Genomic DNA, 115343 nt, shown 5'->3' with positions numbered 1-115343 from the left:
GTCGAGCCGAGGAAGACGGCCGAGAACGCCGGCAGCAGGTACGACGGGCCGATGTCGGGCGCGGCGGTGCCGAGCTTGGCTGCCAGGACAACTCCTGTGAAGGCCGCGATGGTGGCCGACGTCATCAACGCGCCGAACATGATTCGCTCGACTCGCAGTCCGGCGAGCCGTGCGGCCTGACGGTTGCCACCGGTGGCGTAGAAGTAGCGACCCAACGGGGTCTTCTCGAGTACGACGTACATCACGGCGGCGACGCCGATCATGTAGAAGAACGGAAGGGGCAGACCGAGGAACGGCTTGCTCCCCAGATCGAGGAAGCCGTCGGTGAACCCCTCGGTGATCTGTTTGCCGTCCGTGACCCAGTAGGTTCCCGCCAGCAGAATGCTCGACATTCCCAGAGTGGCAATGAACGAGTCGACCTTGAGCTTGACGACGACGAAACCGTTGACTGCCCCGATCAGCGCACCGCAGAGCAGAGTGGTGACGACGGCGATAGGGGTGCTGACGCCCTGCGAGAGCTGGTAGGACACCATCGCGACCGAAAAGCCCATGATGCCTGCGATGGACAGATCGAACACCCCGGCAGCCAGTGGCACGATCAAGCCAATGGCCAGCATCGCGGTGATCGCCTGGTCGCCGGCGATGATGCGGAAATTCCCCTGTGTCATGAAGGTGTCCGGAATCCAGAGCGCGAAGAGCGCGATGACGGCGATCCACACATAGAGACCGCTGAAGCGATCGAGTCCGAGATTGGGTCGTCGTCTGGCCGTGCGCCGTTCCGTACCACCCCCACCGCCGGGCGGCGGAGTGTGCGGCGACGCTGCTGTGCCTTCGTGGGATTGTGTTGTCATGGTGATCCTTTCACCGAGGGTCTGCGCCGGACCGCACAGCAGCGGAAGCGGGCTTTTTGAGAGTCGAGGCCGTCAATCGATCCGGGTCGATGCGAGGGCGGGAAAATTCGTCGACCACCCGGCCTGCCGAGAGAACCAGCACCCGATCGCACAATCGCGTGAGTTCCCCGTGATCCGTGGACACCACGAGCACCGCGGCACCGTCCTGCGCGGCCTTGTCCACGAGCGCATGGATGTCGGCCTGAGCACCGATGTCGACACCCTGCGTCGGCTCGTCCAACAGCAACACGCGAGGACCGCGTCGAAGCCACCTGGCCAGGACGACCTTCTGCTGGTTTCCTCCGCTGAGAGTGCCGAGATGGCGCTCGGTGTCACCGGCCGGACGCACGCCGAGTCGCTCGAGCCACGTGGCCACGTCGGACTTCTCCCGTTTCACTCGCACTATCCCACCCCGGGAGAACCCCCACGGGTCCGCGACGGAGACGTTCTCGCGAAGGGAGGCGGTAGCGAATGCAGCATTCGAAAGCCGCTCGGCAGGAACGCATCCGACGCCCGCCGACATGGCGAGGTCGGGGCGCCCCTGTTCGACGACCACACCGTCGACGACGACTGTGCCGCGTCGAGACTCGGCACCGAAGAGCGCAGGCACGATCTGCTCACGACCGGAACCGGTGATCCCGGCGATGCCGAGGACCTCACCGGACCTGATCTCGAACCCGAAGTTCTCCACCGCACCGCAACTCATGCCGGACACCTCGAGCACGGGATCCCCATCGGGGTTCGACGTCTCTTCCGGCTCGGCCAGGAAGTCGTCGATGCGACGTCCGATCATCAATTCGACGAGCCCCGATTCGTCGAGACCGTCGAGTGGACGCGTGCTCACGATTGCGCCGTCCCGCATCACAGTGACGCTGTCGCACAGCGAGAAGATCTCGTTCAGATGATGGGAGACGAACAGGACTGCGACACCACGATCCCTGATCCTGCGCACCAGCTCGAACAACCGAACGGATTCTGCTGCGGGAAGATTGGCCGTCGGTTCGTCGAGAACCAGCACCGCGGCTCGACCCGACCTGTCCTGAACCGCACGGGCGATCGCGAGCATCGTGCGTTCGCTCATACTGAGCGCTCCGGCGAGCTTTCCCAGGTCCAGCTCGACTCCCAATTCGGCGAGGGCGGCTTTGGCCCGGGATCGCTCGGCACGGAAGTCGATCGTTCCGACCGCGGTGGTCAGATAGCCGTGGCCGAGTGCCAGATTGTCGACGACATCGAGGGTTTCGACCAACCCGAGTTCCTGGTGGACGAATCGCAGGCCGGCGGCTTCACCGCTGCCGGGGACACCGAGGGCCAAGTCGTGACCATCGACCGATATTCGGGCGCCATCGTCCGGGTCGTGATATCCGGCAAGCACTTTGATGAGTGTCGACTTGCCGCACCCGTTCTGGCCGACCAGCCCTCGAATCTCCCCCGGGGCCAACTGCAAGTCCACATCGGCGAGCGCGCGGTGCCCGCCGAAGGTCTTGGAAAGACTGGTGATGCTCAGTGCATCGGTCATGAAAGCCCGCCTGTGACTTGAGTTACTTGAGTCTCGCTTTTGTTATCCACGTCATACTCAACTATGTACAGGGATAAGTCCAGCAATCTGCGAAACTCGACATTGTTTGCGTCAGTGCAGGAATCATGGAACCTGCCGGAACAGCAGTACCTACGGCGACCGAACCCCGACTCTGCATATCTGCAGTCGGTCATCAGTTAGCAAGCATCAATATCGACAGTGGAAATCGAGGCATCAGGGATGAGCGAGTTCGAGTTGGGCAGTGTGGTTCAGATCGCGTACATGGTCGACGACATTCACGAGGCGGCCGCCGACTTTTCCGTCCGCACCGGGGCAGGCCCGTTCTTCGTGCGTAGAAACGTCATCACGGTCGCCGACGGCCCCGACGGCAGAACGGGGGCTTTCGACCACTCATCGGCCTACGGGCAATGGGGCCGCATGCAGATCGAATTGGTACAGACGCACTCGGCCGAACCGCCGGAATTCGCGGAGACCACGCGAGCACGCGGGTGTGTGCACCACGTTGCGATCATGGTTGCGTCGTTTGTCGAGCACCGACGGCAACTCACCCAGCGTGGTTGGCCGGCACTGCTGTCTGCGTCCACCCCGCACGGCAACAACTTCGCGTTCCACGACGCCCGGCCGCAGCTCGGACATCTCCTGGAGATCTACGAGCCGCGACCGAGCATTGTCCAGCTGTATCGACGCGTTGCCGACGCAGCGACGCACTGGGACGGAACCGATCCCGTTCGCAGCCTGTGACGCGTCTAGGCCTCGGCCAGGAGGGCTGCCGCTCGTTCGCGGGCCAGCGTCAGAACCTGCGGGTTACCGGAGTTCCAGAGAACCGTCAGTTGCTTCCGGCAAATCTTCCAGTCACCGTCTACTCGCACCACCGAATCGGTGTAGTACCCGCCGATGGTGAACACGGCGTCGCCGGAGGTGTTCGGGAGTACGTGCTCGGCACGCACGTAGGTGACAACCGTGCCCCGATCTCCAGCGACCGTGATGTCGAAATTCGACAAGTAGTGTTGCGATGCAACGAGACCCGGAAACAGCATCCGCCCACGCTGCACCCAGTCCTCGGCGCGGAAGTGCCCACCGTTACCCGCGCGGTAGCTGGTGTAGTCGACGTCGATCTCGTCGGTGAACACGGACCGATACATTTCCCAGTCACGCAGGTCGATCCCCCGCGCGAATCTCGCCATGAGCCGGGTGATGTCCCGGCTCGCCTCTGCGCTCATGTCGCGGGCAACTGTAGGGAGATCTTCTCGAAGTACTCGTCCAGTCCATCCGGTCCGAGCTCTCGACCGATACCCGACTTCTTCATGCCCCCGAACGGTGCAAGGGCATTGAAGCGACCCCCGTTGATGGCCACCTGGCCGGTGCGCAATCTACGGGCAATGGCAATCGCTGCGTCGTCGTCGGCTGCGAAGACTGCACCGGACAACCCGTACTCGGAGTCGTTGGCGATGCGGACCGCGTCGTCGATCCCGTCGTAGGTGAGCACCGTCAGGACCGGACCGAACACCTCTTCGCGGGCGATCGCAGAAGTGTTGTCGACCCGGCTCACCACGGTCGGGCGGACGAAGAATCCCGACCGCAGTCGATCGTCCAGGTCTGGCACATCGCCCGGCCCACCGACCACGAAGTGCGCGTCGGAAGGAACTGCGGAGAGGTAGTCGAGGACCGACTGCTGCTGCTCACGCGATGCCATCGGACCGATGTCGACGGATTCGTCGAGAGGGTCGCCGATGTGCTGCGCTCCTACGTGCTCGGCCAGCTTCTGCTCGACGTACTCCAGACGATCGGCCGGAACCAGCAATCGAGTGGTCGCGGTGCAGGTTTGTCCGTTGTTGATGTAGCACCCGCGGACGGCGGCAGTCAGGGCTGTGTCGAAGTCGGCGTCGGGAGCGATGATGAAGGCGGACTTGCCGCCCAACTCGAGGGTTACTTTCTTTATTCCAGCTGCAGCCACTTGACCGACGCGCGCACCGGCCGATGTAGAGCCGGTCAGACTCACCATGTCGACGTCCGGATGTCCGGCCAGCCGCTCCCCCACTCGACCGCCGGCTCCACTGACGATGTTGAGCACGCCGGGCGGCAGAGCGGTGGAATCGGCGATCTCGGCGACGGCGAACGCGACCAGCGGGGCCACACTGCTGGGCTTGACCACGGTGGCGCATCCGGCTGCGATGGCCGGGGCGACCTTGGCGGCCAACTGATACAGCGGATAGTTCCACGGCGTGATTGCACCGACGACACCGATGCCGACCTTCAGGATCAGCGAAGTCCCGCGACGCTCCTCCAGCGATGTGTTCTCCAGGATGTCCGCCATCGAGCGGAATACCGTGACGCCCAGCCCCACCTGCACGGTCCGAGACCGCGCAATCGGCGTACCGACCTCGCGCGCCATCATCTCCGCCAACTCGGTCTCGCGCTCGACCAGCCCGTCGGCGATCCGGCGCAACACCGAGACGCGCTCCTCGACCGAGGATTGCGACCACACCTCGAAACCGGAGCGGGCTGCGGCGACCGCGTCGTCGACGTCGGTTTCCGTTCCGGCAGGCACTCGGGCAAGCAACTCACCCGTCGTGGCGTCGAGCACATCGATGGTGCCCCCGCCCGCGGAGGCCACCCACTTACCGCCGATGTACAGCTCGGTTCGGTCGTCCATGTCGCGGTCCCTCTTCCCGTACGGCGTCGGCCGAGTGGCGGCCATCACATGCAGCCTATCCCTCAAAGGCGACATGCTGTCAAGTAACTACCTCCCCAAACCTGTACAGAGTTGGACAAAGTTTCTTGACATTCACTACTATTTGGGTAGGTTATGAGCATCGTCACAGTCCCGCCTACGGTAGACGCACGCCACTTACCTAGGGCTGTTCCCCACGGGGGACCGGAGAGCGCCAGGAGCACCATGAACGACCTTGCGACCACCACATCCGAATCGACCGCACTGGTCGACCTCGTTGTGAAGGGCATGCTTCGAGGGCCGGTCACGCCCGAGCTACAGGCTGTCGTCGACGCCGGTGACGCCGTGGCCAAAGGTCCGATGGTCATGCCGACACAGGCCGGAATAGCCGCGGCCGGTGCCCGGGTTCGTCTCACCGACGGAAGCGACGAGCACTGTGCGGTCGCCGACTTCCTTCGCGCATTCCTCCCGGTGAACCGTCGGCTGCGAGAACTGTGCACCGCATGGCAGTGCCGTCCGGACGGCACGACCAACGATCACAGCGATGCGCAGTACGACGCCAGGATCCGCGACCAGCTCGAGGACATTCACACATCCGTGTCCAAGCTGCTCCGCCGTGGAGGGAAGCAGTGCGCAGTCCTGCTGGAGTACCGCGACCGCTTGAACGTTGCACTCGAACGGTTCGACAACGGCGACACCGCGTCGATCACGTCCCCCTTGACGGACGGGTATCACACCGTGTGGATGTGGCTCCATCAGCACGTGCTGATGATGCTCGGACTCACCCGCGCCGAGGACGAGGCCCTCGAGGAGGAACTCGTTCGCGGTAGCGCCGAATGACCCTGTCCGACAGTTCCGTGATCGGCTTCGCTCGCGCCGCCGTACCCTACGGACAAGGCCGTGCTCGCGGTCTCGGTGCCGACGCACTCGGGGTGCACGGCGTCGAGATGGACAACCTCGTCGCGCTCGGGCTTCCGGTCGTACCCGGGCTGACGGTACCGATCGGGTCCGGCACCGGATTGCGTAACCCGGACACTGCGAGTGCCACGATCGATCTGTTGGAGAAGTTGGCAGTCCGGGGGATCTGGCCGTCGGTTCGCACCGAGCGTCGACCCATGTTGCTGCATCTGCGATGCAGTGCGCCGGTTCCGGTGTCGGCGCTGCCTCCTGCCATCTCGGTGATCGGGCTCTCGCCCCGGAACGTCGACGCACTCGTCGAGGTGATCGGACGTGACCGCGACATCTACGACTCGTGGGCCGCGACCCTTCGATTCGTCGCCGAAGGTGCCCTCGACGTCGACACCGACGACCTCGACGATCTGGACGAGGACCACCCCGACAGTCACTCCCGCGTGCCCGCTCTTCTCGAACTGATCGAACGTGCGACGGGCAGTGCGTTTCCCACCGAACCTGCCGAGCAGCTCGGCCTCGCAGCGACCGCCATGTTGGCCCGCTGGGCCTCTCCCCGCGGGCAGCGGGCCCGCCGCTCTCTGTCCCTACCGGACGATCTGGGCCTTGCACTGCACGTCCGCGCTCTGCGACTCGGACCGTGGGACGAGTCCGGTCACGGCTCCGCGGTCAGCCGTGATCTCGAGAGCGGCAGGTACGCGCCCCACGGCGTCTTCCACCTCGGTGTCCGCAAGGCCGATCCCGATCCCGGTCCCGGTGAACCACTGTCCAGCACTCCTGGCGGTGAACAGATTCTCGATCAGATCTTCGCGACTCTCGAGCCACATCTGCGCGGTGTCGCCGAGATCGAGTTCGAGGTCCGCGACCGGCAGCTCGCGCTGCTCAGCGCTGGTGCGCTCGACCATCCCGGCCCACGTGCGGTCACCAATCTCGCCGTCGATCTGGCCAACGCACGATCGATCGATCGTAGCGAGGCAGTGCGCATGCTCGAGCCCGATCTGATGCAGGACCTTCTGCATGCTCAGCTCACCCTCACCGGTAGCGAGCAGTTACTCGTCCGCGGACTCCCCGCGTCACCCGGTGCGGCCGTCGGCGAGATCGCCCTGTCGAGCGATCGAGCTCTTGCGCTGGCGGCGCAGGGCAAGGCCGTCGTTCTCGTTGCGTCCGAGACCAGCCCCGCGGATGTGCCCGCTCTGTTGGCCGCCACCGCAGTCATCACGTCCAACGGCGGACTCGCATCCCACGCGGCCGTCGTTGCCCGAGGTGCCGGCCGTCCGGCTGTCTGCGGTGCGGCGACCATCCGCATCGACCGCGAACAGGCCACCGTGACGGCAGACGGAGTGACCCTCTCCGAGGGCGACACCGTCTCGGTCAACGGCCGGACCGGTGACGTCTACGTCGGCACCGTGGCGATACGGCCTGCGGAGCCGTCACCGGAATTGGAAGTGCTGCTCGGCTGGGCCGACGACATCCGCGAGCTACGCATCCGCACCAACGCCGACAACGCCGACGACGCTGCAACCGCCTTTCGCCTCGGAGCCGAGGGAATAGGCCTGTGCCGTACAGAGCACCAATTCCTCGGCGACCAACTCCCGCTGGTGCAACGGCTCGTGTTGGCCGAGAACGAGGCCGAGGAGATCGAGGCCATCGCGGCGCTGACCGCAGCGCAGCAATCGGATTTCATCGATCTGCTCCGTGTCGTCGGTGACCGGCCTGTCACGGTGCGCCTGCTCGATGCGCCGCTGCACGAGTTCCTGCCGGCGGACGGCAACTATCGCGATCGCGAACAAGCCGAACGCGCGGCTGCCACACACGAATCGAACCCGATGCTCGGGTTACGTGGAGTTCGATTCGCCATGGTGCAGACCCGGTTGTATCCCGCTCAGGCCGAAGCGCTCTTCCGTGCATGGGTCGTGGTGAACGCCGAAGGGATGACACCGCAACTCGAGGTCATGATTCCGTTGGTGTCGCTGCCGGGAGAACTCACCGAGGCCATCGCCCAGGTGCACCGGGCCGCTGCGACCGTCGCCGGCGACACCGGCGTCACGGTTCCCTATCTCGTCGGCAGCATGATCGAAACTCCCCGCGCCGCCCTGCTGGCCGAACCGTTGGCCACCGAGGCCCAGTTCCTCTCGTTCGGGACGAACGACCTGACCCAGCTCACCTACGGATTCTCCCGCGACGACGTCGAGAAGACGGTACTGGCCCACTATCTCGAACACGGTCTGTTGACGGACAGCCCGTTCGCCGTGCTGGATCGGGACGGTGTCGGCGCTCTGGTCTCCATGGCCGTCGACCGTGCCCGCAGCGCCCGTCCCGACGTGAAACTCGGTGTCTGCGGTGAGCACGGCGGCGATCCGCAGTCCATCTCGTTCCTCAATTCGCTGGGCCTGCACTATGTCTCGTGCTCACCTCGACGGGTCCCGGTGGCCCGACTCGCGGCGGCGCACGCCACCCTCGAAAGCCGGTGAACCCCAACCGATGAGCACCGAACTCGACGCCCTTCGATCCGCCGTCCGTGCCGCTGCCGCCGAACTCGGCGGACACGATCTCTGCCGTCGCCTCGATCCGGCCGGCCCCGGTTGGGACTCGCGCGCCTGGTCGGTGCTCGGGGAACAGATCGGAACAGCGGCACTCGGCTTACCCGAATCCAGCGGCGGCATCGGCGGATTGGCCGAGATGGTCGTCGTCGCCGAGGAGCTCGGAGCGGCGCTGCTTCCGGTTCCCTTCCTCTCGACCCTGTTCGCTGGACAGGTGCTCGCCGGCACCGGCAGTGCCGACGAGGTGGTGTCCGACATCGCCGAGGGCACGCCCGCCGCGTTCGCCGGGCTCGACCGCCGCGGGTGGTGGTCACCGGACCATGTGCCGTTCTCGGCCGCGGAGAACAGCACCGGATGGACGGTGAGTGGACGCGCGCCTGCCGTCTTCGGTGCCGCCGGCTCACGATGGATCGTGACCGTCGCCGCAACACCCGAAGGCCCCGATGTCTTCGTCGTCGAGGCGTCGACCGACGGCGCGCTGATCGACCGCGTCGAGACACTGGATCTGTCCCGTGCTCAGGCCTCCGTGACCCTCACCGATACCCCGGCTCGGCGTCTCACTACCGGCGGAAGCGCCTCCACCGCAGTCTTTCCGGCGCTCGACATCGCCTGCATCGTTCTCGCCGCCGAACAACTCGGCGGTGCCCAGGCCAGCCTCGATCCCACCGTCCGGTACGCCAAGGAACGACGGCAATTCGGCCGCGAGATCGGCAGCTTCCAGGCGGTCAAGCACTCTCTCGCGGATCTTCTGGTGCTGGTGGAGTCCATCCGCTCGGCGGTGACCCGCGCGGTCGAAGCCGACGATCTCACCGAGGCCGGCTCGGTCGCTCAGGCGTGGTGCTCGGACGCGTACCGAACCGTGACGGCCGAAGCGGTGCAGCTGCACGGCGGAATCGGCTTCACCTGGGAGCACCACTGCCACCTGTACTTTCGACGCGCACGCGCCGACGCACAACTCTTCGGCGGTGCCGCGTTCCATAGGGCACGCCTGGCTCTCGCCCTCGCCTGGTAAGCCCGACTGGTGGGTCAGCGCTTGTCACGCCCCGACCATGGCTGATCGCGGTTCTCTCGTGGCTCGGACGGTAGGCCGAGCACTCTCTCGCCGATGATGGTGCGCTGAATCTGATCGGTGCCGCCCGCCAACCGGTAGCCCGGGCTACCCAGCAGATGCTCGGACCACGCGAACAGGTCGTCGTCGACACGGGCAGAGATGTTCTCTCCCAACATGTCAGCGGCAATCTCGCCGATTCTGCTCAGCACGTCCGATGCCATCAGCTTTCCGACCGACGCCGCCGGTCCCGGCGAGATCCCTGCCGCTGCGGCCCGCGCTACTCTGTCTGCGGTGGCGGCGCGCAGTTCGGATCGGATGTACACGTCGGCGATGTCCTGACGCACCAGCGGATCACCGGCAACGCCGAGGGACTGCGCGAGCGCCACCAACTCTGCGACGGAGCCGCCCTTCTTCCGGGTCACCGAACCGGAGGCGGTGCGCTCGAAAGCCAGAGTGGCACCGGCAACCTTCCACCCCGCGCCGACGTCGCCCAGACGCATGCCGTCGGGAACTCGAACGTCGTGCAGGAAAACCTCGTTGAAGGATGCGCCCCCGCTCATCTGCCGAATCGGGCGGATCTCGACGCCCTCGAGGTCGAGTGGAATCAGGAACGCGGTGATTCCCTTGTGCTTGGGTGCGTCGGGATCGGTGCGGGCCAGCAGCATCCCGAGATCTGCGAACCGTGCGCCCGACGACCACACCTTCTGCCCGTTGAAGATCCAGTCATCCCCGTCGCGCACCCCGCGACATCCCAGCGCCGCCAGATCGGAGCCGGCACCGGGCTCGCTGAAGAGCTGACAGGCCAGCAGATCCGTGCGCAGCAGTGGATTCGCGTAGGTCGCACGTTGTTCGTCGGACCCGAACATCGCGACCGCAGGACCGACGAGACCCGTCGTGACACTGATGAGTTCGGTCGAGGGCGGCACATCGAACTCACGCTCGGCCTGAGCGATGGCCGATGTGAACGACGCCGGAAACCCGCGTCCACCGTGCTCGACCGACAATGTCACCGCGCCGTAGCCGGCGTCGAAACGCCTGCGGCGGTAGTCTCGGACGGCGTCGAGCAAAGCCGACTCGTCCTCGTCGGACAGATTGCGAAAGACGGCCAGATCCGGCCGGTCCTCCGGTGACGGTGCCGGCCGTGGCGGGAGGACCGAACTCAACCACGAGCTCACCTCCGCCCGAAAATCGGCCAACTCGGGAACGGTGTCGACAACCTGTGTCATGGTTCGCCTTTCGCTATCGACTCGTCAGCACGGTGCAGGCCGACAACCCCGGTGCCCCGTAGACATGTGTGAATCCGACGGCCGGCCCGCCGAGCACCTGACGTCCGTCCGCCCGACCTTGCAATTGACGCACCACCTCGTGCACCTGCCGCAATCCGGATGCGCCGATCGGCTCACCTCCGGCCAGACATCCACCGTCGGTGTTGATCGGGAGCTCGCCGTTCCAATCGGTCGCGCCGGACGCGAGCAACTGTGCTTGCTCACCGTGCTCGCAGAGACCGGTTTCGGCCATATGGATCACCTCGGACCCGGAGTCGGTGTCCTGCAACTGCGCCACATCGACCTCGGCCGGATCCACACCGGCACCGGCGAAAGCAGCCGCAGCCGCGTCGATACTCGGACTGCGGCTCGGGTCGGTGGCCAACCACGGTGAGAAGACCTCGAAGGATCCCGGCCGTCTCGTTCGGACTTCGACGGATGCCAGACGAATCGGCCGTTCGCACATGTCGTATGCCCGCTCACCCCGAGCAAGAATCAGCGCCACGCCGCCCTCGCCCGGCGAACAGAACATGTACTGCGTCAGCGGGTCGTTGATCATCGGGGACGCAAGAACCTGCGCAGAGGTCAGCGGAGTGCGACGCCATGCCATCGGATGCGCCGCCCCGTTGGCGAAGGCTCGCTCGGATACCGCTGCGAGCGAGTGTTCGTCGAGTCCGTACCGGTGGAGGTACCGGCGAGTCTTCATGGCGAAGTACTGCGTCGTGACCATCAGACCGGCCTTCGCGTACCAGGGGTCGAGACCGTACGCCGCTGGGTCGGATGCGAATGCTCCTCGCGGATGCTTGTCGAAACCGACGACTGCGACGATCCCCGCTCTACCGGCGGTGAGCATGTCGGCTGCGGTCGACAACGCGACTCCCCCTGTGGCGCAGCCATTCTTGACTGTCGTGAACGGGATTCCGGTCAGTCCGAGCCGAGACACCAGCGAGTCGGGCTTGCCGGAGACGTTGCTGCCACCGACGGCCGCGTCGACGTCGGACCACCCGATTCCGGCGTCGGTCAGCGCGGCACGAAGTGCGTGTTCACCCATGTCCATACCGGACACACCGTCGTGTCGCCCGAAGGCGTGCATACCGGCTCCGACGACGAAGATGTCGGCGGGGTTCAAGACGCCACCGTGGTGAAGGCGAAAGTGACGTCGCCGCCGCCGAGGTCGAGCACACGCAGTTCGACCTCGTCTCCGATCGCTACCTCACCGATGATTCGGGACTCGACGAGCACCGTACCGAGATCGACATAGGCGACGACGAACGGTTCGAATCCCGACGGCGGCGGCTGGTACGGCGGTTTCGGCGCGAACGACTGGGTGGTCCACGTCCAGATCGTTCCTCGGTTCGGCAGCGCGATGCGCGTGACGTTCTCGCCGGTACAACCCGGGCACCGCTCGGCTGCCGGAAAGACGACCACATCGCAGTCGCCACACGAACTCCCGGCCAACAGTGGTGGGTCGAGTTCGACGAACAGCCTGTCGTCGATCGCAATCGGTTCCATGTCGTGCTGCTCGCCTAGTGAGCCAACAAGCTCAGTGGACGCGCCAGGATCTCGCTCACCGTGCGGAGGTATTCCGCTGCGGGAGCGCCGTCCACGGCCCGGTGGTCGAACGTCAAGCTCAGGGTCATCACCTGAGTCTTGACGGGAGTCTCACCTTCCCAACGGAATCCGTCCTTCACGCGGCCGACTCCGAGGATCGCGACATTGCCGGGATTGATGACCGGCGTGAAGAAGTCGACCCCGTGTGCCCCGAGCGTGCTGACCGAGAACGTCGCACCCTCCATGTCGGACAATCCCAGCGTTCCCGTTCGGGCAACTGTCGCCAATTCCGTTGTGCGAGCGCCGATTGCGCCGATCGACAGCGAATCCGCTCCCCGAACGACCGGAACGACGAGACCACCGTCGACCGAGACGGCTACGCCGATGTCGATGGCCTCGAACAACGTCACCTTCTCGTCGGCAATTCCCGCGTTCAACAGGGGATGTTCCCTCAGCGCCAACGCTGCGGCCTTGACAACGAAGGCGTTGAGGCTGGGCGGCTTCGACCCGCTGGACGCCGATTCGGCTCCTAGCTCCGCCCTGATCTTCACCAGTGCGGTCACATCTGCTTCGTAGCCGTGCGTCAGCTGTGCCATGGAGTGCAGACTGTCGAGCATGTTGCGAGCGATCGCGCCTCGCATGCCCTTCAGCGGAATGACGTCGCCGGCTTTCGGGCCGGTCTCGCGTGCGGGCGCGTCCGCTTCCACCGGTTCCGCGGCAACTGGAGTCGACACACTGTGACCGGCAGCAGCCTCGATGTCGCCCTTGGTGATTCGCCCTCCCGTACCGCATCCGACGAGCCGGCTCAGATCCACTCCGAGCTCGGCTGCCCGACGGCGAAGTACCGGTCCGACGAACTGTCCGGCCGCGCTGTCCGCGCCGCCCGCCATCTGGGCCTGCGCTGCTTCGGGTGTCGCTACCTTCTCGTGAACAGGCACTGCCGCGACGAACTCCTCGACGTCCTCGGACACGATTCGTCCACCGGGGCCGGAACCCCGCACCTGAGCAAGATCGATGTGCGACATCTCCGCGACCCGGCGGGCATTCGGAGACGACTTGATTCGCGAGTCGCTGCTCTGTGTGCGCACCTCGGTCTCGCCTGCGACGGTGGCACCGTCGTCGGCGGCCGGTTCGTTTGCGGTCACGACCGCTGCGTCGACACCCGGTGCCGTTTCGCCGTCACCGAGAAGCCACCCGATCACCGCACCGACCGGCAACACGTCACCGGCCTGCGCGGTCGTCGCGAGGATTCCCTCGGCCTCCGCCTCGACATCGACATCGACCTTGTCCGTTTCCAGGCGCAGAAGAACGTCGCCCAGACCGATGCGCTGGCCGGATTCGGCCACCCACTCGCCGATCACGCCTTCCTGCATCGTCAGACCCAGCTTCGGCAGCACGATCTGCTGAGCCACGATCAGTTCCTTTCGAGGAGACGGCGTGCACCCGCGACAATGCGGTCGGCGTCGGGAACGTAGGCCTTCTCGAGTGGAGTGCTGAATGGCACAGGCGTGAAGGGCGCGCCGACGCGCAGGACGGGCGCGTCCAAGTAGTCGAACGCCTCCTCCTGGATCTGCGCGGCCACCTCGGCTCCGATTCCGCCGAAAGTCACTGCCTCGTGCACCACCAGAATGCGGTTGGTCTTCGACGCGGACTTCACGATGGTGGCAGTGTCCAGCGGCTGGACCGTGCGCGGATCGACGACCTCCACCGACACCCCGGACTCGGCCAGGATGTCCGCGGCCTTCAACGCTTCGGAGACCATGCGGCCGAACGCCACGATGGTCACATCCTCGCCTTCTCGCGGGACGGACGCCTCGCCGAGCGGGATTGCGTAGACGTCCTCGGGAACCTCGGCGCGGGCACCGAGAAGGACCTTGTTGAGCATGAACACGACGGGGTTGTCGTCACGTACCGCCGAGACCATCAGTCCCTTGGCGTCGTACGCGTTCGACGGCATGACCACCTTGAGGCCGGGCGTGTGAGCCAACCAGGCCTCGAGGCTCTGCGAATGCTGTGCGCCCGCACTGACTCCTGCTCCGTATGCGACTGCGATGACCATGGGGACCTTGACCTCGCCGCCGTACATGAATTTCATCTTGGCGGCCTGGTTGACCACCTGATCGAGCGCGACGGCCAGGAAGTCCATGAACATGATGTCGACGATGGGGCGTAGACCACGTGCGGCCGCCCCGACGCCGAGTCCGATCAGACCCATCTCGGCGATCGGAGTGTCGACCATGCGGCGCGATCCGAACTCGGCTAACAGCCCGTCGTACATGTGGAAGACGCCGCCGTAGGCCGCGACGTCCTCGCCGGCGACGAAGACGTTCTCGTCCTCGCGCATGACCTGGGCGACGGCCTCGTTGTAGGCCTTGACGTAGGTGGTGATTCTGCCCGCAGCGGCCGGTGCCGTCGCGGTTGCGTTGGGTGTTTCCGTTGCAGTAGACATGCTCAGCCTTTTCAGATCTTCAGTCGCTGTAGACGTTGAGGGCGAAGTCGGCCAGATCCGGATACGGACTGGCCTCGGCGAAACTCACGGATTCTGCGATGTCGGCGTCGACCTCGGCCCAGACGGTCGCGAATTCGGCTTCGGTGACGAGCCCCTCGGTCACCGCCCGCGCTTCGAGCAACTTGATGGCGTCGCGGTCCTTCCAGGCCTCGACCTCCTCCTCGGTGCGGTACGTCTTGCGCAGACCCTTCACACCCTGGTGGTCGTAGTAGCGATACGTCTTGGCTTCAACCAGGGTCGGACCGCCACCGTTTCGCGCCCGCTCGACCGCGCGACCGACTGCGGCACGCACGGCGATCGCGTCCATTCCGTCGCAGATCTCGCTCGGAAATCCGTAGGCCGCAGCGCGATCGGCCACATTCTCCAGCTTCATGTGGTCGCGGAGTGCCGTGAATTCGGCGTATCCGTTGTTCTCGCAGACGAAGACCACCGGTAACTCGAGTATTCCCGCAATATTGGCCGCTTCGTGGAACGCCCCGATGTTGCTCGCTCCGTCGCCGAAGAAGGGGACGGCCACCGAATCCTCCTTGCGGTACTTGGCCGCGAACGCAGCACCCACCGCGATCGGAATACCGCCTCCGACAATGCCATTGGCACCGAGCATGCCGATCGACAGGTCGTTGATGTGCATGGAGCCGCCGCGGCCCTTGCAGTAACCGTCGACGCGGCCGAACAACTCGGCGAACATCGGCTTGAATTCGGCACCCTTGGCGACGGCATGACCGTGTCCGCGGTGGGTCGAGGTGATCTGGTCGGTGTCCCTGAGATTGGACATCGTGCCGGCCGCGACCGCCTCCTGGCCGACGTAGAGATGCAGGAAGCCAGGCATCCGTCCGCCCTCCATCAACCGGCCGGCCTCGGTCTCGAACTGCCTGATGCGCACCATCCTGCGGTGCAGATCGAGCAGAACCTCCCGACTCGGCGTCGGATCGTTCGACCCCACGGGCTCTACGGCCTCGCGGGTCGGGTCGGTCGCGGTCGAAGTCACCACGTACACCTCTTCTCTGCAGACTTTGTTTACGTCTTCACCAGTATGAGCCCAACATTAGCGCAATGTAAGTAGAATCACTATAAAGTTACTTCAGCCCGCCGCATCACACCTTTGGAGGATCGATCGCATGCTCGACCGAATCAGAGATCGAGCACGAAACGAGCCATCAGGCCGGGCATTGACGGACGACACCACCTCGATGACGTGGTCCGACCTGCTCAGCGTCCTCGAGGCGCTCGGCGAGCGCCTTCTCGAGATCGCCCCCGATTCAGACGATCGCATCGCCGTCATCGGCGAGAACTGCGCTCCGACCCTGCTCACGCACGTGGCGGCCATCGCGCGGGGGGTCGGTACCGTCGCGATCTCCCGTCAGCTGACACCGAGCGAGATGTCGGAGCAGTTCCTCGACTCCGGAACCGTCGCGGTGGTGACCGGTCCGGCCGGCCTTCTCTCGTCCCGCGCCGCAGCGGCCACCGCGGGCCTACGCGAAGTGATTGCGCACGGCTGCGACGGTGGCGTCGACACGGTGGCCTGGTCGGTGGCCGTCGCGCCGCAACGAGCTGCGTCTGCATCCACACCTCCGACCCAGCGACCCGCACGTCCGCCTCTGGTCTACACATCCGGCACCACCGGCCGTGCCCGAGGCACCCAGGTGCGTTGGTTACCGGCCACGGGCCAGAGCGCTGCGGAATTCGGCGACGCGGTCGCCGCGCGGTCGGGTTACCCGGACGGAGTTCACCTGGTCGTGGGACCGCTTCAGCACAACGGGCCGTTGACCGCCGTTCGGCATCTGCTCTCCGGCAACCCCGTGGTGGTGCTGGGACGCTTCGACGCCGAGAGAACGCTGGATTCGATCGACCGCCACCGCGTCACGTCCACGTTGATGGTTCCGACGCACTTCCAGCGGCTGCTCGGACTCGATTCCCACATTCGCTCGACGTACGACGTCTCCAGTCTCGAGTACGTCGCGCATACCGGCTCGGCGTGCCCACCGGACGTCAAGCGATCGATGATCGACTGGTTCGGTCCGGTTCTGGTGGAGTCCTACGGCGGCAGCGAAATCGGGACGGTGTGCAAGATCGCCTCGCCGGACTGGCTCACGCACCCGGGATCGGTCGGGCGGGCAGTACCGCCCTTCGAAGCAGTCGTGGTCGACGCCGACGGAACCGAGCTCGACCGCGGGCAGGTCGGGGTGCTGGGCTTTCGAACCCCGCCGGAACGCAGCGTGGTGTACCACGCAGATCCCGAGAAGACAGCAGCCGCTTACATTTTGCCGGGCGTGGCAACGCTGGGCGATGTCGGCTACGTGGACGAGAACGGGTTCGTCTTCATCACCGACAGAGTCGCCGACATGGTGGTGTCGGGAGGCGTGAACCTCTACCCCGCCGAAAGCGAACGAGTTCTGGCCGCACACCCCGCCGTGACCGAGGTCGCGGTCATCGGAATACCGGATGCCGACTTCGGCGAAGCCCTTCTGGCTCTGATTGTCCCGGAACCGAATGCAACACTAGATATCACCGAACTCGAAAGGTTCGCCAAGGCGTCGATGGCATCGTACAAATGCCCCAAGCGCTACGTGATCGTCGACGAGCTGACCCGCAACGTCATGGGCAAGCTCGACAAGAAGGCACTGCGAGCACCGTACTGGGACACCGACCGGACCATCGCCGGGTAGACGTCGGGTCCGTCGGGACGACACGGGTCAGGACACCCGGACCAGCATCTTGCCGACGTTTCCGCCGCCGAGCATGGACACGAATGCGCTCGCCGCGTTGTCGAGGCCCTCGTGGATCGTGGACTCGGCCACGATCTCGCCGGCAGCGAGCCAGCCGGCGACGCGGTCCTCGAACTCGCCCCTGAGATCCTCGTGATCACGGACGATGAAGCCTCTGACGGTGATTCGCTTAAGGATCACCTCGATCAGACGGTCCAGAGGTGGACTGTCCGGACCGCCGTTCGAGATCATGCCGCACAGGGCGACGCGGCCTTGCTGCCGAAGCGCAGACAGTGCCGCCACGAGGTGGTCGCCGCCGACGTTGTCGAAGTAGAGGTCGATGCCGTCCGGTGCCGCATCACGAAGCGCGGCACCGATCGGGCGGGCGCGGTAGTCGATTCCCACATCGAACCCGAACCGATCACGCAGCAGTGCCGCCTTGTCCGGTCCCCCGGCACTACCGACGACTCGCGTCGCACCGAGCAATCTCGCGAACTGACCCGCAGCGCTGCCCACTGCGCCTGCCGCAGCGGATACGAACACCGTGTCTCCCGTTCGGATCTCACCCGCGCGCTGCAGTCCGCAGTACGCCGTGAATCCGGTTTGGCCGAGTATTCCGAGCCAGTGGTGCAGGTCGATACCGCGTGGGTCGATCACCGTGGCCGCAGAGGTGTCGATCACCGCGTGTTCACGCCAGCCGAGTCGATGCCGAACGTGGGAACCCGCGGGCACCTCGTCGGTGCCCTCGAGCACCACCCCCAGCGCCGAGCCGTCGAGCGGAGAACCCACCTCGATGTTCGTGGTGTACTGCATGTTCGACGTCCCCAGGCGTCCCCGCGTCGACGGATCGACGCTCATGAAGATGTTTCGGACGAGAAGCTGACCCGCAGTGCGTTCGGGTAACAGCAACTCGCGAACCTCGAAGTGCCGAGCTTCGGGTTCCCCCGACGGTCGCTCGGCGAGAAAGACTGCCCGCGTCGCGGTAACGACACCCGCACTCACGGCAGCTCCAGAATGGTGACCGTGCCCTTGGACCCGTCGATCTCCACGAGCGCTCCGTTGGGAATGCGGCGAGTTGCCGCGGGAACTCCTGCAGCGCAGGCGATGCCGAGTTCGCGGCTGACGATCATCGCGTGGGAACCCATGGCCCCGACGTCGGTGATTGCGCCACCCGAGACCATGAACAACGGTGTCCACGACGGATCCGTCTGTGGCGCAACGAGGATTTCACCGACCTCGAACTCGTCGAGTGCCGCCATCGAGGTGATCACCCTGGTGCGGCCCTGGGTGACTCCCGGTGACGCGCCCGAACCCTGCAACACATCGCCCACCCGTACGGGCTCGACGGCCGACTGCCCTTTGCGGCCGAGGGAGGACAACGGCGGAAACGCCTCGCGTCCGTCGAGGAACGTGGGCAGCTCGAGCCCGAACAGTTCCTTCCAGTCGCTATGGCGTTGTGCAAGTATCGGTGCGATCGACTCGGGCGCACTCGCCAGTACGTCGAGTTCGGCGTCGACAGCCATGAACACGTGGTCGGCCGATTCGAGACGACCCTCCGAGAACAGTCGGCGTCCGAGCTCGACGAGCGGAACCCGGGCTTCGTGCAACACCTTGATGCAATTGGTCTTCGCCCGCTCCCGCCACGCGGCGAAACGACGAGCCGACGCAAGTGCGGCGGTGAGAGTTGCTTGCCCCTCGGCATTGTCGCCCACGATGTCCGCGGCTTCCTTCAGCGCTTTGTCGGTGGCCGACGCATGGTCGGCCAGCCGCGCATGCGGTGAGGCCGCGTCGTCCTGCAGCCGAAGTCGGTCGACCAGACCGAGTACCAGTTCGGGGCGGGTCTCCCACGACACCGATCCGAGATCCCATTCGTTGGGTCCGCGGTAACCGAAGTCGAGCAGGAACTGCTCGAGCTGTGTGTCGAATTCGGAGTCGATCCCGTGCACGCGCGCACCGACACCGTGGACCCCCTCGGCGAAGGCGGCCATCAGTGTGTCGTTTGCCCGCACCAGTCGGCCCAGATCCCACAGTGCATACGACGGCAGCGCCGAATCGACATCGCCGGCGGCACCGACGAGGGTCACGATGAGGTCCTGATGCTCGGCACCGAGCAACTGACCGAGTACGGCGGGGCCCACCGCGGAGCAGTTGGTGGCGACGACCTCGCCGCGCCAGGCCACTCGCTCGAGGGGCATCACCGAGCGTGCGCGCGCGACGAGAGCAGCCGGGGTCAGCACCGACAGATCCGGCCGTTCGGTCCGAAGGCGATCGGCAAGAGTTCGATCCTCCTCCAGTTCGGGAAAGTCCTCGGTCGAGAGCGCCCAGGCGTTCCTGGCTTCCAGGCGGCGGCTCGCGTCCGAGTTCTCGTCGTCTGGATGTGCCACGTAGGGAGGGATGTTGGGGTCTCCGCCGTACCAGAGCTGGTCGACCAGCTCGACGGGCAGTCCGCCCCGAATCCCGGTCAGACGCGACATCGACATGTTCACGTAGAGATGTCCGTAGAAGATGGCTGCCGACGCCGTCAGATCGGGCGACTCGGCCAACGAGTAGCTACCGAAGCTGGCATAGCCGAAGTTCCATCCCGGCAGGATGTTCTGAATCCACCCCAGATCCGCGCCGAGCGGCGTGATCGGGTCCGACAGCACGTCACTCGCGTTCAAGCGTGTGTACACGGGGAGACGGGTGCTGGGCTCGGTATCGACCAACCAACGCTGTTCGGACATGTCGCTTCTCGTCTCTGACGTCATCGCCGACGTCTCGATGGATAGTTTTTTGATTCGTTCTGCACATTGCTGTGACTTCCGCCACTCTACATGCAAGACTGTAGACGATGACAAGTTACTTGTCCGACATTTCCGAGGAGCACTTCGATGAAACTGCAAGACAAAGTCGTTGCCGTCACAGGCGGCACGCAAGGCATCGGTCGCGGCATCGCAGAGGCCGCTTTGGCCGAAGGCGCGAAGGTCTCACTCAACGGCCGCTCGGCCGAGAAAGGTGACAAGGCCCTCGCCGAGTTCGGTGTCGGAGATCGCGCTGCGTTCTTCGCAGGAGACGTCACCGTTCAGGCGGACGTAGAGAACTTCATCGAGCAAACGGTCGCCACCTTCGGTCGAATCGACGTACTGGTGAACAACGCCGGTGGCGCAAAAGACCTGCAGCCCACCGTCGATCTCAGCGACGAGGAGTGGACACTGGTGATGAACTGGAACCTGAATTCCAATTTCTGGGCCACCCGTCGAGCACTCAAGCACATGCTGCCCAACCAGTACGGCCGCATCATCAACATCTCGTCCGTCGAAGGCAAGCACGGCAAGCCCGTGTTCACGGCATACGTCGCGGCCAAGCACGCCATCAACGGCATGACCAAGTCGATCGCCCGCGAGGTCGGCACCCAGGGCATCACCGTCAACTCGATCTGTCCCGGACTCGTCATCACCGACATCATCAAGAACAACGGACCCGGCACCGCCGCGGCGATGGGAATGTCGTTCGACGAGATGGTCGCTCTGTTCGCCGAGGAGTCGGCCATCAAGCGGCCCAACACGATCGAAGAAGTATCGGCGATGGCCATGCTGCTCGCCTCGGACGCCGGTGCCGGAATCACCGGAGCCATCCTCAGCGTCGACGGCGGAACTGCGTCCTACTGATGATCACCCCAGCGGTGCAACAACGACGGAGTCATGCATGAGCACAGCCGGATTGTCTGCCAGTCGCGAACTCGCCGAACGCTATTCGGTGGTGATCAGAGGGCTTACCGCCGAGGAGTGGTGTGCTCCCAGTCGCTGCGCCGGGTGGTCCGTCAAAGACCTGGTCGCGCACACGGGATCGAATTTCAAGGTCATGGTGGACCCGCCGCCTCACGACCCGTCGGCCCCCGTTCCGACTACCGCGGAACAGGCTCAGAACCTACTGGTCGATGCCCGACGAGACTGGTCGAGCGCGCAGGTTGCCGACGAATTCCTGTCCAACGCGGCCGGAGCACTCGGGATACTCGAAGCGATGCAGAGCAGCGAGTTCGCATCGACGCCGATGACACTGACCGATCTGGGAACCTATCGCACCCATCAGCTTTCGGATGCCTTCGCGTTCGACATGTGGTGCCACCTCTACGTCGACCTGCTCGGACCCGACGGTCCGGTGACACGCGATACTCCCGATCCGGAAGACGACCTGGTCCGCACCGCCGTCGAGTGGATGTGGACCGGCCTACCGCAGATGTGTACCCCGGTCAGCAGCGTCCTCGACCGACCGCTCGGCGTGCACCTCACCGGTGCAGGCGGCGGCGAATGGACCCTCCGGCCCGGTTCCGAACTTCTGACGGTCGAGTCAGGTATCACGGGCGCCGACACCGTGGTTCGCTCGTCGGCAACGGATTTCGTGCTCTGGGGCACCACTCGTAGTCCGTGGCGACAACACGTCTCTGTCGAGGGCGACGCGTCCTACGCCGAGAAGGTCCTCGACACCGTCGACATCATCTGAGCACCGGTCGGTCGTGGGCCGTCGCACCGTTTCCGGTGACAGCCCACGACAGGCAGCGCTCGAACACGGTGCGGAACTGAGGTACCGTCCAGCTCCCCCTGTCCACCCGGCCCAGATCGTCGATGCCGAGATCCTGCACATCGAATCGTCCTCGGCAATGGCCGAGCGTGAAGTAACACACGGTCCCCCGGCCATGATCCTTGAGGTAGAGCACCGGACGCGGTTCGTCGTCGGCGGTGTGCCCTTCCTCGAAACCCGTTGACTCACCGACGAATCGAGTGTGCGCCAGGATCTGGATCGGCGGATGCAGCTCGCTGACGTAGAGCTCGTCGGTCACCTCGAACGAGTCGATTCCGGCCACCAACGGGTGCGCCGGATCGGTTATTTCGACCGTGTACGGCGCAATCGGAGGATGTCCGAGAAACTGGCTTCCCAGCACGGGCGCAATCGTGCCCAGAGTTCGTGGCGTCACGTACTTGCTCGGCGAACCGGGCGCAGTCCTGTCGATCGCCGAGTTCGTGCCGTGCAAGGCGAGCCAGCGGCCACCACGAGAGACGAACTGGGCCAGAGCATCTTGCTGCGCGTCGTCGGGAACTCGATTGCAGGTGTAGGTGACAAGGAGGTCGGCCGTAGCCAGCGCCTCGATGCAGTCGTAGTCCTCGAACACTCTGGTACGGACGTGCTCGTACTCGGCCAGGGACGACAACAGTTGCAGGCGTGCGTAATCGAAGTCGTGCCACTGCCCTCCGCACACGAGAACGGCATCGAGTCGGCCTGCCGGTCCAGGCATCGCTTCTCCTTGTTCGTCAGCTGTGTGCGTGCAGCGCTTTCCCCGCCAACGCGAGGTGCGCCTCCCCCAGAGCTTCTGCCTGGGTCGGATGGGCGTGTACGTGCTGGGCGACGTCCCCTGCGGTCGCCTGCCAGTTGTAGATGAGCTGCGCCTCCCCGATCAGTTCACCGACACGCTCGCCCACCAGGTGAATTCCCACCACGCGACCCTCCGGTCCCGCCTGGACGAGCTTGACCCCACCGGACGTGCGCAGAATCCGACTCTTGCCGTTACCGGCGAGGTCGTAGACCACCGTTGTGACCTCGCCGAACTGCTTCGCGGCTTCGCTCTCGGTCAATCCCACCGACGCAACCTCCGGGTTCGAGTAGGTGACCCGCGGAATTCCGTTGTCCTCGACGGGTGTGCAGTCCACACCTGCCAACTGCTCGGCCACCAGCATGCCCTGAGCGAAACCGCGGTGTGCCAGTTGCGGACCGGCCACGATATCGCCGACCGCGAAGACCCCGGGAACCGTCGTCTGCAGCCATTCGTCGGTAACGACGAATCCCCGGTCGAGCTCGACTCCCGACTCCTCGAACCCCATGTCGGCAGTACGCGGCCCGCGCCCGACAGCCACGAGCATCAGGTCCGCTTCGAGTTGCGATCCGTCGTCGAGATCGACGTGCACGCCGCCGCCCGGTCGTTCGGTGACTCCGCTGAACGCAGTCTTCGTGCGCAGAGTGATACCTCGTTTACGGAAGGCTCTTTCGATCTGCTTGGTTGTCCACGGATCCTCCGTGGGAAGCAGCGTTGCCGCGGCCTCGACGATGGTGACGTGCGCACCGAGCGAAGTCCAGACGCTGGCGAACTCGCATCCGATCACGCCACCGCCCAGCACCACGACACTGTCCGGAACATGATCCAGTTCCAGAACACGATCGCTGGTCATCACCGAACCGCCGATGTTCAGGCCCGGCAACGACTTCGGTTGCGAGCCGGTGGCCAGCACCAGGGCTTCACCTCGGTACGTGCCGATTCCGCCGTCGGCGAGTTCCACCTCCACGGTGCGATCGTCCACGACGCGGCCGCGACCGGCGACGAGCTCGATCTCACGGGACGCCACCAACCCCTGCAGTCCTCGGTACAGGCTGGCAACCACCTCGTCCTTGTACTTGTTCACAGCAGTCATATCGACGCTGCCGAGGGTTGCCTCGATCCCGAAAGTCGATGCCTCCCGGACCGAATCGGCGATCTCGGCCGCGTGCAGCAGCGCCTTGGTGGGGATGCACCCGGTGTGCAGGCACGTGCCGCCGAGGCTGCCTGCCTCGATCATGACGACCGACATGCCGAGCTGCGCGGCCCGCAACGCGCAGGCGTACCCGCCCGAACCGCCGCCGAGAATCACGACGTCGGCGCTGCCCGTCAGCTTCTGTGCCATGCCGCGCTCAGAAATCGAAGCGGTTGGTGAATCCGCCGTCGACCACCATGTTGATACCGGTGATGTGCCCAGCGGCCGGCGAGGAGAGGAAGGTCACGGCGTTCGCAACGTCCTGCGCCGCAGCCAGTTTACCGAGCGAAGCCGCGCCGAGAGCGGCCTCGTACAGTGCCGGACGACTCGTCTTGATCGTGTCCCAGGCACCGCCCTCGAAGAAGACGGGGCCAGGTGACACCGCGTTCACTCGAATGCCGGCAGGTCCCAGTGCGCGGGCCTGAGCCGACGAATGTTGCAGGACAGCGGCCTTGAGCGCGCCGTAGCTGTTGGCCGTGCTGATCGGTCCCGCCTCGAGCGCGGACGTCGTGCTGATCGTGACCACCGACGCGGCGTCGGACTTCTCGAGGTGTGGCTTGGCCGCTTCGATGAAGTTCACCAGGCTCATCAGGTCGACGTCGAAGCTGTTCTGCCATGCCTGAGCGCCCTTGCATGTTGCGGCAGAAGCGTTGACCACGACGATGTCGATTCCGCCGAGGGCACCGGCTGCATCCTCGACGAACGATGCAACCGCGGCGGCGTCGCCCACGTCGACCGCTTTGTGGAAGACCGTGCCCAAAGCGGACAGTTCTCCGGCAACCTCGTTCAGGTGCTCCTCGCCGCGGGCGCACACACCGACGGAGGCTCCCTCCGCCAGGAGTGTGCGGGCGATCGACAGGCCGATGCCGCGGCTCGCGCCACTGATGATTGCACGTTTTCCGCGTAGGTCGAGATCCATGTGAGACTCCTTGACTGTGACTTGATTCGACTGCAGGACTTAAAGATTCATGGCTCCGACGTGCGTCTGGAAGTCGAGCACATGAGTGAAATCGTTCACCGATTGCACCGCGCGACGCGTATCGGCACCGCGCACCACACTCAGCGAGGTGTGGTGGACTCGAACCGGCATGTCGAATGCACTGCCCAATGCGTCGGCGAGCACGGCGTTGATGACACCGCCGTGGCAGCTGATCACCACTCGCTGACCCAGATGCGCGTCGACGATCGACGAGATCTGCCGGAGCACACGAGCATGAAACTCTGCGCCGTCCTCGGCGTAAGTGAAGGCACCGTAGCGGCGCGTGCGAATGTGATCGCGGAACATCGCAGCGACCTCCTCGTGCGGTAGCACCTCGAACGGAGACTGGTCTGCCGGAAACTTCTGCCACGGTTCGTATTCGGAGAGTTCGTCACGCACGACGGGTTCCAACCCCTGCTTACCCGCGATATGAGTGCCGGTACGCAGTGCGCGACGCAACGGGGAACTGTAGACCGCATCCACCCGTGTGCGCGCGAGTCGGTTCGCGACCGCCTCCGCTTGTCGCTCACCGAGTTCGGACAGGGGTGGGTCGACGGTCTCTTTGGCGCTCAGTTCTTTGCTGAGTATCTGCTCACCATGCCGAACCAGGATCAGTTCACAGAGCCCGGCCAACGGGGCAAAGGGATTGTCGAGATCGATGGACCTGGCGCGCGGCATGGAAGCAAGTCAACCACAAACTGTCGTCGCTCTAAAGATACTTCGCGAAATCGGTGCCGCGAGATCCCTCGTCAGACGCTGGAGATGTCGGCCGCGAGCTCGCGAACTTCCTCGGAGAACCGTCGTCGGCCGAGGTCTGCCAGGACCGCATCCTCGGTGAGCCACGACGACGCCGCCACTTCGAGCAGGGTCGTCAATGCAACCGCTGCGGCACCCTGCTTCGCTTTGGACGCTATGCCGCTCCGAGTGCGCAGTTCGACCGAGAACAGCGCCAGCATCACCGAACGCACTTCTCTTCGCAGGGTTTCGATGGACAGACTCCAACCGGGCGATCGGGTGAAGTACACCAATGCGGCAGCACGGTGCTGATCCGTCCACTCGAGCAACGACGAAATGATGTCACCCAGCGCAGCGTCCGGATCGGCCGCGATCTCTGCCCGGAGTTCGTCGAGGAGACCATCCGCGAACAAACGCAACCCGGCGAGCAGAACCTCGTCCTTGGACGGGTAGTGGTAGTAGACGGCCGCCGACGTCATCTGGGCCTCAGCGGCGATATCGGCCACGGTGACATCCTCGATGGACCTGACCGAATACAGATGCATGGCGGCGTCGACCACTACTTCGCGCCGCGACGGCCGGTGCGCCGCACGCTTGGCACCCTTGTCCGCCGGGGCCGTCACCGTCGATTTCGGCTTCACTGCCTTTGCTGCCATGACGTAGATCATGGCACCATGCAGTGACCCGGGTGCCGAGGAGGACGCTGTGCCGAGACGAACCAGCAGCTCGACGTCGAAAGTCGACGAGAGTTCCGAGCTCGAGACTGCCGTCGATTCTCCAATCGCGTCAGATCCGGACACCGCATCCCTCAAAGGATCTGCCCACCGACCCTCTCGCCGCCACCTCATCGTCCAGGCAGCGGTGCGTGTCTTCTCTCGCAAAGGATTCGCGGAGACGTCGATTCAGGAGATCGCCGAAGCAGCGGGCATGGTCCCGACTGCGGTCTACTACCACTTCGCCAGCAAGGAAGAGCTGTTCGATACCGCGCTCGGATACGCAATGGACGCCAGTACCGCCGCAGCCCAGGCGGTTCGACCGGACGACACCGAGGCCGATGCTGCTGCGTTCAAGGATGTCGTCGATGCCGTATGGGACTGGACCGCAGAACATCCCAATGCGGCCCGGATGTTGTTTCTACAAGTGGCCGGCGGTGCCACGCCGGGGACGCGTCTACTGACGAAGGAATACGAGGACAGGCACGTCCGCCGCGCCTTCGACTACTTCCCCGACGCCGAGATACCGGCGAACAAGCGATCGGCCGCGGCGCAGCACGCCGCGCGATCGCTGCGAGCACGCACGATGATCGCAACGACCATCGCCATCCAGCCCCTGCGGATCGAGGGCGGGCCGTTGTCCAACATTGCGGTGTCTCGCCTCCGGTCGGCCACCACCGATGTGTGCGCGAAAATGATCGAGGGTCGCTGAAGCTCCGACGGACGGCCACCACCGTCGAGTAACTTGACTGAAACAACAGTCAAAACTCTGAACGGACGTCCCTCATGCGTATCGCGGCTTTTTCCGGTGGACACTCCTTCGATCGTGACGCGTTCGCCGAATTTCTGGAGTCGATGCCGGGCGAGGTCACCTGGTTCGAGCATCCCGACGCGGATCCCGGACCCACAGCGTTCGACGTCTCGCTGCACTACGACATGCCGGGCACATTGCCCCAGCCGTCCGTGCCACCCGATTCCCTACGCGAGGAGGTGAGGGCGGCCCCGGAGTCCGGACATGGGTACGTCGTTCTCCACCATGCCATCGCATCGTGGGCCGCCTGGGACGAGTGGTCGGAATTCGTCGGTGGCCGCTACCTGTATCGACCAGGCGTGGTGCGGGGTGTCGAGCGCCCCGATTCGGGCTATCGGCACGCGGTTCCGCAGCGCATCTCGGTCGTCGACACCGACCACCCGATCGCCGCAGGGATTCCCCAGTCTTTCGACCTGATCGACGAGACCTACCTGTGCGAAGTCTTCGAGGACGACGTGACCCCGCTGCTGCGAACCGATGCCGAGATGACCGACGCCGTTCACTTCTCGACTGCCTCGGCCATGGCGGGCAGGCGAGACGATCGCACGGGGTGGCACCACGCGCCCGGTTCGTCGCTGGTCGGGTGGACAAAGACGAACGGTCGTAGCCGACTCGTATACCTGCAACCGGGCGACGCAGCACCCACTCTGTCGAACCCCGTCTACCGCCGGCTCGTGGGGGCAGCACTCCTCTGGGCCGCTCGGCGATAGTTATTGGAGTCGCAGTAAAGAAAAGTGTGCTCATCGTCACTGTTCACTGTTACAGTTAATGGATAGAGCATTAAGTAACACCGCTACTGATCATCAAGGAGATTGCGATGCGACAGATCAAGCATCCGATGAGCCACGCGATCTACGAGTTCGACGACGACTTCAACGTCCTGGTCACCACTCGCGACGGCAAGACCGGCACGTTCGATCCGGAAGGTCGCTACCTCCACGGCGAGGTGAAGGCGGTGGATCCCGAACTGGCCCGATGGGTGGGGCTCGGTCCCCGCGCTCCCGTCCCCATCACCCAGAACCGGCGCTTCATGGGCGCTGCGAAGCTGCTCGAGAAAATGCAGGCCGACAAACAGGCGCAGGACGCCCTCGCCATCACGCTGGAACAGGGAGGCAAGCTGTGACCGATATCGATGAGCGCGCCGAAACACCCGTCGAGAACGGGACGGGGTATCAACGACTGCTCGAGACCGATACACACCCGGTCCCGGACATCCTGCGCGAGGAATCGCACGAGCAATACGCCGACCAGAATTTCGTGCCGGTATCGCGCTACATCAGCCGCAAATACCACGAACTCGAACGAGACCGGGTCTGGTACAAGGTATGGCAGATGGCGTGCCGCGAGGAAGAGATCCCCGAGCCGGGGGACACGCTCGTGTACGAGATCTGCGGGAAGTCGATCCTGCTCGTCCGAGGTAAGGACATGGGCATTCGTGCGTTCTACAACTCGTGCCTGCACCGTGGCCGTACCCTCCGCGAAGAGGACGGCCCGGCCGGCAACGAAATACGTTGTCCCTTCCACGGTTTCGCCTGGAACTTCGACGGCTCGCTCAAGTCGATGACCTGTGCCTGGGACTTTCCTCAGGTCGACAAGTCGAAGATGGACCTGCCACAGGTCAAGGTGGACACCTGGGGTGGCTTCGTGTTCGTCAACATGGATCCCGAATCCGAATCACTGGACAGCTTCCTCGGCGATCTCGGAAAGCACTTCGAGGCGTGGCCTTTGGAAGACCGATTCATCCAAGCGCACGTCGCTCAGGTCATCCAGGCGAACTGGAAGATTGCGCAGGAGGCATTCTCCGAGGCCTTCCACGTGATCACCACTCACCCGCAGCGGGTCGTGGGAACCGGCGACTCCAACAGTCAGTACGACAGCTGGGGCAACTTCAACCGCGGCATCACGGCGAACGGAGTACCGAGCCCGCACATCAACTTCGTCCCGACCGAGCAGGAGATGTTCGACTCGATGATCGATGCGCGCATCGACGAGGACCCGATGGTGACGCTCCCCGAGGGTGTGACCGCGCGGGAGATGTCCGGCATGCTGGCCCGCGAGGGTCTGCGCGAGATCATCGGTGATGTCAAGGCGGACAACATGTCCGACGCGGAATCACTGGACAGCATCTACTACACCGTGTTCCCCAACTTTCATCCATGGGGCGCGTACCAACGCATCGTCTACCGATTCCGACCCAACGGTGACGACCACGAGACCTCGATCATGGACGTGTACCTACTGGCACCGTTCAAGGGCGAACGGCCCAAGCCTGCCAAGACCCAGTGGCTGCGACCGGAGCAGTCGTGGTTGGAAGCAACGGTGCTCGGCAGTTCGGCGCGGGTGTTCGACCAGGACGCGTACAACATGCCCAAGGTGCAGAAGGGCTTGCAGTCGGCGCAGTCGAAGACGCTCCCGCTGGCTCGATACCAGGAAGTCAAGATCCGGCACATCCACCATCTGCTGGCACAGTGGATCGGCGAGGAAGTGGACTGAGACCGGCGCGACGTCGGGAACCTGCCGGCCATCTGCACAAACTGACCTTTCGGGTAGGCAGTGGCCCGTCCGGCGCGTGGGTTCCACGTCCTCCGAACGGCCCGATCTTCCCTGGATCGGTCCCCTCGCACACCGTCGTGTGGAACGCTCGGCGGTGTGCGAAGGTACGGCTTCGCCGAGAGTCCGACGAACAGAATGGCTTTCGATGACCGAGTTGGATGCACTCGCACCGAGCCCGGATGGAGTCTGGGCTCACGAGAACGTGGTGGTTCGGCACCTCCCCGGACTGGAATTCGACGCGGCCCGAACAGGGTCGACCGTGCAGGTCTGCCACGGCCTGACGTCTGCGGGTATCGGTGAGCGCCTGGTTCCGATGGTCACCGCACACGCCCGCCATGTAGGTCTTTCGCAGCGCGAGTTCGAGTTGGTGTTGGTCGGGATCGTCCGCACCACGGTCGCCGATCCGGTCGACGCATGGGCCACCTATTACCGCAATTCGTTGGACGAGCTGCTCTCGGGCACCGCCGATTTCGCGCCTGTCCACGAACGGGCGGAGAACCTGATCGTCGGGTCGGTGCTCGACCTGGGTTCGTGTTTCGGCTTCTTTCCACTGCGGCTGGCGATGGAAGGCCACTCGGTGACTGCGACGGACCTGTCGGCCGGAACCATGCGGTTGCTCGCCACCGTGGCTCCACACCTCGGGGTCACGCTCGACACCGTGGTGTGCGACGCCGCGAATGTTCCCGTTGCCGACGGCAGTGCCGACACGGTGACTGCACTGCATCTCCTCGAGCACGTCGACGCCGAGACCGGCTCCCGCATAGTGGAAGAAGCGCTACGCATCGCGCGCACCCGTGTCGTTGTCGCCGTGCCCTTCGAGACCGAGACCACCGCCTGCCACGGACACGTCCGCACATTCGACGAGGCATCGCTGGTCGAGCTCGGTCGGTCGTCGGGCCGCGCATTTCGGACCTTCGAGCACCACGGTGGGTGGCTCGTGATCGACAAGACCTCGACCCCCCAACTGGTCTGACAGGCCGCTGGGAGTACCACATCGCAATACCGACGTGGTGTCAGGATCGCAATGGATCCTGACACCACTGCGTCCGTCGACCTAGGCGTACTCGGGTACCGACAGTCGATTCTCCGCTGCACCGAGTGAGTCGAATCCGTCTGCCTTGAGCAGATTGTGAACGTTCCTCCGCCGGACGCCCATGTTGCCTCCGTCGTACACCGGGAAACACAGGACGTCTTCCATGATCGCAGCGATCGGTGTCAGGTTCGTGTATGCATCGACGCCGACGAGACGCATGGCGTCGTACACCACTTGCACGGCCGTCTCGGATGCAAAGATCTTTGCCTCGTTGGCCAATTCGCGGTCACGTCCGCCGGTACGGTCGAAATGATCGGCGGCCTTCCACGCAAAGTAGCGTACCGCCTCGATGCGAGTCTTGATGTCCACCAACATGTATCCGGCGTTCTGATACTCGATGACCGGTACCGGACCTGACCGATGGTCGGTCTTGGCGAACTGCAGAGAATAGTCGAACGCAGCTCGCATCCTGCCCACGCACGCGGCAGCAATGGACGAGCAGGTCCAAGAGAAGGCGGTGGCGACGATGTCCAACCCGTCACCCGGCTTGCCGATGAGGTTGCCGACCGGCACCCGCACGTCGCGGAATTCCACCCGCGGCGAGTTGGTGGCGCGGTGTCCGATGGTGTCGATCATGTCGGTGATCTCGACCCCCGGCGTTCCCTTCTCCACGACGATGACGGCCAGCGACTCCGACGGTGGCAGCGCAGGATCGGTGCGGCACACCACGCTGATCAGGTCGGCACCCTGACCGTCCCAGCCGGAAGCATTGGTGGTGTAGTGCTTGGCACCGTTGATGACCCACTCGTCGCCCTCGAGTCGCGCGAAGGTCCGAATTCCGACGGTCGGGTCCTCCGAGTCGTAGTTGGCCCCACCGGTCACCTCGGTGTATGCGATCGCGGCCAGCCGGGGCTCGCCGTCGCAGAACAGCGGGAGCCAGCGATTCTTCTGTTCCTCGGTGCCGAAATTGATGATCGGGTTGAGTCCCAATCCCGTGCCCAGCAACGCAGTCGGAGCGTTGATGTCGACCCGAGCGAGTTCCTCGGCTGCGAGCGCGAAGGTGAGATTGTCGAAGTACGCGCCGCCGTATTGGTCGGGAACCAGTCCCTTCACGAAGCCGAGACCGGCCAGCTGCTTGTAGACCGGCTGCAGCGCGTAGAAGCGATCCTCGGGGCTCGGTATGGAGGAAATGGTGGGCGCTACTTCGCTCAGGATGTCGTCTGCCACTTGCCGCGCTTGCATGCGCACTGCCATCTGCTCGGGGCTGAGCTCGAAACTCAGGGTCATGTGAGACTCCTCGATGTCTGTCCTGGTGGGGTGAAGAACGGAATCGGGCGACGCTGCCCTGCACACCATGTTTCATGGGCCGACGTGTCCCGGTCTTGTACCGGACTGCGCCGTCATCGGTACCGTTCTGCATTGTCGAACAAACAGATTCACCCCTGCGCCGACTGCGGCACTTCCCCTGTCTGCACCAACGCGCGGTATTCGACCGGACTGCATCCGAAGCGCGATCGAAAGGTCTTGGCCAGATGGGCGGAATCCGAGAATCCCCACGCTGCCGCTATCGTTCCGATCGATCGAGTGTCCCGAGAATCGGCGAGCTCACGCCGACACGCTTCGACGCGATGTTCACGGACGACGGCACCGAACGTGGTTCCCGTCCTCTCGAAGAGGGCATGGAGCGTGCGTACCGATACCCCGACATGGCGGGCCGCATCGGTGGCGGGAACACGGCCGAATGCAAGCCTGGAGTCGATGTACCGAACGACGGAGACCCGAAGTGCTTCGTCGGTCTCCAACGAGCATCCGGTGCGCCGTTGTGTCCCTCCCAGTACGGCACGCAGCAGATCGACATGGGCCGCTCCGATCATCTGCCGCTCGGCGGTCTGCAGCGAGGAATCGGTCCGCCAGGTCTCCACCATCAACGAGCTGAGCAGCCGAGCAGAACCCGACGAGCTTGCGAAACGCCGCGCAGTCGTCGCTGCCGACGGACCGACCACATCAGCCAGCAGAGGGCGCGGCAGTCGGAAGGACAGCACTCGCCACAGTTCGTCGTTGCCGGGCTCTACGAACTCCAGCCGGTACGGGCGAGTCGAGTCGACGACGGCGAACTCACCTCGGGAGACCGTGCACTGCCGCCCGTCCTGAGTGGTCGTACAGTGCCCGTCCAGTTGCAGATTGACGAAGACGACATCCTCGTCCGCGCGGGCTACCTCGCGTTTTCCGTGATCGATTCGCTGTGTGCAGGAAGCGATCTCCGCTGCGTTGCCACCCCCGATCGCCGCGGAGCGCACCCATCCGGGGAGTCCTGAACGTGACGAACTGTGTTCGACGTGGTCCCGGGATCGCCACGGTGCCAGCGGCGTGAATGCCTGGCAGAGAACATCGGCCCAATAGCTCATCTGATCGGCCGGGCCGAGTCCCCGGGTTGTCCAATACGACGTCATGATGCACTCCGCGCTAGGTTCGAGTGCACACACGGTAAGCCCTGGGCGTAAGCCATCCGAGGCATTTGCGTTACGAAATGTGTGCACTCTCCTCACACCGGGGGGTGGGGCGCGGAGAGCTTCCCCGCACCTTCGGATGTTTGGGCGTCGCTCAGATCAACCCCTGCTTGCTCGCCGCGTACACGGCCTCGGCTCGCCGAGACACTGCGAGCTTGCGCATGATGTTGCTGACGTGAAATTTCACTGTCGTCGCCGAGATGAACAGCCGGGTCCCGATCATGTTGTTGGACAGGCCCGTCGCAAGCAACCTGAGTACTTCGAGTTCGCGCTCGGTCAGCCGTTCTATGCTGCTCGGCGTGCCGTTGAGTGATCGCACGACAGCCGAGGCACTCCGCGAATCGAAGGCACTCTCGCCTCGCGAGACAGCACGTATCGCCCGCACCAGTTCGGTGGTATCGACGTCCTTGACGACGTATCCGCGCGCACCGGCGTGCACCGCCTCCACCACGAGTCGGTCGTCGAGGAAAGTTGTGAGCACCAGTAATCCGATTCCGTTGTGCGCCTTGGCCAATTGTGCGCACAAGGCAAGGCCCTCGTAATCCGAACTGGCCGAGAGCTTGAGATCCATCAGCACGATATCGGGCTCGACCCGCGCGACGACGGCCAATCCCTCCTCCCGCGTCGACGCCTCCCCCACGATCGTCAGATCCGACTCGCGCTCGAGCACCGAACGCAGCCCGTCGCGCAGAATTGCATGATCGTCGACCAGGACGATGCGGACAGTAGGTGCCGCCACCTGCCCCATGCCCGTGCGAACCGTCGGAACGCTCACTGTGTTTCGCCCTTCTCGGATCTTTCCTGGAAGGGAATGCGCACTGCCACACGCACACCCCCGGTTCGGGCGCGGCGAATCTCGAAGACCCCGCCGTGTTCACGGGTGCGGGCCGCCATGTTCGCCAATCCGCGGTGGCGGCCGTCGACATCGGTGGACTCGGCCAGGTGCAGCATCATTCGCAGGTGGGCCGGATCGCCGTCGCCGTCGTCGGCGATCGACAACTGCACCTGATCGAGCGAATAGGTCAACCGAAGAATCGCCCGCGACGCGTGCGCGTGCACCGCTGTGTTGAACAATGCTTCGCCGGCGATACGGAGCAAGGCATGCTCGCACTCGCTGCTCAGCTCGACGGGGGTTCCCTCCACCCGCAACGAGACCTGCAACTCGTCGGGCATGTGGACCACGGAGAGCTGTTCGAGCATTTCGGGAAGCGACGTTCGATCGGCGTCCTGCGGATGATTGAGCGCGTAGATCGCCGACCGCAGTTGTTCCACAGCTCGACGCGTCAGATCCTTCGCAAGATCCAATCTGTCGCTGCGTTCTTCGGCCGAGATCTCGCTGCGACACACTTCGATCTGCATACCAGCGGACAACACGGCCTGAGTGACGCTGTCGTGCAATTCGCGAGCGATGCGGTGGCGTTCGTCGTCGAGGACCTGATGGCGGTGCGCGGCACCCAATTGCCGCTGTGTCAGCAACAGTTCGGCATTGCGGGCTGCGAGATCGGCCGCTGTGCGGTTCGCCTGGGCGTAGGCACTCTCGGTCCGCTCGAGCAATTGCCGTCGACTCTGGAAGAGCGCCGAATTCTGCAGCGCCACCGCCGTTTGACTGGCCAGAATGCTCAACACCGCTGCGTCGGTGGCGTCGAGCACCCGCTGCTCTCCGGTCCACGCCGCGAAAGCACCCACGACGCCTCCGTCGAACGCGATCGGCACGAAGGCGTGATGAGCGGAAATCACCGGTGTCTGCCCATCGCCGCACGTCGACTGTCGAATCGACTCGAGGCAGTCGACGACGTCGTCCGGCAACGGTGGCCCCTCGACGTTGTCGACCAGAAACGGCGTGGCGTCCGGTCCGAGCACGAGTCGACGAGGACCGGCATCCGGCAGAGCGCCATCGGCAAGAGCGAAGACCACCCAGCGTGCGCTCAGATGGGCACGAGCTGCTTCCGCGACCGCGCACACCAGCGTCTCGGGCCCGTCGACCGTCCGAACCAGTGCCCGTGAAATCAACTCCAGCGCATAGACGACGCGCTCCAAACGTTCGGCCGCGCCACGATATTGGGGGTAGAACGTGTTCTTGCCCGAACGCAGCCCCGTCAGCAGCGACAGGTCGGGTCCGGACGTCACAGCGCACTCCTGAACAGATCGACCATCTCGCGGTGCGTGGCGGAGCGAGGATTGGTGGACATACAGGCATCATGTAAAGCGTTGGTGGCCAACACATCCAGATCGGACTCGCGGACACCGATCTGTGCCAGACCGGTGGGAACGCCGACCTGACGTGCAAGGCGATCGACACGGTCCGCCACAGCCATGGCGGCTTCCTCCGGCCTGGCTCTGCCTTCCGGCAATCCGAGGCTCGTCGCGATGGCCACGTAGGGCAACGGATCCTCCGCGGCGTTGAAACGAATGACATGCGGCAGCAGCACTCCGTTGATCACCCCGTGCGGGAGGTCGAGGAGTCCTCCCACCTGATGGCTCATGGCATGGGTGGCACCGAGAATCGCATTCGTGAACGCCAGACCGGCTTCCAGACTTGCCTGCGCCATCGAACCACGCGCGGCCATATCGGTGGGCTCGTCGATGGTGCGCGCCAACTGCGACATCACCATGGTGATGGCCCGAAGTGCATGATGGTCGGTGAGCTGGTTGTGCCCCAGCGAGACGAATGCCTCGATTCCGTGCGTCAGAGCGTCCAAACCGGTTGCCGCGTTGAGCCATTCGGGCATCGTGGTAAGCAACATCGGATCGATCACGGTGATATCGGGAACGAGTGCCCGGCCGAGGATGGTGATCTTGGTCGAGCGCGCCGTGTCGGTGACGATGCAGAACTGCGAGACGTCGGCCCCGGTGCCCGATGTCGTGGGCACCATCACCAGCGGGGGAATCGGCCGAGTGGCCTGATCGACGCCCTCGTAGTCGAGGATTCTGCCGCCGTTGCCCGCGAGGATGGCGATCCCCTTGGCCGCATCCATGACCGACCCACCGCCGATCGCCACCAGCACGTCGCAACCGTTCTCTGCGTAGTAGCCGTGCCCGGCCTCGATTTCGACATCCTTGGGATTGGGCGTGAGCGCGCTCCAGACCTGGGGGTCGAGGCCCTGGTCAACGAGTAGGTCGACCAGCTGCCCGGCCCAGCCGCTCTCGATCAACCCCGAGTCCGTGACGAGCATCGGCCGGACCCCACCGAGACGACATGTCGCGTGCGCGACCTCGCCCAGCGAATCCGGACCGAACACGATCTCGGGTGCGTGGAATTTGAGAACTCGTGGCGTCTCGGCTCGGCTGCGCTGCGCATCGAGGTCGTGCAGCGCCTTGCCGACGTCCGCCGTAGCTGCCTGGTCCACCGTTCACACCCTCGCTGTCCATCGATCCCAGAACTCTCGGAACTGTGATTCAGGTTACAACCTTACGAGCACGGCTGGTCCGATCCCACCAGCACCGGGCCAGGTTCCTACCTGCCCGATCGGGTAGGTAGGCGGCACGATCGGTCAGGTCAGGACAGCGCATGGCCCAGTTCGGCCGCCTGCGAGGTCAACTGTTCGCCATCCCGCGCGACGACGACCCGGTCGCAAATTCGCTCGTAGTCCTCCATCGAGCACGCTGCCTGCGCCCAGTAACGACGAGCTTCGGGGGTGATCCACGCGATGCGGTGCACCTTCGACCGGATCTCGTCCAGGGCCTCCAGGCCAGCCGGGCGTCCGTTGCACCGGCCGTCACCGACGATGATGACCGCGGTGCGCTTGTCCAGGACTTCTGGGTGTGACTGCAACAGATCGGTGAAGGTTCTGCCGTAATCGCTGCTCGCTTCGAGGTCCAGCCGCGCGTCCGCGAGCACCGCGGCCAGTGCGCCGTCGCCGGTACTGCCGAGCAAGGTGGTCGTCACATCGACCGGTGCGTCGACGAACCCCATCACCGTGCATCGGTGTGCGCGCGCATGCATGGCTTGCGCAAGCCTCAGGGTGAACGCGGTGATGGGCCTGACCGACAACGACACGTCCGCCAGTACCAGCAACCGAACCTTACCCGGCACAGGGGTTTTCGTCACCAGACGGAACGGGATGCCGTCGGTACGCAGACTGGACCGGACGGTGCGCCGCATGTCGAGCGGTCCGCGTGAATGCTCGCGTGGTCGTGGGCGAGGAGTGCCCCGCATGTGTTTGAGCACTTCGTGACTCGCGCGCTCGATCTCGGCGTGCCGGCCGATCGCCTGCGCCGCGCCGTCGACCGGCACCGGTGACGACATCGTCCCCGTCACATCCCCCAGTGCCGCGACGAAAGCCACGACGGCATCGGTGATGCGGTCGAGCATCGCAGCGCTCAGTGGACGGGAATCACCCCCGTCACCGTAGACGCTACTCGGATCGTAAGCATCGAACCACGCCAGGATGCTCGCCGGATCCTCCCAGTTCAGCTGTCCCGCAACAGCTCCGCTGGTGCTCGACGCCAACTCCCCGGCCGCCGTCGACCCGGACCGCTCCAGGTCGACGGTGTAGGTGACACCCCGTCGACCCATGTCGCCGTCGGTGTCGATCGACAGATCGTGGTCCTCGGACGAGAGACTGATGTCGTCGTCGTCCTTGTGCGGGTTGAAGCCCTTGTCCGCTTCCGGGGCGTCGAGCAGATCACCGATTTCGACCGCACGCTCGTTGTATTCGGCGTATTTGGCCGCTTCCTGGTCTGCGCCGACGTCCAGGTCCGTCGGCAATCCGCCTGCTACCTGCGCTCCCAGTGGCGAACGATGCTCGTCCGTGGCGCTCTCGACGAGTGCCCTGAACATCGACTCGAAGGCCAGATCGAAACCGTGCTGTTCGTGGTCGTACTTGGCGCACGTCGCACGCAAGGCCGCGCGCAACACCGCCAGGTCACGTGCCCCGAGAAGTTCGAGGACGCGTCGTACCTCGATGACCTCTGCCGGCGACGCAGCTACTCCGAAGCGCCTGAGCGTGCGCCCGAACACCGCAGCCAGCACGTCGAGCACCACCGATGCCGAGAACGTTTGTGCCACGGTCATCGTCGTATTCCGATGCCACCCTTGTCGCGTCCACCGTGCCCTCTGAAAGCCGACGCGGTCGTGTTGACGACCGTTCCGAGTGATGTTGCTGCGGAGGGTGTTTCTGCGACCGGTCCGGCCAGCGCGATCTTCATGTCCGACGAGTACTTCACCAGGGCCGCGAGCAGGTACTTGCGGGTGTCTTCGGTATGACCGAGGACCGAGGCGATACGAGCCGCATCGATCACTTCCGAGATCGACGGGCTCTTGCGGAGCGGTAGCTCACGCAATTCCGTTGCCAGCTCCACGATCTCGGACACGATGTGCGCGGGCACCTCGGGGGCACGAGCAGTGACGATCTCGCGCTCACGCGCCGCGGTCGGATAATCGAGATGGAAATGCAGACAGCGACGTTTGAGGGCCGACGACAGCTCACGAGTGTCGTTGGAGGTCAGTATCACCCACGGATCACTGCGCGCGGTGAACGTACCGACCTCGGGGATCGTCACCTGCTTCTCGGCAAGCACCTCGAGCAGCAAGGCCTCCATCGATTCCTCGGTGCGATCGACCTCGTCGACCAGGAGCACCACCGGGTCCTCGGAGAGCACCGATTCCAACAGGGGCCGCACGGCGAGGAAGGGCTCGGAGTAGAGGCCGAAGTCTTTGGCGGCGAGCATCTTCGAGGCGTCGTCGATGTCGGTGACGTGCTGGGTGAGTGCGCCGATGTGCTCGCGCAGCATCTGCACGTGCAGAAGTTGCTTGGCGTAGTCCCACTCGTAGAGGGCCCGATTGTCGTCGAGACCCTCGTAGCACTGCAGGCGCACCAGCTTGCGTCCGCTCGCCGCGGCCAGGGACTTCGCCAGCTCGGTCTTGCCCACGCCCGCGGGGCCTTCGAGCAGCAGTGGGCGATCGAGTGCTGTCGCCAGATGCACCACGGTGGCGAGATCGTCGTCCGCGATGTAGTCCTGCTCTCCGAGCGCGCGCTGCAGATCGGCGGCGTCGGTGAATCGAACGGTGCCGGTGTCGTCGCTACGCACTGTCGACAGCGAGGTCATGTGCTTCCTTTCAGGCGGCGCAGTGGTGCGGTTGTGCGCCGCCCGGGGCACACAACCGCACCACTGCGAAGCATTAGTAAGACTCGTTGATCGCGTGCGAGACGACGGGGAGCATCGACTGGACGGTCACCTCACGGGGGTTGCCCGGGGTGCACCAGTCTTCCTGGATGTGCTCGGAGATCTTCAGAACCGACTTCTCGTCGCCCTTGATCACGTCGCCCTTGCCGGCGTACTTGCCGGTGTTCATCCGGTTCTTGTCGTACGTCGCCGAACGGATCGATCCGAAGTTGTCCGGAATTCCGACGTCCTTGGCGAGCCTGATGGCCGCCTCTACTGCCGCGTCGGCAGCCTGAACGGTGGTCATGTTCTTCGTGTCCACGCCCATGGCCACGGCGATCTCGGCGTAGCGCTCGTAACGCGAGGGCAGGTTGTACTCCCACACGCGCGGTAGAGCGATGGCGTTGTTGAGGCCGTGCGCGCTGTCGTAGAAAGCGCTGATCGCGTGCGAGATCGAGTGGATGACGCCGAGTCCACCGGAGTTGAAGGCCTGTGTGGCGATGTACTGGGCGTTCATCATGCCCTCGCGAGCCTTCAGGTTGCCCGGGTCGTACACAGCTTCACGAAGATGCTTGGAGACCAGCCCGATCGAGTAGATCGCATTGCCCAGCGACGGCGCGAAGTCCAGCCGCGAGACGTACGGCTCTGCGCCGTGGGCGAGGACGTCGAAGCCGCAGAACGCGGTCCACTGCTGGGGGCAGGTGTAGTAGAGCAGCGGGTCGTCCAGTGCCAGCGTCGGTGTCGACGCCTCGTCGAAGGCGAGCCACTTGTGCGGCTTCTCCATGTCCGAGGTGTCGGTGATGACGTAGGCCCAGGATGTCTCCGAACCCGTTCCGGCAGTGGTCGATACGGCGATATGCGGCGGGTTCTGCTTGTTGGTCGACTTGGAGAATCCCTCGAACTCGTTGATGTTGCGGCCGTCGTGGGCGACGACGACGCGGATGCCCTTGGCCGCATCGTGGCTCGAGCCACCACCGACGGAGATGACGCTGTCGCACTTCTCCTTCTGGTACAGCGCGGCACCGTCCATGACGTTGTAGTCCTTGGGGTTGGACTCGACCTTGTCGTAGAGGACCACCTCGACGCCCTGGTACTCGATCTTGCCGATCAGTTCCTCGATGATGCCCGATCCGCGCAGACCGGTCGTGACCAGCAGCGAGCGCTTGAATCCGAGTTCCTTGGCCTCGACACCGATCATGTCGTGGGCGCCGACTCCCAGCTTGGCGCGCGGCAGCGGGTGAAACTCCTTGATGGGGAATTCCCAGATCTGGTTGAGCTCGATGACCATCGGTGTCTCCTCGGTGAGTGTGAGTACAAGACGCCTTCCTCTGTGATCGGCGTCTCACTGATGACCACACTCCCCTGCCCGGTACCGCGTGGGAACACCTCGAGGCGGGAACCCTGCCAACGACTCGACCGAACTACCCGATCGGGTAGGAGTACTCGCTCACCCTCGGCAGAGGAGAACTCACAAGCTTTGGTGCACTATCGATCTCGCCGCTGCGCCAGAGAGAATCCGAGAACCGAGATCAGCGCGAGCGTGATGACGAACCCTCCGTACACTTGCACCGTCGTGCTCAGACCGAGGCGATGCACGGCCAGCCCGGCGACCACGGCGGGCAGGCTGAACGCGAGGTAGCTGATGACGAACGTCGTGGCGAACACCCCACCTCGCTCCGCTGCGGGGACCAGCGCGCCGAGCGTGCGCATCGAACCGAGGAACGTTGCTCCCCAGCCCGATCCGGCGATGACAGCCCCGACGAAGTACAGCACGATCGACTCGATCTGCACCGACACCAGGGAGAGCGCGACACCTGCCGCCAACACCGTCGCCCCGATCATCATCACCGTGCGGGGAAACCCGTTGCGTACCACTGCAGCTGCCACCGCGCCCGAGGCGAACATCGCGAAAATCTCCAACCCGCCCACTATGTGGTTGTCCACGCCGAACACCGTGCCGATGATGGACGGCCCGAGCGAGAGGTGAAACCCGCCGAGCGACCAGGTCGCGAACAGAGCGGGAGCGATGAGCAGGAACGGTGCCCGCACCGACGTGGGGATCGACATCCTCGGCAGCAGGGTCGAGGCGAGGTGGCGTCGGGAATCGAAGCCACGCAGTGCCGAGGTCTCGGGGACGAACAGCAATGCCACTGCGAGAATCAGTGCCGCGCCGATCAGCAACGCGAACACCAAGATGTCGGGTGCAGGTGCCAGTTGCACCAGCAATCCGGCCCCGAGCGCGCCGCTTGCCAGGCCGAGAGAAGGCGCGACACTGTTGAGCAACGGTCCGGTGGACGCGTCGGGCTGCAGGTCGATGACGGCTGCGCTCAACGCACCGGTGGCCGCACCCGCGGCAATTCCCTGCACGACGCGAGCCGCGAGGAGTACTGGGACGCTGTCGGCGACGATGAACAGCATCAAGCTGACAGCGAGGAGAATCAGTGAGGCGATCAGAATGGGTTTGCGCCCGATGTGGTCCGACAGACTACCGACGGTGAGCAACGTGGACAGCAACGCGACCGCATAGACGGCAAAGATCACCGTGAGGGTGAGAGCACTGAATCCCCAGGCCTGTTGGTACACCGGGTACAGCGGAGACGGTGCGGCCGAGGACGCCATCAGGACCAGGAAAGCGATGCCGACGACCCAGAACGCGTACCGATGCGGCATGCGCACCGCCGTCCGTTCCACTGGAGTCCGAGTGCCCACGCCGACCATGTGTTTCCCTTCACCGCAGTAACCGTTAGCTCAGTGAAAGACAACGCTCGGGAGCGCCCCGCATTCCCCGACGGTCAGTGTTGCTCGGCTCGTGCGTCGCCCCGCAGCAGTTTTCCCTCGCGGTACCGCTGCGCGCTCGCGGGCAAGTCGCCCTCGACTCCGCTCAACCACACCGAGACACGGCCGGTGCCCGAACCGCTCGAACCGACTTCGTCGACGCGTCGCACCGTCTGGTTGGCCACCGCCTCGGCGCTGTCGAACATCGTGACGTCGCCCGGCAGCTGCGAGACGATCCGGTCCAACACCAGCGGGTAGTGCGTGCAACCCAGCACGATCGATTCGACGTCCGCGGGTGTCGCGGCCACGGCCGCGGTGATGGCGGCACCGATCCCCCGCTCGTCACCACGGTCGATCGAATCCGCCAGACCGTGGCACGCCACACTCGTCACCGTTCGGTGCGAGGCGAACTGCTCGATCAAACGCCCCTGATAGGCGCTCGCGGTCGTGGCCGCCGTCGCCCAGATCGCAATCCGATCACTCACCGCTGCAGCGGGTTTGATCGCCGGAACGGTACCCACCACCGGAATCGTGTCACCGAGCGCGGCCCGAACGTGACTCAGCGCCGTCACACTTGCGGTGTTGCACGGAAGCACGACCACCTCGGCACCGAGTTCGACGGCATGCTGGGCGGTGCCGACCACTCGATCGACGACCCACCCATCGGGTTTGGGTCCCCACGGAGCGTTGTCGGGGTCCATCATCAGCACCAGATCGAGCTCGGGGCGCGCTTGTCGCAGCCGCGCAGCCGTCGGGAGCATCCCGAGGCCCGAGTCGATCAGTGCGACGATCATGCCAGCGCTTGCTCGACGTCACCGACCAGATCGGCACCGTCCTCGATACCGACCGACAGACGCACCAGATCGTCGGGCACCTCGAGCAACGAACCGGCCGTCGAGGCGTGGGTCATCGCACCGGGATGCTCGATCAACGATTCGACGCCGCCCAGAGACTCGGCGAGCGTGAAGATCTCGGTCTTCGCGCAGAAGTCCAGCGCAGCCTGCTTGCCACCGGCCAGACGAACGGAGACCATCCCGCCGAACCGTCGCATCTGCTTCGCGGCGACAGCATGAGACGGGTGAGATTCGAGTCCGGGGTAGATGACCTGCGAGATGGCCGGATGCCCGTCGAGGAATTCGACGATCTTCTCGGCATTGTCGCTGTGTCGCTCCATCCGCAGCGCAAGAGTCTTGATGCCGCGCAAGGTCAGGAACGCGTCGAACGGTCCGGGAACGCCACCCGCGCCGTTCTGCAGGAACGCGAAGGCCGTGTCCAGTTCCTCGCTGTCGGTAACCAGAGCGCCGCCGACGACATCGGAGTGTCCGCCGATGTACTTGGTCGTCGAGTGCAGCACCACGTCGGCACCGAGGCTCAGAGGCTGCTGCAGATACGGCGACGCGAAGGTGTTGTCGACGACGAGCTTGGCCCCACCCTCGTGCGCAATGCCCGACAATGCCTCGATGTCTCCGACGTTGAGCAGTGGGTTGGTGGGCGTCTCGACCCAGACGAGCTTGGTGTTCGGACGCATCGCCGCGCGCACCTCGTCCACGTCCGACACCGCAGCCACCGAGTACTCGATGCCCCACTGGGTGAAGACCTTGTCGATCAACCGGTACGTGCCGCCGTAGGCGTCGTTGGGGATGACGAGGTGATCACCGGGACGCAGCGCCGAGCGCAACAGGCAGTCCGTGGCCGCCATGCCGGAGGAGAACGCGCGACCGTAGGTGCCGGACTCGATGGCCGCGAGATTGGCCTCGAGCGGCCGACGCGTCGGATTGCCGGTGCGCGCGTACTCGAATCCACTGCGCATGCCGCCGACGCCGTCCTGAGCGAAGGTGGAGCTGGCGTAGATCGGCACGTTCACCGCACCGGTCAGCGGATCCGGCTCGTATCCGGCATGCACTGCCTTCGTGGAAAAGCCCTGCCAGGAGGTGTTGTCTGCCTTGCTGCGCTGCTCACTCATGGCCTCCACCCTAATCGGCCTGCGTCGCCGTGCGGGGGCGTGGGTAACCTGCGAAGACAACCCCCAGCGGAAAGAGGCACCGTGGCCAACTCCCAGAGCGTCGACGAACTGTTCGCGATCGATTCACTCCTCGACGACGAGGAACGTCAGATCCGGGACACAGTCCGCAAGTTCGGTAACGAGCGCATTCGTCCGCACATCGCCGATTGGTTCGACGAGGGCACGGTGCCGGCGCGCGAGCTGGCCAAGGAGCTGGGCTCGCTGGGCCTGTTGGGCATGCACCTCGAGGGCTACGGCTGCGCCGGAACGTCCGCGACGGCGTACGGCCTGGCCTGCCTCGAGCTCGAAGCGATCGACTCCGGCATCCGATCGCTCGTCTCGGTGCAGGGCTCGCTCGCGATGTTCGCTATCTGGAAGTACGGCTCCGAGGAGCAGAAGCAGCAGTGGCTCCCGGGCATGGCCGAGGGATCGCTGATCGGCTGCTTCGGGCTCACCGAGGCCGATTACGGATCGAACCCCGGCGGCATGCTCACCCGCGCCAAGCGCGACGGTGACGACTGGATCCTCAACGGCAGCAAGATGTGGATCACCAACGGACCCGTGGCCGACGTCGCCGTCGTGTGGGCTCAGACCGACGACAAGATCCGCGGATTCGTCGTTCCCACCGATACACCGGGATTCACCGCCAACACCGTGAAGAAGAAGCTGTCACTGCGTGCCTCGATCACCGGCGAATTGGTGTTCGACGACGTCCGACTGCCTGCCGACGCGATGCTGCCCGAGGCCAGCGGTCTGCGCGGACCTCTGAGTTGCCTCAACGAGGCACGCTTCGGCATCGTCTTCGGCGCGATGGGCGCGGCGCGGGACTGCATCGAATCGGCGATCGAGTACTCGCAGACCCGCGCGGTGTTCGACAAGCCACTCGCCGGATATCAGCTCACTCAGGCCAAGCTCGCGAACATGGCCCTCGAGCTCGGCAAGGGTCAGCTGCTCGCACTGCATCTTGGCCGGCTCAAGGACAAGGGCGAACTGCCGGGCGAGCGAGTGTCACTGGGCAAGCTCAACAACGTGCGCGAGGCCATCAAGATCGCTCGTGAATGTCGAACGATATTGGGGGCCAACGGAATCACGCTGGAATACCCGGTACTCCGTCATGCCAACAACCTCGAATCCGTCCTCACCTACGAGGGCACATCCGAGGTCCACCAACTCGTGATCGGCCAGGCACTGACCGGCACCAGCGCAGTGCGGTAGAGCGGCTGCGCCGCATGTGAATGGAAACTCGTAGCAGGCTACGAGTTTCCGTTCACATGCTTAGGCACCCTTGCTGAGGAATCCGAGCAGATCGTGGCGAGTGATGACGCCGACGGGCTTGCCTTCTTCGACGACCATCAGCGCATCGGACTCCCCGAGTGCCTTGGTGGCGTCGGAGACGGTTTCGCCGGCACCGATCAGCGGGAACGGCGAACTCATGTGCTTGGCAACGGGGTCTGCCAACGCTGCGCGACCTTCGAAGACCGCGCTGAGCAGATCGCGTTCGGTGACGCTGCCGGCAACCTCGCCTGCCATGACGGGAGGCTCGGCACCGACGACCGGCATCTGCGAGACGCCGTACTCGCGCAGGATCTCGATGGCGTCGCGCACGGTCTCCGATGGGTGGGTGTGCACCAGATCCGGGAGCGCACCCGACTTTCCGCGCAGCACCTCGCCGACGGAGGTCTCGTGAGTCTTGCCGTCCAGACGCGAACGCAGGAAGCCGTACGAGGACATCCACGAGTCGTTGAAGATCTTGGCCAGGTAGCCGCGGCCGCCGTCGGGCAGCAGTACGACGACGAGGGCGTCGGGACCTTCGCGCTCGGCGACCTGGATCGCGGCGACGGCAGCCATGCCGCACGAACCGCCGACCAACAAGCCTTCCTCGCGAGCGAGACGCCGGGTCATGTCGAACGAGTCGTTGTCGGAGACGGCGATGATCTCGTCCGGGATGGACGGGTCGTAGGCGGTCGGCCAGAAATCCTCGCCGACACCTTCGACGAGGTACGGACGCCCGGTTCCGCCGGAGTAGACCGAGCCCTCGGGGTCGACGCCGATGACCTTGACCTTGCCGCCGGAGACCTCCTTGAGGTATTTGCCGGTGCCGGAGATGGTTCCGCCGGTACCGACGCCTGCGACGAAGTGCGTGATCTTGCCGTCGGTGTCGGCCCAGATCTCCGGACCGGTGGTCTCGTAGTGGCTGGCCGGGCCGGCCGGGTTGGAGTACTGGTTGGGCTTCCAGGCTCCGTCGATCTCGCGGACGAGTCGATCGGAGACGCTGTAGTAGCTGTTGGGGTCGTCGGGTGCGACAGCCGTGGGGCAGACGACGACCTCGGCTCCGTAGGCGCGCAGCACGTTGCGCTTGTCCTCGCCGACCTTGTCGGGGCACACGAACACGCACTTGTAGCCACGCTGCTGAGCGACCAGGGCGAGACCGACGCCGGTGTTGCCGGACGTGGGCTCGACGATGGTGCCGCCGGGCTTCAGTTCCCCTGCTGCCTCGGCCGCGTCGATCATCTTCACCGCGATGCGATCCTTGGACGAACCACCCGGGTTGAGGTACTCGATCTTGGCGGCGACAGTGCCTGCACCGTCGCCGACGACGGTGGACAACTTCACCAACGGGGTGTTGCCGATGAGTTCGGTGATGTGCTGTGCGATGCGCATTGCTCCATCTTCCCAGATGCACCTATTTCACTCTCGGTCACGGCCGTCGATACCCCGCATACGATGGTGACAACGGCACGAGGAGAGGGATCGATCTGTGACGGCGAGCGGATGGCGTACCGCTGCTAAAGCGAGCGCCGCGACAGTACTTGCAGGCTCCGGAGCAGGGACTGCATCCTGGGCCGCGTACCGACATCTGATGGCGCAGGCCGCGGCGGCACGCGGCGTCATCGGGCGCACCACCGCCAAGCCACCGGAGGCGGACGGCGTCTACACCGCGGGATGCGCGGCCCCGGAACGGTGGCGGATGGGAAATTCAGCAGATATTCACCTGATGATCTTCGGCGACTCCACCGCTGCCGGCGTGGGCTGCACCGTAGCCGACGAAGTTCCCGGTGTACTGATCGCCCGCGGACTGGCCGAGGAAACCGGGCAACGAATTCGATTGAGCACCAAAGCGATTGCCGGTGCCACCTCGAAGGGGCTCGAAGGCCAGGTCGACGCGATGTTCGTCGCGGGCCCGCCCCCGGACGCAGCGGTCATCTTCGTGGGCGCGAACGACGTCACCAAGAAGTTCTCCATCCCGGCGTCGGCGGCCCGGCTGGGCGACGCCGTCGAACGATTGACGGCCAAGGGCTGCGTCGTGGCAGTGGGCACATGCCCCGATCTCGGTGTCGTGACGGCTATCCCGCAGCCGCTGCGCACCGTCGTCCGCAATTGGGGTCGCCGTCTCGCCAACGCCCAGACGGCCAGGACTCTCAGCGCCGGTGGCCATCCGGTGGCTCTGGCAGATCTGCTCTCCCCCGAGTTCCTGGCAGCGCCCGACACGATGTTCTCGGCCGACCGCTTCCACCCGTCGGCCGCGGGGTACGAGCTCGCCGCTCAGCAGATTCTGCCGGTACTCGCATCGGCGCTGGGCGTGTGGCACGGCGGACCGTTGCCCGAGCTGCCGACCGTGTCCGCTGCCGCCGAGTCACGCAAGGCCATCCCCCGCGCGACGGCCGCGTTCGATCGCTTCCTGCGCCGGAGAAGCGCCGAGCTCGATGCCGAGATCGTCACTGCGTCGGAGGATCTCGTACGTCGTGCCGGTGACCGATCGGCGGGGTTGTAAGTTCGGACAGGAGACATCGCCTACCCGGCGGTAGCACTGTAGTCACGCAGTATCGATTCGAAGGAGATCTCATGCCAGAGGCAGTCATCGTCGCCACCGCGCGCTCACCGATCGGCAGGGCGATGAAGGGGTCGCTCAAGGACATTCGTCCCGACGACCTCACCGCACAGATGGTCGCCGCGGCGCTGGCCAAGGTGCCCTCGCTCGACCCGAAGGACATCGACGATCTCCTCCTGGGCTGCGGTCTGCCCGGCGGCATGCAGGGCAACAACCTCGCTCGTATCGTCGCAGTGCAGCTCGGCTACGACTCCCTGCCCGGAACGACGATCACGCGCTACTGCTCGTCCTCGCTGCAGACCACCCGCATGGCGCTGCACGCGATCAAGGCAGGCGAGGGTGACGTGTTCATCTCCGCTGGTGTCGAGAGCGTGTCCAGCTTCGTCCACGGCAGCTCCGACTCGCTGCCCGAGAGCCACAACCCGATCTTCGCCGACGCCGAGGCCCGCACCAAGAAGGCGCAGGAAGAGGGCGCGGACAGCTGGACCGACCCCCGCGAGAACGGCGAGCTGCCCGACGCGTACATCGCGATGGGCCAGACGGCCGAGAACGTCGCGCTCCTCACCGGCATCACCCGCGAGGATCAGGACCACTGGGGCGTCCGCAGCCAGAACCGCGCCGAAGAGGCCATCAACGCAGGCTTCTTCGAGCGGGAGATCACCCCGGTGACCTTGCCCGACGGCACCGTAGTCAACACCGACGACGGCCCTCGCGCCGGTACCACCTACGAGAAGATCAGCCAGCTCAAGCCGGTCTTCCGCCCGAACGGCACCATCACCGCCGGTAACGCGTGCCCGCTCAACGACGGCGCAGCAGCGCTCGTCATCATGAGCGACACCAAGGCCAAGGAACTGGGCCTGACCCCGCTGGCCCGCATCGTCTCGACCGGTGTGACCGGCACGTCCCCCGAGATCATGGGCCTCGGACCCATCGAGGCGACCCGTAAGGCGCTGAAGATCGCGGGCATGTCCATCTCCGACATCGACCTGTTCGAGATCAACGAGGCCTTCGCAGTCCAGGTCCTCGGATCGGCGCGCGACCTCGGCATCGAAGAGGACAAGCTCAATGTCTCCGGTGGTGCCATCGCGATCGGCCACCCGTTCGGCATGACCGGTGCGCGCATCACCACCACGCTGCTGAACAACCTGACCACGCACGACAAGACGTTCGGCGTCGAGACCATGTGCGTCGGCGGCGGCATGGGTATGGCGATGGTGCTCGAGCGCCTCAGCTGATCCGAGACACACAACGAAAAAGCCCCGCCCTCCTTCGATGGAGTGGCGGGGCTTTTCGCGTGAGTACTAGTCGTTCTGGAAGTAGCTCAGCAGACGCAGGATCTCGACGTACAGCCAGACCAGCGTGATGGTCAGACCGAGGGCGACGCCCCAGGCTGCCTTCTCGGGAGCCTGTGCGCGGATCAGCTGATCGGCCTGATCGAAGTCGAGCAGGAAGCTGAACGCGGCAATGCCGATGCAGACGAGGCTGAAGATGATGGCCAGCGGTCCGCCGGAGCGGAGTCCGAAGCCATCCTCCATGAAGAAGCTGGCGACGAGATTGCCGAGCATCAGCACGACGACACCGATGAGGGCACCGACGACCATGCGGGTCAAGCGCGGGGTGACGCGGATGGCACCGGTCTTGTAGACGATCAGCATGCCGAAGAACACGCCGAACGTACCGAGGACTGCTTGGCCGATGAGGGCGGATCCACCGACCCCACCGAACTCGACGCCGGTGAACATGAGCGACAGCGCACCGAGGAACACACCTTCGGCTGCGGCGTACGCGAGCACGATCGCCTTGTTGTCCATCTTGCGGCCGAAGGTCGCGAACATGACCAGACCGAAGCCGATCAAGCCACCGCCGATGACGAACGGGATGGCCAAGTCGGTGTTGTTGGAGACGAGCAGGTACGAGATGATCGCCGTCACGCTCAGCACACCGAGGGTGATGCCGGTCTTGGTGACCACGTCGTCGATCGTCATGGCCCGCTGAGCAGGCTGCGTGGTGTACGGGTCGGCCTGCGTTCCGGGATGCTGGCCGAAGGTTGCGGCCTGCGAGGCTCCAGCCGTCGCAGATCCGAATGTGGCGTATCCGCCGCCCTGCTGCTTGGGCAGGTTGCGGAACACCGGGTTGCTGGAGGTGCGCACCGTGTCTCTTCCCTTCGTAAGTTCTGATCCCCACCGGGGATCTCCCCGTCGGTCATCAGTAGAACGTCTGACATCCGGACAAAAGTTCCCAGGAGGAGAACTTCTACGACGGACAAAACGGACTCTACCGGGTACCGGGCACACACGCGGAGACGACCGCGTGTGTGACACCGAATCGAAACGGGCAGTATGAGGAAATGGCAATCGAAGACGGACCCGACCAGACCTTGGACCCCAGTGAAAGCGTCGACTCCGACGAGGTGCGCAACGACGACGGCGACACCGTGGTCGATCCCCCCGACCATTGGAGCGAGGCCAACAGCTTCGGCACCACCGCTCGCGAGGCTGCCGAGGGCGAGAGCCTGGATCTCAAGCTCAGCGAGGAAGAACCCGACATCGCCGTCGAGGAGGAACTCGACCGCCCGATCACCGAGACTCCAGACGACGAACTGACCGAGGAACTCGTCGACCACGTCGTCGAGGAATCCGATGAGGATCCCGACATCGACTACGCGGAAGGCCAGCGTCAGGCCGAGATCGTCGAGGGCACCCTCGTCGAGGACCTCGGGCGCAACCGGGGACAGATCGACGGAACTCCCGAAGACGGCGGCCCGGTCACCTGACAGTCATCGTTGCTCGCTCGGGCGTACCGAGCGAGCGACGGTGAACTTGCCGTTGCGGCCCATGAGATCGGTGGGACCGACCGCGTCGGCCAGTTCACGCCGGTAGTTCAAGTGTGTGTTGTAGACCGTCCACATCTGTCCGCCCGGTCGCAGCACCCGACCGGCGGCGGCGAACAATTTGCTCGCCGCGCCCGTGTGCACCGCGGCACCCTCGTGGAACGGTGGATTGCAGACCACCAGATCGACCGATTCGGAATCGAAGGTCGACATCGCGTCGTCGGCGATCACCGAAATTCGAGTCCCGTTCGCCGCCGCAGTGGCCGCTGCCGAGGCGATCGCTGCCGCCGAGCGATCTGTCGCGATCACCTCGAGATCGGGCCTGGTCCGAGCCAGCTCGGTGGCGAGAATCCCTGTGCCACAACCCAAATCGACGGCGGTGCGAGCCCGCGGCAGCATCTTCGGTATGTACTCGAGCAGAAAACGAGTTCCGATATCGAGGCCGGCCCCCGCGAACACCGCACCGTGCGCCACCACCGTCATGTCCACATCGGCAATTCGCTTGCTCACCGGATACGTCATGCCCGACGCCACCGCCCCGGTTGCGGTGAGCACTCGGGCTTTCTGCCGGCCGCGGCCGGCCGTGACGGTCTCGAACGACTTTCTCAGGACGTCGTTCATCGCGGGGGTCATGTGCTTGTCTCGCCCGCCCGCGAGGACGACGACGTCCGCCGCCGCGTGTGCCGCGATGTGCTCGGCGATCTCGGTGAGTTCGGCAAGACTTCGCGGCAATTGCATCAGTACTGTGCCCACGTCGGTCAGCAGCTCGGCACCGAGGGCGTGCTGGGTGTAGGAGTCCGACAACGAGAGTCGCGCGGCGTTCAGCTCGAGTGCCCGCGCGCCGGTGACGGCGTCCTGATGGACGCGAACCGCGGTGAAACCGAGGGAAACGGCCCCGAGGGTCATGGCTCCGTACCTGTCGCCGATCACCGCGATCGGCATCGTCCTGTCGATTCCGGCAAGTTCGTCGACGGTATCGAGGACGAGGCGGTCCGCGGCGTCGACTGCATGGAGGTTGGGTGCCTCGGCGTCGGGCTCACGGCGGAGGGCGTCGAACAGGGATTCATCGGGCACCCGAGCAGTATCCCACCCTGCACACCCACGACAGCCCGCGCGGCGAGTGGCTATTGCGGCGAATCAGGGGCATGCTCGGGGAATGGAACACAAAGACAAGAACGAGGCACTCTTCAGCCATCCTGACGATGCATCGACCGATGCACACGCCGAAGCTTCGAAGCCTGCCGTCTACACCGCCCTGTTCAGCGGCGCGAACGAATGACGTTCGGAACGTAACGAGCAACTCTCACGACAGGTAGCGCAGGTACTCGAGCGCCTTGGTCGCATGCACGTGACCGCGCTCGCTCCGCACCGTCATCCGCACCACTCGGTGCCGATCGATCACGAAAGTCGTCCGCTTCACGGACAGTAACTGCCTCACATATCCGCGACGGCCCGCGTTCGAGTGGCCGCGTTCGAGCTCTCGGAGCCGACGCCGCCGCGTGAACCACCCGCCTCTACGCACTCCGAACTGTTCGGCCACCGCACCGTCGGGATCGGAGAGCAACGGAAAGTCGAACGACCTCTGCAGCGCGAAATGATGGTTGCGATCTCGGGTGTCGGTACTGATGCCCACACGTTGTGCGCCGAATCTGTCGAATTCCGTGCCCAGATCCCTGAAGTGACACGCTTCGGCTCTGCAGATGGGGCTGTTGGCCGCCGGGTAAAAGAACAGGACGACCGGACCCGACGCCGTCAGGTCGGAAAGCGCACGCAATTCACCGGAATGGTCCGGCAACTCGAAGTCCGGGGCGGTCTTTCCGATGCGCATGGGGCGAGGTTACCGCTCAGCCCTGCACGAGGGCGGCAGTCAGGCGTTGCCGGAGATCCCGATCGATACCCAGGTGCGTCAGATATCCGCCGAACGAACCGTGGTTCGACTCCATGGTGGCCCATCCGTGCTCCAGATAGGACGCACGAACGCCCAGGATCGCCTCGGTCGGCAGAACGTCGTGGAGTCCGGCCCAGGTCCGGCGGACGTGCGCGAGCAACGGCTCCATCGCATCGTTGCTTCTCAGATAGTCCGCGACGATGTCGTCCTCGTCGACGCCTGCCGCACGTAACACCGTCGCGACCGTCCACCCCGCGCGGTCCTTACCCGCTGCGCAGTGCACCAGGACACCGCCGCGACGCCCCACGATCTCGTCCACCACCCGCTTGATCGCATGCGACGCACCGTCGAGAGTCGAGAACGACGCGTACGCGCGCATCATGTAGTCCACCTGACTCTGCTCGTCGAGAATCGGCGCCGCCTCGTGTGGGGCTCGCTCGCCCTTCAGATTCTCGTACGGCACGGAGATCGACTCGACGCCGGCGGGAACCCTGTCGACACCGCTTCGCTCGGCCTCCGCATCACCGCGAAAATCGAACACGGTACGGATGCCGAGATCCGCGACAACGCGCTGCCCGACCTCGGTCAACCCGCTCAATTCGGATGCGCGATAGAACAATCCGGGCCGAACCGTCGCCCCGTCCGTGGTACGCACACCGCCGAGATCACGGAAGTTCCAGGCCCCGTCGAGGGCGAATTGATCGTGTACCGGGGCGTCGGGCATGCTTCGACCCTATCGAAGGTGAAGCTACGAGTGCGGTACCAGCCACCGCCGTAGCCGGGCGGTGACGAACGGCATCACCACGTAGACCATCAGCGGCGTGCACATCATCACCACCAGTGCGGTCCGCAGAGCCACGTTCAGCTCCGTCAGGTGCGGAGTGAGAACGATGTTGACGAGCAGACTGACAGCGTAGAAGGCCACGCCGATCGAGATCGCCTGCTTCCACCGCGGCGGCGGCCCACCGATCACCCGAACGGCGTCGGTGAGGTTGGACTGCGGCTCGAACCATCCCTCCACACCGGAGAGTCGATGGGTCGCAACGTCGTCGGCGATGGGACGGCCGGTGGCGAGCCAGGTGCGCCTGGCATCCGAGCGCAGCCAGGCGTCGAGGTCATCGTGGGTCTCGAATCGGTACACCACGTGATAGTCGCTGGAATCACCGGAACTGCGCAGCCAGCCGCCACCGAGAAATCCGGGAAAGGTTCGGACCAGATCCATCCCGTGATCGGTCCACTCAACGAAGTCTGTTTCGTATCCCTGTCGAACGCGTCGTGCGACCGAGGTCGTGACGTGATCGAGCGTGTCGGTCGTGGTCATGACTACCCCTTCTGCGCGTGTTCGTCGCGGATCGATGTGTTCTACACAGAGTGCGGTCAGATGGACCGACATTCAAATCGAGGGCCGGATCCGAGATAGATAGCTGATAACCGGCAAAGATGTGACAATTCGTCTACACAGACCCTTTCCGAGCGACCTGGAGTGGACGGATGGCACAGCACCGACCCGAGTACCGTCTCGACGACGTGGACCGACGCATCGTCACCGAGCTCAGCCGCGACGGCCGAATGTCCATGCGCGCCCTGGCCGAGGCCACCCACATCTCGCGGGCGCACGCCTACGTGCGCGTCGACCGCCTCGTCGACGAAGGTGTCATCGAGGGATTCACCGCACGCATCGCCTACGAGAAGGCGGGGTTCGGCGCGTCGGCCTATGTGGCACTGTCCATTCGGCAGGATTCCTGGCGAGCCGTCGCCGACGACCTGAGCACCTTTCCGTTCGTCGAACACGTCAGCCTCATGGGCGGCGACTTCGACGCACTCGTTCTGGTGCGAGCTCCGGACACCTCGGCGCTACGCCATCTGGTACTCGACAAGCTGCAGGGACTCGACGGGATACTGTCGACGCGCACCTGGCTGATCTTCGACGAGGCGATCGGACCGGGCGCGCAGTGGACCGCAGAGACAACGAACGGAAGCAATCCATGACCACGTCCGAGCGAGATCCGAACTCCACCGACGTCATCGTGATCGGCGGCGGAATCGGGGGTGTCTCGCTCGGATACGAACTCGCGAGCGACCGACGTGTCACGCTGCTCGAGCGCGAGAAGACCCTGGCCTTCCACACCACCGGCCGCTCGGCCGCACTGTTTCTGGAGACCTACGGCAACAGCACCATTCGCGCTCTGACGACGGCGAGTCGAGAATTCCTGACGAACCCGCCGGAACACTTCCGATCCGAATTGCTCGCCCCGCGTCCGCTGCTGCAGTTCGCGGCCAGCGGCCGAGGTGACGCGCTGGAGGCAATGTACGCGGACGTCAGCCGACTGACCCCGGACGCCCAACTGGTATCCCCGGCCGACGCGCGGACGCTCTTTCCGCCGCTGCGTCCCGAACTGATCGATTGTGCACTGTACGAACCACATTCGATGGAGGTCGACGTACACGCGCTGCATCAGGGGTTCGTGCGGGGGCTGCGCGATCGAGGTGGGCGAGTCCACACCGGGGCAGGTGTGACGCAACTGCGACGTGTCGACGGACTGTGGCACGTGCACACCACGGACGGGTCGGTCCACACCGCGCCGCTCGTCGTCGACGCAGCAGGCGCGTGGGCGGATGTTCTCGGAGCGATGGCGGGAGCCGATCCCATCGGGCTCGTGCCGATGCGTCGGTCGGTGTTCATGGTCGCCGCACCCGACAATCTGGACACCGCGAATCTTGCGACGTTGAGCGACATGGACGAGAAGTTCTACATCAAACCCGAAGGCGCACAACTGTTGTGTTCGCCTGCGGACGAGACGCCCACCGAACCGAGCGATGCCCGTCCGGACGAACTGGAGATCGCGCGGGCGTTCGACGACATCGCCGAGGCGACCACGCTGACGGGCCGGCATCTGCGCTCGTCCTGGGCGGGTCTGCGCAGTTTCGTTGCCGATCGCACCCCGGTCGTGGGCTTCGATCGAGAAGTCGAAGGCTTCTTCTGGTGCGCCGGCCAGGGCGGATACGGAATCCAGACGTGTGCGGCGCTGGCCAGGGTGGGCGCGTCTCTGATTCGGCGGCAACCACTTCCGGTCGATGTGACCGAGCGCGGACTACGGCCGGGCGACGTGGCTCCGCAGCGCTTCGGGTGAGAGGCGCTTCGCGCCACGTGCACGAAAACTCGACCCCTGCTACGAAGTTTCACTCACGTGCGGCGCAGCCGCTCTACCGACGACGCGTCGTAGATCAAGCACCGTGGTTCGGTAGATGTCCAGTAGATCGGCGTCCTGTCCACCGTCGACCCGCTCGGCCCAGTCGTCGAAGGCGATGCGCATGACCATGCCGGCACCCTCCACCAGAAGTCGTGCATAGGAACGCGATTCGTGGCCACCGAATCGTTCGGCCACCGCATCGGTGACGCGGCACAATGTCATCGCGTCGTGGGCGAAGGCCGCGGATCGCAGGTGCGCGTCGGCCCCGATCAGCCGTCGGGTGCGAAGGAGACGATCACGCACCTCGTCCGGTGCGGAGGAAAATCGTTCGACGGATCGCTCGTAGAGTGCTTCGATTCCGGTGATGGTGATGTTCTCCGGTGCCGTGGACGCCAGCCAGGCGTGCAGATCGACGTCCAGCTCGGGGTCGTTTCCGAGGACGGATTCTTCCTTCGACGCGAAACTACGGAAGAACGTGCTGGGCGATACCCCTGCCCGACGCGCGATCTCGTCGACCGTCGTCGCGGCGCACCCCTGCTTCTCGAACAGGTCGAGCGCTGCGCAGGAGATCTCGAGCTGGGTGTCTCGGCGACGTCGTTCTCGCAGATCCAACACTCGTTCGGTCATCCTCGTCACTCCTTCGGGTTCTCACCGTCAACTTACCAGCAATATTCAAGTTGACAGTCACTGTCATGGTGACTCAAGCTATCTAGGCGGTCCGTTGTCCGCACCTTGTACCGATACTCGAAAGCGTCCGATGAACTCACCTCAGACCGACCACACATCCGAGTCCGCGCCGGACGACGAACTCGCGCCGGGCAGCAAACTTCTGATCGGCATTCTCGTCATCGCCGCGTTCGTCATGATCCTCAACGAGACGATCATGAGCGTGGCACTCCCGACCCTGATGGTCGACCTCGACATCACGGCGACGACGGCGCAGTGGCTCACCACCGGATTCCTGTTGACGATGGCCGTGGTCATCCCCATCACCGGATTCCTGTTCCAGCGCTTCACGTTGCGCCAGGTATTCGTGGCTGCGATGAGTCTGTTCACCGTCGGCACACTGCTCGCAGCCTCTGCCCCGGGCTTCGAGCTGCTCCTGCTCGGACGCGTCACGCAGGCCAGCGGCACGGCGATCATGTTGCCGCTGTTGATGACGACGGTGCTGACCGTCGTTCCCGCGCACAAGCGCGGCGCAATGATGGGCGTGATCTCCATCGTCATCGCCGTGGCCCCCGCCATCGGTCCGACGATCTCGGGCATCATCCTCGATTCGCTGAACTGGCGTTGGATGTTCTGGCTCGTTTTGCCGATCGCGCTCGTCGCGTTCGCCATCGGGACCACCCTGGTGAAAAACGTGACCCAGACCGGTCGACCGTCGTTCGATCCCCTGTCGGTCGTGTTGTCCGCGTTGGCTTTCGGCGGGATCGTCTACGGCCTGAGCAGCCTGGGACATTCGGCCGAGGAGTCCGTGGTGCCGGTTTGGCTGCCACTGGCGGTCGGAGCGATTGCCCTCGTGGTGTTCGTGCTGCGTCAGATCTCGCGTCAGGACCGCGGCGGCGCACTGTTGGACATGCGTCCGTTCCGTACCCCGACCTTCAGCATCGGCCTCGGCATGATCGCAATCTCGATGATGGCCCTGTTCGGTGCCCTGATCCTGCTACCGATGTACCTGCAGAACGTCCGCGGTCTCGACACCCTGGACACCGGACTGATGCTGCTCCCCGGCGGACTGCTGATGGGCCTGCTCGCGCCGTTCGTCGGGCGCATCTTCGACCGAATCGGACCGCGCCCGTTGGTCATTCCAGGTGCGATGGTGGTGAGCGCCGCCCTGTGGTCGATGACCGTGCTCGACGCGCAGACCGCACTGCCTTTGGTGATCGGCATCCACATGCTGCTCTCGGCGGGGCTCGCGCTCATCATGACGCCGCTCATGACCTCGTCGCTGGGATCGCTTCCAACCCAGCTGTACTCGCACGGTAGTGCCATCTTCAACACCGTGCAGCAGTTGGCAGGCGCAGCCGGGACCGCACTGTTCGTCACCGTCATGTCGAATACCGCGGCAGCCCGAATCTCCGACGGCGCAACTCAGTTGGCAGGTTCGGAGGCAGGCATCCACACCGCCTTCCTCTACGGCGGTGCAGTATCGCTGGTTGCGGTGGTGGCGTCGTTCTTCATCCGCACCCCGGCACGTAGTGATCTCGACGAGGTCGCTCCCGCACAGCCGGTGCACTGACTCAACCGGATCGAACCATCTTCACAGCTGCAGAAACGATCTCGTCTTCCGACAGGAGGACGAGATCGGCTGCTTCGCCGAGGGGCACGAACGAATTCTTGCTCGCCACTCGGCGGACCGTGCCCGCGTAGCCACCCTCGATCAATGCCGTCACGACGCCTTCTCCCACTCCCCCGTCGTGCCGGGTCTCGTCGGCGACCAACACTCGATCGAAGCCGTCGAGCCGGCGCAGAAGGTCGTCGATCGGCAGCGGAACGATCCACCGCAGGTCGACGATCGTCACGCCGATTCCGTGCTCACGCAACCTCGGCACCGCACTCCTGCTCATCACCACCCCGTTTCCGAACGTGACGATGGCAAGATCGCCTCCGTCCGAATGCTTTGCGACGGTGCCGAATTGGGCCGGGCCTTCGTCGGTGCAGCGGAGCGCCCCGTCACCGTCGAGCAGGTCGGTGCGGTGATACAACGCGATCGGCTCGAGAAAGACGCATACCCGTCCCTCCTCCACGGCCAGTGCCACACACGTCCGCAGCAGGGCGGCGGCCTCGGCCGCGGAACTCGGAACGGCAACGACGATGCCGGGAATATCACGCAGCACCGCAACCGCGTTGTCGTTGTGAAAGTGCCCACCGAAACCACGCTGATACGCCAGGCCTGCTATGCGCACGACCATCCCGTTGGTGAACTGCGAATCGGAGAAGAACTTGAGCGACGCGGCCTCGCCGCGCAACTGATCCTCCGCATTGTGCAGGTACGCCAGATACTGAATTTCGGGTATCGGAACGAACCCGGCGAGCGCAGTACCGAGGGCGGTGCCGAGCACCGTCTGCTCGTCGAGCAGCGTCTCGAAAACCCGTGCTGCGCCGAACTTCTTGCATAGACCCTTCGTGACACCGTAGACGCCGCCCTTGACGGCCACGTCCTCCCCGAACACGAGGACGTCCGGTCGCGCTGCCATGATCTCGGTGAGGGTCCTGTTGATCATGGCGGCGAGCGTCAGATGCGGCCCACCCTGTGCGGGCCGCAGGCTCTGCTCGGTGGCGGCCACGGCAGCGGGTCGCCGTTCGGTCAGCGGAGCCATCACCTCGTCCGCGGTGGCCAGGCGCAACGACGCCCCGGTCCGCACTGACTCGACCATTACCTCGGCCTCGGCCATGACGGTCTCGCGCATCGCCTCGTAGCGCACTTCGACGTCGGCTGCCGAGAGCACCCCGGCCCCGATCAGCGTACGTGCATTGGCGAGCAACGGATCTCGAATGTAGTCGCCGACGATGTCTGCATTGGTTCGGTACGCGAGCTCGGCGTCGGATCCGGCGTGGCCCATCAGCCGCACCGTCTCGAGGTGCAGGACCACCGGTCGACGCCGTGTCCGCACGGTAGCAACGGCAGCGTCGACGGTATGCATCAATGCATCAGGATCGTGTCCGTCGGCCCGCACGTACTCGATCGAGGGAAATCTGCCGAGCGACTGCGCTATCCACCCTCGCGGCGATCGGGTACTGATGCCGATCCCGTTGTCCTCGCAGACGAACAATATCGGCATCGGAACGGATTGGTGCGCGCAGTAGGCCGCCGAGTTGAGCGCCCCCACCGTCGTCGAATGGTTGGCCGAGGCGTCGCCGAAGCTGCACACGACAATGGCGTCCTCGGGCCACGGGGTGCGATGCCGCAGAGCCTTCGCCCGGCCGAGTGCAAACGCCAGACCGACTGCGCGCGGTACCTGCGAGCCGATGGTCGATGTCTGTGGAACGATCCCCAGATCCGGATGTCCGAACACCTTGTGGCGGCCGCCGGACATCGGATCGCCAGTCGAGGCGACCAGACTCGCCAGCACATCCCGGATCGGGGTCGCGTCCGAATACTGTTGTGCACGTGCCGCGTAGAAACCACCGGAGCGGTAGTGCAGCAGTGCCGGGTCGGTGACCGTCGTCGCGGCACCGACGGCTGCGTTGGCCTCGTGCCCGGACGAGCCGATGGTGTAGTAGCCGAAGCCAGCTGATTGCAACCAGCGCGCGGCGAAGTCGAGATGCCTGCTGGCGAGCTGCGCGTCGAAGTACCGGAGCAGTCGGTCCGGATCGGCAACGGCCGAATCTCCGTTCCGAGCCGACCGAACCTGCTTCAGGAAGTACTCGTCGATCGCCTCGGCCACACTCGCACCTTTGTCTCCATCGAGCTGTCTGCGTCGAGCCGAGCTGAGGAATCAGCTCAGGGCGATCATATCCATCGGAGTGCTCAGCAACCGGCCGACGAGGGCCAGGAACTGCGAACCTTGCTGGCCGTCGACGAGGCGGTGATCGAACGAGAGCGACAGGGTCGTCACGGACCGCAATGCGATCTCGCCCTCGTGCTCCCACGGCATGCGGCGGATCGAACCGAAGCACAGGATGGCAGCCTCGCCGGGATTGAGAATGGGAGTGCCCGCGTCCACTCCGAACACTCCGACGTTGGTGATCGTGATCGTGCCGTCCGCCAGGTCGGCCGGACTGCTCTTGCCCTCCTTGGCCGTTCGCGTCAGCTCTGCCAGTGCGCGGGCGATGTCCACCAGGGACAGTTCGTGTGCATCCTTGATGTTGGGCACCATCAATCCGCGCGGGGTTGCTGCGGCGATGCCGAGGTTGACGTAGTGCTTGGTGACGATCTCCTGAGCAGTCTCGTCCCAGGAGGAGTTGAGCGAGGGATTCGATTTCAGCGCAACGAGAACCGCTTTGGCGACCAGCGCCAGCGGGGTCAGCCGCACGTCGGCGAAGTGGGTGGAGGACCGTAGCGAGTCCAGCAAAGTCAGGGTGTCGGTGACGTCCACCGTGACGAACTCGGTGACGTGCGGAGCGGTGAATGCACTGCGCACCATTGCATCCGCAGTATGTTTGCGCACCCCCTTGATCGGGGTCCGCTCTTCGCGGCCGACCCGCAGTGGGGTCTGCTCCCCTGCAGTGTCGGCTCCGTGCAGATACGACTCGACATCGTCTCGGGTGACGTCGCCGCGAGCTCCGGTCGGGGGTACCTCGGAGAGGTCGACGGCGTTGTCCTTGGCGATCTTTCGCACCGGCGGTGAAGCCAGCGGTTTGCCGTTCTGCCCGGTCGATGCCGCAGAGACCGGAGTGGTCCCCCGGCCGCCGCGTCGACTCGATCCTTCCTTCGCCACGCCGTAACCGACGAGAACCGGAACGCGTTCCTCGCTGTCCTCGACAGGACTCGCGTCGTCCACATCGGTGCCGGTGACGACGACGTCGGGGTCCTCGGTGTCTCCATCGACTCGGATGTCGATGATCGGAACCCCGACCTCGACGGTGTCACCCTCCGACACATGCAGGGCAGCAACGACGCCCGCGAACGGTGACGGAAGTTCGACGGCGGCCTTGGCCGTTTCGACCTCGGCGATGTTCTGGTTCAACTCGATCGTGTCGCCGACCGCGACCAGCCAGGTCAGCAGATCGGCTTCGGTGAGTCCTTCCCCGAGGTCGGGCAACGGAAAGCTCTTGATGGTGGGCATCGTCGAATCCTGTTCGGTACGTATCGGCGGCGGTCGGTGAGCGCGAGGTCAGTGCGAGCGGCAGCGGTCGACTGCGTCGAGAATCCGGTCGACGTCGGGGAGATAGAACTTCTCCAGCTTCGATGCCGGGTAGGGCGTACCGAAGCCGCCGACGCGCAGTACCGGCGCCTCCAGGTTGTAGAAGCAGCGTTCGGAGATCCGAGCGGCGATCTCGGAGCCGAGGCCCATGAACACGGGGGCCTCATGCGTGACGACCAGGTGCCCGGTCTTGCGTACCGAGGCCTCGATGGTCTCGAAGTCGATGGGTGAGAGTGAACGAAGATCGATGACCTCGATCGAGACCCCCTCGTGGGCAGCGACTTCGGCGGCTTTGCGGGCAGTGGCGACGAGCGGTCCGTACGCGATCAAGGTGAGGTCGGTGCCCTCGGTGACCACCCGCGCCCGATGCAGCGGGTACGACGCGTCGGCATCGAGGTCGATCGGGCTCTTCTCCCAGTACCGACGCTTCGGCTCGAAGAACAGGACCGGATCGTCGCTGGCAATGGCCTGCTGAATCATGGAGTAGCCGTCGGCGGCGTTGCTGCACGTGACGACGCGAAGTCCTGCGGTCTGCGCGAAATAGCCTTCGGGAGACTCCGAGTGATGCTCGACGGCACCGATTCCGCCGCCGTAGGGCACCCGAATCGTCATGGGAATCTTGACGTTTCCACTGGTGCGGTAGTGCAGTTTGGCGACCTGCGAGACGATCTGGTCGAACGCCGGATAGATGAAGCCGTCGAACTGGATTTCGCACACCGGGCGGAATCCCCGCATCGCGAGTCCGACTGCGGTGCCGATGATGCCCGACTCCGCCAGCGGCATGTCGAGTACCCGTCCGGGGCCGAAGTCCTTCTGCAGGCCGTCGGTGATGCGGAAGACGCCGCCGAGCTTGCCGATGTCCTCGCCCATCAGCAGAACCTTCGGATCGTTCTCCATCGCTCGTCGCAGACCTGCGTTGATGGCCTTGCCCAACGGAAGACTGGTGGGCCGTTCCAGGGTGGTCATGACGAAGCTCCTTCGAATCCGGCTTGGTACGAGGCGAACTGGGCTCGCTCGTCGTCCAGGAGGGGGTGGGGGTCGGCGTAGACGTTGTCGAACACCGACATCGCAGCCGGTTCGACGGTCTCGAGGCATCCGCGACGAAGCTCGGCCGCGACGTCATCGGCGGTGCGCTTGACCGAGGCGGCGAATGCGTCGTCGAACACGCCGATTCGCCTCAGTAGCTTCTCGATTCGGTCGATCGGATCCTTGGCGCGCCATTCGTCGTCGGTGGCACCCGAGCGGTATCGCGTCGGGTCGTCGGAGGTGGTGTGCGGGCCCATGCGGTAGGTGACGGCCTCGATGAGAGTCGGGCCGCTGCCCTCGCGGGCGCGAGCGAGCGCTGCCCTGGTGACGGCCAGGACGGCGAGAACGTCGTTGCCGTCGACGCGGACCGACGGAATGCCGTAGCCCTCACCGCGGGCGGCGATCGTCGCCTTCGTCTGCACCGTCACCGGCTCGGAGATCGCCCACTGATTGTTCTGACAGAAGAACACCACCGGTGCATGGAAACTGGCGGCGAAGCCCAGCGCCTCGGAGATGTCGCCCTGACTGGTCGCGCCGTCACCGAAGTAGGTGATGGCCGCGCCCTCGGCTCCCTCGAGCTGCATGCCGATCGCGTACCCGGTGGCGTGCAATCCCTGCGAGCCGACGATGATCGCCGGTGTAGTCATGCGGTACTCGTACGGGTCCCAGCCCGAGAGCGTCGATCCGCGCCAGAACCGCAGCATCTGGGTGGGGTCGACGCCCCGGCAGTAGGCGACGCCGTGCTCGCGGTAACTGGCGAACACGAAGTCCTCGGTGTCGAGCGCTCGAGCCGAACCCACCTGTGCCGCTTCCTGCCCGAGCAGCGGTGCCCACAAGCCCAGTTCGCCCTGTCGCTGTAGCGCGGTCGCCTCGGTGTCGATGCGCCGGACGACCACGAGATCGCGGTACATCTCCATCATCGCGGCCGTGTCGATGTCCGCGACGAGAGGTGAGTAGGTCTCGTTGCGGACCACCGTTCCAGATTCTTTGATCAGCTGTACCAGCGAGGTGGTGTTCATGTTCGTCGCACTCTCCGTCGTGGTGTGATGTCCTTCACAAGGACACCACCGACAGCCAGGGTGCACAAGTGCTGACTTCAGAACTGCGCACGATGCACAATATTGGGTAACGACCGAGCGACAGGAAGTGCGCAATGACCGATCTGGACAAGACCGACGCCCGACTCCTCCTCGCCCTCTGCGCCAAGCCGCGAGCCACCGGCGTCGAACTCGCCACCACCTTGGGCCTGTCCCGCAACACCGTGCAGGCGCGCCTCGGTAGATGGGACGACAAGGGGTCGCTCACGCCGATCGATCACCGTATTCCACCGAAATCTCTCGGCCGCCCGCTGCAAGCATTCGTCACAGCTCAGGTCAACCAGCACACCTTGGCTGCAGTCACCGAGCACCTGCGCACCATTCCGGAAGTGCTCGAGGTGTTCGGACTGTCCGGTGCTGCGGACATGCACATTCGCATCGCCGCAGTCGACGCCGACGACCTGTATCGCATCGCAGGTCTCATCCTCGATATCCCCGGCGTCGAGCGCACCAACATGTCCATCGCGATGAGCGAGTTGATCCAGTACCGCACCAAGCCGTTGCTCGAGCAGCTCGCCGAGGAGGGCCGACGCTGAGCAGCCAGACCAGCTCTGCCGAGTCGATTCACGCGCCACAGTGCAACATGCACGTTCTCGGCGACGGTGGTTGACCAGCGTGCACGTTCACGGCACTCTTCGACGGACATGTTCCCGGACACCATCCATTTCCGGGTACCGCCGCCTCATCACCGAAAGAGACTGCCTGTGTCCATCGTTGCCGACCGCCCCGCCGTCGTACCCACCCCGAACGATCCCCTGCCGACGGGCGTCTTCGATCGCCCCGACATGCCGCGCGACTCCGCACACGAACGCGTCGTGTTCTGTCAGGATCCCGACACCGGTCTGCGCGCGATCATCGCGGTCCACTCCACTGCGTTGGGACCCGCTCTCGGCGGAACTCGCTTCTACCCCTACGCATCCGAGCAGGATGCGTTGACCGATGTACTACGGCTCTCCCGGGGAATGACCTACAAGGCGGCCGTCGCGGGAGTCGATCTCGGCGGCGGTAAAGCGGTGATCATCGGCAACCCCAACGCCATCAAGACCCCGACCCTGCTTGGCGCGTACGGCCGGTTCGTCGAGTCGCTCGGCGGAACGTACGTCACCGCAGGCGATGTGGGCACCAACAGCGACGATCTCGACATCATCGCCGAAGAAACGGCGCACGTCGTCGGCAAGAACACCACCGCAGGCGGCACCGGCGACAGCGGCCCCCAAACCGCGCTCGGAGTCTTTCTCTCTCTTCTGGCCGCAGCCGAATCGACCTGGGGCTCGGACGATCTGACCGGAAAGCGCATCGGCGTCGAGGGTGCAGGCAAAGTGGGCTACAACCTCGTCGCCCTGCTTCGCGATGCCGGTGCCGAGGTGATCGTCAGCGACTCCTACGCGCCCGCCCTCGATCGCATCGTTGCCGACTTCCCCGGTGTCACCGTCGGATCCGACATAATCGGTGCCGACATCGACGTCTACGCCCCGTGCGCCATGGGTGCCACTCTCGACGCGTCCTCGGTGGCCCGGTTGTCGGCGTCCATCGTGTGCGGCGCGGCGAACAATCAACTCCTCACACCCGATGTCGAAGCCATGCTGGCTGCGCGCGGAATAGTCTGGGTACCCGACTACGTCGCCAACGCCGGTGGCCTGATCCAGGTGGAAGGCGAACTGCGCGGCAAGGATTCCGGCGAGGTGATGGCCACGATCGGCAAGATCCGCGATACCGTCGCCGGCATCTTCGCCATCGCCCGCACCGAGGGCATCCTGCTGGGAGCGGCGGCAGATCGCCTGGCCGAGGATCGAATCGCCGCCGCGCAGAGCTGAGCGGCGGCCTGCACACGACGCTCCACTCCCGGCCGTAAATCGGCAATACCCGCGCTGACGGTCGCGGAGTGGAGCGCTACGTGCAGCGGCTATTGCAGCGCGATGTACTTGGTCTCGAGGTACTCCTCGATGCCCTCCGAACCACCCTCGCGTCCGAAGCCCGATTCCTTGACGCCACCGAACGGTGCGGCCGCGTCGGAGATCGCACCGCGATTGACCCCGACCATGCCGGTGTCCAGTGCCGCCGACACCCGCAGGGCACGGTCGAGGCTCTCGGTGAAGAAGTACGCCACCAACCCGTATCGGGTGTCGTTGGCCGCAGCAATGGCCTCGGCCTCGGTGTCGAATCCGATGATCGCCGCCACGGGGCCGAAGATCTCGTCCTGCAACAGATTCGCGTCGGCAGGAATCGAGTCGAGGACCGTGGGCGAGTAGAAGAAGCCGGCTCCCTCGGGCGTCGTGCCCCCGGTGCGCACCCGGGCACCCTTGGCCACGGCATCGTCGACCAACGCGGTGACCGTTCGGCGCTGCTTGTCGTTGATCAGTGGGCCGATGTCGGTGCCCTCTCGATCACCAGGGCCGACCGTCAATGCCTCGATGCGCGCCGTCAACTTCGCAGTGAATTCCTCACGCACGGAGTTCGCGACGTACAGGCGGTTCGCTGCCGTGCACGCCTCGCCGCCGTTGCGCATCTTGGCCAGCATCGCTCCGTCGACAGCGGCGTCGATGTCTGCGTCGTCGAACACGATGAACGGAGCGTTGCCACCGAGTTCCATCGACGTCCGCAGCAGCCTGTCGGCAGCGTTGCGCACCAACAGTTTTCCTACTCCGGTCGAACCGGTGAACGTGATCTTCCGCAGCCTCGGATCGTCCATCAACGGTCCGGTGACGGAGGCGGCGTCGGAGGTGGGAAGTATCGACAGCACACCGCTCGGCAACCCGGCGTCGGCGAACACCTGTCCGAGCAGAAGCATCGTCAGCGGGGTGTCCTCGGCCGGTTTGACGATGACGGTGCAGCCCGCGGCCAGTGCCGGCCCGATCTTGCGTGTGCCCATGGCCAACGGAAAGTTCCACGGGGTGATCGCCAGTACCGGGCCGACCGGCGACTTGGTGACCAGGATCGAGCCGTTACCCGCAGGCGCGGGGGTGAACCGGCCACCGATCCGAACGGCTTCCTCACTGAACCAGCGCAGGAATTCGCTACCGTACTTCACCTCACCGTGGCTCTCCGCCAACGACTTTCCCATTTCGAGCGTCATCAGCAGAGCGAAGTCGGCAGCACGCTCCTGCAGCAGGTCGAAGGCGCGCCGCAGGATCTCGGCTCGCTCACGAGCGGGCGTCGCCGCCCACCCCGGCTGCGCCTCGGCGGCACGGTCGAGCGCGGTGATGCCATCGGCGGCGGTCGCGTCGGCGACAGTCGTCAACTCCTCGCCGGTCGCCGGGTTCAGCACGGCGAATCGTGCGCCCGACGCAGAGGTCGACTGCACGCCGCCGAGCCACAGATCGGTGGGCAGCGAGGAGATCAGGTCGGTAGCCGACATGTCAGTTCCCCTGTGCAGCAGCACGAAGCGCATCTTCGAGGACGGTGAGCGCCTCGCTCAGCAAGTCGTCGGAGATCACCAGGGGCGGCAGCAACCGGATGACGTTGCCGTAGGTGCCGCACGTCAGCACGATCACTCCGGCCTCGAGTGCCGCCGCCGCAACGGCTTTGGTGGCCTCCGGGTTGGGCTCACGCCCACCCGGTAGCACGAGCTCGAGCGCAAGCATGGCTCCGCGGCCACGCACCTCACCGATGATGCCGACCTCGGCACTCAACGCGTTCAGTCGCTCGAACACGATGCGTTCGATGTCGCGCGCTCGGGCATTGAGACCGAGTGTCTCCATCTGCTCGATGGACGCCAGGGCTGCGGCGCAGGCGACGGGGTTGCCGCCGTACGTGCCACCGAGCCCACCGGGGTGCACGGCATCGATCAGGTCGGCACGGCCGGTGACCGCGGCCAGCGGCATCCCGCCCGCGATGCCCTTCGCCATCGTGATCAGATCCGGTACGACGCCCTCGTGCTCGCTGGCGAACCAGGCCCCGGTCCGAGTGAAGCCGGACTGCACCTCGTCGGCGATGAACACGACGCCGTTCTCACGTGCCCAATCCGCCAGTGCAGGCAGGAATCCTTCTGCGGGCACGATGAAGCCGCCCTCACCCTGAATCGGCTCGATCAGGATGGCCGCGAGATTGCCTGCACCGATTTGCTTGTCGACGACGGAGATCGCTCGCGCCGCAGCCTGGGCACCGGTCACCGCGGAACCGTCGACGTTCAGACCTTCGCGGAACGGGTACGACATCGGCGCTCGATAGACCTCGGGAGCGAACGGCCCGAATCCGCTCTTGTACGGCATCGACTTCGACGTCAGTGCCATCGTCAGGTTGGTGCGGCCGTGGTACGCGTGGTCGAACACGACGACAGCGGACCGCCCGGTGGCGTGACGTGCGATCTTCACGGCGTTCTCGACGGCCTCGGCACCACTGTTGAACAGGACGCTGCGCTTGTCGTGATCGCCCGGGGTCAACGCGGCCAGCTTCTCGGCGACCTCGATGTAGCCCTCGTACGGCGCGACCATGAAGCACGTGTGGGTGAAGTGTGCGACCTGATCCTGCACGGCGGCAACGACTGCCGGGTTCGAGGCACCGACGGTGGTCACGGCGATTCCGGCCCCGAGGTCGATCAGCGAGTTCCCGTCGACATCGACCACGACGCCACCGTCCGCGTCAGCCACGTACACCGGCAGCGTCGAGGCAACGCCTGCACCGACGACGGCCTTGCGCCGCTGCGCCAACGCCGCCGACTTCGGCCCGGGGAAGGCGGTGACGATCTTGCGCTCCTGCGGAAGTCGGTACTCGATCGAGGCCATGGGTCGCACCTTTCGTGTGGGCTTGTCGTGCAAGTATGCGACTCGACGAGCACGACGGCCGGACGCCATTTCGTACACCTCGACGGCACATTGCACTCCATTTCGGCAGTTCTGCCGCTACAGTTCGATCGGTGAGCGTGCAGATGTCCTGGCTGTTGAGGCAGCAACACCTTCGCCTGAGTCACCGCGGCGGACCGGAGCGCAGCGCTGCGCCCATCACCTTCGCGCAGGCGACCGAACTCATCGATCCCAGTCCGTGGCTGTCGGGCGGTGAACTGATTCTCACGACCGGACTCGGCTTCGACGCCGACGGCCCAGCTCTCGGTACCTACGTCCGGACCTTGGCGGCCGCGGGTGTCGCCTGTCTCGGATTCGGAGTCGGGTTGTCCCACAGCACTATTCCCCGTCATATTCTCGACACCGCCGAGGATGTCGGGCTTCCCGTCGTGGAGGTTCCCTACGACATCCCGTTCGCCGCCGTCATCAGAGCGGTCATGAAACGCATAGCCGAGCAGGAATACGAGCAGGTTCTGCGTGCGGCGTCGGTCCAGACCCGCATCACCAGGGCAGCACTGCACGGCGGCGTCGACGCGATCGTTCGCGAACTGGCCGTCGCCACGTCCACATCGGTGGCGCTGATCGGCAATCGCACCGAATCGTTCCATCCCGCCGCCGCAGCGGATCTCGTCGAGCGCGCCCGCGACGTAGCCCGCAGCATTCGCCCGTCGTCGGCACCGGCCACGGTGTCGGTCAGCGAACCGGGGTGCACCGTGACTCTGCATTCGGTCGCCATCTCCGGCGGGGCGTCGAGCTTTCTCGCCATTCGCACCGCAGGCCCGGTGACGGGCGTCGAGCAGATCCTGCTCGGGCACGCGGTGTCGCTGGTGACCCTCGAGCTCGAGAAGCCCACGCGACTGCGCGCCGAGCAGTCGCGACTCAACACGCTCGCGCTCGGATTGTTGCTGGACGGCCATCTGCCCTCCCCCGACGGCACCGCGCTACCGAGCTATCTCGTCGACGCCGCCGACGACGACTCTCGCATCAGGGTCGCCGTTGTCCGCGGACCGTCCGAGCGCATCGTCGAGGCGATCGATGCCGAGTGCCGAGCCAGGGCGCGGCCCACGTTCACTCGGCAGACCGACACCGGTGTGGTGGTGTTGTTCCGCGGTACCGACGACTCCGATGTCGTTGCCCGACTGTTCGATTCACTGCCGAGGTCGGTGCGCGTCGGCCTCAGTTCCAGCCTCCCCATCACCGAGACTCCCGTCGCTCTGAAGCAGGCTTCGCTCGCGTGCGCAGCGGCCGGCTCTGGCGATCGGATCGTCGAGTTCACCGGATCGATGCTGTTGGCCTCCGAACCTGTACAGGAATCGTTGCGTGCGATGGCCGCCGTGACCGTTGCAGTGCTGTCCGAGTACGACCGCACCCACACCGCCGATCTGGTGGGATCGCTTCGGGCTTTCCTCGAAGCGAACGGGCATTGGGAGACCGCTGCGGCGAACCTGTCCGTTCATCGCCACACGCTGCGAAACCGGATCACCCGATGCGAAGAACTACTGTCGGTCGATCTGACGTCGGCGCGGGTGCGGGCGGAATTGTTGCTTTCACTGCTTGCCGCGACATCGTGAACATCGGCAATCGTGTCAGTATTTCTCGATGAGCACGCCGCAGCCCCACATCGCCGTCGCCACTGCGAAATCGGTTCGACTCGGAGTACTGCTGGCGGCAGTCGGTGGATTCCTCGACGCGTACACCTACATCACCCGCGGCGGCGTGTTCGCCGGCGCGCAGACCGGCAACGTCGTGCTGCTCGGCGTCGATGTCGCCGCCGGCCGGTGGGTCGAAGCGCTCGCGTTCCTACCCCCGTTGGCGGCCTTCGTCCTGGGCGTCGCGACCGCAGAATTCATCGCGCTGCCCGCGGTTGCGAGGATCGTCCGACGACCGGTGCGGGCGGTGCTGGTGTTCGAGATCCTCGTGGTCCTCGTCGTCGGATTTCTGCCGGCCACCGTCCCCGATGCAGTGGTCTCGGTGATCCTCGCTCACGTTGCCGGCGTGCAGGTGACCACCTTTCGTGTGCTGGTCGATTCGCCGTTCAACACCACGATGACGACCGGCAATCTCCGCAGCATGGCGATGGCTGCATTCCATCGGGTGGTCGAACACGATCTCGAGGCCGGCACCCGCGCCCGACGGTTCGGCGCGGTGATCTCCGGATTCTTCGGCGGGGCGCTGCTCGGCGCAGTCGCGGTCGAGCTGTTCGGGCTACGGGCGATCTGGGTCGTAGCCGTGATGCTGACCGCCGCTCTGGCACTGTTCGTGTTCGACGAGCGCACACCCAGGTCGTTGTCTCCGAAAGCTCAGTCGCCCAACCGAAGCGGAGCGATCGACTCGAACACATCGCCCGGTCCCGGATTGCCGTCTGCCGACGAACCGCCCAAGTGATGCACGACGCCCCACACCGCGTTGAGTGCGGTGTGAATGGCTCCCTCAGCCCACCCTGCCGTCCACGAGATGTCGTCGCCGGCGAGAAAGATCCCCCGGTGTCGAGGTTCGAGATCGTGCTGCACGAAATGGGTGAACAGTCTTTCCTGGTATCGATAGTGGCCCGGCAGATTCGCCTTGAATGCGCCCATGAAATCGCGTTCGGTTTCCCAGGACAGAGTCACCGGCGTGGAAATGATGTGACTGCGGAAGTCGACACCGGGATAGATCTCCTCCAGCGATCGCAGCATGATGTTCATGCGCTCGGTCGGATCCAGGGCCAGCAGCTTGAGCGAGTCGTCGGACCACGTGTAGGACAGGCAGATCAGCCCGGGCTTGCCCTCACCCTGGTCGAGTAGGTACGTGCCGCGACTCATTCGATCGGTCAGCGTCATGCTCACCAGATCGCGGCCGGTGACCGGATCCTTGTCCTTCCAGAACGGCCGATCGACGAGTGCGAACACCTTGGTCGACCCCATGTAGTGGGTGCGTTCGATGGCGGTCCAGTGGTCGATGGGGAACAGCTCGTCGTCGCATCTGATGTTGCTCAGCAGCATCCAGCTCTGGGCGGTCACGACGGCGGCGGCGTAGGTGCGAATGTTGCCGCGATCGTCGTGGATCGTGGTGCCGCCGTCGGTGCGCCTGATCTCGGTGACGCGCGACATCGTGGTGCCGCCGTTCAGTGACGCGACCGATGTGCCTGCGGGCCAGTGCGCCATGTTTGCCGGCGAGTCGGTCCACAACCGCATCGGGAGTTGCTGTGAGCCGCCGACGATTCCGCGATGGTGATCGTCCGCTGCCGTGATGACGACGCGAAGGATCTCGAGGATCGAGTTGGGATAGTCGGTGTCCCATCCGCCCGTTCCGAAACCGACCTGGCCGAACAGCTCTCGCATCCGAAACGACGAGAAGTGCTCGGACGCAGCCAGAAAGCCGTAGAAGGTCTGATCGTCGAACTTCACGATCAGCTCGTTCCAGATCCGCTTGATCTCGGCCACGTCCCGCCTGCGGATGGCGCGCTGCAGCGGAATCAACTCGGCGTGTTCCTCGAGTGTCCTGTTCCACGCGTCGGCGACCTCGGCGAAGATCGGCGGGAGATCGTCGAGCTTGCGTGCGTAGTGGCTCTCACCCTTGAGGTCGATCACCGTACTGGGGGTCACCTCGGCCAGCGGGTTCGGAAACGGAGTCGTCTCGAGCCCGACGGCGTCGAGGTAGTGGAACAGCGCGGTCGACGACGGCGGAAAACGCATCGCGCCCATCTCTGCCACCACACCGGGATGCCCGTCGAACGGTACCGAGCGCATCCGGCCGCCGATCCGATCCGATTCGTACACAACGGGTTCCATGCCGAGCTTCAGCAATTCATGGGCGACGACCATACCGGCGAGTCCGCCGCCGATCACGGCGACCCGGGTACCGAGGGCCGCGTCGGGAATGCTCCCCAGGCCGGCCGGATGCGCGAGGTAATCGTCGTACGCGAATGGAAAGTCCGGGCCGAACATCGTGAGCGGCTGGTCGTCCTCGGATGCGATTGCGCTGTCCGGGGTGACGGGTGTGGTCATCGGTCGGTCTCCTGCTCGGCCCGTGAGGGTCCTGTCGGGTAGAGGTCGGTACGGCGATCGGCCAGATGGGTGTTGACCGCACGCGATCGAGCGAGCTCGGCCGGATCCAGCTCGAAGGTCAGCAGTTCTTCGTGTTCACCGGCTCGCGCGAGGTCGTTGCCGGCCGGCCCGACGGCACAGGTCAGCCCGCAATATCTCAGGCTCGCCTCGGTGCCGCAGCGATTGACGTAGGTGATGAACAGTTGGCTCTCGTACGCCCGCGTGGGAACGACGTGAGTGGCGATGATCTCGAACGGGGTCATCAGACCGGTGGGAACGATCAACCATTCGGTGCCGGCATCGGCGTGCGCGCGAACGGCTTCGGGAAATTCGACGTCGTAGCAGGTGAGTACACCGCACTGCAGCCCGCCGAAGTCGAACTGCACCACCAGGTCCGGCCCCGGGGTGAAGTGGGTGCGATCGAGGGCCCCGAACAGGTGCGTCTTGCGATAACGCGCGACCGATCGTCCGGATGCGTCGACCACCTGCACCGCGTTGAACACGGCCTCGCCCCCGTGATTCGAATGACCGAGTTCGGGGTATCCGTACACGATCGCGACACCGTGTGTTCGCGCGATCGAGGCGATGCGCTCGAAGATCGAACCGTCGAACGTTTCGGCTCGTTCGCGCACGAGATCGCCGATGTCGTAGCCGCTGACCGACATTTCCGGGGTCACCAGCATCGACGCGCCTGCTTCGGCTGCACTGCTCGCCGCGGCATCGATCGCCGACAGGTTGGCCTCGACGTCGGCGGAGAACTCCGGCCCTTGGAACAGCGACACGATGACCGTCATGAGAGAAACTCCGGTTTCCTGTTGTGCAACTCTTCGGGCAGCGCAGGTGCCAGCACCCACAGGACCCGGGCACCACCACTGCTGTCGCTGCGAAAACTGTGCGGGCGTCGCGGCGAGAACGTGAACGCATCGCCCGGTCCGAGCAGCACGTCGTCGCCGCCGAAGGCACCGCCTGGATCTTCCTCGAAGGTCACTCGAACCTCGCCGGACAGCACGTGTACGAACGTGACGTCCAACGGCAGGGTGTACGCCTCCGCGCCACTGCCGCCACCCTCCTCGATCTCCCCCAGCAGTACCTGGACCCGCCGCTCCCCGACCGGGGTCAACAGATACTCCGTCATCGCCGTTCCCCCGAACATGATGCGCGGCAACGATTGCGCGCGCACCACTTCACCGGCGGGGGCGTCGTCGAACAGGGAGCCGACCGGAACGTCGAGCGCAGCACAGACCCGAACCAACGACGCGACCGATGCGTTCACCTGATCGCGCTCGAGCTTGGACAGGTACCCCTTGGTCACCCCGCAGGTATCGGCGAGGGCGTCGAGAGTCAGCCGCTTCTTCTTGCGTGCTTCCTTCAGTCGCGCGCCGATACGTGGCGCGTCGTTCTCGACCGAAGCAGCAATCGACACCGTCATCGCCTCTCAGGAAACTCATGTTGACAAGATCGTGCATCAGAGTAACGCTTGCCGGGCGAACTGGTCGACTCCACTGTCACCGGACTCTGTGAAATTCGGAAGGAATTCTCGATGAACCCGAGCAGTCCCGAGCACCCACCGATCGGTCCGGTCGACGCGACCAAGGTCCCCCGCTACGCCGAGCCCACCACTTTCGCTCGGCTCCCGCGCCTCGACGAGGTGTCCCGAGCCGACGTGACCATCCTCGGCGTCCCGTTCGATTCCGGCGTGAGTTACCGCCCGGGCGCACGTTTCGGTCCCGGGCACATCCGTGCTGCCTCGAAACTGTTGCGGCCCTACAACCCTGCCCTGAAGGTCTCGCCGTTCGCCCGCCAGCAAGTTGCGGACTTCGGCGACATCGGAGTCAATCCGTTCGACATCACCGAGGCGCTCACCACGGTGCACGACGCGGTGACCGACCTGCGCGCCGACGGCTCCTCGGTTCTGACCCTCGGCGGCGATCACACCATCGCACTGCCGATTCTGCGCTCGCTCGCACGCGACCACGGACCGATTGCAGTGCTGCACTTCGACGCTCACCTCGACACGTGGGACACGTACTTCGGTGCGCCCTACACCCATGGAACCCCGTTTCGACGAGCCAGTGAGGAAGGCCTGATCGACCTCGAACGCTCACAGCACATCGGTATTCGCGGCCCGCTCTACAGCGAGCAGGACCTCGAGGACGATCGAGTTCTGGGCTTCCAGGTCATTCGTTCCGACGATTACGAGGTCGACGGTGTCGCCAGCATCGTCGAGCGGATGCGCAGACGTCTGGACGGCGGCCCGGTCTACGTCTCGGTCGACATCGACGTTCTCGACCCAGCACATGCGCCCGGCACCGGCACTCCCGAAGCCGGCGGCATGACCTCCCGAGAGTTGCTCAACACTCTGCGCGGACTCGTCGGCCTGAATGTCGTCGGCGCCGACATCGTCGAGGTCGCGCCGGCCTACGACCACGCCGAGATCACCGGAATCGCTGCGGCTCACGTGGCCTACGAGCTGTTGTCGGTTCTCGCCCTCAACCGATAGGACGTCACCGCCGCGGCAGCACCAGGATCGGCACCGGCGAATGACGGATGATCTTCGTTGCCCGGGAACCGAGAAACACCCGAGCGATGGGTCCCAGTGGCCCGGACGATCCGATGGTCAGTACTTCGCCGTCCTGCCAGTGCAGTTCGTCGAGGGCTTCGCGCCAACTGCCGGCCGAGGCCAACTCGGTCGTCACCCGATCGACCGGGAGTCCCACCGCAACCGCGTCGTCCACTGCTGCGGTGAGCGCCTCGCTGAGCCCCCGGGACAGCTCGGCGGCGACGTCGTCCTCGGCTCGTAGCCCGATTTCTGGCGGATACATCGTCGCACCACGGACCACGAACGACGCCAGACGAAGCGGAACGCCTGCTTCGCTGGCCAGTTCGGCGGTGGGTCCCACCACGCGCGAGGCCTCGCTGTCACCGGAGAACGCGCACGTGATCCGCGTCAGAGTCGCGCGCTCGCGCACGCGATAGCCGCGCGGGGCCAGCGCCACCGTCACCGGCGACGAGTGCAGCAGTTTGTCGGCGGTCGACCCGACGACGACCTGCCCGAGTGCGCCGTCGCCCGAGGAGCCGAGAACCAGAACCGCGGCCCCGAGACTGTCCGCCGCATCGGTCAACGCCGTCGACACCGAGCGGTGCGCGAGGCGGTGGAACGACGCGGCGATGTCGGGCGCTTTCTCCTGCAGATAGTGCCGCGCCTTCGCCTCGGATTCGGCTGCCGTTGCCGCCGCCCAATCCGCGAACTCGGCATCGACGCGGGCCATCGACGGCGTCGACCACGGCTTGGGAACCACCGTCGCCACGTCGATGTCGGCACCGGTCGACCGGGCGAGTTGGGCACCGAGATCGAGGGCACCGACGCTGCCCTTCCCCGGTGCGAACGCAATCAGCACGCTCATCGCGCGTCCTGCCCTGCACCACGCAATGCCGAATGGTGCCGACCCCAGAAGTAGTAGAACGCCAACACCACCGCGAGCCAGAGCCCGAACCAGAACCACGTGGTCCAGTGCAGCCCGGACAGGATGTACAGGCACGCGAGGACCGACAGCACCGGAGTCACCGGGTATCCCGGAACCTTGAACGGCCGCTCGAGATCGGGCATCGAGCGGCGCAGCACGATCACTCCGATGGACACGACGATGAATGCGACGAGGGTGCCGATCGACACCAGGTCCGCCAGCTTGTCGAGCGGAATGAACGCGGCGAGGATCGAGATCACGACGGCGACGACGATCGTGTTGTTGACCGGGGTGTGCGTGCGAGGACTGACCTTGGCGAAAGCTTTGGGCAGCATGCCGTCTCGGCCCATGGCGAACAGGATGCGAGTCTGCCCGTACATCGTCACCAGGGTCACCGAGAAGATGGAGATCACCGCACCTGCAGCCAGAATCGTTGCCGGCCAGGCCTGCCCGGTCACGTTACGCAGGATCTCCGCCAGCCCGGCTTCCTCCTGGCCGGCGAAGTCGGTCCAGGGCTGAGTGCCAAGGGCGGCCACGGCGACGACGAGATAGAAGACGATGACGACGATCAGCGCCGCAATGATGGCCCGCGGCATGGTCTTCTGCGGATCCTTCACCTCGTCGCCCGCGGTGGACACCGCGTCGAGTCCGATGAACGAGAAGAAGATCGTGCCTGCGGCCGCGGTCACACCTGCTGCGCCCAGGGGCATGAAGTCGGAGAAGTTGCCGGAGTCGAAGGCGGTGAATCCTACGATCGCGAACAGAGCCAGCACGCCGAGTTTGATGACGACCATGACTGCGTTGACGGCCGCCGACTCGCTCGCACCGCGAATGAGCAGAACGGCGCACAGCACGATCAGCACGACCGCAGGCAGATTCATGATGCCGGGATCGGCGTCACCCGGGGCAGCGGACAGCGCGTGCGGGATGGTGAAGCCGAAGAGATTGTTCAACAACTCGTTGAGGTACCCGCTCCACCCGACGGCGACGGCAGCGCTGGACACTCCGTACTCGAGCAACAGGCAGGCGGCGACGCCCATCGCGACCACCTCGCCCATCGTCACGTACGCGTAGGAGTAGGTCGAGCCTGAAACCGGTACCGCCGATGCCATTTCGGCGTAACAGATAGCTGCAAGGCCTGCCGCGATACCCGCGGCCAGGAACGAAAGCACCACTGCAGGACCGGCTTCGGGAACCGCGAGCGACAGGACGAAGAAGATGCCGGTACCGATGGTGGCACCGACGCCGAACATCGTCAGCTGAAACGTGCCGATGGTGCGTTCCAACCCGCCACTGCTCTGCTGGTCCGGATCCACGATCGGCTTCTTGCGAAGCAGTTGCGATCGCAGACTCGATGCAGGTCTGTTCGACGAGGTCATGTGGGCGACTCCCAACGTGGAGAGAAACTCTCGAATCAACCGGTTCGGCTGATTCTGCTCCCCGATCGAGTGATTCGCACACCGAACCGGCTCGCTCGTCTCCGCGAGTTCTCGATGTCGTTCTCAGCTCAGGTGGTGCACGGAAGAGCACAGAGCGTCCAACAGATCCGCGTCGTGGCTGATCACGAGCACACCGAGTCCGCCGTCGACGGCCTGTCGTTCGACCGATCTGGCGATCGACGCCGTCGTCGCCGCGTCGAGCATCGACGTCACCTCGTCGCAGATCAGATAGCGCGGCCGTTGCGCCAACGCCCGTGCGACACAGGCGCGCTGCAATTGCCCGTCGCTGACCTGGTGTGGTCGACGGGACAGCAGGTCGGCGGTCAGGCCAACCTGCTCTGCCAGATCCGCGACATCGACCGAGCGCCCGGCGATGACCCCGGGTTGCTCGATGATCGTGCGCAGGGTCATCCGTGGATCCGTCGCCTGCCGTGGAGACTGGAACAGCAGCGCGATCTGTGCGCGTGACGTCGCAGGTACCGAATACCCGACGCCTCGCACGGTGGTTCCGTCGAGCAGCACCGATCCGGTTCGAGGTTTCTGCAGCAACGCAAGCACTCTCGCGAGGGTTGTCTTTCCGCTACCCGACGGGCCGGTCAGCCCCGTGATCGTTCCCGGTTCGACCGAAACGCTGACCTGTGTCAACACATCGGGGCCACCCGGGTAACCGGCGCTCACGGCCATCGCGTCCAGACTCATCGGTGCACTCTCGTTCGGTACGACCGCGCGCCCACCGTCACCATTTCAGTGGGTCTACCGGAGTGTGGAGACAGTGGCCGGCGGAGGTGATAGACGCAGTCGTCGGGAAGGTCCGTCAACTCGGGCGGCGATCCCGGGAGCGGAGTCATCCCGCGGGAGGGCAGCGCGTCCAGCAGGTCCCGGGTGTAGTCGTGCAGGGGATTCTCGAGCACCGACGCGGCAGGCCCCGTTTCCATGAGTCGCGAGGCGTACATGACGGCGATGCGATCGGCGACCTCCGTCCTGATCAACGACGACAGGTCGTGGGTGATCAGCAGTACCGCTGCGCCGTCGTCCGCGCACGCCCGCAGTAGCCCGAGCACGTGGTCGACGGCCGCGCGATCGAGGTTGGAGGTGGGCTCGTCGGCGACGATCACCGTGGGATCCGCGGCCAACGCTCCGGCCAGAGCGACCCGCTGAGCCATTCCACCCGAGAGCTGATGTGGATGGAGATCGAGGTGTGCCGGAGCAAGCCCCACCCGCTCGGCGAGCCGATCGGACGTCGACGGACCTCCGTGTGCGGCGATCGTCTCGTCCAGTTGCGATCGGACGGTTCGAGTCGGCGTGAGATGTGTTGCCGCAGACTGCGGAACGAGCGCGACGTCCCTGCCCCGAAACCCTGCCGCACTCGTCACGTCGAATTCCCGTTCCGCGGTGGTGACCCGGACCGATCCGTTCACGGTCGTCCCGACCGGCAGCATCGCCATCACCGTCGCCGCGAGAATCGACTTGCCGCAGCCCGACTCGCCGACCAGAGCGGTCACGGTTCCAGCGGGAACCTCGAGATCGACATCGGAGGCGGCATGCACCCACCGTCGACCGATCGGAATGCGAACGGTCAGGTTTCGGACGGACAGACCACGGGTCACAGGCGAAGCTCCGACGGACGCGCAGGCGTCACCCGCGCCCGCAGTGCCGAACCCAGCACGGCCACGGACAGCGTGGCGACCAGCAGTATCGCGGCAGGGAACACCAAGGTCCACCAACTCCCCAGCAGCAGAGAACTGCGGGCTTCCTCGAGGAGGGTACCCAGGCTCGGCTCGTGTGGAGGCAGCCCGAACCCCAGGAAGGACAGCGTCGATTCGTGCCACACCGCGTGTGGGAGCAACAGGACGACGGCGATCATGGCCTGAGGTACAACGGCAGGAACGAAGTGTCGAGTTGCCACGTGAAAACGACTGGCCCCGGCCAGAATTGCCGCGTCGACAAACTCTCGCTCGCGCAACCGAAGGATCTCCGAGCGCACGATGCGAGCGACCTGGGTCCAGTGTGTCAACGCGATCGACGCCACGATGGCGACGACGCTACCGCGAAACATCGCCACGATCACGATGCCGAGCAACAGGTGGGGCAGCGCGTTGACGGCGTCGGTGCTGCGCATGACGATGCGATCGACCCGCCCACCCCACACCCCCGCGGCCAAGCCGACGACGCAGCCGAGGACCGTCGCCAGTGCCGCGCAGGCCACCGCGATGAGCAACGATGTGCCGATGGCCGATGCGCTGCGCACGAACAGATCTCGGCCGGCCGAGTCGGTGCCGAACGGATGCTGCGCCGAGGGCCCCAGCCTCGCCGACGAGAAGTCGACGACGCGATCGTCCACCCCCGCGAGCAGGGGGACCGCTACCGCGTACACGGTCAGAGCGGCGAGGGCCACGCTCGCGATCGCCGTTCGCCTATCCATCCGCAGGCACCCTCGGATCGAGTCGCACGACCAGTACGTCGGCGAGCAGAGAGCCGAGCATGACCGCGACAGTGGTTCCGAGAGTCAGCACGGCCAGCAACGGCATGTCGAGATCGCGTGCCGACTGCACGACAGCTCCTGCGACGCCAGGCCACCCGAATATCTCTTCCACCAGTACTGCCCCGACGACCAACTCGGGCAGTCGAACTCCGACGACGTTGACGAAGGGGGCCGATGCGGCGGGCACGATGTGGCGGCGAGTGATCTGGGCGGTGGGAATGCCGCGAGCCACCGCACCTGCCACGAAGTCCTCGCCACGCGCGGACACGATGGACTCGCGAACCGACAACAGCAGCCACGGAACCTGAGACAGAGCCAGAACCGACGCGGGCAGCAGCAGATGGCGGAGTACTCCACCGAGGGTGGGATCGCTGCCGCCGTCGGAGAGTCCGGCCACGGGCAACCATCCGAGACCGAGCGCGAACACCGCGATTGCGGCGAGCGAGAGCACGAACGGCGGCACTCCCTGAACGGTGACGCACGCGGCGGCGACGAAGCGGTCCAACCGGCCGCCGGCACGAATGCCGGAAGCGATGCCGACCGTGAACGCAATCGCAATCGCGGCCGACAGCGCGACTCCCGCCAACAACATCGTCCACGGAATACGCTCGGCCAGAACCTGACTCACCGGCTGTCCGTAGGATCGCGACTGACCCAGATCGCCTGTCACGACGCCCTGCAACCACTGCCAGTAGCCGACGAACCACGGCCGATCGAGGCCGAGGGCGACCGTCATCGACGCCTTGTCCGCCTCCGTCGTCGTCGTGTATCGGTTTCCGAGGTACCCGACGAGCGGGTCGAACGGGGACACCGCAGCGGCGGCGAAGAGACCGAGCGAGACGACACCGCACACCGGAACCAGCAGCATCAGTCGACGGCGCACCATCGCTCCGATGCCGCGCGAAGTCGTGGCGTGCCGTCGATCGACGTTCACGACGCGCGCGTCCACGTCTGCAACGACCACCACGGACCCCACGTGACGCCGTGGGAGTGCGGCTCGAGCACCGGGCCGGACATTGTCCAGTCCGAATCCTTCGATACGTACGTGTGGTCGAGAAAGACCAGGAAGACGTATCCCGGATCGGCCACGTAGGCGCGCTGCATCTCCCGGTACGCCTCCGCGCGTACCGCAGGGTCGAGGCTGCGCCTGCCGGTGTCCAGGGCGGCGTCGACCGTCGGGTTCGAGTAGTCGGCCGCGTTGTCGTAGACACTTCCGACGCCCGGCGCGACGAACGACGAGTCGAGTGTGCGGTATGCCTGCGTATCGGCATCGAACGGCTCTTCTCCGCCACCGAGCATCGTGGAATCCACGCCGATCCTGGGGTCTATCCGGTCCCACGACAGTGCTTCGAGGGTGACCTCGACCCCCACCGCCACCGCGTCGGACGCGAAAGCTTGCGCCAGATCTCGACGCACGGTATCGGTCGAGTTGTACATCACGGTGATCTCTGCGCGCTGTCCGTCACGCGTGCGAATGCCATCGGGACCGGGGATCCAGCCGCCGTCGGACAGGATCTGCCGGGCCGCGGCCGGGTCGTACTCGAACACCGCAGTCGGTTCGTAGGAGTCGCCGAACACCGGCGGAACGGGTGTGGCCGCCGGTCGGCCGTATCCGCCGAGCACCCCGTCCGTCATCGCCTGTCGATTCACGGCGAGATTGAGGGCGAGACGCATGTCCCGGTTTCCGGTGACCGGTGAGTTCGTCGGCAACGACACACCCCGCCAGTCCGCGGAGACATTGGACGACAACGACATTCCCTCGCGTCCGTCCAGGCTCTGCGCGAGAAGCGGCGGTAGGTTCGTCCCGTCGATGTCGCCCGCCGCCATCCGCTGGGCTCTGGTGTTGTCGTCCGGGACGTACAGCAGGGTGAGCTTCTTCACCTCGGGCGCACCGCCCCAGTAGTCGTCGTTGGCCTCGAATTCGGCTCGATCCGGCGACAGATCCACCAGAACGTAGGGGCCGGTTCCCACAGGTGCGCGGTTGAGTGGGGATTCGGCGGCGAGCCCGGGTTCCGCAACGGCTTCCGACGGGACGATTCCGATGAGCAACTTCGTCGGAAACGGCGCGTACGAATAGGCAAGTCGAAATTCGACGGTCGAATCGTCGATCGCGACGACCTCGTCGATCATGTCGAACGACGATCTCGCCTCGGACGCCGATGCCGGATCCAGAATCGCCTCGTAGGTGGCGACGACGTCGGCTGCATCGAACGCGGACCCGTCGGAGAAGACCACTCCCTCGCGAAGCGTCGCCGTCCACACCGTCGCGTCGTCGTTCGCCGTGGGAACCTCGACTGCGAGTGCGGGTTCGAGCGGTGGCAGACCGTCGCCGCCGCCGATGCGCACCAGCCCGTCGTACATCTTCGCCTCGCCCGCGGCACCGTACCCGGCGACCGGGTTGAAACCGCCGAGTTCGTAACCGTCGGCCAACACCAGTGCATCGGACGATGCCGCTCCCGATTGCGACGGTGCAGAGCACGCGCTGACCGACAGAACGCACACGATCGCGACGACGGTCACCGAGCCGAGTCGTGTCATCTACCTACCTTCGTCGAACGCCGAGTCGCGCGCGACGATGCTTCCACACCCGTGTAACCGATCGGTTTCGGCGACTTACGATGATGGGAGTCGACGAGGAGCAAGACACACATGGCCACACAGCGCGATGCGCTACCGCTCGATTCCGTCGCTGCGCAGTCGGCTTCGGACGCCGGCGGACTCGACGTCGCTCTGCTGGGCAGCTTCCTCGAAGTCCTCGCCGACGCCGTCGATGCCGGCGTCCCACTGAGCCGCCCGCAGCTGCACGAGTTCCGAGCGCAGGGTGATGCCGCTGCCCGCGCGGGCGTCGCACTGCGGGCATTGCTGGATCTGTATCTGAGCTCGGCGTGGCGACTGTGGCGCGAACTACCCGCTGTCGTCGCCGCTGCGGAGGACCCGGCTGGGGTCGTCACGGCAGGCGAGGTGATGCTGCGCGCGGTCGACGACGCGGTGGCCGAACTGGCCGAGGGATTCCAGCTCGCCCGGCGCACTCTCGTGCGAGCCGAGGTGCTCGCCCGCCGTGAATTCGTCGACGATCTGCTCTCGGGCACCTCCGATGTCGCCGGGGTGCTCGGGCGGGCGCAAACGTTCGGCCTCGATCTGTCGAGTCCTCATGTGGTGGCAGTGGTGACGTCGACCAAGCCCTTCACCGACGCCAGCTCTGCCATCACCCTCGTCGAACGCAGTGTGCAGGGCAGCAAGGGCGACGCCGAGTTGCTCGTGGCCACCAAGCAGGACAGGTTGATCCTGGTGTTCCCGGCACCCGACCTCGTCGCCGTCGACCACGTCCTCGACCGGGTGGGACGGGCCCTCGGTACGTCCACATCGACGTCGAGCGAATCGGTCGATCTCCGTCGTAAAGGGGAGTACGGCCGGACGCAGATCGGGGTCGGCCGCCCACGCAGCGGGGCGGTCGGTGTCGCGGCGTCGTACCGGGAAGCCCTCGACGCACTCGATCTCGCCGCCTCGCTCGGATTCGACGCATCGGTGGTCGATGCTCGTGATCTGCTCGTCTACCGCGTCCTGATCAGCGATCGCGCGGCGATCGCCGATCTGGTCGACACGTTGTTGACACCGTTGCTGAGCGCGCGAGGCGGCGCGGGTCCACTACTGGAGACGTTGCAGGTGTACTTCGACACCGGTGCGAACACTGCATCCACCGCGCGCCGCATGCATCTGTCGGTGCGGGCGGTGACCTACAGGTTGTCGCGAATAAAGGATTTGACCGGGCAGAATGTGGGCAACCCCGTCGAGGCATTCGCGCTGCACACGGCGGTGCTCGGAGCGAAGTTGCTCGACTGGCCCGAGGTCGGTTCGTCGTCGTGACTCAGCGGGGCCGCTGAACTTGCCGTAACCCGGCAACGAAATCGGTCGAAACGTGTCCGCAAAACGACCATGCCTGCAGGAAAGCGAACAGTCACACTGGAGTAGTCGCGGAAAGACGCAGTATTTTCCGCCCAGGCCCGAACGTACGGCCGGAAAAACGGCAAGACGAAGACAGACGAGAACGAGAAGGAGCGTGTGAAGATGGCGTCGTTGACACAGAAGTTGACATCGTTCGCTCGCAGCCCACAGGGCAAGAAGATGATCGACCAAGCACGTCGATACGCAACCAAGCCCGAGAATCAGGCGAAGTTGAAGCAACTCGGCAGCAAATTCACGAATAGAGGTGGCCGTTCATGAACGTCGTCCCCTGGTGGGCATGGGCGGCATTCGGTGCCGTCGTCCTGATCCTGTTGGCCATCGACCTGTTGGCACACCGCGGTGCCCACATCATCGGTTTCAAGGAAGCCGCATGGTGGAGCGCACTGTGGGTCGGCGTGGCCATCATCTTCGGCATCGTGGTGTTCTTCACCTTGGGCACCACGGCCGGCGTCGAATACACGACGGCCTGGTTGTTGGAGAAGAGTCTGTCCGTCGACAATCTCTTCGTCTTCGCGCTGATCTTCGGCTACTTCAAGGTTCCCCGTGAGTACCAGCACCGCGTGCTGTTCTTCGGTGTGATCGGTGCCCTCGTCTTCCGCGCGATCTTCCTGGCCGCCGGTGTGGCCATCGTCAGCAAGTTCGCTGCCGTTCTGTTCGTATTCGCCGCCATCCTGCTCTACAGCGCATACAAGCTGATGAAGGACGAGGACGACTCGTACGACCCGAGCACCTCGATCGCAGTTCGTTTGCTTCGCAAGATCATTCCTGTCCGCGACGAATACGAAGGCACCAAGTTCTTCGTCAAGGAAGCAGGCAAGCGAGTGGCCACGCCGCTTCTCGCCGTCGTGGTGGCCATCGAGGCCGCCGACCTGGTCTTCGCAGTCGACAGTGTTCCGGCAGTTCTTGCGGTGACCGACGACCCCTTCATCGTCTACTCCTCGAACGCGTTCGCCATCCTCGGTCTACGCGCCCTGTACTTCCTGCTCGCAGGGTTGCTCGAGAAGTTCCACTACCTGTCCAAGGGACTGGCGATCATCCTCGCCTTCATCGGCGTCAAGCTGATCCTGCAGGCCGGACACAAGGTGATCAGTACCTCGATCCCCGAGATTCCCTCGCTGGTCAGCCTGGTGGTCATCATCGTGGTCCTGGCAGGCTCGATCATTCTGAGCCTGAAGAATCCCCCGAAGGAGGACGACGCAGACGCCATCGACAAGGTCGCTGCCGACAGCCCGATCGTCGATCCGACGGACGGAACCTCCTCGGCCGGCACCTCGCCGACCGGCACGTCGAGCACGGATTCACCGCGACTCGACAAGCCCTGACCCTTCACCACACATGCCCCGCCGATTCGATTCGGCGGGGCATGTTTGTGTTCCAGGGGGATGGGGCAATCACTGCACATGGCTGAAAAGAACTCGTACACCGTTCCCGGACTCACCTCGGAAGTGGGCGCGCGCGTCGCCGCGATCCTTCAGGATCGACTGAACGCCTACAACGATCTCCACCTGACCCTCAAGCACATTCACTGGAATGTCGTCGGTCCCAACTTCATCTCGGTACACGAGATGCTCGACCCGCAGGTCGAAGCAGTTCGCGGATTCGCGGACGACGTCGCCGAGCGCATCGCAACCCTCGGTTCCTCGGCCAAGGGCACACCGGGCACCATCGTCTCCGAGCGCAGCTGGGACGATTACTCGATCGGTCGCGCGACGGCCATCGAGCACCTCGGTGCACTCGACCTGGTCTACACCGGAGTCATCGAGACCACTCGGAAGAACATCGAAGAGGTCGGCGAGATCGACCCGGTGACCGAGGACATGCTCATCGGCCAGAGCGCGCAGCTCGAACTCTTCCACTGGTTCGTGCGGGCACACCTGGAGAACTCCGGTGGCCAGCTCTCGACCGCCAACGCGACCAGCGAGGTCGACGCGGCGAAGCAAGCAGGCTAGACACTCACGCTTTACGCACCGACCCCGCCGTCAACCGGCGGGGTCGGTGCTTTTTCGTGGACCGGCGTCAGTCGGACGGTCTCGCTTCGTGCCCGCTGCGGCCGTGGGTTCTACGCTTCTCCTTCATCTCGGCCTCGAACACGTGGCGACGTCCGTCGAGCAATTCGTCTCGGACGGCCCGCTCGTGCTCGCGCAACGGGCCCCAGTATCCGTCGTCGAACTCCTCGACGAGCTGGAACGTCCAACGCCCCGGTGCGATGTTTCTGCCGATCATGTCCGTGTCGATTCGCTGCGCGATCGCGTCGTGATCTGCCTCGGCGAGTGCCTCGACGGCCTCACCCAACAGCAGGTCCGAATGCCCCATCAGTTGGTGGAACGAGTACAGGTGTCCCCGGGCCCGCTCCACACACTCGAGTGCCTCGGACAACTTTCCCACTGCGGCCACGGTCGCATCGTCCACTCCGCTCGGGCGCCGGTGTTCGGGTGAGGGCATAGCGGGGGCGGAGTGCATATCGGTATCTGGGTCCATGGCCGTCGATTACCCGAATCGGGCCGGCAGAACCCGCCGCATGTGCAGTTCATGATTACCGACGTCGATCACGGGTATAGCTACTCGTGAACGGATAGACAATCGATTTCGAGGAGTTCACCATGGCTGATTTCATCGACAAGGCAAAGCACAAGGCAGAAGAGCTCGTGGGCGAAGCCAAGGAAAAGATCGGCCACAAGACCGACAACGACGATCTTGCTGCCGAAGGCGCAAAGGATCAGGCGTCGGGCAAGACCAAGCAGGTCGGCGACGACGTCTCGGACGCCGCAGGCAACATCAAGGACAAGTTCAAGAACTGATCGTCTCGATCGGTCGTAACGAAACCCCGCACCCAGGCCCCGGCCGTCGAGGGTGCGGGGTTTCGTCGTTCCCGGTCCCTCGTCAGATCGGCGGATTCGGCAGCGGCATGGGACGTCCGAACATCCAGCCCTGACCGAGGGTTGCCCCCAGAGACCTGGCGCGACGCAGATGCCTGCGGGTTTCGATTCCTTCGGCCAACAGAACGGCGTCGCTCGAACCGACGTAGGCGCGCACCTGCCGTATCGCGGCGCGTGCGCGGTACGGGGACCGGACGATCGACGCGTCGAGTTTGACGATGTCCGGCGCGACCGAGGCCAACAGTGCCAACGTTGCAGGCGTGGCACCGACGTCGTCCATGGCCACCGATATGCCGCGAGCGCGGGCTCCTCGAACCAGAGCCATCAGCAACGGCACGTTGCGGTCGAGGTCTCGTTCGGTGATCTCGAGGACGACGTCGAGGTCGTCACCGATCGCGTCGAGGTGGATGTCGACGTCGCGTTCGTCGGCGAAGCAGCCCGGCTCGATGTTGAGAAAGAAACGCACCCGACGCGAGTAGGCGCGTTCACGCGCCGCCCGCAGCGCGGCGGCGCGACACGCGACGTCGACGCGACCCACCAGTCCGCGCTCTCTCGCCAGCGCGAACACGTCCTCGGGAACGGCCAGGCTCGGAGACGGCCACCTGGCCAGAGCCTCGTATCCGACGACTGTCCCGGTGGCCAGTTCGACGACGGGCTGAAACAGAGCGGCCACGGATTCCACCGAATCGAGCGCCGCCGATGCTGCGAGCACCGCGCCGTCCGGCGCGGTCACAGTGATCGCTCGTCCACCGGAACGCGACGGGCCTCGAGGCGGTCGGCGATCAGAGCCGCGTGCAGTCTTCGCAGTCCGGACGGCTTCATCGGATCGAGTCCGGTGAGCTGCTCCACCCTTTTGAGACGGTAGTCGACGGTGTTGGGATGCACCGTCAGCCAGGTGGCCGTCTTCTTTCGGTTGGAGTCCGAATCGACGAATGCTTGCAGCGTCGGCAACAAGTCGACCGAATCACGCAGCGGATCGATCAGTGTCACAAGGTGTTTGCGCCCCAGGCCCGGTCTGCTCACCTGGTACTCGAACACGAGATCCGAAATCCGGTACGTCCCCGGTGCGTATCGGAGCCGACGCACGAGACTCAGCAGTTCGTACAGGTGAGGCGCGGTAGCGGCGATGTCGTCGATCGCGGCCGACCCGGTTGTCGCAGTCACCGCCACCTGACCCGCGTCGGCCAGACGATCGATCAAGTCGCCGACGTCGACGCCGGGGACATCGGGCAGCAGGACGGTTCCGCCGGTGGGACTGATCGACGCGATGGGCACGCAGTCCGCGTCGAATGTGGCCAGCGCGGTGTGGATTCTTCGCAGTTTTCGAGCCGCCATCATCGCCGCGTCGATCCGACGGCCACCTTCGTCGGCATGGGCCGGAAAGTGCAGGGCGACAACGTGATAATCCTCGGCGAGCAGCGTTCCCATCCGATCGGCGATCTTGCGAGCCGTGCCGTCACCGGTCAACAGCGCGTCCAGCAGTTCCACGTCGTGACGGGGACCGTTCTGAGCCAGCGTGCGAAATTCCGTCAGGTAGGCATCGGACACGGCCGCGGTGACGACGTCCAACAGTTCCATGACCAGGACGGTTCCGTCGGCGAGTCGATCGTCGGCACCCCCGTCGCCCGGGCGCGGTGCCTGTCGCACAGCCAGTGCGCAGCCCTCGTTGACGGCATGTTGGATACGGCCGAGCGGTACGCCGTCTCGGGCCCACCGGGTCGCTGCGTCGCGAAAGACGTCCATCGCACCGGGTATCGGTAGCCGCCCGGATTCGAGTACTCCGGTCGCCAGTTCGCAGCAGGTCGTCGTCATGTCGTCGAGTTCGCCGCGGGCGCACTCGCGCGGCGGTGGTGTGTCCTCGGGCTCGCCGAAGTACTGATCCAGCATGCGTGCGGCAGTCTCCCTCGGAGTCCGCAGACGGTCGGAGGCCCGTCGCCCACTGACGTATTCCTCCTGCGACACGTGCACGCTTTCCGTTGCCGTCACCGAAGACCCCACCCCTCGCACTCGAAACCTACTTCAGGTTTGTTTCCCCGCTACGAACAGTAGAACAACAATCAAACCTGTGGATTGTTTTTCCGAAAATATCCGGCAGTCGGTTCGGATTCGGGTCGTCGGTGCTCAGTTGTGACGATCTCTCACATACGACTCGGCGGTTACGGGCAGATTCCAAACGCCCGACAGGAGAACGAGAATCACCGAAATCCGCGCTTAATGTTCCGCCTTGTCCAACAACCCTCGTCGAAAGTCAGGCTCCATGACCACTTCTCGGTCCACCTCCCGCACGACGCGGAAGGCAACGACGGTGCGCGCCGCGATGATCGCCGCAATGGCGTGCTCACTCACCCTCGGTACCGGTGTCGCAGCACAGGCACAGCCCGCCACCGCACCTGCTCCGCCCGCCACCGTGCAGGGCGACACGGTCGTTCCGCCCGGTCCGACCGAGGCCTCACCCAAGGCCGCCGACCAGGGCATCGCCCAGCCGAACATCGAATCCGCAGCTCCCGCGACCATCACCTACGACCCACGGACCGAGACCACGGGTTACGGACCGGAGCAGAAGAACTTCCTGGCCGGATTCCTGTACAGCATCGTCAACCCCAATGTCGCACCTCAGGGTGCCAACGACTGGAACTGCAAGCCGTCGGCAGCGCATCCACGTCCGGTCGTGCTGCTGCACGGCACGTGGGAGAACGCCTACAACAACTTCGCTCGGATGTCGCCTGCGCTGAAGAAGGAGGGCTACTGCATCTTCGCGCTCAACTACGGCGACCGGGACTCGAGCATCGTCGGCAATCTCGAGTCGCTGCGCGGCACGGCATCCGTTGCGTCGAGCGCGAAGGAGATCGCGACCTACATCGACGCCGTGCGCGCCGCCACCGGGTCCGCTCAGGTCGACATCGTCGGCCATTCCCAGGGTGGACTCGTGACCCGCCAGTACCTGCGCTTCGAGGGTGGTGCCAACCCGGCCGACCCGACGAAGAACAAAGTGAACACCGTCGTCAGCGTCGCCGGGTCGAACCACGGCACCACACTCGTCGGTATCGGCACTCTGGGTCGCACGATCAACAACCTGGGCCTGAACGTACTCGGCGTCGTCGGGGCCATCGCCGGACCCGCCGCCTCGGACCAGGTCATCGACTCGGATCTGGTCAAGGGATTGGCAGTGGGCGGTGACACCGACCCCGGCATCAAGTACACCGTGATCGGCACCAAGTACGACGAGGTCGTCACCCCGTACAAGACGACGTTCCTCACCGCCGGTCCCGGTGCCACCGTCAACAACGTCACCCTGCAGAACGGTTGCGAGATCGATCTGTCGGACCACCTGTCGATCTCGGTCTCGCCTCGCGCGATCGGCATCGTGAAGAACGCACTGGATCCGAAGGGCTTCCCCACGAGGTCCATCCCGTGCGCATTCAACTCACCCATCACCGGCGGCTAGTCACCGGCGAGCAAACCTCGGTGAGGGCGATCGGCTGCGGAGGCCGATCGCCCTCACTGTTGCGCGGGGCCGTGCCGGTCCGAGCGAGTCAGCCGGCCGTGCGGCGGATCCCGGAGCCGTCGAACTCGACGAGTCCGCGAGCCGCGAAGGCGTCGAGCCATCCGATCATCGGCCACCGCCCCCATCGGTCGAAGAACGTGCGCGCGTTGGCGACGATGTCGTCGAGATGTTCCACCGGAGGATCGGAGACCGGATGGAACTGGTGATAGGCGTGAGCCCCACCGACCCACCGCAACCCCATGCGCGACGCCTCCGCGGTGGCTGCGAAGTCGGTGTCCTCACCGCCGTAGCCGGTGTAGTCCTCGCAGAAGCCGCCGAGTTCGGTCCAGGTCGTTACCCCGACCGCGAAGGACAGCGACCAGAAGAGATCGAAGTTGTCTCCGCGCTCGACGGTGCCGACCGGCGGGTTCGGCCGCGCCGGGTGCGGTGCGGTCAGCAACGTCAGAGCCTTGCCCTCCGCACCGATGTCCTTCTCTTTCAGATAGGTCACCGGGCCGCAGAGCAGGGATCGCTCGTTGCCGGGCAGCGTTGCCGCACGGCGGTACTGCTCGATCATGTTCGGGCCCGGAATGCAGTCCACGTCCAGGAACACCAGCAGTTCCGCGCCACGTTCGATTGCTGCGGCCGCGCCTCGATTGCGGGCGCGGGCCAGCGGCAGCGGGGTCTGCGGGGGCATGTCGATGCACGTCGCCGCCGAACCCGATCGTGCGAGCACGTCTTCTATCGCGTCGTCGCCCATCGAGACCACGACGTGTTCGACCTGCTCTTCCGATGCACTCAGACCGCGCACCTGAGCGGCCAGGTGCTCGTGCCGACCGGACACCACGGTGACGACGACGGTCTTCACTGTCGCGCCGTTCGAGGTGCGGCCTGCTCGATCGCCCTGGCAGCACGTGCGGGTGCGCCCTCGGTACGCAACGCGGACCACCGCCGGCCACCGATCTCGAGAGCGCGATCGGCAGCAGCATGCCATCGCGCGACGGACGGCCACGAGTCGAGAACCTCGGCGAACGGGCCGCCCGCCAGCGCCGCGGCGGTGGCATGCTGCTCGTCGAAGGGACGGGCCTGCGGCACGACGATGGCCGGCGCGCCCGAAGCAGCGACGTCGGCGACGGCGTTCTGGCCGGCGTGCGTGACGACGAGTGCCGCCGAACACAGCACCGGCCACACGTCGTCGACCCAGTCGCCGCCTGCGACGCCGAGTGCGCGGAACTCGAAGCGGCCGTCCACCGCCGACCACGAGTCCACCAGGTCTCGGGTCAGCGCCGTGCCACCGGCGGCGCCCAGAACCACCACGGTCGGATCGGCGTGGGCAGTGTCTCGCTCACGTTCGGCGAACCGGCTGATCGAGCCTGCATAGGTGGTCTTCTCGGCGAAGGGCCGCAGCCAGGTCGGGTCGTAGACCTCGCGGGACCACGGTGCGACGATGTGGGTCGCAGCCCGGTAGGCGAGGTTGTGGATCGGATCATCCCGCTCCCCCGGTATCGCCATCACGATCACGCGAACACCCATGAGCCGCAGGAACATCGCTACTTCCACCGATACGTCGACCACCACTGCCCGCGGTCGCTCGCGCGCCACCCACTCCGCGATGATCGCCATCCGTTCGGTCAGACCGTCCACGTCGTGGGGAGCCCAGTGCAGCACCCCTCCAGCCGAACTGTCCACCGCCGCATCGCCTTTCACGGAGTCGTCCACGTCGAGAGGAAGCGAGATCCACTCGGCCGCCGCATGCGCTGTCGGTCGAGCACGCGAGGACAACACCGTCATCGGCTCGGCCATCGACCGTGCGATGGCGTCGGAACGGGTGATGTGACCGACCCCGTGGTGGTGCGCGTAGTAGCCGATCATGCGATCGCGAGTCGGTCGTCCACCGAGTCGACCGCCGCGGCCAGAGTCGAGTGGTACAGCGCCTCGTACTCGTCCACCATCCGGCCCATCGAGCACACCTTCTCCGCCCGGGCCCGGACGTCGGACCTCCTCAGCGCTGCCGCCGCGGGGATCGCTGCGGCGAGGCCGTGTACGTCGTCGGCAGCCACCAGCACTCCCGACGAGCTGTCCACGATCTCCGGTATGCCGCCCCTGGCGAACGCGGCGACGGGAGTGCCGCAGGCCAGCGCTTCGGCGACCACCAGGCCGTACGGCTCGGACCAGACCGGCGAGACCAGCGCGACCTCGGCACCTGCCACCAACGCCGCCAGGGCGGGCTGATCGAGGTGTCCGACGTACCGGATGTTCTCGTCGAGCATGGGTTCGACGAACTCGTGAAAGTACTCGAGATTGCTCAGCGGACCGGCGATACGCAGCGAGCGCCCTGCTTCTTTCGCAGCCGCGATGGCCAGGTGCAGCCCCTTCTCCGGGACCACCCGACCCGACCACACCACGTAGTCGCCCCCGGTGCCGAACGGCCAGTCCTCCAACGAGATTCCGTTGCGAATGACGACGGTTCCGGCGGTGACATCGGCCCACTGCGAGGCGGCGAACTCGCTGACAGCGGCAAAGGTGTTGGCACCCGGAGGAGCCAACGCAACCGCGGACTCCAGCCACGCGAACGGAGGTGTGTGCAGTGTCGTCACCATCGGTACCGACAGCGTCGCCGACATCGCCAGCGGCAGGTAGTGCAGGCTGTGGTTGTGCACGATGTCGAACGACCGAGACAGCGTCCCGGCCAGTTCCAACATCACCGCCAGATACGCGTGATGCTCACGGATCGCGGTGGGAGTGATCGCCACGTCGGCGATCGAGATCGGCGTCAGATCCAACGTTCGGACCGGCAGCATCGTTGCGTCCAGGTCGACGCTCGATCCGTCTGCAGCGAACAGACTCACCTGATGTCCACGCTCGGTAAGCGCGCGCACCAGGTTGTAGACGTGCGCCTCCAGACCGCCGGCGAAGGGTTGTGCCACTGGAAAACTCGACGACGCCAACACCGCGATGCGAAGTGGGTTCTCGTTCAACGCATCTCCTTTGTCACTGCTGAATAGATCGCGGCATGAGTTGCTGCGATTCGCTGTCGTTGCTCCGCGCGAACGCCCGAATCGAGCGCAGGCGTTCGATCGGCGTGCGCTGCTCGCACGGCAGCAACGAGGGTTTCGGGATCGAACGAATCGATTCCCATTCGGAAACTGTGCACCCGGGCCTGATCTGCGTAGAAGCCGCAGTCCGACGCGACCACGGCGGTCCCGAGATCGCGGCAGGCCTCGAGCCAGCCCGAGTGTGTTCCGAAGCGATAGGGCAACACCGAGACATCGATCGACGACAGATAGTCCCACAGCGCGTCGTCGTCGAAACGTTCGTGCACGCGCACGTCGACATCGGGAAAACTCGTGTAGTCCAGCAACTTTGCGCCGACCGTCGGGCTGTGCCAATGGCTGGAGGACTCGAACACGTCCTCGTCGATGTCCAACCGGACAGTGGCGTCGGGCAGCGATCGTGCGGCCTCGACCACGGCATCCATCACAGCCAACGGGTCCATGTTGGACCGCAGGTTCTTGGCATGGACGCCGATGACGAACGAGTCCGACTCCGGGCGCGGCAGTGTCATCCGCTCCAGCGGCACGACGTGCGGATGGTCCACCACTGTTGCCTCGACGCCCCACCGATCGTGAATCCAGGCAGCGGCTCCCGCGGTGAGGGTGATGACGGCGGCGGCAGCGGGAATCAGTACGTCCAACTGTCGCAGGTGATCGGCGCTGTCCGCGAAATGGGGATTGTGCAGGTCGTGAACCGTCAGAACCAACGGCTGCCGGTGGGCGCGCAGATGCTCGACGGTGCGGGTGAGTTCGTCGGCCGTGAAGGACTCGAACCCGAAATGCACGTGCAGCACATCGAAGTGCACGTCGGTCTGCTCGGCGAGCCACCGAGCATCGAGCAATCGTGGGGGCCACCACTGGCCGGGTACATCGACTCTTACCGGGGCAGGATCGGGCAGCACGATCACCGCCGGGTCGACGGACATCTCGTGTGGGGCGGCACCGACGACGGGCTGCAGGTGTCGGACATAGGCGTGCGAGGACGGAACCGATGCAACGCGAATCATGAATTCCTTCGGGTACAGGCAGGTGGATCGTGCCTGGTCCCGACACGCGATACGTAGCCTGTACCCAGTTGGTGCCGGGTTCAATCGGGGTTGGCGAAGCCCGTCCGCCGGGTCTACGTTGACGAGAGAATGGTCCAACAAGAACGATCACACGACGTCGGGGCAAGCATGGACGGTCGCACCCGCCATTACGGCGAATTCTACGGACTGGCGGACGACGCCGAGAAGGACGGACCGCTCCTGCTCGTCTGGGGAAATTGCCAGGCCGAGGCACTGCGCATCCTCCTCGGTTCCGACCCGGCCATGCCGCTGCGGACGGTACGCATCCCTCCCGTACACGAGCTGGAAGCCTCGGACCTGCCCCACGTCGACCGCCTCGTGCGCCAGGCGTCGGTGCTGCTCACCCAGCCGGTTCGAGCCGGCTATCGGTCGCTGCCACTGGGGGTACCCGATCTCGCCGACGCGCTCGCACCCGGCGCCACCGTGGTCCGGTGGCCGGTACTCAGATACGCGGGGCTGCACCCCTTCCAGGTCATCGTTCGACACCCGAGCGACCCCGCTGCCGTCCCGAACATGGTGCCGTACCACGACTTACGGACGATTCTCGCCGCCCGTCGCGGCCTGAGCGGCGACGAGGACTGGGATCGACCGGTCTCGGACGACGGTCTGCGACAGGCAGCCGAGGCGAGCCTCGACGAGTTGCGCCGACGCGAACGCCGAGACACCGACATCGTTGCCTCCGACCTGTTCGCAGATGCCGGGATCGACGCCACCCACACGATCAACCATGCGACCAACGTGGTGCTCGGCGCTCTCGCCCAGCGGATACTCGATCAGTTGGGGACCGGGAGCACGGTGCGAGATCCGGGACGCGAACTGCTCGGCGGCGTTCGCGCGCCCGTCGAGGGGCGAGTGCTGAATGCTCTGGGTCTGCAGGGTGATTCGCGGCCGAACTGGTCGGTGGACGGCGCTGCCGTGTCGCCGGATTCCGTTCACCGCGCGCACCTGCAGTGGTACGCGGATCGTCCCGAGTTCGTCGATGCGGCGCTGGAACGTCACGCCGAATTGATCCGTACCCTGGAGCTAGCACCGTGACCGGGACGGTACTTCATCTCGTCATGGGGCCCGACGAGCACGGTGTCGTCCGCTGTGCGCACGAATTGGCCTCCGCCACAGCCAGTCCGGTGATATCGGATCTCGAGCAGCTCCCCCTCGACAGTGCGATCCACGTGCACTTCACCGACCGGTTGTTCGGCCGTACTGCAGAGGCGGCGGCGGATGCTTTCGTCGCCTTCGCGCAGCGGCACCGCGCACCGATCACCGTCACGATGCACGATGTCCCGCAGGCATCCGACGGCCACGCATTCGAGGCGCGGAAGAAGTGCTACCGGCGGGTGGCCGATTGCGCCGCTGCCGTCGTCGTCTCCAGCATGCACGAGCGGCTACTGCTCGACGACGTCCTGGACGGTGGAGACGACGTTCGGGTGATCCCGCTTCCGATCGGACGCGCGGAGCCACGAACCGAAGACCGCGTCGCCCCGCGAAAACTCGTCGGCGTACTCGGATTCGTCTACCCGGGTAAAGGGCACGAGGAGGTGCTCGATGCCATGACGTCGCTGGACACCGACGTCGACTTTCTCTCGATCGGGTCCGCATCACCGGGCCACGAATCCATGATCGACGAACTCGGCCGTGCTGCAGAGCAACTCGGCCGGTCGTTCACCTCGACCGGTTTCGTTCCCGATGCAGAGCTGAACGAGATCCTGCGGTCGATCGCGATTCCCGTCGCGTTCCACCGACACGTGTCGGCATCGGGTTCGATCAATTCCTGGATCGCGGCCGGCCGTCGACCACTCGTCCCGCGCGGTCGGTACGTGGAGGAAATGGAGACCAACTCCCCCGGGGCGCTGTGGATTCACGAGAATTCGGTCGACGGCCTCGCGTCTGCGATGGCGGAGGCTCTGCGCCATCCCGACAGGACCTGGCAGAACCGCGACGTGGTCACCTACCCCACGCTCGAGCAAGCAGCCGTGCTGTACCACGCACTGTTCGACGAACAGTGTGCACGAACGGCAGACCAGCTACCCGACGGCCGATGGGTGGTTCCGGGCAATCGGTGGGATCTCGCCGAGCCGGTCGATCGGGAACCGCGAGTGTCCGTGGTGATCCCGTACTTTCGCCAGCAGCGTCAGCTGGAGTTCGTACTGACCGCGCTGACACTGCAGAGCTACCCGGCCTCGCTGCTCCAGGTGATCGTGGCCGACGACGGGTCCCCCGATGCACCGGACGTCGACGGCTTCCGGACGGACCTGGACATCACCGTGGTTCGACAGGACGATCTCGGCTTTCGTGCGGCGGCAGTACGCAACCTCGGCGCATCGGTGGCCGACGGGGAGATTCTGTGTTTTCTGGACGCCGATACCGCCCCCGAACCCGGGTACATCGCGGAATCGGTACGGCTGACAGGGGCGGTTCCCGATGCCCTCGCCGTGGGTCGGCGACGCCATGCCGATCTGACGGGCTGGTCCGCCGAGGACGTGGCCGGGTGGTTCGGCGGCGAATTTTCCGCACCACCGGAGTTGTCGGAGCCGGGGTGGCTTCGGGACGGGTATTCCCGCTCGCGAAACCTGCTCGATGCCGATCGGCGTTCGTACCGGTTCATCATCAGCGCCGTCATGTCGTGCAGCCGTCGGCTGTTCTCGGAGATCGGTGGATTCGACGAGACCTTCGTCGGCTACGGCGGAGAGGACTGGGAGTTCGCGCATCGCGCCTACGACGCCGGTGCCGTCCTGGCGCACCTGCCCCGAGCGGTCGCCTGGCACGACGGACCCGAATGGGCCGAGCGGACGGGTGGGGATCGCGAACGCAAGAATCTCGAAGCGCTGATGCTGTCCTCGCGCATCACCGACCCTGCGGCTCGCACTCACGGCCTCGTCTACGCCGTGCCCGAGATCGTCGTGGTCGTCGAGTGCGCCGGACACAGCTCTGCCTCGCTGCTCGCCACGGTCGGTTCCGTTCTGCGCGAGCGAGATTGCGCGGTGTGGCTGGACGGTTCGGACGCGGCGTCGTTGCGAGAGCAGTGGGGCGACGTGGACCCACGCGTCCATCTGGGTCGGCCCGGCGACACCGGCCGCAGCCACATGGTCGTACACGTCCGCGGACTCGTACTGTTCGGTGAGCACGCTCTGCGCCGAATGCTGGCAACCGGTGCCGATCGCATGACCGTGGACGTCGGGGGCTGCGGTGTCGTCGAGTGTCGCAGTTCGCGGTCGAGTGCGCGCGCGGCGCGGTGGGCCGATGAGCTCGGTCGTGATCGGCTCGATGCGGCCGAAGGCCTCTTCGGGCACATGCACCGCACGGCCGTCGAATTCGGGATCTCGACCGGTGAACATCAACCGAATCTGTCCTGGTGAAGGGAAGTACGGTGCGGCGGCCACTGATGGAAGAATGGATGTCCGCGCTCGTCGGGGACGACGTAACAGCAAGGTCGGGTGAACAATGAACAGAACGCTGTATTCGATGCTCTGGATGATGGCGATCATCGCCCTCATCGCATTGATCTGGGGCACAGTCGGTTACGTGTACGCCGACGAACATCCTCTGCGCCGTGCGGCGTTCGTCGGTGGCGGAGTGTTGATCTCGGGCTGGCTGATCGTGCTCGCTGCCGTGGGCATCAAGATCTCGCGACTGAAAGCGCGGCGGAGAGCGAGCAACTCCGACGACGACCGATAGTCCGGCTGCGGTGCGGATTGAGAACGCCGCGGGCGGGTACTCCGCATCGAAGTCTCGACGCGCAATCGCCGGTCACCCGCTCGTCGAGTTCCTCTCAGTCAGTGCCGAGCAAGGGTTCTCGATGGTCAATCAGCGCAGTACGTCGAAGCAGCAGGGTGTGCCGGTACGTCCGGCGACTCGCGAGGAGTATCTGTCGACGTGGTCGACGCTGCACAACGGCATCGATCCTTCTGCTTCCGGGTTGGTCTCGGGTTGGCTTCGCGTCGTCTATGCGCTGAGCGCGCCGCTGGTCCGCGCGTCCGTATCCGCCCACGCGGTCACGCTGACCGCCGTCGTCGTGGCAGGAGCAGCAGTGGCCCTGTCTCGCCCCGGCACCTCGGCACCACTGATCGCGGCTGTGCTGATCGTGATCTCCGGCCTGCTCGACGGTATCGACGGTGGGGTCGCGATGATCGGTCGCTCCCAAACTCAGTGGGGGTACCTGCTCGATACCGTCGCCGATCGCTGCAGCGACCTGCTGCTCCTGGCGAGCGGTCTTGCGCTCGGAGCACCGATGCCGCTCGTCCTCGCGGTCGGTGTGACGACAATGCTGCACGAGATGGCCCGTGCCCGCGCGGTCGGTTCCGGCATCGAGGATGTCGGTTTTCTGACGGTGTGGGAGCGCCCCTCGCGGGTGATCGCGGCTGCGGTCACGGCGACGGTTGCCGGTGCCGCTCCGGCCGCCGCCGGATCATCGGCGACGATCGGAATGTCGGTGACGTGCGCGCTCGCAGTCGTCGGGTTCATGCAGTTGATGTTTGGGCTGCATCGACGGGCCGATCGAACTCGGCGGTGACCAGCCAGCCGGCCAGAGCCAGCACATGGAACACGAACATCCACAACATCATTGCCACTCCACCGCCGATCGCGGTGAGGCCTCCGAACGGCGCACCCAGGTCCACCGGTATCGCCAGGAACAAGATGAATCCATGGACGAATCCGGTGACGATGGACGAGGTGACGAGTGATCCGACGATCAACGCCCGCCAGCCCACCGCACGTGGCGCAATCACGCGATAGGTCCATGCCAAGGGGACGGACAGGATCACCCACAGGCAGTTGAAGCCGAGGAAGACGCGCGCCGCCATGGCACCGATTCCGCCGCCACCGGTCGTCGCTTCGAGCAACCACGCTAGGCAGAGGACGCCTGCCAGCAAGACAGGCGCTGCGGCGAAGAACGGCACCATTGCCAGCCGACCCCGCCAACCGGTGAACGATTCTCGGATCGGAGCGAACCGCACGATCGCCCGGCGCAGGCCCTCCCCGTAGAACGTCGCGGGAAAGATGGCGATCAGGACGCCGATCGGGCCGAGTTCGATTCCGGCAGTGGCCAGTCCGTCCACGGCCGCGCGAGCACCCAGGGCGTCGGGCAACAACGCCGAGATGGCGTCGAAGCCACCGCGCACCCAGTCGGCCGACACCAGCAGAGCGCAGGCGCGGATGGTGAGGAGCAACAGCGGCACCACGGCGATGACGGCGTAGAAGGTCAGTCCGCCCGCGATCAAGGTGGTGTCCTCGCGGGCGAACCCGGCTTTGATTGCCTCGACTCCCCGCGCTGCCCTGGTGCGTATCGAGGTCATCTCGTGCGGGCACCGAAGTACAGGGCACCCGTCGACGGGTCATTCAAGGGTGACCTCCACTCCGTCGATGACCTTGAGGAACGGGCAGATCGAGGTCGCCTGCGCCAACACTGCTTCGGCGTCGTCGGTACCGGGAAGAGATACCGCGAGTGCGAACGTCGCGTCGTAGCCGGATGCGTCGGAGTCGGTGAGCACCACGGTGCCCTTCACTGCAAGTTCGTCGACGCTGCCCCCGACGGTTCCGAGCGCGATACGCAGAGATTCGACCAGGCAGCTCGACAATGCGGCGGCCATCAGCTGTTCCGGGTTGGTGTGCTCCCCCGGCCCCCCGAGTTGCTTCGGTTCGCGCACACCGAGGGACAGCACCCCGTCGTCGGAGGTGACTCCCGTCGCGGTGGCAGAGACAGTTGCTGTGTACAGCTCGGTGTTCATCGATGTCGGATGTCCAGTCGGCAGCCGATCGAAACCGTCAGGTTCCGCACCTGCGGAAGGAGGCCGACGGGTACGTGTCGCTGTTCACATATCGGACACATCAGTTTGGTCGAACCTACCGACGGGTAATGCTGCAGTCAGGGCCGAGCATCACGCTGTGACCCACAGGCATCGGCCAGAGTAAATCGACCACCCGACCGAAAGGGGAGCACCATGAGCACATCGACGTTGATCGCCCAGTTGCGTGTCGCACTGCAGCTGACGAACACCGAAATCCAGATCGCCGAGACTCGCGTCGTTCAGGCGCGCACCGAGGCGGTACGCCGGGAGTTGACCCAGAACGCCGCGAACGGTCGCGACCGCGCCGCAGCCATCGAGGAAGCCCTTCGCGGACTCGGCGGACTGCCCGATCTCGTGTCGCCGTTCCTGGGACGCACGCTCGCCGCAGTCAAGGCAGTGGCCGAGCAAGCACAGCCGTTCAACGAGGCCCTGCTGGGCGATCTCGCCCTCGAGCAGCAGCTGCTGGGCCGCGCCAAGTACATCAAGGCTCTGGCCACCGCAGCGAACGAGCCCACCGTCGTCGCTCTGGCGACTCGGCTGGCCACGGCGCACAGCGCCACGGTGGAATGGCTCGAGACCGTCCTCGCGGAAGATGCACTGGGCGGACCCGCAGCACTGCGTCGCACCCCGTTCCAGGCCGCCGCAGGCACCGCGGTCAAGATCGTCAACGCGCCCGCAACCTGGTCGGCTCGCGGTCTCGACCGTGCACTGGACGCAGCTCGCGCTACCCCGGACCGCCTCGCCGGACTTCTGGGCCGCGGCGCTCACGCCGGTGACGTGGCAGTCAAGACGCTGACGGCAAGTCGCGATGCAGCACTCGAAGCAGCCGAGGACGTCACCCGCAGCGAGGGCGTCGATACCGTCGCCGACGCAATCCACACCGCGCGGTCGGCCAGCGGAACCCTGGACGCCGACGAGCTGCCGATCGCGGATTACGACGACCTGAACGTCTCGGACGCCGTCGCCGCCATCAAGGACCTCACCAACCCGACCGACGTTCGCACCGTCGTGACGTACGAAGAGGCACACAAGAACCGCCACGGAGTCGTGTCCGCAGGACAGACGCGCGTGGCAGCAATCGCCAAGGACGTCATCTCCATCGACTGACGAAGATGGATTGATCCTTCTGCGAATACCGATGCGGCCCGTGAACTTCCGGGCCGCATCGCTGTATTCGAAGGACGTCTCTAGGGCTTCAACAGCACCTTGATGGCACCGTCCTGCTTCTTCTGGAAGATGTCGTACGCATGCGGAGCCTCCTCGAGCGAAAGCTCGTGTGTGGCAAACGAGTCGACGCCGAGGGGATCGTCGTCACCGAGCAACGGCATGATGTCGTCGACCCATCTCTTGACGTTCGCCTGCCCCATCCGGAGCTGAATCTGCTTGTCGAACATGGTCATCAGAGGTAGCGGATCGGCCATGCCGCCGTACACCCCGATGATCGAGATGGTTCCGCCGCGGCGGACGATGTCGATTGCCGAGTACAGCGCGCCGAGTCGATCGACACCGGCCTTCTGCATCATCGGCGCGGCCACGGCGTCCGGAAGCATTCCGACGATCTGCTGTGCGAGTTTGCCGACCGGCGATCCGTGCGCCTCCATACCCACCGCATCGATGACCGAGTCCGTGCCCCGGCCGTCGGTCATCTCGCGGATGACGTCGCCGACGCCACCGCTGTGCTCGGCAAGGTTCACCGTCTCGATTCCCCGCGCTGCGGCGCGGGCGAGTCGCTCGGGTACGAGGTCGACGGCGATCACTCGCGCGCCCTTGTGCTGTGCGATGCGCGCTGCCATGTCTCCGATGGGCCCGAGTCCGAGGATGGTCACCGATCCCCCGTCGGGAATTGCCGCGTACTCGACGGACTGCCATGCGGTCGGCAACACGTCGGAGAGGTAGACGAATCGCGAATCCGGAGGTCCCTCCGGAACTTTGATGTGAGTGAACTGCGCCTGCGGGACGCGGAGGTACTCGGCCTGACCGCCGGGAACTTGCCCGTAGAGCTTGGAGAAGCCGAACAGTGCTGCACCCGTTCCCTGCTCGCGCACCTGCGTGGTCTCGCACTGGGTGTAGAGGCTCGAATCGCACATGTAGCAGTGCCCGCAGGAGATCTGGAACGGGATGACCACTCGGTCTCCGACTGCCAGATCGCCGGTCTGCGAACCGACTTCCTCGACGATGCCCATCGGCTCGTGGCCGAGGATGTCACCTTCGTCCATGAAGGCACCGAGTGTTTCGTACAAATGCAGGTCCGAACCGCAGATGTTGGTCGTCGTGATCTTCACGATCGCGTCTGTCGGCAGTTCTATCCGCGGGTCGGGAACGGTGTCCACGCCGACTTTCCTCTTGCCTTGCCAGGTCACTGCGCGCATATGGTCCTTCCGATGGAACGACCTCGAAGTTCGATGTCGTGCACTGCGCATTGCCTGTTGTGACAGGTCACAAACACAGAGGTCGTGAGTGGTTGGTACCGAGCGTCAGCGGGTAGCCACCACTATGACCGCGTTGTTCTCAGTCGATCCGTCCACCGCCCGCTCCCCTGCGCTGCCCACTCCCTGTGGGCCGATCTCCGATGCCATCACTCGGCGCCTGACCGCGGGTGAGCCGAACGGGACTGAGATTATGCCGACACCGACCGAGGTCGATCCCACGTCACGAGACGTGCAACTGTCACTTTTAATCTGCTACGAACTGCACTACCGCGGATTCGAGGGTGTCGCCGACGCCTGGGAATGGGATCCCGAACTCCTTCGACTGCGAGGAGCTCTCGAATCCGCCTTCCTGGCCTACGTACGGGAGAACGTGGAACCCGGCACCGACGCGGTTGCAGAGATGGACGCACTGTCCATCGAGGCCACTTCGGGAACCGGCCCGTCCTGGTTCCTGCGCGACGAGGGGTCATGGGAGCAGATGCGCGAATACTTCGTGCACCGATCCGTCTACCACCTCAAGGAAGCCGATCCGCATGCCTGGGCCATTCCCCGCTTGACGGGTCAGACCAAGGCTTCCTACGTAGCAGTGGAATTCGACGAGTACGGCGGCGGCAAAGGCGACCGCCTGCACCAGCATCTGTGGGCCGAATCGATGGTGGCCGCCGACCTCGATGCAACGTACCTCGGGTACGTCGACCGCGTCCCGGCGCAGACATTGGCGTGGGTCAATCTCATGTCGCTCTTCGGCCTGCACCGTGGTCTGCGCGGTGCCACCGTGGGCCACCTCGCGGCAACAGAGATCACCTCGTCTCCGGGCTCACAGCGCTACGTCCAGGGACTGCAGAGGCTCGATGCCCCCGCAGCATGCATCGCGTTCTACGCCGAGCACGTCGAGGCGGACGCCGTGCACGAGCAGGTACTACGTCACGATGTGGTCGGCACGCTCCTCCGCCACGAGCCCGAACTGGAGGCAGATGTGGTGTTCGGAATGCGTGCGCTGGATTTCGTCGAGAACGAGCTCGCCGACCACGTGATGAAACGGTGGTCTGCCGGTCAGTCCTCGCTGGACTGAGAGGGTCGCCGCTTGGCGCGGTGGCTCGTGTCGCACAGCGGGTAGTTCTTGCTGCGCCGACACGTGCACACCGCGACGACGAAGCGATCCGACTCCACCCGCGTACCGTCGTCGAGTTCGATGTTCACCGGTCCGTCGATCAGCATCGGTCCGCCGCGGACGATTCTCACCGTGGTGCGCGCACCTGCCGCGTCATCGCTTGTCGCCACGAACGACCACCAACTCCTCTGTTCGGCACCCCGGAGCCAATGCTCCGCGAGCTTCCAGCCATTCTGCGCGCCGGTGCATTACAGGCCCGAAATCGATGGTCTGCCGGCCCGCTTCCGTCACCGAGAATCCGTTGTCGGAGAGCATTCTCACGGTGCGGTGGGGGCCGGAGAACTCCGAATGGACGACGAGCAGCACGCCACCCGGCGCGAGCAGGTCGGCCGAGGCGCGACACAGCGGATCGAGCACCGTCCGGCCGTCCTCGCCCGCATCCCAGGCGCGGTGCAGGCCCATCCCCGTCGGAGGAAGCTCGGACGGCACGTACGGGGGATTGCACAGCAGGACGTCGAACGGTTCGAGCTCGGCGGCCTCTGCCAGGGAACCCAACCTGACGTCCACCTCGACGCCTACCGAGCGCGCGTTCCGCTCGGCGCAGTCGACAGCGCGGGGCGAGATGTCGAATGCCACCACTTCGCGCGCACCCAACAGTGCGGCAGTGATCGCCACGGCACCACTGCCGGTGCACATGTCCAACACTCGCGCGCCGGGGACGATGCCCGTCGTGGCGGCGATGTCACACAGCAGAAGCGAATCCTCCTGCGGTTCGTACACCCCTGGATCGGCGTGCACGGATGTCAATGCTCGGATGGAATTGGATTCGGCTGTCGTCATCGGCGTGCCTCCCACGGTGTAGCGATCGTTGTCGTATTCCCGTCGGACCCGCAGTCAAACCCGTTGCCGTTTCGAGGCTTACGAACACCCCACCCCGGGTAGTCCTGTGGAGCGTGGTTGAGGAGTAGCCCGCGGTCCCCGAATGTCGACTGTCGATTCCCCCCGTGCGCCGGGCGAGGAGTTCGGCTGCTCAGGAGTGTGTTCATGATCGTCGTACCGTCCATCACGCCCCCGCTCGCCGAAGTGATTCCGTCGCTGAACGCCTCGCAGAGCTTCGATACCGAGATGATGCTGTCGGTCGACGAGAGCGCGGGTTCCGACATCGTCGTCCGAGTGACCGGCACGATCGGCGACTCGGATGTCCCCCTCCTGGCCGAAACGCTCGGTGAAGCGGCCGAGCGCGGGCGAGCGTTGATACTCGACCTGTCGTCGGTGGCCGGAGCCTCGGCCGGTGTCCACTCCGTACTCGACGCCACCGCCATCCGACTCGGCCGGTGGAATCAGCAACTGTCAGTGATACTTTCGCCGGCACTGCAGCAGTCCGGCATCGGTCTCGTACCCGATCGAGTCGAGGTACGAGAATCGACGACCGGATCCGTGCTCGCGCCGACAGCAGACACCCGGTGATCCGTTCGATGACGACGAGGGCACGCACCGAAGCGCGGCAGGTGTCTCTGTGACCACCCCGAACACGACCTACGACGTGCTCGTCGTCGGCGGCGGCAACGCGGGCATCAGCGCGGCAGCACGACTGCTGAAGAAGGGCATCTCCGACGTCGCGGTGCTCGAACCCAAGAAAGTGCACACCTATCGCCCACTGCTCTCGTACGTGGGCTCCGGTCAGGCAGCTCTGACCGAGGCCGAGCGCACCCAACGTTCGGTGATCCCGACCGGATGCGTCTGGCTGGAGGACTCGGCGACAGCGATCGACCCGGTGAATCGTCTGGTGCGCTGCGCGTCGGGCACCGAGTACGGCTACCGGGATCTCGTGCTCGGACAGGGTCTCGTCGTCGACACCGACGCGCTGCCCGGAGTGTGGGCCGCGCTCCGATCCCCCACCGTCACCAGCAATTACCTCGACCGAGCCGAACGCACCTGGCAGCTGGTACGCGATCTGCCCGCCCACAGCAGCGCGGTGTTCACCGTGCCGCGGCCACCGGTCGGGTGCACCGGCACCACCCTCAAGCCGCTGTTCCTCGCGGCAGACCATTGGACCCGCACCGGCCACATGCCGGGAATGGACATCACGCTGGTGGTGGATCGACACCGACTACTGGGTGTGCCACAACTCGACAGCATCGTGATCGCACGACTACGCGAGCTCGGCGTGCGCATTCTGACCCGCACTGCGGTGACGGCACTGCACCCGGAGAGCGGACACATCACCGTCACGGACCACGACGGCATCGACGAGCGGCTCGGCTACGACATGCTGCACCTCGTACCGCCGTTCCGCGGTCCGAAGTGGCTGGAGGAATCGAACCTGACCGGGTCCGCCTCGCACGGTGTCGTCGACATCGACGGACGAACTCTGCGCCACCGGATCCATCCGGAGATCTGGGCCGCAGGTGACGGCGCAGCCATCGACACCGATTCCTCGGGTGGCGCACTGCGCAAACAGATTTCGATTCTCGTCGACAATGTGATCGCAGCGCGCAGCGGCACGCCGTTGTCGGAGTACGACGGCTACACCGTGGCCCCCATCCCGGTCGACGCACACCGCCTGATCGCTGCCGAGTTCGATCGCACCGGCACCCTGACGCCGTCGTTGCCGTCGTTCGTCGATCCGCTGAAACCCCGGCGCTCCGCCTGGGCGTTCGACCGTTACGGCCTACCGCTGTCCTACTGGAACATGATTCTCGCCGGCCGACTCTGACCGATCGGGCGAGCCCATGAACCCGTCGGGGTCACGGGCGACCACCCGGTGACCGTCGTCCTCCAGGGCGCGAAACGCATCATGCAGGAGCCGTCGAGCCGTGCCGTCGATTGCCCGTACCTCACTGAAATCGACTGTCGTACTGTCATTTTCGCCGAAACCGTGGACCATCCGGGCGATGATCGCCTCGGCACCCGCGAACCGAAGATCACCCTGCAGCTCCACTGTGGTCACACCCTCCGCCTCGGTCACGCTGCGGATGGCCGATTCGCCGCTGGGTGCCACATGCATCATGTGCAGACCCAGATCGCGCGAGAGCCTCTCGAACACCGCCACCCCACGGACGCTGTTGCCGTGCTCGTTCAGCCTCGGAGACAGCACAGCAATCCCCACCTGACCGGGCAACACACCGATGATCGCCCCGGCAACCCCGCTCTTGGCCGGAATACCCACGGACGCGAGCCAGCTGCCGCTGCCGTCGTACATTCCACAGGTGGCCATGACCGCCAACACGTGTCGATCGATCGCCGGGTCGACCACCTGTTCGCCCGTGCCGGGATCCTTCCCCCCGTTCGCCAACACCGCGGCGATCCGGGCCAGATCGTTGCAGGTCACGGTCACCGCGCACTGACGTGCATAACCGTCGACGACATCGGCGGGCTCGGCTCCGAGATGGCCGACCGACTTCAACAGGTGCGCGATCGCGGTGTTCCGGTCGTCGGATTCGAGTTCTGCCTCGTACACCTGACGGTCGACGGAGAGTCCGCGGCCGGCCATTCGGCTCAGAAGGTCCGTCAATCGCCCTGCCCGCTCTTCGCTTCCGTCGCCTCGAATCATCGAATGCACCGCCAGCGCACCGGCATTGATCAACGGGTTCCGCGGTCTTCCGGTCTCCGCTTCGAGGGATATCTCGTTGAACGAGTCTCCCGACGGCTCGACGTCGACGGCCTCGAGCAGCGCCTCGATGCCGTTGTCCTCGATGGCGAGCGCATAGGCGACCGCTTTGGCGATCGATTGGATCGAGAATTCTGTGTCGGTGTCGCCCGCTCCGTGCAGCGATCCCCCGACGGTGGCGAGGGCGACCGCGAACGTGTCGGGATCCGCCGAGGCCACTACCGGGTTGCCCTCGGTCACCGTCCCTCCATCGAACTGTCTGCAGTCCTCCAACACGGAGGCGAGGTATTCGGGAACAGGCGATCTCATGTGTCCACGCTAGTCCTCGGCGAGCAGGTCTTGACATCACGGCCGTGCTGCCGCTTACACTCCTGGTTCCTCAACCGTTGTAGGGCCCCCTCCCGCAAAGATCGGATTCCTGACGTGCGATTGCGACGCCTGATCGCTGCCGACTCGACAGATCGTCTGGCCGTGTACGCACCCGAGTCGGGATCGTGGGTCGACCTCGATACCGCCGTGTCGACATTGGGTGCCGACGAGTCTCTACGCCCGCTCACCCGCACCGTGCTCGGGTTTCTCGATGCCGGCGAACGTGTGCGCGACGCGGCCTCTGCCGTGGTGCAGCGCGCCGTGTCCGAGGGAGTCGCGGTGATCGACCGACCGGCACCGACGCTTCCGGTGGTCCCGGCGTCGCTTCGCTGCTTCCTCGGCTGGGAGGCTCACTGGGATCTGGCCGCGCACAACCTGGTTCGCCGCAACCTCCCGAAAGCTCTCCCCTTCATCCGCGGATTCGAAGCCGTCACTCGATCGACGTTTCCGGCGCTCCGTCCGGGGCCGGGATTCGACGACCATCCGGTCTACTACACCGGCAACCACCTCACCGTCGTAGCCGACGAAGCTCCGGTCGAGTGGCCGTCCTACAGCCGGGCACTGGATTTCGAGCTCGAGTTCGGAGCGGTGGTGACCAGGCCCGTGCGCGACGTATCCGAGCGAGAGGCCACTGCTGCGATCGGAGGGTTCGTGGTGTTCGACGACATCAGCGCCCGCGACACCCAGTGGGAGGAGCAGCGCCGCACCCCGTTCGGTCCGGTGGTCAAGACCAAGACATTCGCCAGCTCCATGGGAGCCGACATCGTGACCGCCGACGAGATCACGCCGTATCTGGATTCGATGACAGCCACCGTCACGGTCAACGATGAGTTGTGGTCGACGACCGGCACCGCCGGTATGCGGTACTCGGTCGGCGAATCACTCGCATACGCCAGCCGTGGCGAAAACGTCTATCCCGGTGAACTACTGACGTCCGGCACGCTTCCGCGCGGATGCGGCCTGGAACTCGACCGATGGATCGCCCCGGGCGATCGCGTCGAGCTGAGTATTCAACGGATCGGATCGGTCACCAACACGATCGGGACTCGCTGAACTCAGCGCTCGGTATCGGATTTGTCGGTGGAGGCATCCTGGAACATCTCCAGGAACGATCCGAAGCCGGATGCTCCCTTGCGTGGTTCGTCCATGTTGTGGTCGACGGCTCCTGCCGCCCCCTCGTCGTGTGTCATGTCTTGTAGCTTGCCGCTCGCAAATTTCAGCGAATCAGGGACCGAGGACACGAATCGGCAACGAAAGATAACGGACCGATAACGACGAACTCGAAGCTATGGATGGATCGAGCACGGTTTCCATCCATAACTTCGAGTTCGGTCGAGAGAGTTAAGCCAGCTCGAAGCGATCGAGCATCATGACCTTGTCCCAGGCAGCGACGAAGTCCGCGACGAACTTGTCCTTGGCGTCGTCGCAGGCGTAAACCTCTGCGAGAGCGCGCAATTCGGAGTTCGATCCGAACACCAGGTCGTTGCGAGTTCCGGTCCACTTCTTCTCACCGGTCGCCGCATCCTTGGCTTCGTAGATGCCTTCCTCCGCGGCGGGGACCCATTCGGTGCCCATGTCGAGGAGGTTGACGAAGAAGTCGTTGGTGAGCGTTCCGACCTTGTCGGTCAGGACGCCGTGCGACGACTTTCCGAAGTTGGCTCCGAGCACGCGCAGTCCGCCGACGAGCACGGTCATCTCGGGTGCACTGAGCGACAACAGGTTCGCCCGATCGACGAGGGAGTACTCGGCCGGAAGCTTCTGACCCTTGCCGAGGAAGTTGCGGAAACCGTCGGCCTTCGGCTCGAGATCGGAGAACGAATCGACGTCCGTCTGCTCCTGCGTCGCGTCCATGCGGCCCGGCGTGAACGGCACGCTGACACCCGACGCCTGCTCGAGTGCTGCGACGCCACCGAGAACGACGAGGTCGGCGAACGACACCGTTCCGGAGAACGACTGCTGGACTCCCTCGAGCACACGAATGACCTGTGCGAGCTCGTCGGGCTCGTTGACCTCCCAGCCTGCCTGCGGCTGCAGGCGCAGACGGCCACCGTTGGCACCGCCGCGCTTGTCGCTGACTCGGAACGACGACGCCGCGGCCCAGGCAGCCGAGATGAGCTGCTGCTGAGTCAGTTCGGAGTCGAGGATCGTCTTCTTGAGCTCGGCGATCTGCGCCTCACCGATCAGTTCGTGATCGACGGCCGGGATCGGGTCCTGCCAGAGCAGAGTCTCGGACGGGACCTCGGGGCCGAGGTAGCGCGATACCGGTCCCATGTCGCGGTGGGTGAGCTTGAACCACGCCTTCTGGAATTCTTCGGCGAGCTCCTCGGGATGGTCGAGCCAGCGACGAGTGATCTGCTCGTAGATCGGGTCGACGCGCATCGCGATGTCGGACGTGAGCATCGACGGGTGGCGACGCTTGGTGGGATCGGCGGGGTCGGGAACGAGATCCGCGCCCTCGCCGTTCTTCGGGCGCCACTGGTGCGCACCTGCGGGGCTCTTGTGGAGCTCCCACTCGAATCCGTACAGCGTCTCGAGGAAGCTGTTGTCCCACTGGGTGGGTGTGGGGGTCCAGATGACTTCGAGACCACTGGTGATCGCGTCCGCGCCGACGCCACTCTGGTAGCTGTTCTTCCAGCCCAGACCCATCTGCTCGATGGGTGCACCCTCGGGTTCGGCACCGATGTGCTCGTCGGGATCCGCCGCACCGTGCGTCTTGCCGAACGTGTGCCCACCGACGGCGAGTGCCGCGGTCTCGATGTCGTTCATGGCCATCCGGCCGAAGGTCTCGCGAATGTCCAGTGCGGACTGCACCGGATCCGGGTTGCCGTTGGGGCCTTCGGGGTTGACGTAGATCAGACCCATCTGCACTGCAGCCAAGGGGTTTTCGAGACTGGTGCGGTCACCGTTGTAGCGCTCGTCGCCCAGCCAGGTCTGCTCGGGGCCCCAGTAGACGTCCTCGTCCGGCTCCCAGGCGTCGACGCGTCCGCCGGCGAAGCCGTAGGTCGGCAGACCCATGGACTCGATGGCCACGTTGCCGGTGAGCACGATCAGGTCGGCCCAGGAGAGCTTGCGACCGTACTTCTGCTTGACCGGCCAGATCAGACGACGAGCCTTGTCCAGGCTGGCGTTGTCCGGCCAGCTGTTCAGGGGGGCGAAGCGCTGCATGCCCGCTCCGGCTCCACCGCGTCCGTCCTGCTTGCGGTACGTGCCTGCGGCGTGCCACGCCATGCGAATGAAGAAGGGGCCGTAGTGACCGAAGTCGGCAGGCCACCAGGGCTGCGAGTTGGTCATGAGGGCTTCGATGTCGCGCTTGACCTCGGCGAGGTCGAGGGAGTTGAACTCGGCGGCGTAGTCGTAATCTGCACCCATCGGGTCGCCGACGGCCGGGTTCTTCTTGAGAATCTTGAGGTTCAGAGCCTTGGGCCACCACTCACGGTTGCCGCCACCCTCGACGGGCATCGGCATCGAATCGTGCATGACCGGACACTTGCCACCCGACTCCTGTGGCTGATCCTCGTTCATCTCTTTTTCGCGTGTTGTGTGATCTTGTGACACGTGCTTCCTTCCGAAGTGTGACGATCGGGCTGTGATCGAGGTCGATTCACGAACTCTGCTGTGTTCGAGAACCGGGAGGGAACGAAACAGGAGCTGTCGACTGCCCTCGAGCAGCCGAACACTGTGCGCAGAAGCCCCAGTAGATGACTTCCGCCTCGTCGATCGTGAAACCGACGGAGTCCGATGCGGTGAGACACGGCGTTTCGCCGACCGCACAGTCCACGTCGGCGATGACACCGCAGGAGCGGCACACCGCGTGGTGATGGTTGTCGCCGACACGAGATTCGTACCGAGCAGGAGATCCTGCCGGTTCGATTCGCCGTACCAAGCGCGCCGCGGTCAACGCATTGAGCACGTCGTACACGGTTTGCCGCGACACCTCGGGCAGCACCGATCGCACGAGCCCGAGGATCGTGTCGGTGTCTGCATGAGGATTGGATCCGACGACCTCGAGCACCGCGACCCGCGGACGGGTCACGCGCATGTCGGCGGTGCGTAACAGCTCCGCGTACGGTGAGATCGGCATCACAGCAATACTATCCTCCGCTTTTCTGGACAAAGTCAAGTATGCAGACGAATTCTCCGAATGTCGACCGCAACGACGCTCGACGCGTCACCTCGGAGCCGACACGACTCCCACTGTTCGTTTTCCGGTCACTCCCCCGTAGCACCGAACCCCGACTTCAGGCCGGGGTCGGAGACGTCGGCACCTGTTCGGCCTCGATCAGCGCCTGCCGTTCCACTGCTTCTCGATGCCGCGCAACACCTCGAGCGTCCGAGCAGAATCGACATCGACAGCCATCCTCGACCGGGCGCGCTCGAGCGCACGCTCGGCCCGCGTCACCGCACGGTGCCCCGAGTCGGTGGCCTCGACCATGTACTGCTGCCGATTTCGCGGATTGACGCTGCGCGCCAGCAGCCCCGCCTCGACCAGACTTGCCGTCGTGGCGGTGATACTCGTCCGGTGTCGCACCAGCTCCCGCGACAGCGCACTGTAGGACATCGGCCCTCGTCTGCACACCAGTTCCAGTACCTCGTACCTCGCCCAGCTGAGCCCCTGCGCGTCCAATGCCTCTGCCAGACGAACCCGCGCGGCCGACGCCATGCGCAGCACCGTGGACACGATTTCGAGCTCGGTCGAATGCACCGGCGAGCTACCACCGTCGAACGATTCAGCGAGGGCAGTCATCGAACATCCCCTACTTGATCTCTGCGAGGACGGTGCCTTGGGTGATGGCGTCGCCTGCGGTGACGGTCAGGCCGGTGATGGTGCCTGCTTTGTGGGCGTTGACGGGGTTTTCCATTTTCATTGCTTCGAGGACGGCGATGAGGTCACCGGCGTCGACGGTTTGGCCTTCGTCGACGGCGACTTTGACCACGGTGCCCTGCATCGGTGCGGTGACCGCGTCGCCGGATGCGGCACCTGCTCCGGCACCGCCACGGGTGCGGGCTTTGGGCTTGCGCCGTACCGCGCCCGCGGGCCCTCCGCCGTTACCGCCGCCGAGGGACAGTTCCCCGGGCAACGACACCTCGACGCGGCGGCCACCGACCTCGACGACGACGGACTGCCGCGGCAGGACCTCGTCGTCGTCGATGGGTTGTCCGGCGGTGAACGGGGGAACCTGGTTGTCCCATTCGGTTTCGATCCAGCGGGTGTGCACCGAGAAGGAGTCGCCGTCGCCGATGAACGCCGGATCGGAGACCACTGCGGCGTGGAACGGAATCACCGTCGCCAACCCGTGGACATCGAATTCGGCGAGCGCTCGACGTGAACGGGCGAGGGCTTCCTCGCGGGTCGCGCCGGTGACGATGAGCTTGGCGAGCATCGAATCGAACTGGCCACCGATCACCGAGCCGGATTCGACACCGGAATCGACGCGCACACCGGGTCCCGACGGCGCACGGAAGGTGGTGACCGGTCCGGGGGCGGGCAGGAAGCCGCGTCCGGCGTCTTCGCCGTTGATCCGGAACTCGAACGAATGGCCCCGCGGTTCGGGATCGTCGGTGATGGACAGTTCTTCACCGTTGGCGATCTTGAACTGCTGCAGCACCAGGTCGATGCCGGAGGTTTCCTCGGTGACGGGATGCTCGACCTGCAGACGGGTGTTCACTTCCAGGAACGACACGAGGCCGTCCTGTCCGACGAGGTATTCGACGGTGCCGGCACCGTAGTAGCCGGCTTCGAGGCAGATGGCTTTCGCGGAGGAGTGGATTTCTTTGCGTTGGGCGTCGGTGAGGAACGGGGCGGGTGCTTCTTCGACGAGTTTCTGGAAGCGGCGTTGCAGGGAGCAGTCGCGGGTGCCGGCGACGATGACGTTGCCGTGTTGGTCGGCGATGACCTGAGCTTCGACGTGGCGGGGCTTGTCGAGGTAGCGCTCGACGAAGCATTCTCCGCGGCCGAACGCGGCGACGGCTTCGCGGGTGGCGGAGTCGAACAGTTCGGGGATTTCCTCGCGGGTGCGGGCGACTTTCATGCCGCGTCCGCCGCCACCGAATGCGGCTTTGATCGCGATCGGTAGGCCGTGTTCGTCGACGAAGGCGAGGATCTCGTTCGCGTCTTTGACCGGCTCGGAGGTGCCGGGGACGGAGGGGGCTTTGGCGCGGGCGGCGATGTGGCGGGCGGTGACCTTGTCGCCGAGGTCGCGGATCGACTGCGGGGACGGTCCGATCCAGATCAGACCGGCGTCGATGACGGCTTGGGCGAAGTCGGCGTTCTCGGAGAGGAATCCGTAGCCGGGGTGGATGGCGTCGGCCCCGGACTTGGCGGCTGCGTCGATGATCTTGTCGATCACCAGGTACGACTCCGCGGAGGTCTGACCGCCGAGCGCGAACGCTTCGTCGGCCAGACGGACGAACGGGGCGTCGGCGTCGGGTTCGGCGTACACAGCGACACTGGCCAACCCGGCATCGGCCGCAGCCCGGATCACCCGCACCGCGATCTCACCACGATTGGCGACAAGAACCTTCGAGATTTTCTTATGGGAAGTCGAGGTAGTCATGTACTGAAATTCCTTCACTGGCCATATCGGGCATTGACGAAAAGAGCTGGGGCACTTGCAAGTCCGTAGCGATGCATGTCTTCCGGGCGACCCCACAGATCGATCGGGGCCGGCAACTCCTCGGCCACCGACGGCTGCGCGGCAGTCAAAACTGCAACGACAGCAGCAATCTCGGCGTCCGTCGGACTTCCGCGAAACGACCAACTGACAGACGCTGCGTCATGATTCGCTTCGTCGCTCGCTTCGTCATGATTCGCTTCGTCGCTCATAGTGGGATGTTTCCGTGTTTCTTGGGTGGGAGGGTGACTTGTTTGCGTTCGAGTAGTCGTAGTGCGGTGACGATTTGGCCGCGGGTGTGGCTGGGTGGTATGACGGCGTCGAGGTAGCCGCGTTCGGCGGCGATGTAGGGGTTGACGAGGGTGTCTTCGTATTCCTGCTGCAACCTCAGGCGCAGGGCGTCGACGTCCTCCCCGTTCTTGGCGGCTTCGAGCAGTTGTTTGCGGTAGACGAACCCGACGGCGCCGGAGGCTCCCATGACGGCGATCTGCGCGGTCGGCCAGGCGAGGTTGACGTCGGCTCCCATGTGCTTGGATCCCATCACGTCGTAGGCGCCGCCGTACGCTTTGCGGGTGATGACGGTGATCTTCCCGACGGTCGCTTCGCCGTAGGCGTAGAGCAGTTTCGCGCCACGGCGGATGATGCCGTTGTATTCCTGTCCGGTGCCGGGCAGGAACCCGGGAACATCGACCAGGGTGATGATCGGGACGTTGAAGCAGTCGCAGGTCCGCACGAACCGGGCTGCTTTCTCGGA

The 115343-nt window shown here is 65.1% G+C and carries 110 protein-coding genes (1 of these 110 running past the window's edge); 39 read left to right on the top strand and 71 right to left on the bottom strand.

The window, feature by feature from the left end; all coding sequences use genetic code 11:
* Together AB0362_RS11850 and AB0362_RS11845 are read right to left on the bottom strand one after the other, a co-directional pair.
* Window positions 1-851, bottom strand: the 5' portion of a protein-coding gene (locus AB0362_RS11850; protein ID WP_317547435.1) for an ABC transporter permease. The gene continues 178 nt to the left of window position 1, outside the view; only the first 851 of its 1029 coding nucleotides appear in the window; it begins with the start codon at window positions 849-851; its stop codon lies beyond the left edge, outside the window.
* Window positions 852-861: 10 nt separating this feature from the next.
* The gene (locus AB0362_RS11845; protein WP_317547436.1) at window positions 862-2406 is read right to left on the bottom strand and encodes a sugar ABC transporter ATP-binding protein; all 1545 of its coding nucleotides are present in this window, start codon (window positions 2404-2406) and stop codon (window positions 862-864) included.
* 240 nt (window positions 2407-2646) lie between these two features.
* Between AB0362_RS11845 and AB0362_RS11840 the strand changes: the two genes are divergently transcribed.
* Window positions 2647-3168 (top strand): VOC family protein, encoded by a 522-nt coding sequence (locus AB0362_RS11840; RefSeq protein ID WP_317808692.1) that lies wholly within the window; start codon window positions 2647-2649, stop codon window positions 3166-3168.
* Window positions 3169-3173: 5 nt separating this feature from the next.
* Here the strand turns inward: AB0362_RS11840 and AB0362_RS11835 are convergent, their stop codons facing one another.
* Both AB0362_RS11835 and AB0362_RS11830 read right to left on the bottom strand, forming a co-directional pair.
* On the bottom strand, window positions 3174-3647 hold the full coding sequence (locus AB0362_RS11835) for a nuclear transport factor 2 family protein (protein WP_317808690.1): 474 nt from the start codon (window positions 3645-3647) through the stop codon (window positions 3174-3176).
* On the bottom strand, window positions 3644-5125 hold the full coding sequence (locus tag AB0362_RS11830) for an aldehyde dehydrogenase family protein (protein ID WP_317808688.1): 1482 nt from the start codon (window positions 5123-5125) through the stop codon (window positions 3644-3646). Before AB0362_RS11830 ends, AB0362_RS11835 begins: the two co-directional genes overlap by 4 nt.
* Window positions 5126-5323: 198 nt before the next feature.
* Between AB0362_RS11830 and AB0362_RS11825 the strand changes: the two genes are divergently transcribed.
* From AB0362_RS11825 to AB0362_RS11815, 3 genes are read left to right on the top strand one after another with little or no spacing between them, the layout of a single operon-like run.
* Window positions 5324-5938, top strand: coding sequence for a hypothetical protein (locus AB0362_RS11825; RefSeq protein WP_317808686.1), 615 nt, complete (start codon window positions 5324-5326; stop codon window positions 5936-5938).
* Window positions 5935-8478: a putative PEP-binding protein gene (locus AB0362_RS11820; RefSeq protein WP_317808684.1), complete on the top strand. Its 2544-nt coding sequence runs from the start codon at window positions 5935-5937 to the stop codon at window positions 8476-8478. The genes AB0362_RS11825 and AB0362_RS11820 overlap by 4 nt, the downstream gene beginning before the upstream one ends.
* A gap of 10 nt (window positions 8479-8488) precedes the next feature.
* Window positions 8489-9559 carry an acyl-CoA dehydrogenase family protein gene (locus tag AB0362_RS11815; RefSeq protein ID WP_317808683.1) on the top strand — a complete coding sequence of 357 codons (1071 nt, stop codon included), beginning with the start codon at window positions 8489-8491 and terminating at the stop codon, window positions 9557-9559.
* A 14-nt stretch (window positions 9560-9573) separates the two neighbouring features.
* Here AB0362_RS11815 and AB0362_RS11810 read toward each other — a convergent pair whose 3' ends face one another.
* From AB0362_RS11810 to AB0362_RS11785, 6 genes are read right to left on the bottom strand one after another with little or no spacing between them, the layout of a single operon-like run.
* The gene (locus tag AB0362_RS11810) at window positions 9574-10824 is read right to left on the bottom strand and encodes an acyl-CoA dehydrogenase family protein (RefSeq protein ID WP_317808682.1); all 1251 of its coding nucleotides are present in this window, start codon (window positions 10822-10824) and stop codon (window positions 9574-9576) included.
* Window positions 10825-10837: 13 nt separating this feature from the next.
* On the bottom strand, window positions 10838-11992 hold the full coding sequence (locus tag AB0362_RS11805) for a thiolase family protein (RefSeq protein WP_317808680.1): 1155 nt from the start codon (window positions 11990-11992) through the stop codon (window positions 10838-10840).
* Window positions 11989-12375, bottom strand: coding sequence for an OB-fold domain-containing protein (locus AB0362_RS11800; protein ID WP_317808679.1), 387 nt, complete (start codon window positions 12373-12375; stop codon window positions 11989-11991). Before AB0362_RS11800 ends, AB0362_RS11805 begins: the two co-directional genes overlap by 4 nt.
* 14 nt (window positions 12376-12389) lie before the next feature.
* Window positions 12390-13826 (bottom strand): 2-oxo acid dehydrogenase subunit E2, encoded by a 1437-nt coding sequence (locus AB0362_RS11795; protein ID WP_317808677.1) that lies wholly within the window; start codon window positions 13824-13826, stop codon window positions 12390-12392.
* A 2-nt stretch (window positions 13827-13828) separates the two neighbouring features.
* On the bottom strand, window positions 13829-14863 hold the full coding sequence (locus tag AB0362_RS11790; RefSeq protein WP_317808676.1) for an alpha-ketoacid dehydrogenase subunit beta: 1035 nt from the start codon (window positions 14861-14863) through the stop codon (window positions 13829-13831).
* Window positions 14864-14882: 19 nt separating this feature from the next.
* Window positions 14883-15911 (bottom strand): thiamine pyrophosphate-dependent dehydrogenase E1 component subunit alpha, encoded by a 1029-nt coding sequence (locus tag AB0362_RS11785; protein WP_317808675.1) that lies wholly within the window; start codon window positions 15909-15911, stop codon window positions 14883-14885.
* Between the two features lie 130 nt (window positions 15912-16041).
* On the opposite strand from AB0362_RS11785, the gene AB0362_RS11780 reads away from it, so the two are divergent.
* Window positions 16042-17589 carry an AMP-binding protein gene (locus tag AB0362_RS11780; RefSeq protein WP_317808674.1) on the top strand — a complete coding sequence of 516 codons (1548 nt, stop codon included), beginning with the start codon at window positions 16042-16044 and terminating at the stop codon, window positions 17587-17589.
* A 27-nt stretch (window positions 17590-17616) separates the two neighbouring features.
* Here the strand turns inward: AB0362_RS11780 and AB0362_RS11775 are convergent, their stop codons facing one another.
* Together AB0362_RS11775 and AB0362_RS11770 are read right to left on the bottom strand one after the other, a co-directional pair.
* Window positions 17617-18630 carry an NADP-dependent oxidoreductase gene (locus tag AB0362_RS11775; RefSeq protein ID WP_317808673.1) on the bottom strand — a complete coding sequence of 338 codons (1014 nt, stop codon included), beginning with the start codon at window positions 18628-18630 and terminating at the stop codon, window positions 17617-17619.
* Window positions 18627-20351, bottom strand: a complete 1725-nt coding sequence (locus tag AB0362_RS11770) for a PEP-utilizing enzyme (protein WP_317547453.1) — start codon at window positions 20349-20351, stop codon at window positions 18627-18629. The genes AB0362_RS11775 and AB0362_RS11770 overlap by 4 nt, the downstream gene beginning before the upstream one ends.
* Window positions 20352-20498: 147 nt before the next feature.
* Here AB0362_RS11770 and AB0362_RS11765 point away from each other — a divergent pair, with 147 nt between their 5' ends.
* A complete protein-coding gene (locus AB0362_RS11765; RefSeq protein ID WP_317808672.1) occupies window positions 20499-21275 on the top strand; it encodes an SDR family NAD(P)-dependent oxidoreductase in 777 nt (258 codons plus the stop codon).
* A gap of 37 nt (window positions 21276-21312) precedes the next feature.
* Complete coding sequence (locus AB0362_RS11760; RefSeq protein WP_317808671.1) at window positions 21313-22107, top strand: maleylpyruvate isomerase family mycothiol-dependent enzyme; 795 nt, start codon at window positions 21313-21315, stop codon at window positions 22105-22107.
* On the opposite strand, the gene AB0362_RS11755 is transcribed toward AB0362_RS11760, so the two are convergent.
* The 5 genes from AB0362_RS11755 to AB0362_RS11735 all read right to left on the bottom strand — a co-directional run bounded on the left by AB0362_RS11755 (window position 22100) and on the right by AB0362_RS11735 (window position 26534).
* Window positions 22100-22897, bottom strand: coding sequence for a ThuA domain-containing protein (locus AB0362_RS11755; protein WP_317547456.1), 798 nt, complete (start codon window positions 22895-22897; stop codon window positions 22100-22102). The genes AB0362_RS11760 and AB0362_RS11755 overlap by 8 nt on opposite strands.
* A gap of 16 nt (window positions 22898-22913) precedes the next feature.
* Window positions 22914-24314 carry a dihydrolipoyl dehydrogenase gene (gene lpdA, locus AB0362_RS11750; protein WP_317808670.1) on the bottom strand — a complete coding sequence of 467 codons (1401 nt, stop codon included), beginning with the start codon at window positions 24312-24314 and terminating at the stop codon, window positions 22914-22916.
* A gap of 7 nt (window positions 24315-24321) precedes the next feature.
* Window positions 24322-25083, bottom strand: a complete 762-nt coding sequence (locus tag AB0362_RS11745) for an SDR family oxidoreductase (protein ID WP_317808669.1) — start codon at window positions 25081-25083, stop codon at window positions 24322-24324.
* A gap of 39 nt (window positions 25084-25122) precedes the next feature.
* Window positions 25123-25821 (bottom strand): histidine phosphatase family protein, encoded by a 699-nt coding sequence (locus AB0362_RS11740; RefSeq protein ID WP_317808667.1) that lies wholly within the window; start codon window positions 25819-25821, stop codon window positions 25123-25125.
* Window positions 25822-25892: 71 nt separating this feature from the next.
* Window positions 25893-26534, bottom strand: a complete 642-nt coding sequence (locus AB0362_RS11735) for a TetR/AcrR family transcriptional regulator (RefSeq protein WP_317808665.1) — start codon at window positions 26532-26534, stop codon at window positions 25893-25895.
* Between the two features lie 49 nt (window positions 26535-26583).
* On the opposite strand from AB0362_RS11735, the gene AB0362_RS11730 reads away from it, so the two are divergent.
* The 5 genes from AB0362_RS11730 to mftM all read left to right on the top strand — a co-directional run bounded on the left by AB0362_RS11730 (window position 26584) and on the right by mftM (window position 30928).
* Window positions 26584-27303, top strand: coding sequence for a TetR/AcrR family transcriptional regulator (locus tag AB0362_RS11730; protein WP_317547460.1), 720 nt, complete (start codon window positions 26584-26586; stop codon window positions 27301-27303).
* Window positions 27304-27377: 74 nt separating this feature from the next.
* A complete protein-coding gene (locus tag AB0362_RS11725; RefSeq protein ID WP_317808664.1) occupies window positions 27378-28112 on the top strand; it encodes a ThuA domain-containing protein in 735 nt (244 codons plus the stop codon).
* A 107-nt stretch (window positions 28113-28219) separates the two neighbouring features.
* Window positions 28220-28525, top strand: coding sequence for a hypothetical protein (locus tag AB0362_RS11720; RefSeq protein ID WP_052047385.1), 306 nt, complete (start codon window positions 28220-28222; stop codon window positions 28523-28525).
* Complete coding sequence (locus tag AB0362_RS11715; RefSeq protein WP_317547462.1) at window positions 28522-29895, top strand: aromatic ring-hydroxylating dioxygenase subunit alpha; 1374 nt, start codon at window positions 28522-28524, stop codon at window positions 29893-29895. The genes AB0362_RS11720 and AB0362_RS11715 overlap by 4 nt, the downstream gene beginning before the upstream one ends.
* A 205-nt stretch (window positions 29896-30100) precedes the next feature.
* Window positions 30101-30928, top strand: a complete 828-nt coding sequence (gene mftM, locus AB0362_RS11710; RefSeq protein WP_269594345.1) for a mycofactocin oligosaccharide methyltransferase MftM — start codon at window positions 30101-30103, stop codon at window positions 30926-30928.
* A gap of 81 nt (window positions 30929-31009) precedes the next feature.
* Here mftM and AB0362_RS11705 read toward each other — a convergent pair whose 3' ends face one another.
* From AB0362_RS11705 to AB0362_RS11655, 11 genes are all read right to left on the bottom strand, one after another.
* Window positions 31010-32275, bottom strand: a complete 1266-nt coding sequence (locus AB0362_RS11705; protein WP_317808662.1) for an acyl-CoA dehydrogenase family protein — start codon at window positions 32273-32275, stop codon at window positions 31010-31012.
* Window positions 32276-32424: 149 nt separating this feature from the next.
* Window positions 32425-33438 carry a helix-turn-helix domain-containing protein gene (locus tag AB0362_RS11700; RefSeq protein WP_149405309.1) on the bottom strand — a complete coding sequence of 338 codons (1014 nt, stop codon included), beginning with the start codon at window positions 33436-33438 and terminating at the stop codon, window positions 32425-32427.
* Window positions 33439-33589: 151 nt separating this feature from the next.
* Complete coding sequence (locus AB0362_RS11695; protein WP_032405004.1) at window positions 33590-34243, bottom strand: response regulator transcription factor; 654 nt, start codon at window positions 34241-34243, stop codon at window positions 33590-33592.
* A 23-nt stretch (window positions 34244-34266) separates the two neighbouring features.
* Window positions 34267-35622, bottom strand: a complete 1356-nt coding sequence (locus AB0362_RS11690) for a histidine kinase (RefSeq protein WP_068051604.1) — start codon at window positions 35620-35622, stop codon at window positions 34267-34269.
* Window positions 35619-36806, bottom strand: coding sequence for an iron-containing alcohol dehydrogenase (locus AB0362_RS11685; RefSeq protein WP_317547796.1), 1188 nt, complete (start codon window positions 36804-36806; stop codon window positions 35619-35621). Before AB0362_RS11685 ends, AB0362_RS11690 begins: the two co-directional genes overlap by 4 nt.
* Before the next feature lie 185 nt (window positions 36807-36991).
* Complete coding sequence (locus tag AB0362_RS11680; RefSeq protein WP_317808661.1) at window positions 36992-38509, bottom strand: VWA domain-containing protein; 1518 nt, start codon at window positions 38507-38509, stop codon at window positions 36992-36994.
* A complete protein-coding gene (locus tag AB0362_RS11675; RefSeq protein ID WP_317808660.1) occupies window positions 38506-39543 on the bottom strand; it encodes a MoxR family ATPase in 1038 nt (345 codons plus the stop codon). Before AB0362_RS11675 ends, AB0362_RS11680 begins: the two co-directional genes overlap by 4 nt.
* A gap of 73 nt (window positions 39544-39616) precedes the next feature.
* On the bottom strand, window positions 39617-40888 hold the full coding sequence (gene mdo, locus AB0362_RS11670; protein WP_269594342.1) for an NDMA-dependent methanol dehydrogenase: 1272 nt from the start codon (window positions 40886-40888) through the stop codon (window positions 39617-39619).
* Window positions 40889-41085: 197 nt separating this feature from the next.
* Window positions 41086-42270 (bottom strand): MFS transporter, encoded by a 1185-nt coding sequence (locus AB0362_RS11665; protein ID WP_317808659.1) that lies wholly within the window; start codon window positions 42268-42270, stop codon window positions 41086-41088.
* 122 nt (window positions 42271-42392) lie between these two features.
* Entirely contained in the window at window positions 42393-43169 is a 777-nt protein-coding gene (locus AB0362_RS11660) for an aspartate/glutamate racemase family protein (RefSeq protein WP_317808658.1), read from the bottom strand.
* Entirely contained in the window at window positions 43166-44338 is a 1173-nt protein-coding gene (locus AB0362_RS11655; protein WP_317808657.1) for a cystathionine gamma-synthase, read from the bottom strand. Before AB0362_RS11655 ends, AB0362_RS11660 begins: the two co-directional genes overlap by 4 nt.
* Before the next feature lie 81 nt (window positions 44339-44419).
* Here AB0362_RS11655 and AB0362_RS11650 point away from each other — a divergent pair, with 81 nt between their 5' ends.
* Entirely contained in the window at window positions 44420-45592 is a 1173-nt protein-coding gene (locus tag AB0362_RS11650) for an acyl-CoA dehydrogenase family protein (RefSeq protein ID WP_149405302.1), read from the top strand.
* 60 nt (window positions 45593-45652) lie between these two features.
* Here AB0362_RS11650 and AB0362_RS11645 read toward each other — a convergent pair whose 3' ends face one another.
* Window positions 45653-47038 carry a cystathionine beta-synthase gene (locus tag AB0362_RS11645; RefSeq protein WP_317808655.1) on the bottom strand — a complete coding sequence of 462 codons (1386 nt, stop codon included), beginning with the start codon at window positions 47036-47038 and terminating at the stop codon, window positions 45653-45655.
* Between the two features lie 97 nt (window positions 47039-47135).
* On the opposite strand from AB0362_RS11645, the gene AB0362_RS11640 reads away from it, so the two are divergent.
* On the top strand, window positions 47136-48149 hold the full coding sequence (locus AB0362_RS11640) for an SGNH/GDSL hydrolase family protein (protein ID WP_094686551.1): 1014 nt from the start codon (window positions 47136-47138) through the stop codon (window positions 48147-48149).
* Between the two features lie 71 nt (window positions 48150-48220).
* On the top strand, window positions 48221-49441 hold the full coding sequence (locus AB0362_RS11635) for an acetyl-CoA C-acetyltransferase (RefSeq protein ID WP_068051627.1): 1221 nt from the start codon (window positions 48221-48223) through the stop codon (window positions 49439-49441).
* A 66-nt stretch (window positions 49442-49507) separates the two neighbouring features.
* Here AB0362_RS11635 and AB0362_RS11630 read toward each other — a convergent pair whose 3' ends face one another.
* Complete coding sequence (locus AB0362_RS11630; RefSeq protein ID WP_032404782.1) at window positions 49508-50356, bottom strand: Bax inhibitor-1/YccA family protein; 849 nt, start codon at window positions 50354-50356, stop codon at window positions 49508-49510.
* 197 nt (window positions 50357-50553) lie between these two features.
* Between AB0362_RS11630 and AB0362_RS11625 the strand changes: the two genes are divergently transcribed.
* Window positions 50554-50979, top strand: a complete 426-nt coding sequence (locus tag AB0362_RS11625) for a hypothetical protein (RefSeq protein WP_068051629.1) — start codon at window positions 50554-50556, stop codon at window positions 50977-50979.
* Window positions 50980-50982: 3 nt separating this feature from the next.
* Here AB0362_RS11625 and AB0362_RS11620 read toward each other — a convergent pair whose 3' ends face one another.
* The 4 genes from AB0362_RS11620 to AB0362_RS11605 all read right to left on the bottom strand — a co-directional run bounded on the left by AB0362_RS11620 (window position 50983) and on the right by AB0362_RS11605 (window position 54245).
* Window positions 50983-52110: a methyltransferase gene (locus tag AB0362_RS11620; protein ID WP_317808653.1), complete on the bottom strand. Its 1128-nt coding sequence runs from the start codon at window positions 52108-52110 to the stop codon at window positions 50983-50985.
* Window positions 52111-52339: 229 nt separating this feature from the next.
* Window positions 52340-52864, bottom strand: coding sequence for a peroxiredoxin (locus AB0362_RS11615; RefSeq protein ID WP_317808651.1), 525 nt, complete (start codon window positions 52862-52864; stop codon window positions 52340-52342).
* Between the two features lie 16 nt (window positions 52865-52880).
* Window positions 52881-53648, bottom strand: a complete 768-nt coding sequence (locus tag AB0362_RS11610) for a tyrosine-protein phosphatase (RefSeq protein ID WP_317808649.1) — start codon at window positions 53646-53648, stop codon at window positions 52881-52883.
* Window positions 53649-53672: 24 nt separating this feature from the next.
* Window positions 53673-54245 carry an antibiotic biosynthesis monooxygenase gene (locus tag AB0362_RS11605; RefSeq protein ID WP_317808647.1) on the bottom strand — a complete coding sequence of 191 codons (573 nt, stop codon included), beginning with the start codon at window positions 54243-54245 and terminating at the stop codon, window positions 53673-53675.
* A gap of 170 nt (window positions 54246-54415) precedes the next feature.
* Between AB0362_RS11605 and AB0362_RS11600 the strand changes: the two genes are divergently transcribed.
* Both AB0362_RS11600 and AB0362_RS11595 read left to right on the top strand, forming a co-directional pair.
* On the top strand, window positions 54416-54913 hold the full coding sequence (locus tag AB0362_RS11600; RefSeq protein ID WP_094686552.1) for an Lrp/AsnC family transcriptional regulator: 498 nt from the start codon (window positions 54416-54418) through the stop codon (window positions 54911-54913).
* The gene (locus AB0362_RS11595) at window positions 54910-56055 is read left to right on the top strand and encodes an FAD-binding oxidoreductase (protein WP_317808645.1); all 1146 of its coding nucleotides are present in this window, start codon (window positions 54910-54912) and stop codon (window positions 56053-56055) included. The genes AB0362_RS11600 and AB0362_RS11595 overlap by 4 nt, the downstream gene beginning before the upstream one ends.
* Before the next feature lie 39 nt (window positions 56056-56094).
* Here the strand turns inward: AB0362_RS11595 and AB0362_RS11590 are convergent, their stop codons facing one another.
* Window positions 56095-56742 carry a helix-turn-helix domain-containing protein gene (locus AB0362_RS11590; protein WP_317808643.1) on the bottom strand — a complete coding sequence of 216 codons (648 nt, stop codon included), beginning with the start codon at window positions 56740-56742 and terminating at the stop codon, window positions 56095-56097.
* A gap of 130 nt (window positions 56743-56872) precedes the next feature.
* Between AB0362_RS11590 and AB0362_RS11585 the strand changes: the two genes are divergently transcribed.
* Window positions 56873-58354, top strand: a complete 1482-nt coding sequence (locus tag AB0362_RS11585; protein WP_317808642.1) for an MDR family MFS transporter — start codon at window positions 56873-56875, stop codon at window positions 58352-58354.
* Between the two features lies 1 nt (window position 58355).
* Here the strand turns inward: AB0362_RS11585 and AB0362_RS11580 are convergent, their stop codons facing one another.
* From AB0362_RS11580 to pdhA, 4 genes are read right to left on the bottom strand one after another with little or no spacing between them, the layout of a single operon-like run.
* Window positions 58356-60503 carry a thiamine pyrophosphate-dependent enzyme gene (locus tag AB0362_RS11580; protein WP_366235634.1) on the bottom strand — a complete coding sequence of 716 codons (2148 nt, stop codon included), beginning with the start codon at window positions 60501-60503 and terminating at the stop codon, window positions 58356-58358.
* Window positions 60504-60554: 51 nt separating this feature from the next.
* The gene (locus tag AB0362_RS11575; RefSeq protein WP_317808638.1) at window positions 60555-61844 is read right to left on the bottom strand and encodes a dihydrolipoamide acetyltransferase family protein; all 1290 of its coding nucleotides are present in this window, start codon (window positions 61842-61844) and stop codon (window positions 60555-60557) included.
* Between the two features lie 48 nt (window positions 61845-61892).
* Window positions 61893-62888 carry an alpha-ketoacid dehydrogenase subunit beta gene (locus tag AB0362_RS11570; protein ID WP_317808636.1) on the bottom strand — a complete coding sequence of 332 codons (996 nt, stop codon included), beginning with the start codon at window positions 62886-62888 and terminating at the stop codon, window positions 61893-61895.
* On the bottom strand, window positions 62885-63967 hold the full coding sequence (gene pdhA / locus AB0362_RS11565) for a pyruvate dehydrogenase (acetyl-transferring) E1 component subunit alpha (protein WP_149405291.1): 1083 nt from the start codon (window positions 63965-63967) through the stop codon (window positions 62885-62887). The genes AB0362_RS11570 and pdhA overlap by 4 nt, the downstream gene beginning before the upstream one ends.
* 134 nt (window positions 63968-64101) lie before the next feature.
* Between pdhA and AB0362_RS11560 the strand changes: the two genes are divergently transcribed.
* Together AB0362_RS11560 and AB0362_RS11555 are read left to right on the top strand one after the other, a co-directional pair.
* Window positions 64102-64581 carry an Lrp/AsnC family transcriptional regulator gene (locus AB0362_RS11560; protein WP_149405290.1) on the top strand — a complete coding sequence of 160 codons (480 nt, stop codon included), beginning with the start codon at window positions 64102-64104 and terminating at the stop codon, window positions 64579-64581.
* A 249-nt stretch (window positions 64582-64830) separates the two neighbouring features.
* Window positions 64831-65859: a Glu/Leu/Phe/Val dehydrogenase dimerization domain-containing protein gene (locus AB0362_RS11555; protein ID WP_317808806.1), complete on the top strand. Its 1029-nt coding sequence runs from the start codon at window positions 64831-64833 to the stop codon at window positions 65857-65859.
* 89 nt (window positions 65860-65948) lie between these two features.
* Here the strand turns inward: AB0362_RS11555 and AB0362_RS11550 are convergent, their stop codons facing one another.
* Both AB0362_RS11550 and gabT read right to left on the bottom strand, forming a co-directional pair.
* A complete protein-coding gene (locus AB0362_RS11550; protein ID WP_317808633.1) occupies window positions 65949-67400 on the bottom strand; it encodes an NAD-dependent succinate-semialdehyde dehydrogenase in 1452 nt (483 codons plus the stop codon).
* A gap of 1 nt (window position 67401) precedes the next feature.
* Window positions 67402-68766, bottom strand: coding sequence for a 4-aminobutyrate--2-oxoglutarate transaminase (gene gabT, locus AB0362_RS11545; protein ID WP_317808631.1), 1365 nt, complete (start codon window positions 68764-68766; stop codon window positions 67402-67404).
* 131 nt (window positions 68767-68897) lie between these two features.
* On the opposite strand from gabT, the gene AB0362_RS11540 reads away from it, so the two are divergent.
* Together AB0362_RS11540 and AB0362_RS11535 are read left to right on the top strand one after the other, a co-directional pair.
* The gene (locus AB0362_RS11540; protein ID WP_317808629.1) at window positions 68898-70394 is read left to right on the top strand and encodes a PucR family transcriptional regulator ligand-binding domain-containing protein; all 1497 of its coding nucleotides are present in this window, start codon (window positions 68898-68900) and stop codon (window positions 70392-70394) included.
* 28 nt (window positions 70395-70422) lie between these two features.
* Complete coding sequence (locus AB0362_RS11535) at window positions 70423-71208, top strand: YoaK family protein (protein ID WP_317808627.1); 786 nt, start codon at window positions 70423-70425, stop codon at window positions 71206-71208.
* Here AB0362_RS11535 and AB0362_RS11530 read toward each other — a convergent pair.
* The 3 genes from AB0362_RS11530 to AB0362_RS11520 are packed head-to-tail and all read right to left on the bottom strand — an operon-like array spanning window position 71124 to window position 74277.
* Window positions 71124-72809 (bottom strand): NAD(P)/FAD-dependent oxidoreductase, encoded by a 1686-nt coding sequence (locus AB0362_RS11530; RefSeq protein ID WP_317808625.1) that lies wholly within the window; start codon window positions 72807-72809, stop codon window positions 71124-71126. The two genes, AB0362_RS11535 and AB0362_RS11530, sit on opposite strands and share 85 nt — an antisense overlap.
* A complete protein-coding gene (locus AB0362_RS11525; protein WP_317808624.1) occupies window positions 72806-73642 on the bottom strand; it encodes a carbon-nitrogen hydrolase family protein in 837 nt (278 codons plus the stop codon). The genes AB0362_RS11530 and AB0362_RS11525 overlap by 4 nt, the downstream gene beginning before the upstream one ends.
* The gene (locus AB0362_RS11520; protein WP_317808622.1) at window positions 73639-74277 is read right to left on the bottom strand and encodes an XRE family transcriptional regulator; all 639 of its coding nucleotides are present in this window, start codon (window positions 74275-74277) and stop codon (window positions 73639-73641) included. The genes AB0362_RS11525 and AB0362_RS11520 overlap by 4 nt, the downstream gene beginning before the upstream one ends.
* Before the next feature lie 111 nt (window positions 74278-74388).
* Between AB0362_RS11520 and speB the strand changes: the two genes are divergently transcribed.
* A complete protein-coding gene (gene speB / locus AB0362_RS11515) occupies window positions 74389-75348 on the top strand; it encodes an agmatinase (protein ID WP_149405281.1) in 960 nt (319 codons plus the stop codon).
* A 4-nt stretch (window positions 75349-75352) separates the two neighbouring features.
* On the opposite strand, the gene AB0362_RS11510 is transcribed toward speB, so the two are convergent.
* The 7 genes from AB0362_RS11510 to AB0362_RS11480 all read right to left on the bottom strand — a co-directional run bounded on the left by AB0362_RS11510 (window position 75353) and on the right by AB0362_RS11480 (window position 82771).
* Complete coding sequence (locus AB0362_RS11510) at window positions 75353-76252, bottom strand: universal stress protein (protein ID WP_317808620.1); 900 nt, start codon at window positions 76250-76252, stop codon at window positions 75353-75355.
* Complete coding sequence (locus AB0362_RS11505; RefSeq protein ID WP_068050370.1) at window positions 76249-77691, bottom strand: amino acid permease; 1443 nt, start codon at window positions 77689-77691, stop codon at window positions 76249-76251. The genes AB0362_RS11510 and AB0362_RS11505 overlap by 4 nt, the downstream gene beginning before the upstream one ends.
* A 123-nt stretch (window positions 77692-77814) precedes the next feature.
* Complete coding sequence (locus tag AB0362_RS11500) at window positions 77815-78450, bottom strand: ATP-binding cassette domain-containing protein (RefSeq protein ID WP_317808618.1); 636 nt, start codon at window positions 78448-78450, stop codon at window positions 77815-77817.
* A complete protein-coding gene (locus tag AB0362_RS11495) occupies window positions 78447-79358 on the bottom strand; it encodes an ABC transporter ATP-binding protein (protein WP_317808616.1) in 912 nt (303 codons plus the stop codon). Before AB0362_RS11495 ends, AB0362_RS11500 begins: the two co-directional genes overlap by 4 nt.
* Window positions 79355-80173 (bottom strand): ABC transporter permease, encoded by an 819-nt coding sequence (locus AB0362_RS11490; RefSeq protein WP_317808614.1) that lies wholly within the window; start codon window positions 80171-80173, stop codon window positions 79355-79357. Before AB0362_RS11490 ends, AB0362_RS11495 begins: the two co-directional genes overlap by 4 nt.
* The gene (locus AB0362_RS11485; RefSeq protein ID WP_317808805.1) at window positions 80166-81119 is read right to left on the bottom strand and encodes an ABC transporter permease; all 954 of its coding nucleotides are present in this window, start codon (window positions 81117-81119) and stop codon (window positions 80166-80168) included. Before AB0362_RS11485 ends, AB0362_RS11490 begins: the two co-directional genes overlap by 8 nt.
* A 44-nt stretch (window positions 81120-81163) precedes the next feature.
* On the bottom strand, window positions 81164-82771 hold the full coding sequence (locus tag AB0362_RS11480; protein WP_317808612.1) for an ABC transporter substrate-binding protein: 1608 nt from the start codon (window positions 82769-82771) through the stop codon (window positions 81164-81166).
* Between the two features lie 111 nt (window positions 82772-82882).
* Here AB0362_RS11480 and AB0362_RS11475 point away from each other — a divergent pair, with 111 nt between their 5' ends.
* The 4 genes from AB0362_RS11475 (at window position 82883) to AB0362_RS11460 (ending at window position 86145) form a co-directional block, all read left to right on the top strand.
* On the top strand, window positions 82883-84097 hold the full coding sequence (locus AB0362_RS11475) for a helix-turn-helix domain-containing protein (protein ID WP_094686563.1): 1215 nt from the start codon (window positions 82883-82885) through the stop codon (window positions 84095-84097).
* A gap of 201 nt (window positions 84098-84298) precedes the next feature.
* Complete coding sequence (locus AB0362_RS11470) at window positions 84299-84454, top strand: hypothetical protein (protein WP_179275604.1); 156 nt, start codon at window positions 84299-84301, stop codon at window positions 84452-84454.
* A complete protein-coding gene (locus tag AB0362_RS11465) occupies window positions 84451-85518 on the top strand; it encodes a TerC family protein (RefSeq protein ID WP_269594305.1) in 1068 nt (355 codons plus the stop codon). Before AB0362_RS11470 ends, AB0362_RS11465 begins: the two co-directional genes overlap by 4 nt.
* Before the next feature lie 78 nt (window positions 85519-85596).
* Entirely contained in the window at window positions 85597-86145 is a 549-nt protein-coding gene (locus AB0362_RS11460; RefSeq protein ID WP_032397614.1) for a DNA starvation/stationary phase protection protein, read from the top strand.
* Between the two features lie 67 nt (window positions 86146-86212).
* On the opposite strand, the gene AB0362_RS11455 is transcribed toward AB0362_RS11460, so the two are convergent.
* Entirely contained in the window at window positions 86213-86656 is a 444-nt protein-coding gene (locus tag AB0362_RS11455) for a hypothetical protein (protein WP_317808804.1), read from the bottom strand.
* 140 nt (window positions 86657-86796) lie between these two features.
* Here AB0362_RS11455 and AB0362_RS11450 point away from each other — a divergent pair, with 140 nt between their 5' ends.
* Window positions 86797-86994, top strand: coding sequence for a CsbD family protein (locus tag AB0362_RS11450; RefSeq protein WP_068050352.1), 198 nt, complete (start codon window positions 86797-86799; stop codon window positions 86992-86994).
* An 82-nt stretch (window positions 86995-87076) separates the two neighbouring features.
* Here AB0362_RS11450 and AB0362_RS11445 read toward each other — a convergent pair whose 3' ends face one another.
* Both AB0362_RS11445 and AB0362_RS11440 read right to left on the bottom strand, forming a co-directional pair.
* Window positions 87077-87805, bottom strand: a complete 729-nt coding sequence (locus AB0362_RS11445) for an EAL domain-containing protein (protein WP_262498276.1) — start codon at window positions 87803-87805, stop codon at window positions 87077-87079.
* Window positions 87802-89058 (bottom strand): CdaR family transcriptional regulator, encoded by a 1257-nt coding sequence (locus AB0362_RS11440; RefSeq protein ID WP_262498275.1) that lies wholly within the window; start codon window positions 89056-89058, stop codon window positions 87802-87804. Before AB0362_RS11440 ends, AB0362_RS11445 begins: the two co-directional genes overlap by 4 nt.
* A 271-nt stretch (window positions 89059-89329) precedes the next feature.
* On the opposite strand from AB0362_RS11440, the gene AB0362_RS11435 reads away from it, so the two are divergent.
* Complete coding sequence (locus AB0362_RS11435) at window positions 89330-90517, top strand: alpha/beta fold hydrolase (protein WP_317783993.1); 1188 nt, start codon at window positions 89330-89332, stop codon at window positions 90515-90517.
* Between the two features lie 88 nt (window positions 90518-90605).
* Here AB0362_RS11435 and AB0362_RS11430 read toward each other — a convergent pair whose 3' ends face one another.
* The 4 genes from AB0362_RS11430 to AB0362_RS11415 are packed head-to-tail and all read right to left on the bottom strand — an operon-like array spanning window position 90606 to window position 94616.
* On the bottom strand, window positions 90606-91424 hold the full coding sequence (locus tag AB0362_RS11430) for a galactosyltransferase-related protein (RefSeq protein ID WP_149405271.1): 819 nt from the start codon (window positions 91422-91424) through the stop codon (window positions 90606-90608).
* Window positions 91421-92428 carry a glycosyltransferase gene (locus AB0362_RS11425; RefSeq protein ID WP_149405270.1) on the bottom strand — a complete coding sequence of 336 codons (1008 nt, stop codon included), beginning with the start codon at window positions 92426-92428 and terminating at the stop codon, window positions 91421-91423. Before AB0362_RS11425 ends, AB0362_RS11430 begins: the two co-directional genes overlap by 4 nt.
* Window positions 92425-93534: a glycosyltransferase gene (locus AB0362_RS11420; protein WP_149405269.1), complete on the bottom strand. Its 1110-nt coding sequence runs from the start codon at window positions 93532-93534 to the stop codon at window positions 92425-92427. Before AB0362_RS11420 ends, AB0362_RS11425 begins: the two co-directional genes overlap by 4 nt.
* Window positions 93531-94616: a glycosyltransferase family 4 protein gene (locus tag AB0362_RS11415; protein ID WP_149405268.1), complete on the bottom strand. Its 1086-nt coding sequence runs from the start codon at window positions 94614-94616 to the stop codon at window positions 93531-93533. The genes AB0362_RS11420 and AB0362_RS11415 overlap by 4 nt, the downstream gene beginning before the upstream one ends.
* Window positions 94617-94784: 168 nt before the next feature.
* On the opposite strand from AB0362_RS11415, the gene AB0362_RS11410 reads away from it, so the two are divergent.
* From AB0362_RS11410 to AB0362_RS11395, 4 genes are all read left to right on the top strand, one after another.
* Window positions 94785-95711: a WcbI family polysaccharide biosynthesis putative acetyltransferase gene (locus tag AB0362_RS11410; RefSeq protein WP_262498274.1), complete on the top strand. Its 927-nt coding sequence runs from the start codon at window positions 94785-94787 to the stop codon at window positions 95709-95711.
* Window positions 95708-98029, top strand: coding sequence for a glycosyltransferase (locus AB0362_RS11405; protein WP_262498273.1), 2322 nt, complete (start codon window positions 95708-95710; stop codon window positions 98027-98029). Before AB0362_RS11410 ends, AB0362_RS11405 begins: the two co-directional genes overlap by 4 nt.
* Before the next feature lie 85 nt (window positions 98030-98114).
* Entirely contained in the window at window positions 98115-98348 is a 234-nt protein-coding gene (locus tag AB0362_RS11400) for a hypothetical protein (RefSeq protein WP_231893824.1), read from the top strand.
* Between the two features lie 10 nt (window positions 98349-98358).
* Window positions 98359-99183, top strand: a complete 825-nt coding sequence (locus AB0362_RS11395; protein ID WP_149405266.1) for a CDP-alcohol phosphatidyltransferase family protein — start codon at window positions 98359-98361, stop codon at window positions 99181-99183.
* On the opposite strand, the gene AB0362_RS11390 is transcribed toward AB0362_RS11395, so the two are convergent.
* Both AB0362_RS11390 and AB0362_RS11385 read right to left on the bottom strand, forming a co-directional pair.
* Window positions 99131-99967, bottom strand: a complete 837-nt coding sequence (locus AB0362_RS11390; RefSeq protein ID WP_149405265.1) for a YihY/virulence factor BrkB family protein — start codon at window positions 99965-99967, stop codon at window positions 99131-99133. The genes AB0362_RS11395 and AB0362_RS11390 overlap by 53 nt on opposite strands.
* Before the next feature lie 39 nt (window positions 99968-100006).
* Window positions 100007-100399: an OsmC family protein gene (locus AB0362_RS11385; protein ID WP_094639042.1), complete on the bottom strand. Its 393-nt coding sequence runs from the start codon at window positions 100397-100399 to the stop codon at window positions 100007-100009.
* Window positions 100400-100612: 213 nt separating this feature from the next.
* Between AB0362_RS11385 and AB0362_RS11380 the strand changes: the two genes are divergently transcribed.
* On the top strand, window positions 100613-101566 hold the full coding sequence (locus AB0362_RS11380; protein WP_149405264.1) for a ferritin-like domain-containing protein: 954 nt from the start codon (window positions 100613-100615) through the stop codon (window positions 101564-101566).
* An 80-nt stretch (window positions 101567-101646) separates the two neighbouring features.
* Here AB0362_RS11380 and AB0362_RS11375 read toward each other — a convergent pair whose 3' ends face one another.
* Window positions 101647-102828, bottom strand: coding sequence for a zinc-dependent alcohol dehydrogenase (locus tag AB0362_RS11375; RefSeq protein WP_149405263.1), 1182 nt, complete (start codon window positions 102826-102828; stop codon window positions 101647-101649).
* 124 nt (window positions 102829-102952) lie between these two features.
* Between AB0362_RS11375 and AB0362_RS11370 the strand changes: the two genes are divergently transcribed.
* The gene (locus AB0362_RS11370; protein ID WP_317808605.1) at window positions 102953-103960 is read left to right on the top strand and encodes an iron-containing redox enzyme family protein; all 1008 of its coding nucleotides are present in this window, start codon (window positions 102953-102955) and stop codon (window positions 103958-103960) included.
* Here AB0362_RS11370 and AB0362_RS11365 read toward each other — a convergent pair.
* Entirely contained in the window at window positions 103942-104106 is a 165-nt protein-coding gene (locus AB0362_RS11365) for a CDGSH iron-sulfur domain-containing protein (protein ID WP_149405611.1), read from the bottom strand. The genes AB0362_RS11370 and AB0362_RS11365 overlap by 19 nt on opposite strands.
* A 46-nt stretch (window positions 104107-104152) precedes the next feature.
* Window positions 104153-104839, bottom strand: coding sequence for a HemK2/MTQ2 family protein methyltransferase (locus tag AB0362_RS11360; RefSeq protein ID WP_317808603.1), 687 nt, complete (start codon window positions 104837-104839; stop codon window positions 104153-104155).
* A 204-nt stretch (window positions 104840-105043) separates the two neighbouring features.
* On the opposite strand from AB0362_RS11360, the gene AB0362_RS11355 reads away from it, so the two are divergent.
* Together AB0362_RS11355 and AB0362_RS11350 are read left to right on the top strand one after the other, a co-directional pair.
* A complete protein-coding gene (locus tag AB0362_RS11355) occupies window positions 105044-105466 on the top strand; it encodes a hypothetical protein (RefSeq protein WP_317783984.1) in 423 nt (140 codons plus the stop codon).
* Window positions 105467-105515: 49 nt separating this feature from the next.
* Complete coding sequence (locus AB0362_RS11350; RefSeq protein ID WP_317808601.1) at window positions 105516-106715, top strand: FAD/NAD(P)-binding oxidoreductase; 1200 nt, start codon at window positions 105516-105518, stop codon at window positions 106713-106715.
* Here the strand turns inward: AB0362_RS11350 and glsA are convergent.
* The gene (gene glsA, locus AB0362_RS11345; protein WP_317808600.1) at window positions 106671-107918 is read right to left on the bottom strand and encodes a glutaminase A; all 1248 of its coding nucleotides are present in this window, start codon (window positions 107916-107918) and stop codon (window positions 106671-106673) included. The genes AB0362_RS11350 and glsA overlap by 45 nt on opposite strands.
* 114 nt (window positions 107919-108032) lie before the next feature.
* On the opposite strand from glsA, the gene AB0362_RS11340 reads away from it, so the two are divergent.
* Window positions 108033-109031 (top strand): fumarylacetoacetate hydrolase family protein, encoded by a 999-nt coding sequence (locus AB0362_RS11340; RefSeq protein WP_317808598.1) that lies wholly within the window; start codon window positions 108033-108035, stop codon window positions 109029-109031.
* A 2-nt stretch (window positions 109032-109033) separates the two neighbouring features.
* Here the strand turns inward: AB0362_RS11340 and AB0362_RS11335 are convergent, their stop codons facing one another.
* From AB0362_RS11335 to AB0362_RS11305, 7 genes are all read right to left on the bottom strand, one after another.
* Window positions 109034-109168: a hypothetical protein gene (locus AB0362_RS11335; protein WP_255183086.1), complete on the bottom strand. Its 135-nt coding sequence runs from the start codon at window positions 109166-109168 to the stop codon at window positions 109034-109036.
* A gap of 151 nt (window positions 109169-109319) precedes the next feature.
* Window positions 109320-111500: a catalase/peroxidase HPI gene (katG, locus tag AB0362_RS11330; protein ID WP_317547802.1), complete on the bottom strand. Its 2181-nt coding sequence runs from the start codon at window positions 111498-111500 to the stop codon at window positions 109320-109322.
* A gap of 79 nt (window positions 111501-111579) precedes the next feature.
* The gene (locus tag AB0362_RS11325) at window positions 111580-112059 is read right to left on the bottom strand and encodes a Fur family transcriptional regulator (protein ID WP_068050305.1); all 480 of its coding nucleotides are present in this window, start codon (window positions 112057-112059) and stop codon (window positions 111580-111582) included.
* Window positions 112060-112257: 198 nt separating this feature from the next.
* Window positions 112258-112722, bottom strand: a complete 465-nt coding sequence (locus AB0362_RS11320) for a MarR family transcriptional regulator (RefSeq protein ID WP_317808596.1) — start codon at window positions 112720-112722, stop codon at window positions 112258-112260.
* Between the two features lie 10 nt (window positions 112723-112732).
* Window positions 112733-114532: an acetyl/propionyl/methylcrotonyl-CoA carboxylase subunit alpha gene (locus AB0362_RS11315; protein WP_317808594.1), complete on the bottom strand. Its 1800-nt coding sequence runs from the start codon at window positions 114530-114532 to the stop codon at window positions 112733-112735.
* 14 nt (window positions 114533-114546) lie between these two features.
* Window positions 114547-114801: an acyl-CoA carboxylase epsilon subunit gene (locus AB0362_RS11310; protein ID WP_317808592.1), complete on the bottom strand. Its 255-nt coding sequence runs from the start codon at window positions 114799-114801 to the stop codon at window positions 114547-114549.
* On the bottom strand, window positions 114798-115343 hold a 546-nt coding region (locus AB0362_RS11305; RefSeq protein ID WP_366235633.1), incomplete at its 5' end, for a carboxyl transferase domain-containing protein. The genes AB0362_RS11305 and AB0362_RS11310, both read right to left, overlap by 4 nt.

Source organism: Rhodococcus sp. NPDC079359 (assembly GCF_040702585.1).
Taxonomy (GTDB): domain Bacteria; phylum Actinomycetota; class Actinomycetes; order Mycobacteriales; family Mycobacteriaceae; genus Rhodococcoides.
Note: the sequence above shows the minus strand (reverse complement) of the source record. Positions and strands in the feature narration are given on the sequence as shown.

Coding starts and splice junctions, on each gene's coding strand:
- AB0362_RS11845 (WP_317547436.1), bottom strand. CDS start 2,406: ATGACCGATGCACTGAGCATCACCAGTCTTTCCAAGACCTTCGGCGGG.
- AB0362_RS11840 (WP_317808692.1), top strand. CDS start 2,647: ATGAGCGAGTTCGAGTTGGGCAGTGTGGTTCAGATCGCGTACATGGTC.
- AB0362_RS11835 (WP_317808690.1), bottom strand. CDS start 3,647: ATGAGCGCAGAGGCGAGCCGGGACATCACCCGGCTCATGGCGAGATTC.
- AB0362_RS11830 (WP_317808688.1), bottom strand. CDS start 5,125: ATGGCCGCCACTCGGCCGACGCCGTACGGGAAGAGGGACCGCGACATG.
- AB0362_RS11825 (WP_317808686.1), top strand. CDS start 5,324: ATGAACGACCTTGCGACCACCACATCCGAATCGACCGCACTGGTCGAC.
- AB0362_RS11820 (WP_317808684.1), top strand. CDS start 5,935: ATGACCCTGTCCGACAGTTCCGTGATCGGCTTCGCTCGCGCCGCCGTA.
- AB0362_RS11815 (WP_317808683.1), top strand. CDS start 8,489: ATGAGCACCGAACTCGACGCCCTTCGATCCGCCGTCCGTGCCGCTGCC.
- AB0362_RS11810 (WP_317808682.1), bottom strand. CDS start 10,824: ATGACACAGGTTGTCGACACCGTTCCCGAGTTGGCCGATTTTCGGGCG.
- AB0362_RS11800 (WP_317808679.1), bottom strand. CDS start 12,375: ATGGAACCGATTGCGATCGACGACAGGCTGTTCGTCGAACTCGACCCA.
- AB0362_RS11790 (WP_317808676.1), bottom strand. CDS start 14,863: ATGTCTACTGCAACGGAAACACCCAACGCAACCGCGACGGCACCGGCC.
- AB0362_RS11780 (WP_317808674.1), top strand. CDS start 16,042: ATGCTCGACCGAATCAGAGATCGAGCACGAAACGAGCCATCAGGCCGG.
- AB0362_RS11770 (WP_317547453.1), bottom strand. CDS start 20,351: ATGTCCGAACAGCGTTGGTTGGTCGATACCGAGCCCAGCACCCGTCTC.
- AB0362_RS11765 (WP_317808672.1), top strand. CDS start 20,499: ATGAAACTGCAAGACAAAGTCGTTGCCGTCACAGGCGGCACGCAAGGC.
- AB0362_RS11760 (WP_317808671.1), top strand. CDS start 21,313: ATGAGCACAGCCGGATTGTCTGCCAGTCGCGAACTCGCCGAACGCTAT.
- AB0362_RS11755 (WP_317547456.1), bottom strand. CDS start 22,897: ATGCCTGGACCGGCAGGCCGACTCGATGCCGTTCTCGTGTGCGGAGGG.
- lpdA (WP_317808670.1), bottom strand. CDS start 24,314: ATGGCACAGAAGCTGACGGGCAGCGCCGACGTCGTGATTCTCGGCGGC.
- AB0362_RS11745 (WP_317808669.1), bottom strand. CDS start 25,083: ATGGATCTCGACCTACGCGGAAAACGTGCAATCATCAGTGGCGCGAGC.
- AB0362_RS11740 (WP_317808667.1), bottom strand. CDS start 25,821: ATGCCGCGCGCCAGGTCCATCGATCTCGACAATCCCTTTGCCCCGTTG.
- AB0362_RS11735 (WP_317808665.1), bottom strand. CDS start 26,534: ATGGCAGCAAAGGCAGTGAAGCCGAAATCGACGGTGACGGCCCCGGCG.
- AB0362_RS11725 (WP_317808664.1), top strand. CDS start 27,378: ATGCGTATCGCGGCTTTTTCCGGTGGACACTCCTTCGATCGTGACGCG.
- AB0362_RS11720 (WP_052047385.1), top strand. CDS start 28,220: ATGCGACAGATCAAGCATCCGATGAGCCACGCGATCTACGAGTTCGAC.
- mftM (WP_269594345.1), top strand. CDS start 30,101: ATGACCGAGTTGGATGCACTCGCACCGAGCCCGGATGGAGTCTGGGCT.
- AB0362_RS11705 (WP_317808662.1), bottom strand. CDS start 32,275: ATGACCCTGAGTTTCGAGCTCAGCCCCGAGCAGATGGCAGTGCGCATG.
- AB0362_RS11700 (WP_149405309.1), bottom strand. CDS start 33,438: ATGACGTCGTATTGGACAACCCGGGGACTCGGCCCGGCCGATCAGATG.
- AB0362_RS11695 (WP_032405004.1), bottom strand. CDS start 34,243: ATGGGGCAGGTGGCGGCACCTACTGTCCGCATCGTCCTGGTCGACGAT.
- AB0362_RS11680 (WP_317808661.1), bottom strand. CDS start 38,509: ATGACCGTGGCACAAACGTTCTCGGCATCGGTGGTGCTCGACGTGCTG.
- AB0362_RS11675 (WP_317808660.1), bottom strand. CDS start 39,543: ATGACCTCGCTGTCGACAGTGCGTAGCGACGACACCGGCACCGTTCGA.
- mdo (WP_269594342.1), bottom strand. CDS start 40,888: ATGGTCATCGAGCTCAACCAGATCTGGGAATTCCCCATCAAGGAGTTT.
- AB0362_RS11665 (WP_317808659.1), bottom strand. CDS start 42,270: ATGCCGCATCGGTACGCGTTCTGGGTCGTCGGCATCGCTTTCCTGGTC.
- AB0362_RS11660 (WP_317808658.1), bottom strand. CDS start 43,169: ATGATCGTCGCACTGATCGACTCGGGCCTCGGGATGCTCCCGACGGCT.
- AB0362_RS11655 (WP_317808657.1), bottom strand. CDS start 44,338: ATGAGTGAGCAGCGCAGCAAGGCAGACAACACCTCCTGGCAGGGCTTT.
- AB0362_RS11645 (WP_317808655.1), bottom strand. CDS start 47,038: ATGCGCATCGCACAGCACATCACCGAACTCATCGGCAACACCCCGTTG.
- AB0362_RS11635 (WP_068051627.1), top strand. CDS start 48,221: ATGCCAGAGGCAGTCATCGTCGCCACCGCGCGCTCACCGATCGGCAGG.
- AB0362_RS11625 (WP_068051629.1), top strand. CDS start 50,554: ATGGCAATCGAAGACGGACCCGACCAGACCTTGGACCCCAGTGAAAGC.
- AB0362_RS11615 (WP_317808651.1), bottom strand. CDS start 52,864: ATGCGCATCGGAAAGACCGCCCCGGACTTCGAGTTGCCGGACCATTCC.
- AB0362_RS11610 (WP_317808649.1), bottom strand. CDS start 53,648: ATGCCCGACGCCCCGGTACACGATCAATTCGCCCTCGACGGGGCCTGG.
- AB0362_RS11605 (WP_317808647.1), bottom strand. CDS start 54,245: ATGACCACGACCGACACGCTCGATCACGTCACGACCTCGGTCGCACGA.
- AB0362_RS11600 (WP_094686552.1), top strand. CDS start 54,416: ATGGCACAGCACCGACCCGAGTACCGTCTCGACGACGTGGACCGACGC.
- AB0362_RS11595 (WP_317808645.1), top strand. CDS start 54,910: ATGACCACGTCCGAGCGAGATCCGAACTCCACCGACGTCATCGTGATC.
- AB0362_RS11590 (WP_317808643.1), bottom strand. CDS start 56,742: ATGACCGAACGAGTGTTGGATCTGCGAGAACGACGTCGCCGAGACACC.
- AB0362_RS11585 (WP_317808642.1), top strand. CDS start 56,873: ATGAACTCACCTCAGACCGACCACACATCCGAGTCCGCGCCGGACGAC.
- AB0362_RS11575 (WP_317808638.1), bottom strand. CDS start 61,844: ATGCCCACCATCAAGAGCTTTCCGTTGCCCGACCTCGGGGAAGGACTC.
- AB0362_RS11570 (WP_317808636.1), bottom strand. CDS start 62,888: ATGACCACCCTGGAACGGCCCACCAGTCTTCCGTTGGGCAAGGCCATC.
- pdhA (WP_149405291.1), bottom strand. CDS start 63,967: ATGAACACCACCTCGCTGGTACAGCTGATCAAAGAATCTGGAACGGTG.
- AB0362_RS11560 (WP_149405290.1), top strand. CDS start 64,102: ATGACCGATCTGGACAAGACCGACGCCCGACTCCTCCTCGCCCTCTGC.
- AB0362_RS11555 (WP_317808806.1), top strand. CDS start 64,831: ATGCCGCGCGACTCCGCACACGAACGCGTCGTGTTCTGTCAGGATCCC.
- AB0362_RS11550 (WP_317808633.1), bottom strand. CDS start 67,400: ATGTCGGCTACCGACCTGATCTCCTCGCTGCCCACCGATCTGTGGCTC.
- gabT (WP_317808631.1), bottom strand. CDS start 68,766: ATGGCCTCGATCGAGTACCGACTTCCGCAGGAGCGCAAGATCGTCACC.
- AB0362_RS11535 (WP_317808627.1), top strand. CDS start 70,423: ATGAGCACGCCGCAGCCCCACATCGCCGTCGCCACTGCGAAATCGGTT.
- AB0362_RS11530 (WP_317808625.1), bottom strand. CDS start 72,809: ATGACCACACCCGTCACCCCGGACAGCGCAATCGCATCCGAGGACGAC.
- AB0362_RS11525 (WP_317808624.1), bottom strand. CDS start 73,642: ATGACGGTCATCGTGTCGCTGTTCCAAGGGCCGGAGTTCTCCGCCGAC.
- AB0362_RS11520 (WP_317808622.1), bottom strand. CDS start 74,277: ATGACGGTGTCGATTGCTGCTTCGGTCGAGAACGACGCGCCACGTATC.
- speB (WP_149405281.1), top strand. CDS start 74,389: ATGAACCCGAGCAGTCCCGAGCACCCACCGATCGGTCCGGTCGACGCG.
- AB0362_RS11510 (WP_317808620.1), bottom strand. CDS start 76,252: ATGAGCGTGCTGATTGCGTTCGCACCGGGGAAGGGCAGCGTCGGTGCC.
- AB0362_RS11505 (WP_068050370.1), bottom strand. CDS start 77,691: ATGACCTCGTCGAACAGACCTGCATCGAGTCTGCGATCGCAACTGCTT.
- AB0362_RS11500 (WP_317808618.1), bottom strand. CDS start 78,450: ATGAGTCTGGACGCGATGGCCGTGAGCGCCGGTTACCCGGGTGGCCCC.
- AB0362_RS11490 (WP_317808614.1), bottom strand. CDS start 80,173: ATGGATAGGCGAACGGCGATCGCGAGCGTGGCCCTCGCCGCTCTGACC.
- AB0362_RS11485 (WP_317808805.1), bottom strand. CDS start 81,119: ATGGTGCGCCGTCGACTGATGCTGCTGGTTCCGGTGTGCGGTGTCGTC.
- AB0362_RS11480 (WP_317808612.1), bottom strand. CDS start 82,771: ATGACACGACTCGGCTCGGTGACCGTCGTCGCGATCGTGTGCGTTCTG.
- AB0362_RS11475 (WP_094686563.1), top strand. CDS start 82,883: ATGGCCACACAGCGCGATGCGCTACCGCTCGATTCCGTCGCTGCGCAG.
- AB0362_RS11470 (WP_179275604.1), top strand. CDS start 84,299: ATGGCGTCGTTGACACAGAAGTTGACATCGTTCGCTCGCAGCCCACAG.
- AB0362_RS11465 (WP_269594305.1), top strand. CDS start 84,451: ATGAACGTCGTCCCCTGGTGGGCATGGGCGGCATTCGGTGCCGTCGTC.
- AB0362_RS11460 (WP_032397614.1), top strand. CDS start 85,597: ATGGCTGAAAAGAACTCGTACACCGTTCCCGGACTCACCTCGGAAGTG.
- AB0362_RS11455 (WP_317808804.1), bottom strand. CDS start 86,656: ATGCACTCCGCCCCCGCTATGCCCTCACCCGAACACCGGCGCCCGAGC.
- AB0362_RS11450 (WP_068050352.1), top strand. CDS start 86,797: ATGGCTGATTTCATCGACAAGGCAAAGCACAAGGCAGAAGAGCTCGTG.
- AB0362_RS11435 (WP_317783993.1), top strand. CDS start 89,330: ATGACCACTTCTCGGTCCACCTCCCGCACGACGCGGAAGGCAACGACG.
- AB0362_RS11425 (WP_149405270.1), bottom strand. CDS start 92,428: ATGATCGGCTACTACGCGCACCACCACGGGGTCGGTCACATCACCCGT.
- AB0362_RS11415 (WP_149405268.1), bottom strand. CDS start 94,616: ATGATTCGCGTTGCATCGGTTCCGTCCTCGCACGCCTATGTCCGACAC.
- AB0362_RS11410 (WP_262498274.1), top strand. CDS start 94,785: ATGGACGGTCGCACCCGCCATTACGGCGAATTCTACGGACTGGCGGAC.
- AB0362_RS11400 (WP_231893824.1), top strand. CDS start 98,115: ATGAACAGAACGCTGTATTCGATGCTCTGGATGATGGCGATCATCGCC.
- AB0362_RS11390 (WP_149405265.1), bottom strand. CDS start 99,967: ATGACCTCGATACGCACCAGGGCAGCGCGGGGAGTCGAGGCAATCAAA.
- AB0362_RS11385 (WP_094639042.1), bottom strand. CDS start 100,399: ATGAACACCGAGCTGTACACAGCAACTGTCTCTGCCACCGCGACGGGA.
- AB0362_RS11380 (WP_149405264.1), top strand. CDS start 100,613: ATGAGCACATCGACGTTGATCGCCCAGTTGCGTGTCGCACTGCAGCTG.
- AB0362_RS11375 (WP_149405263.1), bottom strand. CDS start 102,828: ATGCGCGCAGTGACCTGGCAAGGCAAGAGGAAAGTCGGCGTGGACACC.
- AB0362_RS11370 (WP_317808605.1), top strand. CDS start 102,953: ATGACCGCGTTGTTCTCAGTCGATCCGTCCACCGCCCGCTCCCCTGCG.
- AB0362_RS11365 (WP_149405611.1), bottom strand. CDS start 104,106: ATGCTGATCGACGGACCGGTGAACATCGAACTCGACGACGGTACGCGG.
- AB0362_RS11360 (WP_317808603.1), bottom strand. CDS start 104,839: ATGACGACAGCCGAATCCAATTCCATCCGAGCATTGACATCCGTGCAC.
- AB0362_RS11355 (WP_317783984.1), top strand. CDS start 105,044: ATGATCGTCGTACCGTCCATCACGCCCCCGCTCGCCGAAGTGATTCCG.
- glsA (WP_317808600.1), bottom strand. CDS start 107,918: ATGAGATCGCCTGTTCCCGAATACCTCGCCTCCGTGTTGGAGGACTGC.
- AB0362_RS11335 (WP_255183086.1), bottom strand. CDS start 109,168: ATGACACACGACGAGGGGGCGGCAGGAGCCGTCGACCACAACATGGAC.
- katG (WP_317547802.1), bottom strand. CDS start 111,500: ATGAACGAGGATCAGCCACAGGAGTCGGGTGGCAAGTGTCCGGTCATG.
- AB0362_RS11325 (WP_068050305.1), bottom strand. CDS start 112,059: ATGCCGATCTCACCGTACGCGGAGCTGTTACGCACCGCCGACATGCGC.
- AB0362_RS11320 (WP_317808596.1), bottom strand. CDS start 112,722: ATGACTGCCCTCGCTGAATCGTTCGACGGTGGTAGCTCGCCGGTGCAT.
- AB0362_RS11315 (WP_317808594.1), bottom strand. CDS start 114,532: ATGACTACCTCGACTTCCCATAAGAAAATCTCGAAGGTTCTTGTCGCC.
- AB0362_RS11310 (WP_317808592.1), bottom strand. CDS start 114,801: ATGAGCGACGAAGCGAATCATGACGAAGCGAGCGACGAAGCGAATCAT.